The 109,057-nt window shown below is 62.1% G+C and carries 134 protein-coding genes, 5 pseudogenes and 1 other annotated feature (1 of these 140 cut by a window edge); of the genes and pseudogenes, 98 read left to right on the top strand and 41 right to left on the bottom strand.

Annotated elements, in window-relative coordinates; all coding sequences use genetic code 11:
* Window positions 1–2,659: the 3' portion of a hypothetical protein gene (locus KY49_RS13295; protein WP_231636394.1), read on the top strand. The gene continues 137 nt to the left of window position 1, outside the view; the window shows 2,659 of its 2,796 coding nt (coding positions 138–2,796); its start codon lies beyond the left edge, outside the window; its stop codon occupies window positions 2,657–2,659.
* Window positions 2,660–2,777: 118 nt separating this feature from the next.
* Window positions 2,778–3,281, top strand: a complete 504-nt coding sequence (locus tag KY49_RS13285; RefSeq protein WP_042585115.1) for a hypothetical protein — start codon at window positions 2,778–2,780, stop codon at window positions 3,279–3,281.
* 151 nt (window positions 3,282–3,432) lie between these two features.
* Here KY49_RS13285 and KY49_RS37190 read toward each other — a convergent pair whose 3' ends face one another.
* On the bottom strand, window positions 3,433–3,585 hold the full coding sequence (locus tag KY49_RS37190; RefSeq protein WP_156162499.1) for a hypothetical protein: 153 nt from the start codon (window positions 3,583–3,585) through the stop codon (window positions 3,433–3,435).
* Between the two features lie 63 nt (window positions 3,586–3,648).
* On the opposite strand from KY49_RS37190, the gene KY49_RS13280 reads away from it, so the two are divergent.
* Window positions 3,649–5,058: an ISNCY family transposase gene (locus KY49_RS13280; RefSeq protein WP_042585114.1), complete on the top strand. Its 1,410-nt coding sequence runs from the start codon at window positions 3,649–3,651 to the stop codon at window positions 5,056–5,058.
* A gap of 166 nt (window positions 5,059–5,224) precedes the next feature.
* Here the strand turns inward: KY49_RS13280 and KY49_RS13275 are convergent, their stop codons facing one another.
* From KY49_RS13275 to KY49_RS37165, 29 genes are all read right to left on the bottom strand, one after another.
* Window positions 5,225–5,491 carry a hypothetical protein gene (locus tag KY49_RS13275; protein ID WP_042585113.1) on the bottom strand — a complete coding sequence of 89 codons (267 nt, stop codon included), beginning with the start codon at window positions 5,489–5,491 and terminating at the stop codon, window positions 5,225–5,227.
* Between the two features lie 228 nt (window positions 5,492–5,719).
* A complete protein-coding gene (locus tag KY49_RS13270; protein WP_156162498.1) occupies window positions 5,720–6,100 on the bottom strand; it encodes a hypothetical protein in 381 nt (126 codons plus the stop codon).
* 136 nt (window positions 6,101–6,236) lie between these two features.
* A complete protein-coding gene (locus KY49_RS35500; protein ID WP_071768753.1) occupies window positions 6,237–6,551 on the bottom strand; it encodes an H-NS histone family protein in 315 nt (104 codons plus the stop codon).
* Between the two features lie 13 nt (window positions 6,552–6,564).
* Window positions 6,565–6,789: a hypothetical protein gene (locus tag KY49_RS13265; protein ID WP_042585111.1), complete on the bottom strand. Its 225-nt coding sequence runs from the start codon at window positions 6,787–6,789 to the stop codon at window positions 6,565–6,567.
* 16 nt (window positions 6,790–6,805) lie between these two features.
* On the bottom strand, window positions 6,806–7,126 hold the full coding sequence (locus KY49_RS13260) for an H-NS histone family protein (protein WP_042585110.1): 321 nt from the start codon (window positions 7,124–7,126) through the stop codon (window positions 6,806–6,808).
* Window positions 7,127–7,198: 72 nt separating this feature from the next.
* Window positions 7,199–7,522, bottom strand: coding sequence for a hypothetical protein (locus tag KY49_RS13255; RefSeq protein ID WP_042585109.1), 324 nt, complete (start codon window positions 7,520–7,522; stop codon window positions 7,199–7,201).
* A gap of 10 nt (window positions 7,523–7,532) precedes the next feature.
* Complete coding sequence (locus tag KY49_RS13250) at window positions 7,533–7,745, bottom strand: hypothetical protein (protein ID WP_407060386.1); 213 nt, start codon at window positions 7,743–7,745, stop codon at window positions 7,533–7,535.
* Window positions 7,746–7,840: 95 nt separating this feature from the next.
* Window positions 7,841–8,014, bottom strand: a complete 174-nt coding sequence (locus KY49_RS37185) for a hypothetical protein (protein ID WP_155122453.1) — start codon at window positions 8,012–8,014, stop codon at window positions 7,841–7,843.
* Between the two features lie 45 nt (window positions 8,015–8,059).
* Window positions 8,060–8,638, bottom strand: coding sequence for a hypothetical protein (locus KY49_RS13245; protein WP_063889907.1), 579 nt, complete (start codon window positions 8,636–8,638; stop codon window positions 8,060–8,062).
* Window positions 8,639–8,645: 7 nt separating this feature from the next.
* Window positions 8,646–9,518: a Fic family protein gene (locus tag KY49_RS13240; RefSeq protein ID WP_080402601.1), complete on the bottom strand. Its 873-nt coding sequence runs from the start codon at window positions 9,516–9,518 to the stop codon at window positions 8,646–8,648.
* A 78-nt stretch (window positions 9,519–9,596) separates the two neighbouring features.
* Window positions 9,597–9,770 (bottom strand): hypothetical protein, encoded by a 174-nt coding sequence (locus KY49_RS13235; RefSeq protein ID WP_230459378.1) that lies wholly within the window; start codon window positions 9,768–9,770, stop codon window positions 9,597–9,599.
* A gap of 33 nt (window positions 9,771–9,803) precedes the next feature.
* Window positions 9,804–10,364 carry a hypothetical protein gene (locus tag KY49_RS37180; RefSeq protein WP_156162497.1) on the bottom strand — a complete coding sequence of 187 codons (561 nt, stop codon included), beginning with the start codon at window positions 10,362–10,364 and terminating at the stop codon, window positions 9,804–9,806.
* A gap of 68 nt (window positions 10,365–10,432) precedes the next feature.
* On the bottom strand, window positions 10,433–10,657 hold the full coding sequence (locus tag KY49_RS13230) for a hypothetical protein (RefSeq protein WP_042585106.1): 225 nt from the start codon (window positions 10,655–10,657) through the stop codon (window positions 10,433–10,435).
* Entirely contained in the window at window positions 10,641–10,880 is a 240-nt protein-coding gene (locus KY49_RS13225; protein ID WP_042585105.1) for a hypothetical protein, read from the bottom strand. The genes KY49_RS13230 and KY49_RS13225 overlap by 17 nt, the downstream gene beginning before the upstream one ends.
* Window positions 10,881–10,904: 24 nt before the next feature.
* Entirely contained in the window at window positions 10,905–11,120 is a 216-nt protein-coding gene (locus tag KY49_RS37175; RefSeq protein ID WP_143134451.1) for a hypothetical protein, read from the bottom strand.
* A gap of 17 nt (window positions 11,121–11,137) precedes the next feature.
* Window positions 11,138–11,299 carry a hypothetical protein gene (locus tag KY49_RS37170; RefSeq protein WP_156162496.1) on the bottom strand — a complete coding sequence of 54 codons (162 nt, stop codon included), beginning with the start codon at window positions 11,297–11,299 and terminating at the stop codon, window positions 11,138–11,140.
* Window positions 11,300–11,323: 24 nt separating this feature from the next.
* Window positions 11,324–11,887, bottom strand: a complete 564-nt coding sequence (locus KY49_RS13220) for a GNAT family N-acetyltransferase (RefSeq protein ID WP_080402602.1) — start codon at window positions 11,885–11,887, stop codon at window positions 11,324–11,326.
* 32 nt (window positions 11,888–11,919) lie between these two features.
* Window positions 11,920–12,159, bottom strand: a complete 240-nt coding sequence (locus tag KY49_RS35495) for a hypothetical protein (protein WP_080402603.1) — start codon at window positions 12,157–12,159, stop codon at window positions 11,920–11,922.
* A 108-nt stretch (window positions 12,160–12,267) separates the two neighbouring features.
* Window positions 12,268–12,855: a DUF262 domain-containing protein gene (locus KY49_RS35490; protein WP_080402604.1), complete on the bottom strand. Its 588-nt coding sequence runs from the start codon at window positions 12,853–12,855 to the stop codon at window positions 12,268–12,270.
* A gap of 42 nt (window positions 12,856–12,897) precedes the next feature.
* Window positions 12,898–13,089: a hypothetical protein gene (locus KY49_RS35485; protein WP_197083568.1), complete on the bottom strand. Its 192-nt coding sequence runs from the start codon at window positions 13,087–13,089 to the stop codon at window positions 12,898–12,900.
* Window positions 13,090–13,115: 26 nt separating this feature from the next.
* Window positions 13,116–13,628: a hypothetical protein gene (locus KY49_RS13210; RefSeq protein WP_042585102.1), complete on the bottom strand. Its 513-nt coding sequence runs from the start codon at window positions 13,626–13,628 to the stop codon at window positions 13,116–13,118.
* 146 nt (window positions 13,629–13,774) lie between these two features.
* Window positions 13,775–14,005: a hypothetical protein gene (locus KY49_RS13205; RefSeq protein WP_052495657.1), complete on the bottom strand. Its 231-nt coding sequence runs from the start codon at window positions 14,003–14,005 to the stop codon at window positions 13,775–13,777.
* Between the two features lie 12 nt (window positions 14,006–14,017).
* Window positions 14,018–14,200, bottom strand: coding sequence for a hypothetical protein (locus KY49_RS35480; RefSeq protein WP_080402614.1), 183 nt, complete (start codon window positions 14,198–14,200; stop codon window positions 14,018–14,020).
* 9 nt (window positions 14,201–14,209) lie between these two features.
* Window positions 14,210–14,533, bottom strand: a complete 324-nt coding sequence (locus tag KY49_RS13200; protein WP_042585101.1) for a hypothetical protein — start codon at window positions 14,531–14,533, stop codon at window positions 14,210–14,212.
* 17 nt (window positions 14,534–14,550) lie between these two features.
* Window positions 14,551–14,796, bottom strand: coding sequence for a hypothetical protein (locus KY49_RS13195; protein WP_042585100.1), 246 nt, complete (start codon window positions 14,794–14,796; stop codon window positions 14,551–14,553).
* 13 nt (window positions 14,797–14,809) lie between these two features.
* On the bottom strand, window positions 14,810–15,160 hold the full coding sequence (locus tag KY49_RS13190; protein WP_042585099.1) for a type II toxin-antitoxin system ChpB family toxin: 351 nt from the start codon (window positions 15,158–15,160) through the stop codon (window positions 14,810–14,812).
* Complete coding sequence (locus KY49_RS35475) at window positions 15,154–15,405, bottom strand: AbrB/MazE/SpoVT family DNA-binding domain-containing protein (protein WP_080402615.1); 252 nt, start codon at window positions 15,403–15,405, stop codon at window positions 15,154–15,156. Before KY49_RS35475 ends, KY49_RS13190 begins: the two co-directional genes overlap by 7 nt.
* Before the next feature lie 166 nt (window positions 15,406–15,571).
* On the bottom strand, window positions 15,572–16,261 hold the full coding sequence (locus tag KY49_RS35470; protein WP_042585098.1) for a tyrosine-type recombinase/integrase: 690 nt from the start codon (window positions 16,259–16,261) through the stop codon (window positions 15,572–15,574).
* Window positions 16,262–16,562: 301 nt separating this feature from the next.
* The gene (locus KY49_RS37165) at window positions 16,563–17,009 is read right to left on the bottom strand and encodes a hypothetical protein (RefSeq protein ID WP_231636393.1); all 447 of its coding nucleotides are present in this window, start codon (window positions 17,007–17,009) and stop codon (window positions 16,563–16,565) included.
* 484 nt (window positions 17,010–17,493) lie between these two features.
* Between KY49_RS37165 and KY49_RS13175 the strand changes: the two genes are divergently transcribed.
* The 20 genes from KY49_RS13175 (at window position 17,494) to KY49_RS38120 (ending at window position 32,195) form a co-directional block, all read left to right on the top strand.
* Window positions 17,494–18,294 carry a DUF3560 domain-containing protein gene (locus KY49_RS13175; RefSeq protein WP_042585097.1) on the top strand — a complete coding sequence of 267 codons (801 nt, stop codon included), beginning with the start codon at window positions 17,494–17,496 and terminating at the stop codon, window positions 18,292–18,294.
* Between the two features lie 47 nt (window positions 18,295–18,341).
* Window positions 18,342–20,303 (top strand): DNA cytosine methyltransferase, encoded by a 1,962-nt coding sequence (locus KY49_RS13170; protein ID WP_042585096.1) that lies wholly within the window; start codon window positions 18,342–18,344, stop codon window positions 20,301–20,303.
* Between the two features lie 59 nt (window positions 20,304–20,362).
* A complete protein-coding gene (locus tag KY49_RS13165; protein WP_042585095.1) occupies window positions 20,363–20,683 on the top strand; it encodes a hypothetical protein in 321 nt (106 codons plus the stop codon).
* A gap of 421 nt (window positions 20,684–21,104) precedes the next feature.
* Window positions 21,105–21,236: a hypothetical protein gene (locus tag KY49_RS38955; protein WP_269433288.1), complete on the top strand. Its 132-nt coding sequence runs from the start codon at window positions 21,105–21,107 to the stop codon at window positions 21,234–21,236.
* A 60-nt stretch (window positions 21,237–21,296) separates the two neighbouring features.
* Window positions 21,297–22,124 (top strand): DUF932 domain-containing protein, encoded by an 828-nt coding sequence (locus KY49_RS13160; protein ID WP_042585094.1) that lies wholly within the window; start codon window positions 21,297–21,299, stop codon window positions 22,122–22,124.
* Between the two features lie 68 nt (window positions 22,125–22,192).
* Complete coding sequence (locus tag KY49_RS13155) at window positions 22,193–22,858, top strand: LPD29 domain-containing protein (protein WP_042585093.1); 666 nt, start codon at window positions 22,193–22,195, stop codon at window positions 22,856–22,858.
* Between the two features lie 59 nt (window positions 22,859–22,917).
* Window positions 22,918–23,391, top strand: coding sequence for a hypothetical protein (locus KY49_RS13150; RefSeq protein ID WP_042585092.1), 474 nt, complete (start codon window positions 22,918–22,920; stop codon window positions 23,389–23,391).
* A 415-nt stretch (window positions 23,392–23,806) separates the two neighbouring features.
* Window positions 23,807–24,448 carry a DNA methyltransferase gene (locus KY49_RS13145; protein WP_042585091.1) on the top strand — a complete coding sequence of 214 codons (642 nt, stop codon included), beginning with the start codon at window positions 23,807–23,809 and terminating at the stop codon, window positions 24,446–24,448.
* Window positions 24,449–24,481: 33 nt separating this feature from the next.
* Window positions 24,482–24,991: a hypothetical protein gene (locus KY49_RS13140; protein ID WP_042585090.1), complete on the top strand. Its 510-nt coding sequence runs from the start codon at window positions 24,482–24,484 to the stop codon at window positions 24,989–24,991.
* Window positions 24,992–25,048: 57 nt separating this feature from the next.
* Window positions 25,049–25,219 (top strand): DUF6900 domain-containing protein, encoded by a 171-nt coding sequence (locus KY49_RS37160; RefSeq protein WP_143135103.1) that lies wholly within the window; start codon window positions 25,049–25,051, stop codon window positions 25,217–25,219.
* Window positions 25,216–26,172 (top strand): DUF6900 domain-containing protein, encoded by a 957-nt coding sequence (locus tag KY49_RS39240; protein ID WP_442854617.1) that lies wholly within the window; start codon window positions 25,216–25,218, stop codon window positions 26,170–26,172. Before KY49_RS37160 ends, KY49_RS39240 begins: the two co-directional genes overlap by 4 nt.
* A complete protein-coding gene (locus tag KY49_RS13135) occupies window positions 26,169–28,256 on the top strand; it encodes a ParB/RepB/Spo0J family partition protein (RefSeq protein WP_042585089.1) in 2,088 nt (695 codons plus the stop codon). The genes KY49_RS39240 and KY49_RS13135 overlap by 4 nt, the downstream gene beginning before the upstream one ends.
* A gap of 704 nt (window positions 28,257–28,960) precedes the next feature.
* Window positions 28,961–29,254, top strand: coding sequence for a hypothetical protein (locus KY49_RS38505; protein WP_231636392.1), 294 nt, complete (start codon window positions 28,961–28,963; stop codon window positions 29,252–29,254).
* 11 nt (window positions 29,255–29,265) lie between these two features.
* Window positions 29,266–29,802 (top strand): hypothetical protein, encoded by a 537-nt coding sequence (locus KY49_RS37155; RefSeq protein ID WP_156162495.1) that lies wholly within the window; start codon window positions 29,266–29,268, stop codon window positions 29,800–29,802.
* A gap of 45 nt (window positions 29,803–29,847) precedes the next feature.
* The gene (locus KY49_RS13120; protein WP_042585086.1) at window positions 29,848–30,126 is read left to right on the top strand and encodes a hypothetical protein; all 279 of its coding nucleotides are present in this window, start codon (window positions 29,848–29,850) and stop codon (window positions 30,124–30,126) included.
* Window positions 30,127–30,193: 67 nt separating this feature from the next.
* Complete coding sequence (locus KY49_RS13115; protein ID WP_042585085.1) at window positions 30,194–30,541, top strand: hypothetical protein; 348 nt, start codon at window positions 30,194–30,196, stop codon at window positions 30,539–30,541.
* Between the two features lie 62 nt (window positions 30,542–30,603).
* The gene (locus KY49_RS13110; protein ID WP_042585084.1) at window positions 30,604–31,443 is read left to right on the top strand and encodes a hypothetical protein; all 840 of its coding nucleotides are present in this window, start codon (window positions 30,604–30,606) and stop codon (window positions 31,441–31,443) included.
* Window positions 31,444–31,500: 57 nt separating this feature from the next.
* Window positions 31,501–31,740, top strand: a complete 240-nt coding sequence (locus tag KY49_RS13105; protein WP_042585083.1) for a DUF3717 domain-containing protein — start codon at window positions 31,501–31,503, stop codon at window positions 31,738–31,740.
* Window positions 31,741–31,750: 10 nt separating this feature from the next.
* Window positions 31,751–31,921 carry a hypothetical protein gene (locus tag KY49_RS38125; protein ID WP_175550680.1) on the top strand — a complete coding sequence of 57 codons (171 nt, stop codon included), beginning with the start codon at window positions 31,751–31,753 and terminating at the stop codon, window positions 31,919–31,921.
* Window positions 31,922–31,940: 19 nt separating this feature from the next.
* Complete coding sequence (locus KY49_RS38120; RefSeq protein ID WP_197083567.1) at window positions 31,941–32,195, top strand: hypothetical protein; 255 nt, start codon at window positions 31,941–31,943, stop codon at window positions 32,193–32,195.
* A 230-nt stretch (window positions 32,196–32,425) separates the two neighbouring features.
* Here the strand turns inward: KY49_RS38120 and KY49_RS13095 are convergent, their stop codons facing one another.
* A complete protein-coding gene (locus KY49_RS13095; RefSeq protein WP_042585081.1) occupies window positions 32,426–32,728 on the bottom strand; it encodes a hypothetical protein in 303 nt (100 codons plus the stop codon).
* Between the two features lie 1,498 nt (window positions 32,729–34,226).
* Here KY49_RS13095 and KY49_RS13090 point away from each other — a divergent pair.
* The 48 genes from KY49_RS13090 (at window position 34,227) to KY49_RS12865 (ending at window position 76,691) form a co-directional block, all read left to right on the top strand.
* Window positions 34,227–34,673 (top strand): hypothetical protein, encoded by a 447-nt coding sequence (locus KY49_RS13090; RefSeq protein WP_082062347.1) that lies wholly within the window; start codon window positions 34,227–34,229, stop codon window positions 34,671–34,673.
* A complete protein-coding gene (locus KY49_RS13085; protein WP_042585079.1) occupies window positions 34,670–36,577 on the top strand; it encodes a type IV secretion system DNA-binding domain-containing protein in 1,908 nt (635 codons plus the stop codon). The genes KY49_RS13090 and KY49_RS13085 overlap by 4 nt, the downstream gene beginning before the upstream one ends.
* Window positions 36,578–36,595: 18 nt before the next feature.
* Window positions 36,596–37,057 carry a protein-disulfide reductase DsbD domain-containing protein gene (locus KY49_RS13080; protein WP_082062346.1) on the top strand — a complete coding sequence of 154 codons (462 nt, stop codon included), beginning with the start codon at window positions 36,596–36,598 and terminating at the stop codon, window positions 37,055–37,057.
* Window positions 37,058–37,068: 11 nt separating this feature from the next.
* Window positions 37,069–39,891, top strand: coding sequence for a MobF family relaxase (mobF, locus tag KY49_RS13075; protein WP_042585078.1), 2,823 nt, complete (start codon window positions 37,069–37,071; stop codon window positions 39,889–39,891).
* A 391-nt stretch (window positions 39,892–40,282) separates the two neighbouring features.
* Window positions 40,283–40,666 carry a surface-adhesin E family protein gene (locus KY49_RS38115; RefSeq protein ID WP_042585077.1) on the top strand — a complete coding sequence of 128 codons (384 nt, stop codon included), beginning with the start codon at window positions 40,283–40,285 and terminating at the stop codon, window positions 40,664–40,666.
* Between the two features lie 142 nt (window positions 40,667–40,808).
* Entirely contained in the window at window positions 40,809–42,917 is a 2,109-nt protein-coding gene (locus KY49_RS13065; protein ID WP_197083566.1) for a sensor domain-containing diguanylate cyclase, read from the top strand.
* 10 nt (window positions 42,918–42,927) lie between these two features.
* A complete protein-coding gene (locus KY49_RS37150; RefSeq protein WP_156162494.1) occupies window positions 42,928–43,941 on the top strand; it encodes a LuxR family transcriptional regulator in 1,014 nt (337 codons plus the stop codon).
* 142 nt (window positions 43,942–44,083) lie between these two features.
* Window positions 44,084–45,127, top strand: coding sequence for a TRAP transporter substrate-binding protein DctP (dctP, locus tag KY49_RS13055; protein ID WP_042585074.1), 1,044 nt, complete (start codon window positions 44,084–44,086; stop codon window positions 45,125–45,127).
* Window positions 45,124–45,342, top strand: a complete 219-nt coding sequence (locus KY49_RS37145; protein ID WP_156162493.1) for a hypothetical protein — start codon at window positions 45,124–45,126, stop codon at window positions 45,340–45,342. Before dctP ends, KY49_RS37145 begins: the two co-directional genes overlap by 4 nt.
* A gap of 4 nt (window positions 45,343–45,346) precedes the next feature.
* Window positions 45,347–46,117 carry a 5-oxoprolinase subunit PxpA gene (gene pxpA, locus KY49_RS35445; RefSeq protein ID WP_059978797.1) on the top strand — a complete coding sequence of 257 codons (771 nt, stop codon included), beginning with the start codon at window positions 45,347–45,349 and terminating at the stop codon, window positions 46,115–46,117.
* 155 nt (window positions 46,118–46,272) lie between these two features.
* Entirely contained in the window at window positions 46,273–46,572 is a 300-nt protein-coding gene (locus KY49_RS13050) for a hypothetical protein (protein ID WP_059862909.1), read from the top strand.
* Window positions 46,573–47,121: 549 nt separating this feature from the next.
* Window positions 47,122–47,601: a lytic transglycosylase domain-containing protein gene (locus KY49_RS13045; RefSeq protein ID WP_442854616.1), complete on the top strand. Its 480-nt coding sequence runs from the start codon at window positions 47,122–47,124 to the stop codon at window positions 47,599–47,601.
* A 362-nt stretch (window positions 47,602–47,963) separates the two neighbouring features.
* Window positions 47,964–48,323: a hypothetical protein gene (locus KY49_RS13040; protein WP_042585072.1), complete on the top strand. Its 360-nt coding sequence runs from the start codon at window positions 47,964–47,966 to the stop codon at window positions 48,321–48,323.
* A gap of 10 nt (window positions 48,324–48,333) precedes the next feature.
* Entirely contained in the window at window positions 48,334–48,627 is a 294-nt protein-coding gene (traL, locus tag KY49_RS13035) for a type IV conjugative transfer system protein TraL (RefSeq protein WP_042585071.1), read from the top strand.
* A gap of 3 nt (window positions 48,628–48,630) precedes the next feature.
* The gene (locus KY49_RS13030) at window positions 48,631–49,221 is read left to right on the top strand and encodes a TraE/TraK family type IV conjugative transfer system protein (protein WP_042585070.1); all 591 of its coding nucleotides are present in this window, start codon (window positions 48,631–48,633) and stop codon (window positions 49,219–49,221) included.
* A complete protein-coding gene (locus KY49_RS13025; RefSeq protein WP_080426461.1) occupies window positions 49,160–49,888 on the top strand; it encodes a TraK domain-containing protein in 729 nt (242 codons plus the stop codon). Before KY49_RS13030 ends, KY49_RS13025 begins: the two co-directional genes overlap by 62 nt.
* A complete protein-coding gene (locus KY49_RS13020) occupies window positions 49,881–51,281 on the top strand; it encodes a TraB/VirB10 family protein (RefSeq protein ID WP_042585069.1) in 1,401 nt (466 codons plus the stop codon). Before KY49_RS13025 ends, KY49_RS13020 begins: the two co-directional genes overlap by 8 nt.
* The gene (locus KY49_RS13015; RefSeq protein WP_052495656.1) at window positions 51,274–52,071 is read left to right on the top strand and encodes a DsbC family protein; all 798 of its coding nucleotides are present in this window, start codon (window positions 51,274–51,276) and stop codon (window positions 52,069–52,071) included. Before KY49_RS13020 ends, KY49_RS13015 begins: the two co-directional genes overlap by 8 nt.
* Window positions 52,068–52,724, top strand: coding sequence for a TraV family lipoprotein (locus KY49_RS13010; protein ID WP_042585068.1), 657 nt, complete (start codon window positions 52,068–52,070; stop codon window positions 52,722–52,724). Before KY49_RS13015 ends, KY49_RS13010 begins: the two co-directional genes overlap by 4 nt.
* 13 nt (window positions 52,725–52,737) lie before the next feature.
* On the top strand, window positions 52,738–55,341 hold the full coding sequence (gene traC / locus KY49_RS13005) for a type IV secretion system protein TraC (protein ID WP_082062344.1): 2,604 nt from the start codon (window positions 52,738–52,740) through the stop codon (window positions 55,339–55,341).
* The gene (locus KY49_RS13000; protein WP_042585067.1) at window positions 55,338–55,835 is read left to right on the top strand and encodes a hypothetical protein; all 498 of its coding nucleotides are present in this window, start codon (window positions 55,338–55,340) and stop codon (window positions 55,833–55,835) included. The genes traC and KY49_RS13000 overlap by 4 nt, the downstream gene beginning before the upstream one ends.
* Window positions 55,832–56,575, top strand: coding sequence for a hypothetical protein (locus KY49_RS12995; RefSeq protein ID WP_042585066.1), 744 nt, complete (start codon window positions 55,832–55,834; stop codon window positions 56,573–56,575). Before KY49_RS13000 ends, KY49_RS12995 begins: the two co-directional genes overlap by 4 nt.
* On the top strand, window positions 56,572–57,237 hold the full coding sequence (locus KY49_RS12990; protein ID WP_156162492.1) for a hypothetical protein: 666 nt from the start codon (window positions 56,572–56,574) through the stop codon (window positions 57,235–57,237). The genes KY49_RS12995 and KY49_RS12990 overlap by 4 nt, the downstream gene beginning before the upstream one ends.
* Window positions 57,234–57,830 carry a phospholipase D family nuclease gene (locus KY49_RS12985; RefSeq protein WP_231636391.1) on the top strand — a complete coding sequence of 199 codons (597 nt, stop codon included), beginning with the start codon at window positions 57,234–57,236 and terminating at the stop codon, window positions 57,828–57,830. The genes KY49_RS12990 and KY49_RS12985 overlap by 4 nt, the downstream gene beginning before the upstream one ends.
* A gap of 9 nt (window positions 57,831–57,839) precedes the next feature.
* Window positions 57,840–58,598, top strand: a complete 759-nt coding sequence (locus KY49_RS12980; RefSeq protein ID WP_231636390.1) for a FadR/GntR family transcriptional regulator — start codon at window positions 57,840–57,842, stop codon at window positions 58,596–58,598.
* Window positions 58,591–58,794, top strand: a complete 204-nt coding sequence (locus KY49_RS12975; RefSeq protein ID WP_042585064.1) for a hypothetical protein — start codon at window positions 58,591–58,593, stop codon at window positions 58,792–58,794. The genes KY49_RS12980 and KY49_RS12975 overlap by 8 nt, the downstream gene beginning before the upstream one ends.
* Window positions 58,795–58,859: 65 nt before the next feature.
* Window positions 58,860–59,330 carry a S26 family signal peptidase gene (locus KY49_RS12970; protein WP_052495655.1) on the top strand — a complete coding sequence of 157 codons (471 nt, stop codon included), beginning with the start codon at window positions 58,860–58,862 and terminating at the stop codon, window positions 59,328–59,330.
* Entirely contained in the window at window positions 59,317–59,979 is a 663-nt protein-coding gene (gene traW, locus KY49_RS12965) for a type-F conjugative transfer system protein TraW (RefSeq protein ID WP_063840477.1), read from the top strand. The genes KY49_RS12970 and traW overlap by 14 nt, the downstream gene beginning before the upstream one ends.
* On the top strand, window positions 59,979–61,013 hold the full coding sequence (traU, locus tag KY49_RS12960) for a conjugal transfer pilus assembly protein TraU (protein ID WP_088503146.1): 1,035 nt from the start codon (window positions 59,979–59,981) through the stop codon (window positions 61,011–61,013). Before traW ends, traU begins: the two co-directional genes overlap by 1 nt.
* A 185-nt stretch (window positions 61,014–61,198) precedes the next feature.
* Window positions 61,199–61,726 (top strand): type-F conjugative transfer system pilin assembly protein TrbC, encoded by a 528-nt coding sequence (trbC, locus tag KY49_RS12955; protein WP_231636389.1) that lies wholly within the window; start codon window positions 61,199–61,201, stop codon window positions 61,724–61,726.
* 1 nt (window position 61,727) lies between these two features.
* The gene (locus tag KY49_RS12950; RefSeq protein WP_042585062.1) at window positions 61,728–62,105 is read left to right on the top strand and encodes a hypothetical protein; all 378 of its coding nucleotides are present in this window, start codon (window positions 61,728–61,730) and stop codon (window positions 62,103–62,105) included.
* Between the two features lie 64 nt (window positions 62,106–62,169).
* The gene (locus KY49_RS12945) at window positions 62,170–63,228 is read left to right on the top strand and encodes a hypothetical protein (RefSeq protein ID WP_156162491.1); all 1,059 of its coding nucleotides are present in this window, start codon (window positions 62,170–62,172) and stop codon (window positions 63,226–63,228) included.
* 7 nt (window positions 63,229–63,235) lie between these two features.
* The gene (locus KY49_RS12940) at window positions 63,236–64,513 is read left to right on the top strand and encodes a conjugal transfer protein TraN (RefSeq protein ID WP_082062343.1); all 1,278 of its coding nucleotides are present in this window, start codon (window positions 63,236–63,238) and stop codon (window positions 64,511–64,513) included.
* Window positions 64,514–64,515: 2 nt separating this feature from the next.
* A complete protein-coding gene (locus KY49_RS12935; protein WP_042585060.1) occupies window positions 64,516–64,941 on the top strand; it encodes a hypothetical protein in 426 nt (141 codons plus the stop codon).
* Complete coding sequence (locus KY49_RS12930) at window positions 64,931–65,182, top strand: hypothetical protein (RefSeq protein WP_082062342.1); 252 nt, start codon at window positions 64,931–64,933, stop codon at window positions 65,180–65,182. Before KY49_RS12935 ends, KY49_RS12930 begins: the two co-directional genes overlap by 11 nt.
* Window positions 65,175–65,594 carry a hypothetical protein gene (locus KY49_RS12925; protein WP_231636388.1) on the top strand — a complete coding sequence of 140 codons (420 nt, stop codon included), beginning with the start codon at window positions 65,175–65,177 and terminating at the stop codon, window positions 65,592–65,594. Before KY49_RS12930 ends, KY49_RS12925 begins: the two co-directional genes overlap by 8 nt.
* Window positions 65,591–65,974 carry a hypothetical protein gene (locus KY49_RS12920; protein WP_231636387.1) on the top strand — a complete coding sequence of 128 codons (384 nt, stop codon included), beginning with the start codon at window positions 65,591–65,593 and terminating at the stop codon, window positions 65,972–65,974. Before KY49_RS12925 ends, KY49_RS12920 begins: the two co-directional genes overlap by 4 nt.
* A 3-nt stretch (window positions 65,975–65,977) precedes the next feature.
* Window positions 65,978–66,835 carry a conjugal transfer protein TraF gene (locus KY49_RS12915; RefSeq protein ID WP_042585059.1) on the top strand — a complete coding sequence of 286 codons (858 nt, stop codon included), beginning with the start codon at window positions 65,978–65,980 and terminating at the stop codon, window positions 66,833–66,835.
* Between the two features lie 12 nt (window positions 66,836–66,847).
* A complete protein-coding gene (locus KY49_RS12910; protein ID WP_042585058.1) occupies window positions 66,848–67,900 on the top strand; it encodes a DNA-methyltransferase in 1,053 nt (350 codons plus the stop codon).
* 15 nt (window positions 67,901–67,915) lie between these two features.
* A complete protein-coding gene (locus KY49_RS38500; RefSeq protein WP_063840476.1) occupies window positions 67,916–68,881 on the top strand; it encodes a hypothetical protein in 966 nt (321 codons plus the stop codon).
* A gap of 5 nt (window positions 68,882–68,886) precedes the next feature.
* Window positions 68,887–69,453, top strand: coding sequence for a hypothetical protein (locus KY49_RS12900; protein ID WP_052495652.1), 567 nt, complete (start codon window positions 68,887–68,889; stop codon window positions 69,451–69,453).
* A 36-nt stretch (window positions 69,454–69,489) separates the two neighbouring features.
* The gene (locus KY49_RS12895) at window positions 69,490–69,798 is read left to right on the top strand and encodes a hypothetical protein (protein ID WP_052495651.1); all 309 of its coding nucleotides are present in this window, start codon (window positions 69,490–69,492) and stop codon (window positions 69,796–69,798) included.
* Window positions 69,795–70,223: an HNH endonuclease gene (locus tag KY49_RS12890; protein ID WP_042585057.1), complete on the top strand. Its 429-nt coding sequence runs from the start codon at window positions 69,795–69,797 to the stop codon at window positions 70,221–70,223. Before KY49_RS12895 ends, KY49_RS12890 begins: the two co-directional genes overlap by 4 nt.
* Window positions 70,220–70,678: a Lar family restriction alleviation protein gene (locus KY49_RS12885; RefSeq protein WP_042585056.1), complete on the top strand. Its 459-nt coding sequence runs from the start codon at window positions 70,220–70,222 to the stop codon at window positions 70,676–70,678. Before KY49_RS12890 ends, KY49_RS12885 begins: the two co-directional genes overlap by 4 nt.
* 2 nt (window positions 70,679–70,680) lie before the next feature.
* Window positions 70,681–71,034, top strand: a complete 354-nt coding sequence (locus KY49_RS12880; RefSeq protein WP_042585055.1) for a hypothetical protein — start codon at window positions 70,681–70,683, stop codon at window positions 71,032–71,034.
* On the top strand, window positions 71,031–72,131 hold the full coding sequence (locus tag KY49_RS12875) for a phage Gp37/Gp68 family protein (RefSeq protein ID WP_082062341.1): 1,101 nt from the start codon (window positions 71,031–71,033) through the stop codon (window positions 72,129–72,131). Before KY49_RS12880 ends, KY49_RS12875 begins: the two co-directional genes overlap by 4 nt.
* Window positions 72,124–73,593, top strand: a complete 1,470-nt coding sequence (locus tag KY49_RS12870; protein WP_042585054.1) for a conjugal transfer protein TraH — start codon at window positions 72,124–72,126, stop codon at window positions 73,591–73,593. The genes KY49_RS12875 and KY49_RS12870 overlap by 8 nt, the downstream gene beginning before the upstream one ends.
* Window positions 73,594–73,601: 8 nt before the next feature.
* The gene (locus KY49_RS12865) at window positions 73,602–76,691 is read left to right on the top strand and encodes a conjugal transfer protein TraG N-terminal domain-containing protein (protein ID WP_042585053.1); all 3,090 of its coding nucleotides are present in this window, start codon (window positions 73,602–73,604) and stop codon (window positions 76,689–76,691) included.
* Here the strand turns inward: KY49_RS12865 and KY49_RS12860 are convergent.
* Entirely contained in the window at window positions 76,684–77,067 is a 384-nt protein-coding gene (locus tag KY49_RS12860; protein WP_042585236.1) for a hypothetical protein, read from the bottom strand. The genes KY49_RS12865 and KY49_RS12860 overlap by 8 nt on opposite strands.
* 107 nt (window positions 77,068–77,174) lie before the next feature.
* Here KY49_RS12860 and KY49_RS12855 point away from each other — a divergent pair, with 107 nt between their 5' ends.
* From KY49_RS12855 to KY49_RS12790, 13 genes are all read left to right on the top strand, one after another.
* The gene (locus tag KY49_RS12855; protein ID WP_042585235.1) at window positions 77,175–77,522 is read left to right on the top strand and encodes a hypothetical protein; all 348 of its coding nucleotides are present in this window, start codon (window positions 77,175–77,177) and stop codon (window positions 77,520–77,522) included.
* Between the two features lie 11 nt (window positions 77,523–77,533).
* The gene (locus tag KY49_RS12850; RefSeq protein WP_042585052.1) at window positions 77,534–77,731 is read left to right on the top strand and encodes a hypothetical protein; all 198 of its coding nucleotides are present in this window, start codon (window positions 77,534–77,536) and stop codon (window positions 77,729–77,731) included.
* A gap of 14 nt (window positions 77,732–77,745) precedes the next feature.
* Window positions 77,746–78,009, top strand: coding sequence for a hypothetical protein (locus KY49_RS12845; RefSeq protein WP_042585051.1), 264 nt, complete (start codon window positions 77,746–77,748; stop codon window positions 78,007–78,009).
* 12 nt (window positions 78,010–78,021) lie between these two features.
* Window positions 78,022–79,974, top strand: coding sequence for a zeta toxin family protein (locus KY49_RS38495; RefSeq protein WP_231636386.1), 1,953 nt, complete (start codon window positions 78,022–78,024; stop codon window positions 79,972–79,974).
* Window positions 79,974–81,269, top strand: a complete 1,296-nt coding sequence (locus KY49_RS12830) for a DUF1173 domain-containing protein (protein ID WP_042585050.1) — start codon at window positions 79,974–79,976, stop codon at window positions 81,267–81,269. The genes KY49_RS38495 and KY49_RS12830 overlap by 1 nt, the downstream gene beginning before the upstream one ends.
* Window positions 81,266–81,919, top strand: a complete 654-nt coding sequence (locus KY49_RS12825) for an HNH endonuclease signature motif containing protein (protein ID WP_042585049.1) — start codon at window positions 81,266–81,268, stop codon at window positions 81,917–81,919. The genes KY49_RS12830 and KY49_RS12825 overlap by 4 nt, the downstream gene beginning before the upstream one ends.
* On the top strand, window positions 81,919–82,161 hold the full coding sequence (locus KY49_RS12820; protein WP_082062340.1) for a hypothetical protein: 243 nt from the start codon (window positions 81,919–81,921) through the stop codon (window positions 82,159–82,161). Before KY49_RS12825 ends, KY49_RS12820 begins: the two co-directional genes overlap by 1 nt.
* Window positions 82,162–82,198: 37 nt before the next feature.
* Window positions 82,199–82,678 carry a hypothetical protein gene (locus KY49_RS38490; RefSeq protein WP_231636385.1) on the top strand — a complete coding sequence of 160 codons (480 nt, stop codon included), beginning with the start codon at window positions 82,199–82,201 and terminating at the stop codon, window positions 82,676–82,678.
* Between the two features lie 143 nt (window positions 82,679–82,821).
* On the top strand, window positions 82,822–84,366 hold the full coding sequence (locus tag KY49_RS12810; RefSeq protein ID WP_231636384.1) for a YadA family autotransporter adhesin: 1,545 nt from the start codon (window positions 82,822–82,824) through the stop codon (window positions 84,364–84,366).
* Between the two features lie 42 nt (window positions 84,367–84,408).
* Window positions 84,409–84,792: a hypothetical protein gene (locus KY49_RS12805; RefSeq protein WP_042585045.1), complete on the top strand. Its 384-nt coding sequence runs from the start codon at window positions 84,409–84,411 to the stop codon at window positions 84,790–84,792.
* A 16-nt stretch (window positions 84,793–84,808) separates the two neighbouring features.
* A complete protein-coding gene (locus tag KY49_RS12800) occupies window positions 84,809–85,567 on the top strand; it encodes a hypothetical protein (protein WP_231636383.1) in 759 nt (252 codons plus the stop codon).
* 249 nt (window positions 85,568–85,816) lie between these two features.
* Window positions 85,817–86,674, top strand: coding sequence for a hypothetical protein (locus KY49_RS12795; protein WP_042585043.1), 858 nt, complete (start codon window positions 85,817–85,819; stop codon window positions 86,672–86,674).
* A gap of 886 nt (window positions 86,675–87,560) precedes the next feature.
* Window positions 87,561–87,887, top strand: a complete 327-nt coding sequence (locus tag KY49_RS12790; protein ID WP_042585042.1) for an H-NS histone family protein — start codon at window positions 87,561–87,563, stop codon at window positions 87,885–87,887.
* 56 nt (window positions 87,888–87,943) lie between these two features.
* Here KY49_RS12790 and KY49_RS12785 read toward each other — a convergent pair whose 3' ends face one another.
* Window positions 87,944–88,690, bottom strand: coding sequence for an SOS response-associated peptidase family protein (locus tag KY49_RS12785; protein WP_042585041.1), 747 nt, complete (start codon window positions 88,688–88,690; stop codon window positions 87,944–87,946).
* Window positions 88,691–89,003: 313 nt separating this feature from the next.
* Here KY49_RS12785 and KY49_RS12780 point away from each other — a divergent pair, with 313 nt between their 5' ends.
* Together KY49_RS12780 and KY49_RS12775 are read left to right on the top strand one after the other, a co-directional pair.
* Complete coding sequence (locus tag KY49_RS12780) at window positions 89,004–89,210, top strand: DUF2191 domain-containing protein (protein ID WP_042585232.1); 207 nt, start codon at window positions 89,004–89,006, stop codon at window positions 89,208–89,210.
* On the top strand, window positions 89,207–89,590 hold the full coding sequence (locus KY49_RS12775; RefSeq protein ID WP_042585040.1) for a type II toxin-antitoxin system VapC family toxin: 384 nt from the start codon (window positions 89,207–89,209) through the stop codon (window positions 89,588–89,590). Before KY49_RS12780 ends, KY49_RS12775 begins: the two co-directional genes overlap by 4 nt.
* 149 nt (window positions 89,591–89,739) lie before the next feature.
* Here the strand turns inward: KY49_RS12775 and KY49_RS35435 are convergent, their stop codons facing one another.
* The 4 genes from KY49_RS35435 to parA form a co-directional block, all read right to left on the bottom strand.
* Window positions 89,740–89,883, bottom strand: coding sequence for a hypothetical protein (locus tag KY49_RS35435; RefSeq protein ID WP_080410103.1), 144 nt, complete (start codon window positions 89,881–89,883; stop codon window positions 89,740–89,742).
* Window positions 89,884–90,377: 494 nt separating this feature from the next.
* Window positions 90,378–91,613, bottom strand: a complete 1,236-nt coding sequence (locus tag KY49_RS12770) for a replication initiation protein (protein ID WP_042585039.1) — start codon at window positions 91,611–91,613, stop codon at window positions 90,378–90,380.
* 1,070 nt (window positions 91,614–92,683) lie between these two features.
* Window positions 92,684–93,724, bottom strand: coding sequence for a ParB/RepB/Spo0J family partition protein (locus KY49_RS34785; protein WP_042585038.1), 1,041 nt, complete (start codon window positions 93,722–93,724; stop codon window positions 92,684–92,686).
* Window positions 93,721–94,416, bottom strand: coding sequence for a ParA family partition ATPase (gene parA / locus KY49_RS12760; RefSeq protein WP_042585037.1), 696 nt, complete (start codon window positions 94,414–94,416; stop codon window positions 93,721–93,723). Before parA ends, KY49_RS34785 begins: the two co-directional genes overlap by 4 nt.
* 1,286 nt (window positions 94,417–95,702) lie before the next feature.
* Here parA and KY49_RS12755 point away from each other — a divergent pair.
* From KY49_RS12755 to KY49_RS12745, 4 genes are all read left to right on the top strand, one after another.
* The gene (locus KY49_RS12755; protein ID WP_042585036.1) at window positions 95,703–95,972 is read left to right on the top strand and encodes a type II toxin-antitoxin system ParD family antitoxin; all 270 of its coding nucleotides are present in this window, start codon (window positions 95,703–95,705) and stop codon (window positions 95,970–95,972) included.
* Window positions 95,969–96,292, top strand: a complete 324-nt coding sequence (locus tag KY49_RS12750) for a type II toxin-antitoxin system RelE/ParE family toxin (protein ID WP_331456546.1) — start codon at window positions 95,969–95,971, stop codon at window positions 96,290–96,292. The genes KY49_RS12755 and KY49_RS12750 overlap by 4 nt, the downstream gene beginning before the upstream one ends.
* A gap of 1,441 nt (window positions 96,293–97,733) precedes the next feature.
* On the top strand, window positions 97,734–97,982 hold the full coding sequence (locus tag KY49_RS35425; protein WP_080402744.1) for a FitA-like ribbon-helix-helix domain-containing protein: 249 nt from the start codon (window positions 97,734–97,736) through the stop codon (window positions 97,980–97,982).
* On the top strand, window positions 97,979–98,395 hold the full coding sequence (locus KY49_RS12745) for a type II toxin-antitoxin system VapC family toxin (protein ID WP_042585035.1): 417 nt from the start codon (window positions 97,979–97,981) through the stop codon (window positions 98,393–98,395). The genes KY49_RS35425 and KY49_RS12745 overlap by 4 nt, the downstream gene beginning before the upstream one ends.
* Window positions 98,396–98,586: 191 nt before the next feature.
* Here the strand turns inward: KY49_RS12745 and tnpB are convergent, their stop codons facing one another.
* Together tnpB and KY49_RS37140 are read right to left on the bottom strand one after the other, a co-directional pair.
* A complete protein-coding gene (tnpB, locus tag KY49_RS12740; protein ID WP_082062338.1) occupies window positions 98,587–98,760 on the bottom strand; it encodes an IS66 family insertion sequence element accessory protein TnpB in 174 nt (57 codons plus the stop codon).
* A complete protein-coding gene (locus tag KY49_RS37140; protein WP_156162490.1) occupies window positions 98,757–99,143 on the bottom strand; it encodes a hypothetical protein in 387 nt (128 codons plus the stop codon). The genes tnpB and KY49_RS37140 overlap by 4 nt, the downstream gene beginning before the upstream one ends.
* 19 nt (window positions 99,144–99,162) lie before the next feature.
* Between KY49_RS37140 and istA the strand changes: the two are divergent.
* From istA to KY49_RS12725, 3 genes and pseudogenes are all read left to right on the top strand, one after another.
* Window positions 99,163–100,422, top strand: a pseudogene (gene istA, locus KY49_RS12735) (IS21 family transposase).
* Entirely contained in the window at window positions 100,419–101,213 is a 795-nt protein-coding gene (gene istB, locus KY49_RS12730) for an IS21-like element helper ATPase IstB (RefSeq protein ID WP_042585034.1), read from the top strand. Before istA ends, istB begins: the two are co-directional and overlap by 4 nt.
* A 247-nt stretch (window positions 101,214–101,460) precedes the next feature.
* Window positions 101,461–101,802: pseudogene (locus tag KY49_RS12725) on the top strand (integrase core domain-containing protein); the annotation flags it as partial.
* A 306-nt stretch (window positions 101,803–102,108) separates the two neighbouring features.
* On the opposite strand, the gene KY49_RS12720 reads toward KY49_RS12725, so the two are convergent.
* Both KY49_RS12720 and KY49_RS35420 read right to left on the bottom strand, forming a co-directional pair.
* Window positions 102,109–102,402 carry an H-NS histone family protein gene (locus KY49_RS12720; RefSeq protein WP_042585033.1) on the bottom strand — a complete coding sequence of 98 codons (294 nt, stop codon included), beginning with the start codon at window positions 102,400–102,402 and terminating at the stop codon, window positions 102,109–102,111.
* A 1,113-nt stretch (window positions 102,403–103,515) separates the two neighbouring features.
* A complete protein-coding gene (locus tag KY49_RS35420) occupies window positions 103,516–103,761 on the bottom strand; it encodes a hypothetical protein (protein WP_082062337.1) in 246 nt (81 codons plus the stop codon).
* Window positions 103,762–104,119: 358 nt separating this feature from the next.
* Here KY49_RS35420 and KY49_RS12715 point away from each other — a divergent pair.
* The 5 genes and pseudogenes from KY49_RS12715 to KY49_RS35415 form a co-directional block, all read left to right on the top strand.
* Window positions 104,120–104,299: pseudogene (locus tag KY49_RS12715) on the top strand (IS3 family transposase); the annotation flags it as partial.
* Between the two features lie 128 nt (window positions 104,300–104,427).
* On the top strand, window positions 104,428–105,447 hold the full coding sequence (locus tag KY49_RS12710) for an IS110 family transposase (protein WP_042585031.1): 1,020 nt from the start codon (window positions 104,428–104,430) through the stop codon (window positions 105,445–105,447).
* Window positions 105,448–105,728: 281 nt separating this feature from the next.
* Window positions 105,729–106,783: pseudogene (locus KY49_RS12700) on the top strand (IS3 family transposase); the annotation flags it as partial.
* Window positions 105,827–105,943: a sequence feature (AL1L pseudoknot), on the top strand. (Overlaps the previous pseudogene by 117 nt.)
* Before the next feature lie 565 nt (window positions 106,784–107,348).
* Entirely contained in the window at window positions 107,349–108,512 is a 1,164-nt protein-coding gene (locus tag KY49_RS34460) for an OmpA family protein (RefSeq protein ID WP_052495648.1), read from the top strand.
* Window positions 108,513–108,672: 160 nt separating this feature from the next.
* Window positions 108,673–108,934: pseudogene (locus tag KY49_RS35415) on the top strand (GlsB/YeaQ/YmgE family stress response membrane protein).
* The last annotated feature ends 123 nt before the right edge of the window (window positions 108,935–109,057 follow it).

Here is a 109,057-nt window from a genome sequence, read left to right as displayed (position 1 = left end):
CGATGTGCCACCTCCGACCTACTATCTACGAGACTTCGGCGCCGAGGTAAAGGCATTGGCCATCGTCAATGCGGAGCGTGTCGAGCGCGGCCTGGCACCGCTAGCCAGACAGCCGCTGTCCGCCGCGTGGCAGGATCTGGTCAAGGCGGCAGTTGCCGAGCAGTTGTTGTTCAAGCGCAATACGACCGGACATGTGGCACAGTGCATCGCGCGTCCCATGCGGGTCATTGCGACGTGTGTGGACAAGGAGCCGTGGGAGCTGACCGTTGATGACCTGCACGTTGCTGTGCGCATTGGCAAGGCTATCCAGGCCACCGGGAAGCTGGGTGACCTGGTGGTCGGCATCGTCAAGGTGGTGCTTGACGCCCAGCACATCTGCGACGCGGGTCCGCTATACCCGGCGCTGGCTGTTCCGCGGCTAAAAGGCAAAAGCGCAATCAAGGCAAAGCATACGTGGTCAAAGGAAGCGCTTCGCGACGATCTCGAGGCTCGTAAGCGTGGCGAGCGTCTGCCGGAGCGTCGGGCGTTCTGGGAGCTGACCCGCATCGTGATGACCGAAAAGCCGCGCACGTTCATGGACGAATTGCGGTTCGCTGCGATGCGCACGATGATCGTGACCGGCATGCGTGCGGGCGAAGTTGCGCTGCTGCCGGTTGACTGGAAGCGGGAGCGAACCTATCTGGATTCGAAGGGACGGCTAGCCGGCGAATCGGGCGGTATCTCGACATCCCTGATGGTTCGCCACTTCGCGGAAAAGCAGCAGGAAGAAGAGACCGACAGCCGGGTACTGCGTGAAGCGACCCAGCCCGTGCCCGAGATGTTCCGGACGCTGTTGACAGAGACACTTGATCATGTAGCTCGGATCACGGAACCACTGCGTGCGACGCTGAAGCTGCAGTGCGAAACGGGCCGGTTGCTGCCATGGTATCCAGTTGATGGCCTCGTGCCCGTCATCGAAATCTATACACGCCTTATGGGCAATCCGTTCTGGCTGAAAATTGAACGGGAAGCGTTCATCGAACGATATCGGGATGGCTTCGATCCCGCCGTTCTTGATGAACTACACGAATTCCAGCATGAGCGGCGGCGCAGTGGCGATCTGAGGCTCGACATGGCCGTCTACCAATTCGGAAATCGCCTGAAGACAGCGATGCTTGAGGGCGAGACCCACCTATGCTTCCGACATGGCGACGGTTCGCCGGTCAAACGCCTCGAACGAATGGAATGGCATGCGGCGTATCTGCACATCGGCGAACTCGAGGAACACATCCGGCTCACGACGCCGACGAAGGCATCTGATACTGCGCCGTTGCCACTGGAAAGCGGCGTGATTCAACCTTGGGAATTGCTGTTCACGCTGCCCAAGCGCTCGCTTGCTGAGGAGCGCAACGAATTGCTGTGCGACATTACCCGATATATGTCTGTGCGACGGCCCGCGCATGATCTTATTGGTTTGGCACTGGGAGAGCATCCAACGTGTGTCACGTTGTTCGAGAAGTATGGGCTGACCGATGACGACCGGGCGTTGCGCATGGAGTCTCACATGCTGCGCCATCTCCAGAATACTGAGCTGTTCCGGCTGGGCGTGGCCGACACAATCATCTCGAAGCGCTTCAACCGGCGCAGTGTCGCGCAAAGCTACGAGTACGATCATCGCAGCTTGGCCGAGGAGCTCGAGCAGATAGAGATTCCGCAGGATATCGAGATCATGCTCGGCGAGAAAGCGACTACCGTTGCGAGGCTCATCAAGGGCGGCAAGGCCAGCGGTCCAATCGTCGATGCATTCCGTCGCATCCAGGCCGCCGATGGCGACGCAGCCGCGTACGAATACCTGCGTGCCGAAGCCGACGGATTCCATGTCACTCCGTACGGGCACTGCCTGAACTCGTTCACTGTCGACCCTTGCCCAAAGCATCTCGAGTGCTTCGCCGACTGCCGTCACCTCTCGGCGACGGACCTCCCGGAGCACCGGCAGAATCTCATCTGGCTCGAAGGCAAGTTCAAGCTGGCGCTGGAGACGATCAGGGCCGTCCTTCAACGAGCATCGGCTGGAAAAACCAGCTCGAGCATGCCGAAAAGCGGCTGGCAGGTGTACAGAGGCTGCTTGCAACGCCACTTGGCGAACACCCCTTCCCCGATGGCGTCGACCTCTCGTTGCCGCCGCAACGCGGAGTACTTGATGACTGAGCTTAGTGAAATAACGTCGAGCGGCGACGAGCAGATGCGCGAGATTCTTGAAACGTTGCTGGCCAGCGACGAGGACATTACAGCGCGCGCCGTTGCCCGGCTGCATCCGTCAATCAAGGCGGCATCGTCGATCACCCGCAGCGAGTCGCGCAGTAAGCTACTTGCTGAGTATCAGCAGCGTCAGTCGGAATACCGGCGCTGGCGTAGCCGAGTCGCGAAGCGTTCCGGTGCCGACACTGCCGCGTCGCTCGCCGACAAGGACATCCGGATTGCCGAGCTCGAAGCCACCGTGCAGTTGCTTACCGCGTCGCACCTTGCCATGCTGCGTGCAGTCGGCGAACTCGGCGGCTTCAGCAAGTGGGCGAAATTCTATGAGCAGTATCGCGAGGCACGCGACAAGCTTGCCGAGCTCGGCGCGATACCAATTGCACCTGTTGCGACAATGCCGGCGAGGGAACCAAAGCGCCGTTGAGGAACAAGACGGCGATGATCATGTCCACGGCGTGATAGCGTTTGCTCGATGCCCTCAGCTACGAAATGGCTGGGGGTTCCCGCGGCGGAAGCCGCATCTCTCCCGAAAGGAGCGTCTGATGTCCTATTGCCCCTTCTTCCAGACCTTGCACGACGAAACGCGCCCTGTCGGCAACCTCGGTCGAGGAACCCACTACTCGGTGCTTCGCGCGCCAGTGTGGCACGACGAGCTTCTGAATCGACTCGACCGGTGTGCCTTCCTCGACTTCGCGGTCATCTGGGATGAAGATCACGACGACCGCGTGATCGATGCCATCATGGTGCTTTACGTCAGCGGGCTACTCTCCCCGGTCCGGTATATCGGCGAGAGGAAGGGCACGCTCACGGTGCTCTTGGCGCCCGACGTGGTGCGCGATTGGGAGCCGAACACGCTGCAAGAATATATCGACGACGTTAACGATATCTGCCAATGCTTGGAGGACCCGTGGTCCGCTCATGTCGACAGCACCCATGGGCACGAGCATTCGATCATCCACGCCCCGCCCGAGAAAGTTGACCTCTACCTGAAAAACATCGACATGCTGTGGCAGTTGGGTGTGAGTCCGAAAACCAAAGTCGCGTGAATTGAACGCAACACGGAGCCAGCAAAGACGTCTCGTGTAACGACATTCTGTTGCGTTGCTCCACCACGTGCAGCGCAACAAGTGGCCTCACCAGGAGTTCGCAACAGTAAATCCACTGTAAAGTGGGCATCCTGTGGATAACTCGGCCGCTTTACCCGTAGAAATACAACAAAACCTGAAAAACAAACCAACGCAACACCATGCCATAGGTGCCAAGAATCAACATCAAATCGTGTAGAAACCAAGTAGTAATGTCGTAGCTGAGCCAAATAGAAATGTCGTAGTTGGCGCCTGATTGGTTCATGCTCGGCGGCTCCTGACGCTCAAACGGGAGTCCGTCGTGGCCAATAACACCAACACGATCACGATGAGCATGCGCGAGCTGGATCGACTCAAAGTTGTCGAAGCGGTCGTTGACGGACGGCTGATGCCGTGGCGGGCCGCGGAACGGCTCGGCATCAGCCGACGTCAAGTGGAACGGCTGGCGAACCGCTATCGAAGCCAGGGCGCGGCTGGCCTGGTGTCGCGCAAGCGAGGTCAATCGAGCAATCATCAGTTGCCGGCCGGATTGGCTGATCGAGCCTTGGCGATCATCCGCGAGCGCTACGCGGATTTCGGGCCGACCTTGGCTTGCGAGAAGCTCCACGAATGCCACGGCATCCGACTTGCAGCAGAGACAGTTCGCCGGCTGATGACGGACGCCGGCTTGTGGGTGCCGCGCCGGCAGCGCCCGCCGAAGGTCTACCAGCCGCGAGCGCGGCGCGCATGCCTGGGCGAGTTGGTGCAGATCGACGGCAGCGAGCATCGCTGGTTCGAGGCGCGGGCGCCGCAGTGCACACTGCTGGTGTACGTCGACGACGCGACCAGCCGGCTGATGATGCTGCACTTCACGGCGACGGAATCGACCTTCAGCTATTTCGAGGCGACGCGCGCGTATCTGGAGCGTTACGGCAAGCCGGTGGCGCTCTACAGCGACAAGGCGAGCGTGTTCCGCAGCACGACTGCGAGCAAGACCGGCCGCAGCGTGACGCACTTTGGCCGGGCGATGTACGAGCTGAACATCGACACGTTCTGCGCGAACAGCAGCCCGGCCAAGGGGCGTGTCGAGCGTGCCCATCTGACCTTGCAGGACCGGCTGGTGAAGGAGATGCGGCTGCGAGGCATCAACACCATCGAGGACGCCAATGCGTACGCGCCCACCTTCATCGCGGCCTACAATGCGCGGTTTGCGAAGCCGCCGCGCACCGGCTTCGACGCGCACCGGCCGCTGCGGGACGACGAGGATCTGGACCAGTTGCTGACCTGGCGCGAGACGCGTCGCGTGACGAAGTCACTGACGGTGCTGTATGACCGGGTGCTCTACTTGCTGGACGACACGCCGGCGAACCGCAAGCTGATTCACCGCTACATCGACGTGTGGGAGTACCCGGACGGGCGCATCGAGATTCGCGCCGACGGCGCCGTGCTGTCCTGCCGGCAGTACGACAAGCTGGCGGAGGTCGATCAAGGCGCGGTGATCGACCACAAGCGCCTGAGCCATGCGCTGCAAGTGGCCGAAGCGATCCAGGCGCAGCGTGACAACCGGCGGGCGTCGGGTTCTCCGTCACGCACGAACCGAGGCATCGAGGCTCGCCAATCGGAACGCCGGCCGGGAACGAAGAAACCGCGCGAGTTCACGCAGGCGGACGTTGAACAGGTGATCGTGGAGTTGGCCGAGCGCAGGCAGGCGCCACCGCAACCTCGCAAACCAGGTCGTCGGTCTGCTAGCCCGATCTGAACGGGCACCAGCGCCCTGCTGCTTCACCCCTGACCTTCTACGCTGAGTGACGGCAAACCAATGAAAGATGCGACATCTCTATTTAGCCGGCGCTACGACATTTGAATCTGGCTTTGACAAAATTTTGTATGCTTGATCGTGGCGCGCGCGTAACATGCAACACAACTCACGCGTCGTAGTACGCTTGGCAGATTTCCCGGCGAAGCCCGGTGACGGCAATCAGGAATTCGACCGTCTTTTCATCATCGACGTAACCGGCACCCGTTGCCTTTCGCGTCCACAGATGTGGGTAGGCGATACGATCTGCATCCACCTGATCCGCTTCGATCTGGCCGTTAGGTTTCGACAAGCCAAGAAATCTGTAGTGCCGAAATCCGGCTTCCACGAGTACCTCGAGTTCCTTATCCGGAATGTCTTCGTACTTCACCCCCATGTGCGGTCTCCAGTTCGTGCGGTTAAAGACTCGACTGTATTCGTGCTCAAAAGGCTCAAGCTATTGACAGCGATGTCTCCAGCGGCCAGCTCCCCGAATTCCTATCGAGCAGTGCCGTTCTTGCAGTGGAAGCACCACATCCCCTTGCTTGCGCTACCCAACGCGGCCCGGCCGCAATGCGGACAGCGGATCGTGATTGCTCCGAGTTTCATCCTGTTTTCCTATGCATTAGCACGTCGGCGATCTATCCGGATCGGACAAACAATCCATTCGGTATGCGTCGTCCACTGCGCGCAAAAATGTGTCACGTCCGTTCTCGAGAGCCGTAGTAAAGACCTCCTCGGGCGGGACTGCCATCACCTGCCCGGTGGGCGACATGTGGTAGCTGAGATCCACGAAGGCATCATCGGGCGATCGCTTCAGGCCGATCCAATAGCCGATCGCGACGGTGCCGGTCGCTCCGTTGTATGCGACGTCAAATTTCCCTGCCTTGAATTTGCGCGGTCGCATCTTCTCGACGTATGCAAGGACATCCTCGACGGTTCGGCCGTCCTTCGTGCGGTGATGCTTCACGTTCGCGATCCACTTAGCCTCGACGGAGGGCGGCAAGATCTTTGCCTTCGTTAACGCAGCCGCGAAACCCCACTCGCTACACAAGAGGACGAGGGTGAAGGCAAGGAGTGGTCGTTGCAAATTCATAGTGCGGTGAGTTTTCCCATCAATGATCGAGGAGCGGCTACCCTACTCAGATGGCGGGCAGGTCGGGCTGAATTAGGAACGCTGCGGGATCGCTACCGAGCCACGCTGGCTGCCGACCCCGGCCAGACCAGGTTTTACCTGTCGCAGGGTCGCGGTACTTCGGAACTGTCGACATGCGCCGCGAGTTGCGCTTATGCACTTTCTCTTGCAGATCCAGAACGCTGAGATCGAACTCCTTCATCAGTTCCTTGATCTGTCCGATCGCCGCTTCACGTTCGGCTTCGCGAGCAGCGATGATTTGCGCATCCAGCGCCTCTCGTTGCGCAATTAGGGCTAGGTAGCCTATCGGTTTGGAGTTCATGTTCCCGTTTTTCCTATTTCATTTCGCGGTACATCGCGGACCCGTCGATCAGACCGACGGCCACCAATTCGTTGCGCCCGTAGTTACGCGACTCCTTACGGATCTCATATCCATCCTCGTCGCGGTGAACGCGTTCAATGTGCGCGGCCACCGTTGCAACTTCATCGCGTACGGCCGCGAGATCGCGCATCACTAGATCCGCAGGTAGCTCGCGAAGGCATTCAAGCAGTGTTGCCATGATGATCCCGTTTTCCTTACTGCTCGATCAAGAATCGATCGCGGTTCCGGGCCTTCGCAATCCATGCCGGCGCCCGCCCCTTTCCACTCCATGTCGCACCGGTCTTCGGGTCACGGTATTTCGGCACATTTACGCCTTTTGCCGTGGCAGTGCCTTTCGCTCGGGCGGCGCGCTTACGACCGAACACGTCTTGCTCCGTCAGACCGTATTCGGCAACCTTGGCGCGCACGTCGGCGAGCACGGCCTCGATCTCTGCCGCGCGTAGTGCGTCTGCCTCGATCTGCAATGCCTCAATTTGAGCCTTCACATCCGAAAAGGTGCGCTTGATGGCCGCCATTGTTTTCCTCTCCTGCTATTGCGTTGTTTCGGCTGCCGGCCGTGCGGGGCGCTCGCGCGCCAAGTCGTTTTCCTATGCCCGTTCGGTGCCGAGTGCGGCGACCGAAAAGGCGTTTCGATACGTCGGCGCGAGGTCGGCCCACGCGTCCGGGTAGTCGCTCGGCATCAGGGCCTGCAACCGCTCGTAGAGTGCTCGGCCGGCTTCGCCGGCTGCTCGATGATTCGCTGCGTCGATCGACACGCCGGAGTCAGCCTCAAGGACCGCAGCCGCGTCCGCGTGTAGCTCCGCAGTTGCTCCGTCCAACTCGACGCCAGAAGGCATCTTGCGCGACTCAGCGACGTCCCGCAGTGTGCTGATAGCGAGATGAAGCGCGTCAGCAACGGTCAAATTTGGCATGGCAGTTTTCCTATACCGGCTGTACGTTGAAATTCGCCGCCGCATACACTGCGTTGCAGGTCCAGACCTCGACCCCGTCACGTTGGAAGAAGGCCCAACCATCCTTCACGGTCATGCGTGCCTTCGGAAATACCTGGCTATGGCCGTTCGCGGCGGCAGAAATCACGTTGCGCTCGCGGCACATCGCCCAGTATTCGCCGTTAGGGAGCGCTTCGTTTTTCATTCGGGTCATTTCATGAGGGGCGCAACGCCCAGCAGGACTAGGGCGATCGCCAAAATGGTGATGAGCACTACAGCAGCGGTCTTCATTGTTTTCCGTCAATTGTTACCGAGCGCAGCTTTCTTCGCTCGCTCTGCCGATACCACGGACACGATGGCGCAACCCGCGAGAGCAACGCCGACGAATTTGAGGTCGAACCAGAATGTGACGGCAGAAGCAACGCCAAACACCCCGCCGACAGTTCGCCCGTGCTTTTCAATCCACGCTTTCATGTCGCTTTTCCCGTTTCCGATCTCATTTCTCAAGCACCACGACGCTCAACGTTCGTCCGAGTGGCTAGTTGCCCTCAAGCATGCGAGTTGCGTACAGGTCTCAGGCATCCCTACTTCCTGCGTCCAGAATTTCATCTGCGGCCAAGCGGCCACGCCGTTGCGTTCACGAATCTCACAAAATCCGGCGTGTGCGAGCCCGTGAACACCAATGTACGAACGCATCTGCAATGCCAACCTGATCTCTTCTCCGTCACCACCGTATTCGTCGGCACGGATGATCTCGTCGCCCGGCAGCCCGAGTTCGATACCTGCTGCCCAAGCCCACGCCGTAGCCTCAGGGTCCGAGCATTGGATGACGGCGCGATAAAGCGGATCGTCGGGATGCAAATCGGTCTCACCCATGATTCGCAGCATTTCTCGTTGGCCGGCGAAGAGGTTGCCGTTCATCAAGGCACGAAAACACCGCGGGGTAATCGCTAAGTGCGCGCCTTCGTGCAGCACTGTCGAAACGCGACAAGCAGGGTCGACGGCCAGCGTTCCGCGATCAATGCGACATCCCACCGTGAAGCCGGTGGCCCCCTTCTCGTACCGCGCCGGAATACCGATTTCGTTCAGAAATCGCATGACTTTCTCACGCGTGCCCGGGGCATCTATCCGATAGGTCAATCGTGTCCTCGAAGACATTGTGGAGCCGTTTCCCAAAATACGTCCGAAAACCCGACGACGGCGGAGCCGTATCCGGTGCGGCCGCATGACGCAGCCCAAGCACGTCGAGATACATGTCGAGCGAGCGCTGCACTGATTCGGCAACTAAGCGCGTAATGTCGCCGTAATCGCCACTGGCGCAAGCTTTGTCGAGCGAGTCGTAGTAGACAAGTCGATCCTCTTTGCGGATGATCGCGGGCGGGTAGCCCGTCTTCATCAACTCGAAGTTCAGCAGCAGCCGACCCGTCCGCCCGTTACCAACAACGAACGGATGGATCTTCACGAATCGCGTGTGCAGTTCCGCCGCCCGCTCGACCGGATGCATGTCTCCGGCCGTCTCGTACCAGTCGATCAGCGCGACCATTTCAGCTGGCAGGTGCATGAAGTCCGGTGGGGTCGTACTAGCGCCTGCGATAACCACGTTTTCGCGGCGATACCGGCCCGCTTCTTCAGCGTCGATACCTTTTAGAACAAGACTATGGATGTTCCGGATTTGCCATTCTGACAGCGCTTCCCCCTTCGACACAATGTCCTCAACGTAGAGAATCGCGTCACGGTGGTTCGTTGCTTCGAAATGCTCGCGAAGGGACTTCCCGCCAACGGTGATGCCTTCGAGTACCACCTTGGTCTCGCGCAGCGTCAGTGTGTTCCCCTCGATCGCGTTCGAGTGATACGTCCATTCCAGCATCAGCTTCTCGCGCAGCGAAGCTACCGAGTGCTGCGGCAGCGGACGCGCCTCATCTAGCGTCGCCTTGTTGGCGTCGATTGTGTTCAGAAGCGTGGCAGTTTGGTTCGGCATTTGCGTCTCAAGGCAGGGCTTACTATTCGTCAGTACATATCCCAATTGGGGATAATCAAGCAGGCTTTCGCTTTTCCTTTACAAGTCGTACTTGGCGTGCAATTCAACAATCCGCTCCAGGCGCGCGTCGTGCGCCGAGCGAGTGTCGGCTGAAACGTCCGCGAGATTCACCTTCCCACACGCGACCGGCGTCTCCCATTTGGTCGTTCGCCGAACAAGGTCGACCAGCTCGCGCAATTCGCGCTTCATCATGTCGAACACCATCGCGTCCCAAGTTTTCCGTGGTCAAACCCAACGACTTACCGGAGTCGCGTAGTCGAATCGCCACTCGAAATAACAGTCGCTCGGACGCTCGTATTCAGATACCAGCGTCAAATCCAATCCCTGATCGCGGCACCAGTCGCGCAGAAACGCTTGGACAGCTTCGGGACTTTGACGTGGCCACCATGCGACCGGGACACCGGGAAAGTGCTGCGCCAGCAAAGCGGCGTAGGCGCGGTCGTCATGTTCCGACATTCGAGGAAAGCGACGCAGCTGGTCGAAGAAAATCGTACCGTTAGCTTTTTGCCCCTCGCCTCCTCGTTGGAACAGCACTTTCACCTTACCGATTTTGGTCGACCGATCGCGAAAAATGCGTACGAGACTTAACGCACCAACAGCCGTGAAGGACCATGCACCGATGCCTAGCACCGCTTGGAAGGGGTTGACACCCGAAATACAGATGGCAAGAGCGTCACAGCGGAATGGCAGGCTGTGCATGTAGAACAGCACGCCAGCATTGATAGCGGATACAGCGACGCCATACCACGGCACCCAATCGCCCACACTCTTCTTGCGTTCGCTCATCGTAGCTTGTCCCTTGTCCCTTGTCCCTTGTCCCTTGTTCCTTGTTGCCGGGGCCGGCCGGCGTTTTCCTATCGCACTTCGCGGTAAACCGCGGGCCCGCCGATCAGGCCGACGGCCACCAGCTCGTTGCGTCCGTAGTTGCGCGACTCCATGCGGATCTCGTATCCGTCCTCGTCGCGATGAAGGCGCTCGATGTGCGTGGCCACCGTTACCACCTCATCACGGACGGCCGCGAGGTCACGCATCACGAGATTCGCAGGTAGCTCACGAAGGCATTCAAGCAGTGCTGCCACGATTGAGAACTTCGACCTCGAAACCTTCGGGCCATCCGTATGTATGGACATGCAAGGCGTCCTCGGCAATCAGCTCGGGCACAACATCCTCATAGCCCTCGTTACGAGGGGTGATCATCACGATTGCGCTCGGAACGCCCTTTGCTGCGGCGATCTGACCTGCCAAGCGCGTCAGTTCCGCCGCCCACTCGAGCACCTGCTTCTCATCGTATGTCTTCGTCATTTACACGCCTCGCGTTTTCCGTCGTTAGCCGCAGCTCACACGCTGGGCGGCGTCCTGCCACGCAATCTCAACTGCCCAATCACCTGAAGTCGCCATACCAAGTTGGTTGCCGGTCGTATCGTCGTAGATGACTGCACCGGATTCGACATAGGCAGAAGTCGCCATTGGAAAGCGTGCACGCACGATCTTGCGTGCGCGCACCTGCGCATCGAGGTCCGGTCGAAAATGTTCACTCATCATGTTTTCCGATTCTTTCCTTACTGCTGCACTTCGCGGTGCGAATATTCCTGCACCACACGGTGCGGGACGACACCGCGGAGCCAGAGTGTTTCAAGCCAAGTGTTCAGTTGTGGCGTGTAAGCGATCCCGGCGGCTTCGAGCTCATTTGCGGCCGCGTCAAGAAAATCTTCAAATTCCACTTGTCATACTCCAGCAACGTTTTCCTATACCTTCTTGTACGAGCTCCGCCTGCCGGTCTTGTCGAAACCAAAGAGCTTCGCCCCGTCGTCTGAGAACTGAGGGTGAACGCGAACGTCGGGCGCATCATCCAAGACTTCCGCAAGCAAGACGCGCGCTATACCTCTTCCGCGGCTGCTACGTGCCACATACACTGTCTGGATGACTTTTTCACAATCAACCTCGAAAAGCCTTTGCAGTCCATGAATTCTGTGGCTGATTTTCAGCTGGACCACGCCCGTGATCGCTGACTTGGCGTCCTCCCGATATAGGTATCTCAGTACATACTCGACTCGGGTTCCTAACCCGGGGGAATCGCACGTATTCGCCTGGTGTCGACTACACGCGACCTCAACGTGCGCGATACGCATCGGGACGTTGTGCGCGTCTGCGATTTGGATTGGGCGCCAATCGATCTCTTCGTCGCCATATTCCTCCGGCTCCCGAAGCAATTCATCGAGCTCGTATGGGCCGCCCTTGTAGAACTTGCCCGGCAACGCAGATGGAATTGCAGCTAGCGATACTCGATCAAGCGGCGTCACCACTTTCATGTTGTCCTCGTACAAATAGCGGCGGGGTTTTCCTATGCGTAGACGGGTCTACCTGGTGTTTCCAGCAACAACCGGACATCGTTGACCACTGGACGAGCGCCATACGTCTCGTGAAGGAGACCAGTGGGGCCGATGGTCAAATGATGCGATTTCCCACCGTCGCGCATATCGAGAACGTCAAACTCAACGTCCCGCAGCCCGCAAATCACGGTGCAGATCTCATCCATACCGAGAGGTTCGTATATTCCGCCAAGGCAGGTCAGTCGAAACATGGAGTTTTCCTATCGCATGGACATAGCCGTTGCTAGCACCGGAGCGTGGCTCACACCCAATACCGCCACCCAACGACAACCACACTCATCTGGCGGCGACTTGATCCTTCATGCCTGTGCTTTCGGCAGTGGCGCCAAACGATCACGCATCTCACGAATTCGAGAGATTTCCTCGTCCGAATGCGGGGTGCCCCCTTCGTTCAGCGCGAGGTAGTGATCCAAGACCTCACGCTTGTACTGGAAGCAGAAGACTGCAAATCGAAGGCGATAGATCATGCCCTTTGGAGTGAACGACGTTCCAGCGAGATCTTCGAGCGTAAGCGAAAACGGACGTACGTTGCCCGCCATGAACTCGCGAACCGCGGTAAGGCGTTGCAGACCATCCATGATTTGAAATCCACCCGGAAGATCGCTGTTCGGCTCGACCAAGCGTGACTCGAATTTTGCGCAGTTAAACTGAATCGTCAACCCGCTTGTCGGAACAGCACCGCGTAACACGTTTTCCACGTACCGTTGCTGTTGCGAGGCGGTCCAAACATGGCCTCGCTGAAAATCCGGCGACAGATCCAAGCCGTAATCTGAAGACCAGTCGCTCAACGTCTTCTCAAGCATTCCCCAATGAGTATCGACCTCATATCGAGCTTGTGGTAAGGGACGGATAATCGCTCGCAGCCCTTCGTCCGTTCGTCCTGCCATCGTTCATTTCCTCAATGTCGGCCAAGCCGGCGTTTTCTAATGTCATTCGTTCTCGGGCTTTGCCGCCTGGATGGCGACCTTCGCGATATCGACCCACTCGTTAGTGATCGTGCGCTCGAGCAGTACACGATGACTGAACCAATCGACGCCGAGAACATGGTACTCGCCAGCGTCGCCTCTCACTTTCGCGATCAGATTCGGATTCGCGGGCATGTTGCCGTATTTACTTGCCACGTCGTTTTCCTTTGTGCTCTCGAGTGTCAGGCCGGAATGATTGGAATGTTCCATCCGATGAACGTGGCCCGGCCGGGCGCGTCGTCGACGCAGTGAGGCAGCCGGTCGTCGAAGATGAACCAATCGCCCGCTTTCGGCTTGTGTCGCACCTTGCCCTGCCGAAAAGTTAGTCCGTCGTTATGGAGCGCGACCATCAAAACCAGTCCCTCGTCATCGGTGTGCAAATCGACGCCTGCGGTGACGACCAGAAGTTCCTCGCGTCCCTGGTACCCTCCTTCGGCACGACGATATCCCAGCTCTGCGAGGCTCGGCAGCCATGTGGCGCCACCCTGGCTTGCCCAGCGCGGAATCACGTAAGTCTCGACCTCGTCGCCGCAAAACTCGTTCGCCTCGGCCGCAGAGAAGAACTCTTCGACAAGCGAGCTAGAACGGCGAATTACATCGGCCGGCATCGGCATCGGCACCGAGCCGAGGATGCTGCCGAGCGGTTGCGGTCTGGTGCCACCAGACGTCCGGGCCGGCGCGTGAAGTGTCTGCATGTCGCTTGCTCTGTTCCTATTTCGCTGTTCCGTTCTTGCAGTGATTGCACCACATCCCTTTGCTCGCGCTGGACAGCGTCAGGTGCCCGCAATGCGGGCAGCGGATCGTGATCGCTCCGAGGTTCGTTGTCCTTTCCCGTGCTTTCCTACTTGCGGCCACGACCGACCTTGATCCAGCAGACGGGCTTCGCGTCATCCATCCGTGCAACCAGTCCTTGCGCTTCCAACTGCAGCAGCATTCCCCTAACTGCCGCGCTTTGCGTGCGCCTGTTGCTGCTAACTTGGAAAGCAACACGTTCCGCCACTTGCCCCGTCGTATAGCCGCCCTCGGTACCCAGAATCGCAAGAACCATTCTTTCTTGGTCACTCAATGCCATGACGTTTTCCGATCAGAGACCGTATTTCTCGGTCAATTCTGCAATCCGTTTCACGTCCGCATGATGTGCGGCGAGCGCGTCCGCCGAGACCTCATCAAGATGGACCTTTCCGCACGCGATCGTCGCGCTCCACGTGGCTTCGCGTCGAACGAGCCGTACCAGTTCGCTGATTTCTCTATGCATCGTATCGAACATCATCTTTTCCTATGCCCGTTCGGTGCCGAGCGCGGCGACCGAAAAGGCTTTTCGATACTTGGTCGCGAGGTCGGTCCACGCGTCCGGGTAGTCGTTCGGCATCAGGGCCTGCAACCGCTCGTAGAGTGCTCGGCCGGCTTCGCCGGCTGCTCGATGATTCGCTGCGTCGATCGACACGCCGGAGTCAGCCTCAAGGACCGCAGCCGCGTCCGCGTGTAGCTCCGCAGTTGCTCCGTCCAACTCGACGCCAGAAGGCATCTTGCGCGACTCAGCGACGTCCCGCAGTGTGCTGATAGCGAGATGAAGCGCCTCAGCAACAGTCAAATTTAGCATGGCAGTTTTCCTGCCTGTCAGAACATCGTCGGCCGTCCTTCGGCCGCGACCATCCAGTGTGTCGGCTCGTAGCCCTTCTCGCGGGCCAGCTGCCGTGCGTCGAGAGGCGTAACGGCGCCATCGAGATCGATGTGCTTAGCCCCATTTTCGACCTCGACACGAAGGTAGAACGCTTTCGTCGGGTGACGCTGTGCGATCTCGCGATCCAGTACGATGAGCAGAGCTGGGAGCCCGGCCGGAGGTGTCGCGTTCACGATTTGCATGTCGTCGTTTTCCTTACTCGATGATCGTTTGAAGCCGGGCCAAGGCGTCCTCTACCACCTCGACCGGCGCGCGTTCGACCTTGCGCGCGCCCCGCGCTTCCAGATCGAGCATACGCACCATGTTCACGAGCGCAACACCCTGCGTCTCGGTTCCCGCACCCGAAAGCGGCACCGCGAATCCAGCAAACCGAGCAAATTCGCCGCCTTGGGTGATCGGAGCAACCAGCGCTACACCCAACGCATTGAAGGCGGCCGGCGAAAGCACGAGCGCCGGACGAAAATCGCCTTGCTGCTCACGGCCGACAGTCGGATTCAGGCTCACGCGCACGATATCGCCCCGCTCGAACTTGACCCGCTTCACCATGCTTCACGTCCCACCGGCTTGACTTCGCCCCAAGCCGCCATGTCGGCAGGGAAAGGTGCTTTCGCGTCACATCGGGCGACGAGATCGTCCAGCGAATACTTGCGTCGGGCCGGGGTCAGCAATACGCCATCGGGGCGGACGTCCGCGCTCAGCGAACTGCCGACCGACGCGTTAATCTGTTCGAGCAGAACGCTTGGCAAACGAACCGCCGCACTATTGCCCCATTTTTGAATCTTGAGTTCCATAGCAACCTCCGAATGTTTATCCATTGTAGAAACATGTCGTGCAAATTGCAAGCACTTCGTATCTACAATGAAGATACCATCGGGAGGGCCGTTACCCAGTCTCCAACCTGATAGTAATCGGCAGCAAGTGTTCGGAGTGTGAGGCCAAAATCAGCAAGCGGCATCCTCACTCCCCGAGATCGATCTCAGCGATCGCTTCGCGAAGGTCACGCTGGGGTGCTTCGAGATATGGCGCGACGTGATCGATATGTGAATGCCCCAACAGAATCTGGACCGTCTCAAGGGATTGCCCGTTGGCTATCAGCCGAGTCGCAAACGTCCTGCGGCCGGAGTGACTGCTGTAGCCTGCTCCGAGGCCCGCGGCCCGGTACAAACCGGTGACGTAGCTTTGCAGGCTGTCGGCGGCCCAATACTCCATCGGCTCGCCGTCAAAGCTGACGCGGCGCTTCATGCTCAGCTCGAACGGCCCGCCTTTCTGCGTGAGGATCAACCGCGTACGCGACATCAGGCCGCGATACTCATGCCGGTCCAATGACACTCCGTGACCACGGCGGTATCGCCACTCCACATACCGGTCGAATGCCTCAAGGGCTCGAGGGTGTGCGAGGAACACGCAACGCGCTCGACACCCCTTGATGATGCTGCCGGGAAGCGCGACTTCTTCCCGCCGAACCCCCGACTTGGTTAGAACATGATGCACTTCGAGCCGTGCAAATTCTGTCACGCGCATACCGCAAGTGATGCCCAGCAGCAGGATCAAAGTGTCACGTTCGGGAAAGCGGCTGGTCGCTTCCGTGACGCGTAGCAGATGACGAAATTTTGCGGGGGTGAGGACTTTGGCGCGCTTGGGTTCCATACTCTCGTTACTCGTAATACGCTCGTTTTCGAGCCTTGTTACGAGAGAGAAAACGCAGGGCGCTCCTTTCCAGTGTAACCCGCGTAGAACTTCCTCTCCTCGGAAAAATCGGTGCGGTGGATTTTCGCGAAGCCGAACGCCTTCCCGCCAAACCGAGAAGGACTTAATTTTGGTGAACGTCTACTGCCATCCCCAGCGATGCGATGCACGTCTTCCAATCCTTCGACGTACCCTCCAACGCTGGCGGCAGTTCGCATGCGCTCGGCAACGGTCACAGCCATATTCGGCCGCAATCAGTGAGCTAATCGGTCATCTCCAGTTCATCGACCAGATCTCTCTGACCGGGCACTGAAATCCGAGGCGAGCACGCCCGCCGGGGCCGACGATGACCTGCACGTCGAAGTGTCCGTGCGATCGCGTGGATCTGTTCCCACACCCGGTCCGCCTCCGTCGGTGCGAGCGTATCCGCGGCGATCGCCAGGGCATCGACGATCGACGCAAGCTGCGTCGATGCATCCGTCAGCGCCGCGCGTGCGCGCTCAATCTCGGCCGCGTTGCGATTCGCGTCGAGCCAGGCGTCCAATGCCCGGCGCTCGCTCTTGTCGAGCAACTCGAGCAGCGACGCGGGTACGGGATCGTTCGCCACGAATGTGCCGACGACACGCTGTCGAAATCGCCCGGTGTCCGCCGCTTTCACCCTCTGGATCACCTTGATCTTCCGGCCCTGCTCTCGAATCAGGATCGGCATCGTCTCTCCCCGAATCATCACGCGCAAAGGATAGCGCAAACCGCGTGTCGCATTGATGCCGCGACACGCGGACCTGCCTGTCCAGTCTCGCGGCCTTTGGGTCGCTCGAAGGGGCGCTCGCCGCGCGGCGGGCCCGTGCTGCCTCGCGTATCCGCATGCCACCAGCCCCTGAGCTCGTCGTCCCAAACGCGACCGTAGCCCTTGACCGTTCCCGTTCAAGGATGCGCTTTGCCGGCCGCGGCACCCGTTCGGTGCTCGCCCGTTGGGCTGCGCTCCGCGTGCGGCTTTGCGCCCGCCCTTGAACGTGCCCGGCCGCGGGCTCCTGTTGTCGCGGGACGGCGAACTCAGGGGACTGGCGGCAGCAGTTCTGCCGAAGTCCAGGCACCCAAGACCCAACCCCTACGCGGGGACAGGGAATCTTGGGGCCCGGTCAGCCTGACAGCCGAACCGTTCCAGCCGCATCAACCTGCACAGGAGAAAGCTCGTGAACAAGTTCCAGCAACGCCAGCACGACCGTCGCGCGCGTCTTGAAGCACGCGCCAGCAAGGCCCGCGCCGCATCCCGGATCGTCTATACCGCGGCCAAACAGATGGCCTCGGTGATTCCATTCGGTCAACCGGTCTTGGCCGGCCATCACTCGGAATCGCGAGACCGTAACACTCGCGAACGCATCCACAAGACGTTCGGCAAGTCGTTTGCCCTCGCGGACCGTGCCGACGAGCTCGACCGGCGTGCCGCGGCAGTCGGCAAAGGCGGGATCTCCAGCGACGACCCGGACGCGGTGACCAAGCTGCGCGCGCAGCTGGCCGAACTGGAGGATCGTCACGAACGCATGAAGCGCACCAACGCCCTGGTGCGCCGCGATGACCGTGCCGGTCTTGCCCGCATGGGATACAAGCCCGATGCCATCGACAAGCTCTTTGCGCCGGACTTCGCCGGCCGTAGAGGGTTCGCGTCGTACGAGATCACGAACAGCGGCGCGAACATTCGCCGCATTCGCGATCGCATCGCGCAGCTCGAGAAGATCGCCGCGCGCAGCTCGGTCGAGCATCAAGGCGAAGGCTACCTCTATCGCGAGGACATCGAAGACAACCGCGTCGCGTTCATCTTCGACGCCAAGCCTTCGAAAGACCTGCGCGACCTCCTGCGCCGAAATGGGTTTCTCTTCAGCCCCACCCGCTCCCCGAACGGTACGTCCGCCTACGTTCGCAAGCTGACCCCGGCCGCGATCAACGCGGCGGCCTGGCTGCGCCCGCAGATCGACCAGCTCCTCACCGGCCGCTAAACCACACTCGGCCCGCGCGAGCGGGCCACGCCTATCGGAGAGCAACGATGGATATCAGTCGAACCTACAACGTCTTCACGATGTGCAGCGGCTTGGGCGGCGGTGCCAAGGGCTTCCAGCGGGCGCTGTCCCGCGTCGGGAACATGACCGCGAAGTGGCGCTGCATCGGCGGCATCGACAACGATCCCGCGGCATGCCGGGATTTCCTTTCGCTCGTCGGGGTGCTGTGCACCCGGATGGACCTGTTCACGCGCGGGCAGTACACGGCGTACTGGGACCGTGAGCCGCCGTCCGGATGGCGCGAGGCAACGCCCGCCGACATCCGTGCCGCCGCCGGCAATGAGCATCCGCACTGCGTATTCATCTCGTCGCCGTGCAAGGGCGCGTCCGGCCTGCTGCCCGAAACGTTGAGCCGCATGCCGAAGTACCAGGCGCTGAACGAGCTGACGCTGCGTTGCGTCTGGCTGATGTGCGAAGCGTGGAAGGACGACCCGGTCGAGCTCATCGTGTTCGAGAACGTGCCACGGCTCGCAACGCGCGCCCGGCATCTGCTTGATCAGATCGGGCAGATCCTGCGCCACTACGGCTACGCCGTGAACGAGACGACGCACGACTGCGGCGAGATCGGCGGCCTCGCGCAGAGCCGGAAGCGCTTCTTGCTCGTCGCGCGGCATACCGCGAAGGTGCCGGCGTTCCTGTACGAGCCGCCCGTGAAGCGTCTGCAGGGCGTCGGCACCGTGCTCGGCCGCATGCCGCTGCCCGGCGACGTCGCGGCCGGCCCGATGCATCGTGTCCCCTCGCTGCAGTGGAAAACGTGGGTGCGCCTCGCATTCGTCGAAGCGGGCAGCGACTGGCGCAGCCTGAACAAGCTCGCGATCGAAGACGGCTACCTGCGCGATTACCTGATCGTGCCGGAGATGCTCAACGGCGTGCTTGGCGTGAACCACTGGGACGATTCGTGTGGCGTCGTCGCCGGCGCGAGTCGCCCGGGCAACGGCGCATTCTCGGTCGCGGATCCGCGCGCTCCCGCTGGTGCAGGGCAGTACCAGCAGTACGGTGTGCTGCGCTGGGGCGAGCCATCGGGCGTGATCACGGGCGCGAAGTCGCCGGGACAAGGCACTTTCAGCGTGGCCGACCCGCGTCATACAGGCCCCGAGAAGCATAGCAACGAGTTCCGGATTGTGCCTTGGCGCGGCGTCGCCGGCGCTGTAACGAGCGCACACGGCACCGGACATTGCGTGCAGGATCCGCGCGCGACAACTGGCTTCGAAGGCGCCGGCAAGTACCGCGTCACCGCCTATGACGAGCCGGCAGGCACGGTGATCGCGCGCAGTGATAGTGGTCAAGGCGCATTCGCCGTCGCAGACCCGCGACCGCCGGCCGGTCCGCTGTTCAGCAAGTACAAGGTCACCGAGTGGGCGAAGCATGCCGGCACCGTGATTGGCGGCGACGATCAGGGAGCGTACGCGGTCGCGGATCCGCGGCCCGGCATGCGGCGCGAACGCGGCGATGCCTACCTGACCGGCGGCCACTACGGCGTCGTCGGGTGGGACCAGGCCAGTGGCGCCGTGTCGGCCGCGGCCGGCCACGACAACGGCCGATGGTCCGTGGCCGATCCCCGCTTGCCAGCTGCGAGCGCCAAGCTCGTCGCCGTGATTCGCGCGCTCGATGGCACGTGGCACCGGCCGTTCACGACGCTCGAGCTAGCCGCGCTGCAATCGCTTGTCGATCCCGAGCAGCTGCAGATCGATGCCGAGCAGGACGCATGGGCACGCCAGCGTATTGCCGGAACCGGCAATGCCTTCGCGTTCAAGCTCGACGGCGACAGCGATTCTGCGTGGCGCGAGCGCATCGGCAACGCGGTGCCACCCGACGCGGCCGAGGCAATCGGAGAGGCGATGGGCACGACGCTGCTGCTCGCCGAATCCGGTGAGACGTTCCGGCTCTCGTCGACGCCGGTGTGGGTGCGCCCAGTCGCGATCGCACTGACCCTGCCGGGCAGCCTGTAGCGCGGACTGCGTCCAGTGAGCGGCCCGCCGCGGTGGGCCGCCTTCCTCAAGGAGTCGAGATGAAACAGCAACGCCTTCTGTTCCCGGACGAAGCTGACGCGATCGCATACTGGTCGGACAAGGAAATCAAGATCTGGGCCGTCGACATCGCAGCCGGTCCCGAGCGACGTCCGACCTATCGCCATACCTATTACGCGCGCGCCCGCACGGCCGACCGGGCAATCGAGTGTGTGAAGCGAAACCTGCTCAGGCGGGTGCCTGGTGCGCGGTATCGCGCGCGCCTCGCCGGCCCGCGCGAACTCGGCTGTCACCGCGTGACCGCCGAGACCACGCCGACGGAGCTACATGCGATGGCCGCCGAGTTCTATCGCATCAGGTAGGGATGGGCGTGCGCCGAACGGTGCACGCGCCGGTCCAGTCTCGCGGCCGTGGCCGCGAGATGGGGCGCTCGCCGCGCGGCGAGCCGGTGCTGTCTCAACTTTTCGCATACCGCCAGTCCCCTGAGCTCGCCGTCCCAAACGCGACCGTAGCCCGCCGTCGTTCGCATTCAAGGGTCCGCTCCGCCGGCCGCGGCACCCGTTCGGTGCTCGCCCTTTGGGCTGCGCTCCGCGTGCGGCTTTGCGACCGCCCTTGAACACGCCCGTCGGCAGGCTCCTTCAGTCGCGGGACGACGAACTCAGGGGACTGGCGGCAGCAGTTCTGCCGAAGTCCAGGCAACACCGGCACACCCCCTACGTGGGGACTCGGAATCTTGGGTCCCGGTCGGCCTGAAGAGCAAACCAACCGCAGATGGAGGTCAAGATGGAAAAAAACCGACTGCACCATTGGATAGTAGTCCTGCACTGCGCGTACATGGAATACACGTACACGCCTTGGGATGGACGGAACTACTACCGGCGCACCGTCGCTTACGACCACGTCGTCTGGTGTTGACGGACACCAGCGAATTCCTGAACGACTCGCATCGAACCTGAATCTTCAACGGAGAAAACCATGCAACTCGCAACCAAGTTTGGCAACAACGCCCCGATCCTCCGCTCGAACACGCCGCTCACTGATGACCAGATCCGTGAGGTTGCGCCGTCGATCTTCGCGGCTGACAAGCACGACTCCCGATCCGACCGCTACACCTACATCCCCACGATCGAGATCCTCACGAAGCTGCGAGACGAAGGGTTCCAGCCCTTCATGGTCTGCCAAACCCGCGTGCGCGTCGACGCGAAGCGCGAGCACACGAAGCACATGCTTCGCCTGCGCCACGCGTCGCAGGTCGCGTCACCGGAAACCCCCGAAATCATTCTGTTGAACTCCCACGACGGTAGCTGCAGCTATCAGATGTTGGCCGGCTACTTCCGCTTCGTCTGCCAGAACGGGCTCGTCTTCGGCGACACGACCCACGACATTCGTGTGCCGCACAAGGGGGACGTTGTGGAGCACGTCGTCAACGGCGCGGACGAGGTACTCGACGGATTCGACCTGATCCGCGAATGCAAGGACGAGATGGCGGCCGTGCAGCTCGACGAAGGCGAACAGCAGGCCTTCGCCCGCTCCGTGCTGGCTCTCCGGTACGACGTGGCTGAAGCACCTGCGCCGATCACCGAGGACCAGCTGCTCCGCGCGCGTCGTGCCGAAGACACGCGCCCCGACCTCTGGACTACGTTCCAGCGTGTGCAGGAAAACGTGATCAAGGGTGGGCTGCGTGGTCGCTCGGCAGCGGGACGCCGGACGTCGACGCGCAGCGTGACCGGTATCGATCAGGATCTCCGCCTTAACCGCGCCATGTGGGTGCTCGCGGAAGAGATGCGCAAGCTGAAGGGTTAATCCACCCCGCGCCGGCGGCCGCCGCCGGCGCCCTCCTCTCCTGTCGTCAATTTTCATCGAGGTTCATCATGTTCCACAACATCGCTGACCATCGCTTGAACATCGCCGAACCGCTTCAGGCACGTACTCGTCCGGATGCCGCGACCACGCCTGCGGTACTCGCCGGCGTGCTGACGCTCGTCGGTACCGCGCAGCTGCTGCAACAGATCCTGCGTGAAGCGTTCCCCGTCACCGCGTTTGCTATCTCGGTCACGGAAAGCGCGCGAAGCACGCAGCTGTCAATTCGCTGGACCGACGGCCCGCGCGACCTGCAGGTCGCCCGAATCGTGATGCCGCTGCAGGCCACGCGCCTGGTCGACGGCGGCAAAGTCGAGCGCGTCGAGCACTTCATGTTGACACCCACCGGCCGGCAGGTCGTCAGCCTCGCGGCCGACCGCATCGCCCGATATCGCGAGTTCAGCGACGGCGCGATCGAGCGGGCGCTCGCGCGCCTCGCCGCGCGCTACGCGGACTATCTGGCGCCGGACATCTCCGCGGTTATGACGGTGGCCGGCTACCGGGCGGGCCTTCTGCAGGCGCTCGAGATTCCGGGCGTGCACCGCGTGGGCGCGCATCGATCGGGGTCGACCGTGCAGACCGACGTCGACGCGATGCTCGCCGAGTCGACCGACGCGCGTGGGTTTCCGCGCTCGGCGACAGCAGCGCGCCTCTTCGTTCGCCGCGACGTCCACTGACTGGCGCTGCCCGCCGGCCCTCGCCGGCCGGGCAGCCCGCCCACGACCAGAACACGGAAATGGACCAGCTATTCCTGAAGATGCCCCACCTGCATCGCACGCTCGACCGGGCGCACGCCGACCTCATTGCAACGGCCGAGGCGATCGCCGCGGCGCACGGCCTGCACCCGTGCGGCCCGGTCGGTTGGGACAACGGCTTGCGCGACGCCGCGCGCGTGTCGCTGACCGCGTACCGGCCGAGGCATGAACGCGGAAACCGATACGCCGTGATGCGATTTTTCGACGGCCGCTACGCGAGCGTCGAATGCGTGACGCCCGAGCAGGCGGCGCAGGCGTTGTCCGTCAGCACGCGCGCGGAATTCGAGGCGATCGTCTCGCCTCGAACTGCCCACTTCGCTGACGACGCCGGCGTCGCGCAAAGCGAAGATGGCGATGCAGCGCATGCCACCTTCCTGTCCGTGGACATCGACGCGCAAAGTAGTCCGCGCGAGGGCGGCCGGCGCGCCGACGGCGTGCAGCTGCCGTTGTTCTGAGCCAATCGCGCGGGTCGACTCGCGATCGCGCCGGGCGATCGATGACGGTCCCCTCCGGGGACGATCCAGGATCGCCCCGCGCTCATGTCCACGACGCCACACCGTCCGCGCGCCCCGTGCCCGCGCATAGGCCACGCCCGCTGCTAGGCCGCTGCCCGTCGACCTTTGAACCCGGAGCCCACGTTCGCCCGCCGTAGCCTGACGGACGGACCATTGCGCCGTGCGCGACGAGCGTCGCACGGCGCCCCGCTCCTGCAAGAGGCTTTCGCGGCATATCCTCGCGCGCGTGGCGCGCTGCGGTATTCCACGGTCCCCTTGCCCGCCACTCTCCGGCGGGCGCTCGCCAGCTCCGGGTAGCACGGTTTGCGAGCCGCATCGCTCCGGCTGCCCCTATCTCAACTCTGAGGAGCTGACCGTGAGCTTTTTATTCAACGGCGACTGCCTGGTCGCCATGCCCCGACTCGCGTCCGAATCCGTCGACTGCATCGTCACGGACCCGCCCTATCTCGTGAATTTCCGCGACCGATCCGGCCGCTCGATCGCGAACGACGTGCACGACGACTGGCTCGCGCCGGCGTTCGCCGAGATGTTCCGCGTGCTCAAGCGTGATGCCGTGTGCATCAGCTTCTACGGCTGGAACAAGGTCGACCTGTTTTTCCACGCCTGGAAGGCGGCCGGTTTTCGCGTGGGCGGGCATTTCGTGTTCACCAAGAGCTACGCATCGAAGGCCGGCCTGGTGAAGTACCAGCACGAATCGGCCTACCTGCTGGCCAAGGGCCGGCCGCCGGCGCCGGCGCAGCCGATTCCAGACGTCATGCCGTTCCAGTACAGCGGCAACCGCCATCACCCGACCGAGAAGCCCGTGCCCTGCCTCAAGACGCTGATTGCGTCGTTCACGAAGCCCGGCGACACCGTGCTCGATCCGTTCGCGGGCTCCGGCTCGACCTGCGTTGCCGCGCGCGAGCTCGGCCGCCGCTACATCGGCATCGAACTCGACGCGACCTACTTTGCGGCCGCCAAGGCGCGCCTGACGGCGCCGGCCCAGGCCGCGGCCTGACATCCGCACTCACTCATCGCAGAGGACACGACCATGGGACTGACCATCACCGCCTATTGCGGCCTGGATGAAATCGACGAACCGCGCTTCGATAGCAACGGCGACCCGCTCGACACGTTCGCCGTGCGCTTCTACGGCGCGCCGCGGTTTCCCGACCACGCCGACGGCATCGATACCGGGCTGATCTATCGCTACACGAACTCGTACGAGTTCTACGCCGGCAGCTACGCGATCTTCCACATCTGGCGCGAGCAGCTCGCGAAGCTCGCCGGCTACCCGGCGATCACGTTGCCTGGTCGCCGCGGCGTGTGGCACGAGAACGGCGCGATCGACGCCGGCGCCGGCCCGTTCTACGAACTGATTCACTTCTCGGCCACGATGGGCACGATCGGCCCGCGGCTCTCCCGCAAGCTTGCTGACGACTTCAGCCGCTTCATGCATGCGGTCGACGCCGCGGAGGACGGCACCTTCGCGCTGCTGTACCGCAATTGGTTTCAGGCGTTCATGCTCGCGCGTCTGAGCGGCGCCGTGCAATTCCACTGACACACGCAGATCGGCCGGCCGCTCGCCGCGGCCGGCGCCGCCAATACGGAGAACACGATGCAGCTCTTCTACATCAAGCATTTGCTGTGTGCGATCGCCGACAACCATTTCGGCAGCCGCATGACCGGTACGGATGACGACGACAAGCTGACAGTGACGGTCGGCGAACTCCTCCACGCGCTACGCGCTGCATTCGAGCTCGGCCAGGATGTGCGGAGGGGCACATGAACCGGCGGGAACTCGATGCTTTGCTCACGGCGATCGCGCGTAAGCACCTGCAGCTCGACACCCTCCAGACCCGCTACAGCGACCGCCTGGATTTTCACGATTGCGCGGTCTGGGTCATTCGCGACGCGCTCCAAGCGGCATTCGACGCCGGCGTCGCACGGACGCAGTTTGGTGAACCCGTCGAACTGACGTGCGGCCGCCGGCGTCAGGCACCCACCGGGGCTGTAATCGCCGGGGGCCTGTCGTCGCGCGCCGCGGCCGACAGGCCGATGCGTTCCACCTCGTTGCACTTCCGGCGGCCGGTCTCGCGACGCTGGAACGCCGATCGCCGGTCGCGTTCCACAAATCGTTCCAGCTGCCGCGCGCGAGCCCGGACCCGCCGGCGGCCGCCCGCATCGAGCGGACGGCCACCGCCTGCGCCACGGACGCCGGCACCGGCCGGCGCGGCTGTCGCCCAGTCATTCGTCCAGCCGGGCCGCGGCACCGGGCGCGCCCGGCTGCGCCCGGCACGCCCGCCGCTCGCTTCGCGGCCCGGTTTCCGCGGCCGTTCGCTCCCGGGGCTTGGCCGCCGCCCCGGCGGCCTGCCCCGGCGCTGGCCGCCCCTCCAGCCGCGCAGCCGTGCTGCGCGGAGTGGGCGCTCGGGCCTGTCACGGCCCGGCGCCGGCGTGACCCGGGCATCGGCACCAGCCCCTGCGTCCCATCCCGCCGCTGTCGGCGCAACGCGTCGGTCTGCCGTTCGGACCGCCTCTCTTCGACGCATAGCGCTTGCCCGGCGCAGCGCAAGGATTCGCGAAGCCCCGCGCGGCACCCGTTCGGTGCTCGCCGTTCCGGCTGCGCTCCGCGTGCGGCCTTGCGCGGGTCCTTGCACTGCGGCGGCCGGCGCGCACCCCCTGCGTCGAGGCGGCTCCGAATGGCAGTTCCTTCCACCCCCGACAGCACAGGAGGCTCTATGAACGCAGTGACCACCGATGTCCCGGCTCTCGCCCACGACGCGGGCGTTCCCCCCGCACCCCCCGAGGCTCACCAAACGGCAGGCGAATTCCGCCTGATTCCATTGAAGCGTCTGGTCGATTCGCCGTACAACATCCGCCGCACCGAGCCGACCGGTATCGAGGCGCTCGCCAACAATATCTGGCATACCGGCGGGCTGCTGCAGAATCTCGTCGTGCATGCGATGAAGGTCGGTCCGAAGAAGGCGCAGACCTTCGGCGTCGTCGCTGGCAAGCGCCGCCGACGTGCGTTGAACCTGCTGGTCGAGCAAGGCCACATCGCGCCGGACTACGAGGTTCAATGCCGCATCGTCCCCGTCAAGGGTGCCGTGCTGATGAGCGTGGCCGAGAACGACATGCGCGAGCCGGAACACCCGGCCGACGCATGCGATGCGTATCGGGTGCTGATCGAGGACGGCCGTAGCATTGTCGAAATCGCCGATATCTACGGGGTAAGCGAGGCAACTGTCCAACGCCGCCTCAAGCTCGCGCGCGTGTCGCCCAAGTTGGTCGACCTGTTCCGCGAAGGCGAGATCAAGCTCGAACAGATGCAGGCGCTCGCGCTCTCCGACAGCCACACCGAGCAGGAGGCCGCGTGGTTCGAATCGGAGCCGTATAACCGCGATCCGCAGTCGATCCGGCGTCGGTTCATCCGCGACGAGCAGACGTTTACCAGCAACCGCATCGCCAAATTCGTTGGCGTCGAGGCGTTCGAAGCGGCGGGCGGAACGGTGCGCCGCGACCTGTTCTCGGACATGGATGCCGCATGGTATCGCGATCACGCGCTGATGGTGCGGCTCGCGACCGAGCGGCTGGACGCCATCGCGGCGCAGGCTCAGGCCGAGGGGTGGCAGTGGGCCAAGGCGCAGCCCGAATGCGACGTCTTTGCGCGCGCGCAGTATCAGCGTGTGTCGCCGCGTCGGCTCGAACCGACTGGCGACGCCGCGCAGGAGCTTGCCGCGATCGACAAGCGGATCGCGGAAATTGCCGCCCTGCAGGAGTCGGACGACACCGACGACGAGATGTGGGAGCGCCTCGCCGATGAGGAACAGACGTTGAGCGCGCGGCAGGCCGAAATCGAGGACGGGCTGTACGCATTCGATCCGTCCGACATGGCGCGCGCCGGGGTGATCGTCACGCTCGGCCACGATGGCGAACCGGACGTTCTGCGGGGGTTCGTCATCCGCGAACCGGCCGCGCCGGAGACGCCGACCGACGGTGAGCGTTCAACCGGTTCCGGCGTCGCCGCTCCCGTCATCGTGCCTAACGTGAAACCGGTGAAAGGGCCGCACTCCGAAAAACTCACCCTCCGGCTGAATGCGCGGCGCACGGCGGCGGTCGCCGCCGCGCTCGCGAACAATCCGCACGTCGCGCTCGCCGCGCTCATCCACAGCCAGATGGCGGGCGAATACTCCCATCGCGGCGAAGTCAGCGCGCTCGACGTCAGTTTCCACGATCAATCCACCGACCTCGCCAAGCATGCGCCGGAACTGAACAGCGACCTTGCCTATACCGCGTTCGTGGCACAGCGGCAGACATGGGGAGCGGTGATCCCGGGCGACAGCGACGCGCTGCTGTCGTGGCTGATCGAGCAGACCGACGAGCAGCTGCTGCAGATGCTCGCGCAGTACGTCGCGTCCACAGTTGATGGCGTGGCGAAGGACGAGACACCGCACGCGATCAACGCGTTGATCCCGGCGCTCGGCCTGACGCTCGCCGATACGTGGCAACCGACGAAGGCCGGGTACTTCGATCACGTTTCTAAGCAGCGGATCGTGGAGATCGTCAGCGCGGTCGTGTCGCCCGCCGAGGGGATGAGGCTCGCGAAGCTCACGAAGGCGGATGCGGCGACCGAGGCTGAACGCCTGATGGCGGGGCGCGGCTGGCTGCCGGAGCATTTCGCGAACCCGGCGTCCTTGAGCGTCGAACTGTGGGATCGGCGGCAGGAAGCTGACGCCTGTGATGTTGAGGAAGACCGTGACCGCGACAGCGAGGCCGATGGTGCAACTGATCGTGAAGCCGACGCTGACGACGATCGGCCGTATTAGATTTTGCAAGGGCCGACTCCGTATCTGAGTCGGCGGAAACGCTCCGCTCGCCAGTTTGTGGGAGCGGGGCTTTGTTCGTGCCGATAGCTCATGTGGGTCGCTTCCGTTCGCCTTGGCGCATACCTGCGCATCCTCTCCCGTAAAAGCTCACCGATGTCGTCGCGCGCGGTTTTCGGCGTCGTGCTCGAGCGCCAACTCGTCCTGGTGGTCATCCTCTGTCGGCTGCCTTGGGCGTCCCCTCCGCTGCGCTTCGGGCCGGGCTGTCGCGCTGCGCGTCGAGCCTCGCTGCGCGAGTCTCGCCCCTTCGGGCTTCCATCCCTGACGCCTGCGCGCCGTGCCGGCGCTGCGCGCTCCGCTTGCCCGGCCTGGCGGCCGCATTCGGCGCCCGGCTTGCGCCGGGCGGAGGGACGCGGCGCCGCGAGCGGCCCCGCGTCGTGTGGCCGGATCGGCCGGGGACAGCCGTGTTTGCGCTCCATCCTTTCGCGCCGGGTTAAGCGCGTGGACCTGCCTTTCGGAGCCGCCTCCTTTCGACGCATAGCGGAGCGTGCCGGGCGCGCAAGGGACTTTCGCGGCATATCCTCGCCCGCCAACTGCGCGGGCTGCGGTATTCCACGGTTCCCTTGCACCCCCGTCCCGCCCCGCTAAAAGCGCGTCGAGGCGGCTCCGAAAGGCAGATCCACAACCCGACACGAAAGGACGGAACCATGAGCGCAAACACCCCCGACCCATCCAGCCACACCCACAACGCGGGCGTTCCCCCCGCACCCCCCGAGGCCCACCAAAAGGCAGGGGTTCCAGTTCGGCAAAGCCTGCTGCGCCGGATCGCCGCTTACTGGCTCGCCTGCAATGCCGACGCGGATATCCGCGTGATGCACCGCTGGCGTCGCGAGGACGACGACGTGCGCGCCGTCCGCCTCGAAACCGTGATCGCGGGCCAAGCCAAGCGCGTGACCCTTTACCGCCATGCCCCCGGCGCATGGTCCCCGATGCCCCTCTAAGGAGAACCGACATGTATAGCGCTTCTCACGCACTGGACGCTCGTGCTTCTTGGGCGTTGTATCGCTGCGCCGTGACTGCAGGCGACCGACGCACCGCTGATGCACACCTGATCGACGCATTCATTTCCGCCGTGCTGAGCGGGCATCGAGCGCGCACTGAGCACCGCGATATTTCCCCGTTGCTGTCGGACGTGTCCGAGCTGGTCAATTTTTGGCGATCCGGCTGGAGCGGCGATTCCGAATGCTACGCGAGACCTAATCGGCAAGACCATGGACGGAGCGCGTTGCTTAGCGAATCGCACGCACGGGATGCCCTCGATTGCTGGTTGCTCCATAACGCAGCCCTCGCCAGCGCCAAGTTCCGGATTGCCGCTGAATACCTCGATAGCGCCAGAGCTTGCGCCTTTTCGAGCGGAATGGAGGCGTATCGCGAAGGTAGTGACCTGTCGCCGCTGCTGTCCGACATTTCGGACCTCCCCGCCTGCTGGGATACCGGTTGGTCCGCCCAAGAAGGCGTTGACGTGCTAAGCGCATCGCTAGCGAACTAAACGCGGCATGAACGCCGATCTATCAGTAAGCGAGGAGAAATCATCATGAGAGGGCTTGAAATTCGTGCCGCGTTTGCGCTTGCCACGGTAGCGCAGATCATCGATCCGGACACCGACGAAATGCTGATGGTCGTCATTGATGCCGAGTGCCAGGGACATATCGATTACTTGAACGGAGAAGCGCTGCCGACGATGTTCGCAGACGAACCGGTCCTGCGCCGAGCGTGGAAGCGCGGACATCGCGACGGTGAGTATTCGGCAGAACTCGAAGCGTGCCCGCACTGCAACGCTGGCACCGGCAATCCGTGCCCTGTTCATGGCTAAGAGACATTCCCATTCACCAAATGACCGGTACGCAATCCACGGTCTGGCCACAACCCGGAGAACCGCCATGTTCAGCACTACGACGGCACCCACCTCCTACCTGCTGCTGATGCTGCGCCCCGTCGCGGTCGACCGACCAGCAGCGAACGACTCCTGTCCGCTCCCGAGCTTTTCGGACGCGCTTGAGATTCGTGTCGCATGGGCTCTCTACACGTCTGCGCAAATCGGAGGGGCTTGCAACGCAGACGGCCTTTTCGACGAGGCGACGTCGGGTGCGTACGACATGGGCTTCGATGCGTACCCGAACGTACCGATGCCGGAGTTTTTTGCGGCCGAACCGCGTCTCGCCGCGAGCTGGCAGGACGGATTTGCTGCAGCACGGTTCGTACATCAGATGCCCGACGACATTCTCTAAACGAGCCTCGTCGCCGGTCCCAGTGACCGGCGAAATCTCCTCTTCACCGATTGGAGCACGTCATGAATCCCACCCAGATCGCAGGCAAGCTGGTCCACAGCGACCACCCGAACAAGTGGCAAGTGATTGGCGGCACCCTGTCCGCGAGCGAAATGCTGGCAGCAGTCGAATACGTATGGCAGCACCACGGCAGCGCCCTGATTTTCGCGGGCGCGTACTTCTATGTCGAGCCGCTGATGAAGATCAAGCGCACGATTGACGACCTGATCGCGAAGGCTCGCGAACTGTCCGCCGACCAGCATGGAATGGACGTCTGCAACCGCCTCGGCTTTTCGCTGGGCAGGCTGCAGGCGGGGCTTTGGTTCACGGGAGACGCCATCGACCTTTGGGCGCTGTTCGATCTCGCCCCGACGCTGAAGTGGGACGACGGCATCCAGCATGTCGTTGCCGGCTATGCCAGCAGCGTCCACGCTCGCGCGCACACCGTGCAGGACAACGCGCGACTGGTCGAGCGTGAGGCGCTCGTCGCGCGGCTGGAATCGTACATGCGTGCGACTCGTGCGTATCTCCGGGTTGCCGACGCCGGTCATATCTCGCGTCGTACGTTGATCCTTGCGGCATGCAGCGCATGGGGCGAGGTGCGCAGCGCGCTGGCGGCAGCGAACGGCGAGGTGTCGGCGCGTGTCGAACAGTGCGCCGAGGATGCTTGCACGCTCGCCAACCGGGTCGGCGCGATGCCGGGAATCCCGCGCGACATGCCGGAACAATTCGAAGGTCAGCCGGTCCTGATTCAGGCGTGGAGCGATGGTGGTGCCGGATTGCCGCCTGACACCATCACCCGCGGCATGCTGCAGCACGAATTCGACAGGATCCGCGCCGACCTGACACTGCAGAGCGCCTGACCGATATCGCGATTTCGACCGCGCGCGCCAGTCACGGCGCGCGCTCTGGAGAGCATCATGATTGCCGTCACCGCAATGGTTCGCATCGAGCAAATCGAGGCCGCGATCAACGTCTGGCGCGAACGCCGCCCCACACCGGAGGCGCCGACCGCGTGCCCCACGCTATGCGCCGAGGCGCGCGCACTGGCGGATGTCTACGCGCTGATGATCTATCGCAAAGACGCGGCGATCGACGCCAGCACCCTGACGACTGCCCAGGCCGCTGCGCTGCAGGGCGCGCATGTGCAACTCACCTGAGGACACCACCATGCCGGCATATACGTATCACGAAGCGTGCGACTGGATCGTGACCCGCGCGGAGGCCGAGGCCGAAATCGCGAAGCACGACGCCGAAGGCGGATTCGCCGCGTTTCTCGCGGAAGTCGGCGACCGCGAAGAATACGAGGGCAAAGAGGTGCTCGACTGGCTCGGCTATTAGAGCCGATACGGAGGATCCTGTGTTCTACCCCACAAACTCGGGTGTGAAGCTGTATGTTGAAATGGCGGACGTACCGCCCGCCGACATCGAGCAGCCACTGTTCGTGCGTGACCTGTGCGGCCGGACGCTTGCGGTATTTCCGTCAACCGGAGCGTGGACGCTGGACAGCCTCATCGCGCGACTGGATGAGCCGCGCGTGAGCGAATGCGTCTCGGCCGCCGGGGGCGCCGACGCATATCTCGGGGCGTTCTGGATCGGTGGCACCGAAGTCTGACGACGGCCGGACTCACGCAGCCGAACGTCCCCTTCGGCCGCCCTACGATCGTAGGCGGCATGCGGGCGCTTGCGGATCGCTGTGGCGTCGCGGGCGGCCGGGTGCTCGCGGCTACGCCGCAATCACCCGACCGCCCGCGACCGATACGTTGTCCAGTTTGCGCGGCGCGCAAACGAAGCGGGACAGTCTTGCTCAGCGCAAAACCCGCGCTTCGCCAGACTGCCCCAAAATCAAGCCGCCGGCGCGCCTGCCGGTTCGCCTTGCGTCTGCGGCTTGCTCACCTCTGGCCTCTGCGGCTTCACACCCAACGCAAGCTTGATCGCGTCGATCTTCTCTTTCCATCGCGCGGCGGGGATCTCGTCCAGCCCTTCCGACCGTAGCAGCTCGAGCACCGCCTTCTGATTCCGCTCACGATCCTTGCGGATCTGTTCGCGTTGCTCGTCCTGCAATCGCTTCAGCCTCGCGGCCGCCTTCGCAATCTCCTCATCCAGCGATCGCGGCTTGCGCGCCGGTTTTTCCGATAGCTCACTCATCTCAGGTCACTCCGTTTCGTGGTATCGGCCCTCGCCGCGCATTTTACCGCTCGCGGGCCGCACGCGAACACTGTCCAGTTGCCCGCTGGCGGGCAACACCAATCGAGCGCGGCAACCGTCCGCCGCACTCGATACCCCGCGCGATCCACATACCCACCGCGCCCCGCGCTCACCCCGCCGTTGCCCACACTCCCGTGTGGACAACGGCGCGCGGCGCCCGGCCACGTGATCAGTGCGGATCACGGCCGTCCGGTCGGCACCGTGGATATGTGGATCGCGCGAATTTCAGCCAGTTCGGCCGCGCCATCGCGCGTCCGAATTTCCATGCTGGCCCGCCATCCGTCTTGCGGGCCCGCGCGAACATCACTCCAGTTTGCGGAATGCACGCATTCCGCAAATGTTCGATCCTCCGCCCGACACCGTCGTCGAGCGGATACGCCGATCGTCCACGGTCGCCCGAATTTATCCCGATGCCGCATTGACCACAAATCCACCGCGCCCCGCGCTCACCCCGGAGTTGCCCACCCTCATGCGTGGACAACTCCGCGCGGCGAACGGCTCCGTGATCCCGCTCGATCACGGCCGTTCGTCCGGCGCCGTGGATGTATGGACAATGCTCATCGGTCCACCTGAGCCGCACCTGCTGCTCACCTTTCACCAATTTCCACCGCCGCGCCGAATCTGCAATTTCCGTGCTGCTTCCGCTCGCTGCCTTCCTGCGCAGGTTGCACTGATCTGCTCCACTTCGTTCCGAGGCCGGACGCTGAAAATCCACCCACCTCGCTACGATCCGGCTCCTCGCAGTTCCCCCATGTGCGTCGCTCCCTTGAGCGGGAGGCGGCGCATTTCCCGGGTGAAATCTGCGCAACCGCCGGAAATCCCTGAAGTGATGAACAATACGAGCTCTACAGGGAGCGGGGGAATCCCCGCCCCCTTCCAAGCTCGTCACACACCATGCAACGTTGTTGCGGTGTGTCGCGCCTTGCGGCGCGACGGTTCGGCGTGTCAGACACTAACGCAACTACGCGCCGACAGGATGGGATCGCAGCGACGCCACACTCGCACGTAGCCGGCTATTGCGAGTCAGACAAAATCGCAGAAAAACCACATGATTCGGATGCCGAATGAATTGGGTGAATCGACGGAAGCCATGGCAATATTGCGCTGCGCCGTCAGACAGGCGCGCGATATTTGTCTGACACCCAGTGGCGAAAAGGCTACTCATTCGCAAGCCCGCTATGGCTCTCTCGCGTGTGACAAAGCGATACTCAGTTCGAGCGGAGAATTCGAAATCACCCGGAAAAGTATGTCGGCATTGGTATGCGATGTCAGACACCGGAATGCCCCGTGTATGACAAATCACGGCCATCACTTTGAATTCAAAGGTTTTCTTGCGACTCGCCAAGGGCCGTGGTAACGTCGCATCACAAAATGCTGTCGTGAGGGCTGTAATCGAGCGATGTTCCGCGCGTGAGTCGAGGTTTTTGCCCGACTTTTCGTGCAAGCGCTCTTTTCATTCCGGGTACATCCCATGCCTTCACGAAGAAAAGCATCTGGCGTCGAAACCGGTCGCGTCAGTTTCCGGGACGCTCCCGAAACCGTCCGGTTTTACAAGAAGCAAGCGCAGGCCCGGGGCATCTCATTTTCCGAATATGCACGACGGCTCGCGGAGCGCGGCGCCTTCACCGAATCGATCGAGTCGCTCATCAGGTCAGTTGACGCGTGCACCGCTCGCGCGCAAAGCGTCGTCGATGCCGCCAACGCGCTTGCCAAACCCATCGCGGCTGGCCCCGCCGGCGTGTTGTCTCAAGATCTGGTTCGCGCGATCTTTCACTGCCAGTTTCTGCTCGACGAGATCGTCACGCGCAACGATATGTCCGCAACGATTCGGGCCAAGGATGCAGCGGAACGGTTGGCGGCCGACCTGCTCAGGGGCACGCGATGAAGCCCGAGAGCAAGGCACGAGTCGGCCACCATTTCAGCACCGGGTCCGAAATATGGATGCACCGCCTCGCCCTCATTTTGGTGGCGGTGCGCAATATCATTCTGGCCAGCCTCGCGGCCGGCCTCGCCGTCGGTGCGCTCTATTTGTGGTTGTTTGCACCGCACGGATTTTGGCCGGATCTCGCGGACAACGTCCTCGCGCGTATCCGTAGCACGTTGTACATGACCGCGGCGACCATGAATTACAACCGCGACGGAGTTGTGCTCCAGTTGCCGGTCGACCAGGTCGTCGCATTGACGGATCCGGTCTGGGGGCGCGCTGGGCCCATCGTGCGGAAATTCCTGATCCTCGCGTGCACAGTTGCGATCATCGTCGCGATGCTGATCGGCACCTACTGGTATGAGTTCGGTCGCGCCGCGATGAAGGACACGCAGATGCGGGGCGCGACGCTCGCAACCGGGCCGGAGCTCAAACGGTTGCTCGAGAAAGCCGACGACGCAAGTCCCTACCAACTCGCCGGCGTGCCGATGCGGAAAAAATCGGAGACGCTCCATACCATCATCACCGGCGCGCAGGGTACCGGCAAGTCGCAGCAGTTTTTCGCGCTGATGAAGCAGGTCCGCGCGCGCGGCAAGCGGATGATCGTCTATGACCCGTCGGGCGAGTTCACCGCTGCATTCTATCGACCGGGCGTCGATATCATCATGAATCCGTTCGACGACCGCGCGCCGAACTGGAATATCTGGCAGGAGATCGAGGAAGAGTATCACTTCGACAATATGGCCTCCGGCCTGATTCCCAATCCGACCGAAGCGGACCCATTCTGGGCAATGGCCGGACGCGAGGTGTTTCGTGATGTTGTCCAGGTGCTCCAGCGGGAGAACCGGATGACGAACAAGAATCTGTATTCTTCGGTCGCGCTCAACAACCTCGACGGCATCTACCAGCTGCTGCGAAACACAGCGGGCGCATCGTATGTCGATCCGATTACCGAGCGGACCGGCATGTCGTTGAAGATGACCGTCCAGAACCAGCTGTCATCGTTCCGATACCTTCGCGACGACGGTCCGCATTTCTCGATTCGTCGCTGGATCCAGCAGGAAAGCGACTCGTGGATGTTCATCTCGACGCGCGAGGAAATGCGCGAGGCGATCAAGCCGATCCTTTCGCTTTGGGTCGACATCGCGATCAAGGCGGTGCTTGGGCTCGATCCAATTCATCAGGAACGCCTCTGGTTTTCGCTGGATGAGCTGCCAACCCTCCAGAAGCTCGACATCCTCAAGCAGGCCCTGACCGGCACACGGAAATATGGTATGTGCATGGTACTCGGCGTCCAGGACTTCTCTCAGATCTACGAGATTTACGGCATTCACCTGGCGACCACGATCATCTCCGGCTGCCAAACCAAGCTGTTGCTGCGCGTCACCGATGGCGAAGCCGCGAAGAAGCTCGCGGAGCTGATTGGCGAAGGCGAAATCGAGGAAAAGGACGAATCCGTCAGTTTCGGGCTCAACTCCCAGCGTGACGGCGTGAGCATCGCCAAGCGCCGGCAATTGCGCGACCTCGTGCTGTCGTCGGAGATCCGTCGCCTGCCTGACATGACCGGCTACCTCGTCGTGCCGGGCAATTATCCGACAGCGCGCGTTTCCTACGAGTACGTTCCGTCTCCCAAGGTCGCGCCCGCCTTCGTCAAGCGGCGCCCGTTCGGCGAGCTTTTCGCCGGTGGCGACGCATCGCCTCCGGACGGGCCAACGCCACCGGCGCCGTTATCTGGCGGTCCGGTAGCTGATGAGGATTGGACGACAAAGCCGGAGATTCTCGCCGTGCCTTTCGAATACATCGTCCCGGGCACCGGCGAAGTTGTTTCAACGGGGCGCAGTGCATGGAATTTCACCCGAATCTGAAATCGAGGAGACCGACCGATGAACCGACGCCGCTTTCTTTCAGTGCTCCCCCTCCCCGTGCTTGCCGTTCCGGGCATCGGGACCGCTCAAACCGCACCGGGTCCCGACCACCTGCTGTCGCCGGAAATGGCCTTCCGGATGCACTACCTCCAGGTCGCCAAAGGCTATCTGAGCATCGTGTTTCGAATCGCGCCCGGCTACCGGCTTTATCGCGACAAGATCAGCGTGACGACGCCAACCCCGACGCGCCTGATCTACAACGTCGTGAAACCGCCCGGCACGATGCATTTCGACGCGGCGCTCGGCAAGACCGTCGAGACCTACGATCGCGAAACCCGTGTCGACGTCATCATGACCGAAGGGCGCCCCGTCGATCTCGTCGTCACGATCCAGGGATGCGCCGACGTCGGCGTGTGCTTCCCTCCGCTCGAACGATGGATCCATCTCAGCCGCCAGTACGACCCGGTGCTCGGCTATTAGGAGCCTCTGTCATGTTGAGTTTGCACAACGTCGGCAGCGCCGCGCAGGCTCAGACCTATTTCGCGAAAGACAACTACTACACCCAGGACGAGAACGCCGAGCATTCGGCCTGGTTCGGTAAAGGCGCGGCCGCCCTCGGCCTGTCGGGAAAGGTCACGTCCGCCCAGTTCATGAATCTGCTCGAGGGGCGCGTCGGTGAGCAGCAGCTCGGCAAGTGGGTGACGGACGAAAAAACCGGCGAGCGGCGCCAGGAGCACCAGCCGGGAATCGACCTGACGTTCTCTGCACCCAAGAGTGTGTCGTTGCTTGCCGAGGTCGCCGGCGACAAAGACGTTCGCGCCGTGCATGAACGAGCCGCCAAGGCTGCACTCGGCTACATTGAGGAGCAGGTCATCCGGACTCGAGCGACCAAGAACGGAGTGACGTCGCTCGAGTACACCGGCAACATGATCGTCGCCATGTTTCGGCACAACACGAGTCGCGATCTGGACCCCCAGACGCACACGCACGCGGTGCTGATCAATGCGACGCAGCGGGAGGACGGCCAATGGCGGTCGATCGACAATCGCGAAATCTACCAGATCCAGAAACTGGCCGGTGCGATCTACAACGCCGAGCTCGCCGGCGGTCTTCAGCAACTCGGGTACCGCCTGACGAACCCGGACAAAAACGGCAATTTCGAAATCCAGGGCATCTCGCGCGAGCAGGTCGAGCATTTCAGTCAGCGCCGGGCGGCGATAAAGGATGCGCTTGAAAAGCAGAACACCTCACTTGACGTCGCGAGCGCCGCGGACAAAGAGCACGCGGCACTCGCAACACGCGATCGCAAGAGGGACGTCGACCATCGCGAGTTGCTCAAGGACTGGGATGTGCGTGCCAAGGAGAACGGGATCGACTTCGATGGCTTGAGGGAGCAGGCTGCGCAGCGCAAGGCAGATGGAATCAATATTCCAATGAGTCTCACCGGCCGTCAGGCGTTGGCGTTTGCCGCCGCCCACCTGATCGAGCGTGAAGTCGTCGTGGACAAAATCGACCTGGTCAAGACGGCAGTCGAACACGGGACTGCTCGCGTCACTCCGGCCGAAGTCCTTCGTGCGTTCGAGGAGCTTGAGAAGAAGGGCGACCTGATCGCCCTCCCGGACGACAAATACACTACGCGCAAGATGTTCGAGAGTGAGCGCTGGGCGCTCGATTTCGTTCGACAGCAAAGGGATAAGGCACCTATCGTGCTGGACGCTGCCTCCATTTCGGCGAAGATCGTGCAGTCCGAACAGCAACAATCTTTCCCGTATGCGGTCGGGCAGAAGGATGCAATCGTGCTGGCGCTCACATCGCCAGATCGATTCGTCGCGGTTCAGGGGCTTGCCGGTACGGGAAAAACGACCATGCTGCGCACGCTGAACGAGATCGCGGTTTCGGAGGGCTATGTCGTCCGCGGGATGGCGCCAACGGGCGCCGCTGCCAAGATCATGGTCAAGGAGACCGGAATCGCTGCGGACACCGTCGCGATGTTCCAGATCAAGGAGCGGCAGCTGCAGAAGGACATCGAATTTGCCAAGCAGTTCGCGCCCGATTTCGAGCGCCGCCCGGAGCTTTGGGTCGTCGACGAGTCGTCGTTTCTCGCGCAGCGCCAGTTGGCGCAGATCCACCACCTCGCCGAGAAGGCGAACGCCAAGGTCGTCTATCTGGGGGATAAGCTGCAGCTGCAGGCCGTAGAGGCTGGAAAGCCGTTTGAGCTCGGCCAGGACCACGGTATCGCCACTGCGCACATGACCGAGATCAATCGCCAGAAGACGCCACACATGCAGAAAGCGGTCGACATCATTACCGGCCGGAACCGCCTCAACGCAGGTGACCGGTTGACGCATCTCGAACTCAAGCAGAATGCCCAGTCATTCAATTACCTGGTTCGGCAAAAGAAGGTAAGCGAACTCGACGACGTTGTCCACACGACGGTGAGCCGCGTGCTCGGGATGTCGCCCGAGCAGCGGGCGAATACCATCGTCATTACCCCCTTTAACAAGGATCGAGTGGCGATCAACGACGGGATTCGTGAGATGTTGAAAGACCGCCGGGAGCTGTCTCGCGACGAGAGTGCCCTCCACATCCTCGTATCGAAGGGGTGGACCCGCGCGATGATCAAGGAAGCGCAATACTACAAGCCCGGGGACGTCGTCCGATTCAATCGGAACTACAAACAAATAGACGCGAACAAGGGCGACTATGCGCGTGTCATCGAGGTGAACCATGAAGAAGGGATCGTCACCGTCGAGAAGCGTGACGGCATAAGAATGGACTGGGAGCCCGCGAAGCACAACAAGGTCGAGGTCTACGATGACGAGTCACGCATGCTCGCGGTCGGTGACCTCATCCGCCTTACCCGTAACGACGAAACGTTCAAAAATGGCGAAACCGCAAGGGTTGTCGCGCTTAAGAAAGAGCATGCCGTGCTCGAGGTTTCCGACAAGACCGCCACGACCCGCCACAACGTCAATCTTAAGACCAGCCAGCATTGGGACTATGCATACACGTCCACGGTGCACGCCGCGCAGGGTGCGTCGAAGGAACGCGTGATTTTCGCGATCAATCTGCCCAAGCGAGAGGAGGAGCCGCAAAAGGACGAGCAAAAGCTCGAAGGGCTTGCCAAGGTGTTCGGTGATCGCGCCTACTATGTTGGCGTGACGCGTGCGTCGCATGACATCGAGATCATCACGAACGACATCGGTCTCACCAGAAAAGCCATCACGCAGCAGCAAGATAAAACGACGTCGATCGATGGAAAACTCGACGGAGAGCGCGTCGAAGAAATCCGCAGAAAAGAAATAGAAAAATAGTCTTGGCAACAGATTCTCTAGCAATCTCGGTCTTGAAAATGATGCTGAGGTGCGGAATCATATGATATCCAGTCGAACAGTCAATTTAGTACGTTGTGCCACTCGGGAATTGCCGTGCCGCGAGGCGCTTTACGTTGCAAGTCTCTGAATAATACGGACTCGTCTTCTATTTTTAGAAAAACACTTCGTGCATTTTAAGCAACGCGACGGCAATTCATTTCGAAATCTGAAACGCAATCAACAATTTATTGGCCGCCACGGCGCACACATCTCACGATGTCTTGTAGTATCTGCTTACCTATAGATCGGCGACCTACCGCATGACCGGCGACGGGGCGCCACCCGGCAGAGGGAAATTAAAATACGCTTCGGTCGATACCTTTTCGGGGAAATGATGAAGGTCCGTCTTTTATTGTGCCTGCTGTTGACCGCCACCAGTGTCAACGCGGAATTGCTTTCCATGATTTCAAATGATGCTGATCGGGAGTTGTATCTCGACCGGCAATCCATTCGTACAATTAAAAACGACCAGGTTGTTTTCACGCTCAAGTCAGTATTCAAACAGGGTCGTCGTCCTGTTGGCGCAACCGAAGTTGTCGGGATCGCACAAACGGGCTTTACGGTGGACTGCTCGAGGCGGCTTATTCAAGAGGACAGGACCCAATACGTATCCGACGAGGACAAGCCGGTCGGCCAGGCGCCTTACGTTGTTCGCGGATGGTCAACGATTCGCCCCGGGAGCGACTTCGATGAGATTCGAAAGAAGGTTTGCTAAGCGAATCGCGCTTGAACATGGAAGCAACCTTGTGCGAACCGATTCCCAACGGCGAGTGCCGGGCGTGACCTTGGCCACGTGCTCTATCGTCCTGACGTTCGTACTCGTTTCGCTACTCCTTTGCATCTTCGTCGATCGAGCGATGCGCGATGCGAAACTCGCTGCGGACTCGGCTGCGTTGACCAAGGCAACCTTGGTCGCGAAGTCCTACGCCTCCTATCTCTCCGAGCGGGCGTCGTCAGTCGATCTCCTCGCGAAAACAGTGGCGTTCGAGTTTGAGAGGACCCGCGGCGCGCTCGACCTAAATCGTCTCGTCAACGAGGGGCTGATCATCCCTTCGGAGGAGACCTTGGTCACGTTGGTCGACGGTCAGGGTGTCGTGAACAAATCGTGGCCGACGACGACAGCGCACCAAATACACCTTAGCGATCGAGAGCACTTCGTCGTCCAGAAGAATAGTCTTCGGAACGATATTTTTATCAGCGTTCCAGTCATCGGTCGCGTCAGCAAGGAAACGACGATTCAGTTTACGCGTAGACTATCCCTCCCGAACGTAGCATTTGCGGGAATCGTGGTCGTTTCCCAACCTCCGACATTCTTCACCAGAACCTTCGCGAACCGCGCTCACCTCGGAACGGATGGTGCATTGATCGTATTCAGATCCGATGGTGCCCAGTTGGTTAGGGCGACGGGCGATGGGAAGGCGACCAATTCGAGCGTGCCCCTCGCCCTCTATCCGGAAAGCAATCGCACAAATCTGCTTCATCGTGATCCGGTTGACCAGCATGCGCGGCTCTTTGTTCGCCAGCCAGTCCCTGGGTTTCCTCTGGTCGCGGTCATTGCCCTTTCAGCCAATGACATCTATGCAGACTACCAACAGCGCCGGGTCGCCTATTGGCGGTGGGCCGCACTTCTGGTATTTGCGATGGCGGTGGCCGCCCAACTTGGTATTTTTGCCGCCAGAAGAGTGTTGGTCGAACGAGCTCGCATGCAGCGACTCGCGGAAACAGACGCGCTAACAGGGTTGGCGAATCGCCGCGCGCTTGATCGCTACTTTCGTGATCCTGCGCCTGAGCAGAAAGCGCAAGTCGCGTTGGTGCTCTTCGACGTCAGGGGGTTCGCGGAACTTGACATTAAATATGGCGCCGCCGCCGCCGACCATTTGCTTGAGATGGTTGCTCAGCGGTTGCGCAGTCTGGCACTACACGACGAGTTGATTGCGCGAATCCGCGATCAGCATTTCGCAGCAGCCCTCACAGACCATGAACCCGAGGCAAGGGCACTGGCATTCGTTCGAACCACCATCGAGGCCTTTGGACGGCCTGTCCAGTTCCACGGAAAGAGTGAGAGAGTCAAACTCTCCTTTGGGGTCGCGACCGGTACCAGTGACATTGCGCACACGGGTGAGCTGCAGGCAAGAGCAGAGTGCGCGCTGAATCTTGCAAACCAGGCGGCTGCAGCCGGCGGTGGCTCCACGTATCGCGTCTATGAGCAATGGATGGCTGATGTCCAGGGCGCGACTATGGAGTTGGAAGCCGAACTGGACAATGCGGTTCGACAACGTGACGGAATCGTGCCGGCATTTTCCCCGATCAAAAGCGTATCCACCAAGCACGTCAGCGGAACTATGGTGGATCCAATGTGGAAGCGAGACCACGGTGAAACCCTCGCGGCAGAGGAATTCATGCCGACCGCAGATAAGCTCGGCCTCACGAGGTTTATCTGGGTTCAAACGGTCGAGGCGGTTACCCGGGCTACGTCCGAACAGGGAGAATTGCACCTTCCTATCACCATTCGCATTCCTTACTCGTTCGTTGCGAACGGAGACGCAATGAAGTTGGTGAGTACGGGGCATTTGACGCCCGGACAACTCCGGATCGCAATGACTGAGTTGGAGGGTCAAACGAACCTGAGTAGCGTCGCTGATCAAACGCGGGATCTTCGGGCCCGTGGCGTGTCAATCTTCCTGGTACTCGATACAAGTCGCGGCATGCCCGCCCACGTGCTCACCAGCTTCGCAATCGACGGGATCGTCGTCGAAGGCGCGTTGCTGCATTCCGTGGCTACCACGAACGCGTCGGCCGCGTTTGTAGGCGCGCTAATCTCAACGGCGAATGACATGGGATGGCAGGTCATTATAGGCCCGATCGAGCATCAATCTCAGTGGGACTGGTTGGCCAGTCATCGCCGCGTCGAAGTCTGGGGTCCGTTCATCGGAGCATCTACTCCGGTCGATCCGCCCATCGGATAGGGCGCTCGCCATGACCACGGCCTGGGACACACCCGAGCTTCCGCCTGACACATTACGTGCGCTGCCTGTTCCGCTACCGAGCGGTCAGGTAGTGCTTAGCGTTCGTAGAACGGCGCGCTCAGGTTACGTCGTTGAACGCAGAAGAATCTTCAGGGGTGCACATCAGTCCATACAGCGCGTGCTCATCGACGGCCGCATGGACGAAATTGGCTCGTTTACCGCGAGCGAGCCCGTGATTCCGGCACCACGCCAACGATATGCTCATGTGCTCGATGCCGTTCGTGGCGGATCGGTCAGCGGAGTCGCGTCGCCACCACCAATTGGCTCAAGCGTCGATGTGATTGACCTTTTGAATCGAGTTCGTGTTGAGTGTTCCCTGATCGGCGTGCACCAATGCCTCTATCATGCGTTCATGCTGGATGGGGAAAGCGAAAAAATCGTCCTTCACGACACTTTGATCGTTGGTTCGGCCGCTGCGGAGCTGTCGCAGCTCTATACGAACAACATATGGTGTCGCAGCGATCCCGCCATCCAGCAGGCGCGTCGGCACAACTACCAACCGGTATGTGCATCACAGTACTGCGATCTACCGCCGGAGCATTGGCATCACCGCATATCGGAAATCCCTGGATTTCAGAGTAGCGTTGCATTCTTGGCCAGGCACGAAAACGTCATCGGCATTTTGCACGTTGGATCCACCCTTCCCGCCAATGTTGCGGAACCCGCGCTCCTCGTGCATCGCCATCTTCTGAGCACGTTGACCGCGGACGTTCTCGTCAAATACACCGACTTGTATCGGGCCGAATCCGCATCAAAGATACCGTTCGATGCTGTCGAGCGAAAAATTGCCGGCTTGCTCGCGCGCGGTCTGAAGGCCACTGAGATCGAGCAACGCCTCCAGATCTCACACTCCGCCTTCCGGGACGCTTGTCGTTCGATCAATAGCAAAATGGGGCTGCATGACATCCGCCTTAGCATCAAGTCCGCAAAAGCCCGCGGTTTTATCGGTTCGTCTTATGACTGACTGAAATAAAGCCTCGCTCCTACATTAGCAGTTTATCTAAAGAAAGTGTGGGCAAATCGTCAGTAAGCTTCAGGTCAAGTTAGTCGCACGGAACTCGGTGTGCCTCCTTGGCCGTCGTGCGCATCTCTGTCTCGGGCAAACGATGAAGCTTACAAACATTGTGATGACTTGCCTTCTCGCCGGCGCAGCAATTGGCTCGGCGATGGCACACGACCCGTTCATGGACCGCCACACTCCGGGGACGTGGGGAGTTGCCACCTCATATCCGAGCGACACCGTCTCCGGGCATGCCGCGACTGACTTTGCACGGCTCCTTAACGCAGGCGTACACCAACCGGAGCTCGCCATCGCCAAGTTCGATGTGGAAGCCTTGCCGGCTGCACTGCTTTCTGGTCTGGAGTCCGCGCCATTCGCTCTGCTCTTTGCCAGCGACCTTGCGAACGTTGAGCGCATTCTCGGTCTTTCTGTACGTCCGTACGAAGTGACGACGATCGCCGAGGCACAGGAAATGGCGAAGTTGGCAAAGCCAGCCTATCGCACGGCTCTGGGAAACCACGATCTTGTCTTGCTCGCTGTCATTCCCTGGCCGCCAACCGGCCTCTGGTCTCGTACGCAGATATCCTCCCCGGACAACTTCGCGGGCATGCGAATCCGCACCTATGATCAGTCATCCAAGCGCGTGATGGAGGCACTCGGTGCGCAGGTCGTTTCCCTTCCAATTCGAGAAGCCTTCGATCAGATCAGCCGTGGCGCCTTGGACGGCGTAATGTCTTCCGGCGACGGCGCCGCGGGGCGCGCCTACGCCGAGTCATTGCCTAACTTCACTGCGCTCCAGTACGCGTTTCCGGTGTCGTTCCTTGTCGCGCGGAAGGGCTTTCTCGACCGACTCCCATCGCCTGACCGTCGAGCTGTATTCGACGCTGGCCTCCAAACCGAACGGCTCGCATGGCAGCGCCTGCCGGAGAGGGTGCGACAGAACTATCGCGCGATGGATCAGCTCGGAGTCAACGTCACTGACCCGGTACCGCAGCCCGTCCTCAGTGCCGTCCAGCGAGCCGCAGTCAACGTTGCGACCACGACATATTCAACGGACTACGAGACAACTCAGACTCTTTCGAAATTCCACGGCTGCGACCTCTCGATTCGTCGAGCCTGCCCGTCAACGAACTCGGAGGGGCAGCAGTGAAGGCTGCGCGTCGCTGGCTGGGAATCGTGGCCGTGACGCTCTTTTACGTGGCCCTTGTGGTCATCGCCGAAATTCGCTCGTCATCGGTGGCCAGCATGTCCGCCACTGTGACCAGCGACGACGCTCGCGAGCGATGCACCGTCGAAAGTGTTTTCGTCGGTGACGGCGCGGTTCGTGGTCGCCATGTGTGTCAACAAACAAAACAAGGACAATGATCCAATGAGAGTGATAGACCTGAACGTTGATCTCGGCGAGGGCTGCGCTAACGACGTCGAATTGCTCGACTACGCTACATCAATCAACGTCGCCTGCGGCTGGCATGCCGGTGACGCAACTACCATGATGCGCACATCTGCCGCCGCGCTCGAAAAATCAATCCGCATCGGCGCGCACCCGAGTTATCCAGATCGAGAGAACTTCGGCCGTAAGTCGTTGAAATTACCTGCGTGCGACATCTATGCCGGAGTTCTCTATCAGATCGGCTCCCTGAATGGAATCGTAAAGGCGATCGGAGGGAAGCTATCTCATGTCAAGCCTCACGGTGCGCTCTACAACGACGCCGAGCGAGACAGCGAGACGGCCGAGGCAATCGTCGTCGCAGTGCGCGACTCCGACCCCACCATGGAGATTTACGGATTAGCGGGCGGCCAGCTCGTGCGCATTGCACGCAGGTATGGACTAGCTGCGCGCGATGAAGCGTTTGCAGACCGCGGCTACTCGTCAAGCGGACACTTGATTCCTCGTGGTGCTCCATCGGCCATGATCGACGACATTGGCGAGGCAGCAAGCCGTGTCGAAGAAATGGCTGTGAATGGCCGCGTGGCTGCAGACGACGGACGTTGGGTCGAAATACCTGTAGAAACCATCTGCCTGCACGGGGACGGGCCTCATGCGGTGACCTTTGCAAAGCGGATCAAATCGGTATTGGACTCGCTCGGAGCCTGTTCACGTTCGCCAGCCCGGAGCATCAATCATCAGAGGAAACTATGAAGCAAGCCAATCAATAGAAACATTCTGAAATCAAAACGATCATATTGATTTCCTGGTGGTTGTTTTGGTGTATGATTGCAGCAAATTCGCATCGATTCTCCCGTTCTGCCGTCGCCGCATGGAAAATACGGCCTGTGCTAACGGTTGAGGGATCTATGTTTTTCACTTTTAGGGAATTGGCTGCTGTGGCTCTCACTGGTGCTGACAACTACCTGCTCAAGCTATTTAAGGATGAAAGCGGGAAGTGGGTGATCCGCGCAACGATCCTCGACGGAGGCAAGCAGCCATATCAAAGCTATTTCGTGCAGACCAATCGAGGGAAGACGAAGACGTGGCGATATTTGGAAGATGTTTTGATTTTCGTCGACGAGTACAGCGCCAATTGCCGCAACCTTACGATCGAGATCGAAGGTCGAGTGTGGAAGATGCGAGCCGAATCTGAAACAGAGGAGTAGCAGACCGAAACGACAGAACGGTTGATGCCGGTGCGCCAACACCGACATCAACCTAACCATTACGCAGTAAGTGAGAGGAAAACCGGAATGGCTACGTCTATTGTAGCGCATTGGTCGCAACGCGCGATTAATGCGTTCACGGCCGTCTCGTCTAGATCGAGCATCAGTTATTACCGCACCGCGCCAACACTGGTCCACGCATTGTGGCTGGGCAGCCGAGCCGCTTGCCGTGCTCTTCGCGCCAACTTCATTTCCTCTCCCCTCACGAACTCCCCCGGAGTCCCGTCTGGTCACGCGTATACATTTAGCCGCGTGCCTCGGATAGACCAGACGGGCTTTTGGCCCTCGACAATCACGATCCCGTCGAGGGCCGCCTTTCTCTTTTCTTGCCTCTCTCGCCACCGGCATTTTCCTTTGTTGGCCCTCACTCGAGGCTGGTGGCTTTGCTGCGAACACGTCCTTCACGGGATGTGTGCGCAGCGCTTTTTATTCCATGCAAGTCGCCGCTGACCGGCGCTTGTACTAACACCAACTGACCCGACGATACGCATGAATATCAGCTCACGTCCGATTGGTATGTTCGTACTACTAATGTTATTTGGCGGCCGATCATCAATCGCGATCGCATCGTGCTGGAGCGAAGCCGCCGCCCTGTACGACGTCGACCCGATCCTGCTGAAGGCGATCGGCTGGCACGAATCCCGCGGCTGGAGCGGCGCCAAAGGCCCGGTCCTGCCCGACGGAAACCGTGCAATCGGCGTCATGCAGATCAATACGGTCCATCTGCCAACCCTCACGCGCCGCGGGATTCGGAGAGAAGACCTGCTCGACGCCTGCACAAGCGAGAAAGTTGGCGCCTGGGTGCTCGCGAATTGCATCAAACAATTCGGCCCGACGTGGAAGGCAGTCGGCTGCTACAACACTGGTCCGGCCTCCAGCAATGTCGCCGCGCAACTGCGATACGTGAGAAGCGTTCAGCGCTATTACGCCGCCTATCAGCGCGATGCGGCCAGGGAGCAACAGAAATGATCCGGCTGGTCATCATTGCGCTATCGCTCTTCATCGGCGCCGCGCATGCCCAGGCGCTCGCGTCATCCAACCCAGTCGCTCGACTGTCGGACGTCGCGCAATTCGGCATGCGGCCTGACGGTGACTTTGTCTTGTGTGACGGACCGGAATGCCCGCAACGGACACTCAAGCATCTCGCCGTCTCTGCCGTACCCCGTTCCATCTCGACGCCCCTCCAGGCCTATACCGAGTCGCCCGCGCGTGCCCGCTCCCCCGCGAAGCGCGTGCGCCGACACCGGCAGACACCTCACCGCAAGCCCGTGGTGACGTGTACGCCGGCTGCTCGTTCCACCCCGTGACGTCACCTTCATTGAGGAAATCCTATGTCGACGTTGAACCATTCCACCACGGCCAGCGCAGCCACGCTCGAGGATGAACGATTCGAACAGCTGCGCCAATGGGCCAAGGCGCTGTTGTTCGTCTGCCTGTTGATCGGCCTGCTGTTCTTTATTTCGCACGCCATTGCGAACGACGGCGTTGAGTTCGCGGAAGCCTCCACCAAGTTCGAGGGTTGGGTGAAGGGCAACCTCGGTAAGGTGGCCGCCCTCATCTGCGTCGCGCTCGGCGCGCTCGCCGCGGCGGTCCGCAAGGATTATCAGTGGCTGCTCGGCGGCGTCGCGCTCGGCATGCTGGTCGGCATCATTGTCGGGATCATCAACTCGAGCTTCACCGCAACGATCTAAGGGAGGGCCCATGTCAGCCGAAGATCTGTCCCATGCCGTGCCACTGACCCTCGACGACCCACCCAAGCTGTTGTTCTGGGACTGGGACGTCGCATGCATCGCCATGTTCGGGATCATGTCTGGTCTCGGCACCGGCTATCCGATCGTCGGCTTCCTCCTCGGTATCGGCCTCGCGTGGGCGTATGCCCACTTCTTCAAATCGGACCTTCATCCCGGCATCGCCGCGCACCTGATCGCGTGGATCGCCGGCATGCCGACGCCATCCGACCTGCCACCGACCCATCTTCGCGAATTCAAGGGCTGAGCCATGCGTCCAGACATCGCCAAGAACGAACGCGACAAGCTGACCGACACGATCCGGTTCCACCGAAAGGTCACCTCGGGGCAAACGATCGCCAATGTCCTCCTGACGCTCCTGGTCGGCTGGACGGTGCTGCACGACACCACGCGGATCGTACCGCCTGAGGTCAAGCGCCCCTACCAGATCGGTGCGGGCCAGACCGATAAGGACTATCTGAGCGACATGTCGGGCTACGTGCTCAGCCTCATTTTGACGTCGACGCCCGAGACCGTCGACTACAACAACAGCATCCTCCTCAAGCTCGCCGAGCCCGAACAGTACCCCGTGCTCAAGACGCAGCTTGACGCGGCGGCGATCCGCATCAAACGCGAAAAGATCACGACGATCTGGTCACCGCAATCGCAACAGATCTTCGTGGAGGCCAAGCGCGTCATCTGGAAGGGCACCCTCAAGACCTACATCGGGGATCAGCCCGTCTCGACGCTGCCTCACACCTATGTCGTTGAGCTTCCCATCTCCTTTTCAGGACGGACCTATGTTCGCAAAGCCGAGGAAGTGCTGGACAGCACTCGCGCTGCTGCTAGCCGCAGCCAGTAACACTTTCGCGGGAACGGGCGCCGCCCTGTCGGAATACAACGTCTCGGCGACCGAGCAGAACCGGCTCGCCATCGACGGCCGGAAGATCACGCAGATCATTCCGAAGCAGAAAGGCGCGCTCACGTACGTCAAGGATCTGGCCAACGGTGTGCTCTATTTCACGTTCGCCGACCCGGACGCCGCGCAGGGCACCGAGTCGCTCTTCGTGGTCGACGACCACAACGACACCTACCAGCTGCTGCTGCAGCCGCGGCGCATGCCGAGCGCGAACATTGTCGTGCCGGCAGTCGGCGGTGGCGAGGTCCGTCGCAATCAACCGATCTCCGCGCGGACATCGTCCTATCAGTCCGCCATCAAGAGTCTGCTCGAGGAGATGGTCGCGGCGCACGACGACCAGGACGCGCAATCCAGCGCAGCCGTGACGCCCGTCAACCAGATGGTGCCGCTCTGGCAGGAGGCGCAACTGACGCTCGAACTGCGCTATACCGAGGACGACCTGGTCGGCGAGCAATACCGGCTGACCAACGTGTCCACCGGCGACATGGTGATTGCCGAGCAGGAGCTGTATCGCAAAGGCGTGCTCGCGATCGTGATCGATCAGCAAACGTTGGCGCCCGGCGACTCGACGGCCGTCTACGTCGTGAGGGGGCGCACCGATCATGAGTGACACCAAGCCGGTCGTCGCGTCGAACGATCAAACCAAGCGCCGGCAGCGCCTGATCGTGATCGGCGCGGTCGTCGTCATCGTCGCGATCACGGGCGTCGGCCTGATGTTGACCGACGACACCGCGCCTCCGCCGAAGCCCAAGCCGATCACGCAGGCAATACAGCAGCCTGGAACGATCGACGATCGCGACGCGTGGCGTTCGAAGTCGGCCGCCACGATGGCCGAGCTGGAGCAACGTGTTCAGCGGCAGCAGGCCCGTCTTGAAGAGCAACAGGCGGCGATCGACAAGATGGCGTCCGCCGCCGCTGCCCAGCAGGCATCTGCCGCTGTGGCGGCTTCGCTTGCGGCCGCGGCATCCAGCGCGGCGGCCACCGCAGCGACGCCGGCGTCGAGCGCGACAGCGGCCACGACGCTCAACAAGCCCTTGCCCGTCACCACGCGCGGCTTGGGCGGAAAGCAGGTCCTGCCGCCGCCCGGCGGCACGCTCGCGCAACGCATCGACGGCAGTGACGCAGCGCCGCGTCAGCTCGAAATCATCTCGTTCGCCGACGACGGATCTGGCTCGAGCGCCGACAGTTCGAGTGCCGCAGGCTCCAGCGGCGGAAAACAGGAAGTCATCGGCTTTCCGACCGACCCGAAGGCGCGCCGTTACGCCACCACGAAGGGAACCAGCGCCGCCACCTCGAGCAGCGGGCAAGGCCTCGTCAATATCCTGCCGGCCGGATCGTTCTTCCGGGTCGGCATGCTCAATGGCGTCGACGCGCCGACCGGCGGCCAGGCGCAGAGCGATCCCCTGTCAGTCGACCTGCACGCCCTCGAGGCCGCCAACCTCCCGAATCGCAAGCGCCTTGATCTGCGCGATTGCCGCGTGGTCGCGGCCACCTGGGGGGACCTCTCGTCGGAGCGCATGATGGGGCGCACGCAAACGCTGTCCTGCATTCTGGAGGGCAAGTCCATCGAGATCCCCATCAAGGGCAAGCTGATCGGCGAGGACGGCAAGGAAGGCGTGCGCGGCAGGCTTGTGTCGAAGCAGGGGCAACTGCTCGCCAACGCAATCCTGTCGGGAACGCTCGGCGGCATCGGCCAGGCGTTCCAGCAATCGGCGACGATCACCTCCTATGGCGGTGGCGGTGTCTCGCAGACCGTCGACGGCAGTCAGGTCGGGCGCGCCGCGATCGGCGGTGGTGTCGGTTCCGGCGGGCAGATGATGGCCCAGTACTACCTCAAGGCAGCCGACAAGTTGTACCCGGTGATCGAAACCGACGCGACGCGCACGATCGAAGTCTCGATCACGCAAGGCACGTTCGTCGACGCCTCCACCGCCGCCCTCTTCGATCGACGCGACAGCAGCCGTCGCAGTGGCGATCGCTCCCGGAGATTCTCTGATGACTAATCGCATCCGCCTGAAACGCGCAATTGCTGCCGTGACCGTGGGCGTCCTCGCCGCGTCGACGCTCGCCGCGACCGCCGACGACAGCCAGTCCGTCGCGGCCCACCTGGCCTCGCTCTATCCCAACACGCCGTTCCGGGACGTCAAGCCGGCGCCGGTCACGGGGCTCTACGAGGTGACGATGGGGCAGAACATCGCGTACACCGACGCGAGCGGTCAGTATTTTCTGTTCGGCCACCTCTTCGACATGCAGAACCAGGTCGACCTGACCGAGCAGACACAGGCCCAGGGTTACAAGACCCGGTTTCCGGAGCAGTTTCTCGATCACGCGATCAAGACCGTGCACGGCAACGGCAAGCGTGTCGTTGCGATCTTTTCCGATCCCGATTGTCCGTATTGCCGCGCTATCGAGAAGGAACTCCAGCGCGTCGACAACGTGACCATCTACACATTTCTCTACCCGCTCGAGTCGATCCACCCGGGCGCGACGAACAAGTCCATCCGCATCCAGTGCGCGACCGATCCCGCGAAAGCATGGCGAGACTGGATGACGAGCAATCGGCTGCCGCCCCTGGTGGCGTGCCATCACCCGATCAATGACAACCTGGTTCTCGGTTCACGGCTCGGCGTCACGGGTACGCCGACGCTGATTGCCGAAGATGGCCGGATGTTGCCGGGGGCGGTCTCCTCGACGCAGCTCGAGGCCTGGCTGAACGCCGGACAACGCGTGCCCAGCGCCGGTGATCAGGATAGCGCCGCGGCCAGTGCGCCGGCGCAGGGAGTGGCGCAATGACTGCCCGCACGTTCCTGCCGGCCACGGCGACCGCGTGCTTGCTCGCGGTCCTCTCCGCGTGCAGCTTCTCCGGCCTCGACGCGCAAAGCAAGTTTGCCTGCAAGGCGCCGGATGGCGTGGTCTGCGATTCGATGACGGGCTCGCTCGCGAACCTGCAGGCTGGAAACGTACGCGACACGCGCACGAGCCAATTGGCCGCCGCCAGTGCGCCGACGTCGAAGACCCCGGCCCAGGGCGCGGTGCTCGCTCGGCCGCTCTTCAGCGGCTCGCCGATCCGCAGCGCGCCGCATGTCGTTCGCGCGTGGATCGCGCCGTGGGAGGACGCCGACGGCGATCTCCACGACCAGAGCTACATCTACCTCACCACCGATACCGGTCGCTGGCTCGTCGAACACAACCAGCGGCGCATCCGCGACCTGTATCGGCCGACGGTCGGCGGCACCGTTGCGGCGGACGCGAGCGCTTCGCCGAAGGTCGAGCCGCCGTCGGCCGCCGTCGCCCTCGGGTCTGGCGGTGCCGTCCAGACCGCACAGGGCGAGCTCCTCAAATCGGCGCGCGATGCGATGGACTCCGCCCAGCAGGCGGTAAGGCAAGCGCCGATGTCCGGCGACCTCCTGAAAAACCTCGCGACCGGCATTCGCTCGCCGCAATAACGGGAAGCCCGCCATGAAGATGCCCGACACCGGTGACTGGCTCAAGCAGGCAAGGACCAGGGTCCGCGACGTGGTTCGGCAGTCCGTGCTCGGCGAGACCCCAGAGCACGATCCGATCGACGAAACGCTGAACGTGCCGCAGCAGGATGATGCCAGCGGCTTTCACGAGATCCTGAAGTACGACCAGTACGACGATGCGACCGGGCTCTTCTACAACGACAACTCGGTCGCGTTCGTGCTCGATGTCGTTCCCCAAACCGGCGCCGACGACGAAATGGTCAGTCGGCTGAGCACCCTCTTCACGCCGATTCCCCCGGGGACCGGCGTGCAGTGGTGCTTGTTCGGAAGCTCGCGCGTCGACGACGTACTCGATTGCTACGAGGATTTGCGGTTCGAGGCGGTCGAAGCCGGCAAAGTCGACCCGCTCTTTCTCGATCTCGCCAAGCAGCGCACCCAGTTCATCCGCAGTCGTATGGGCGAGTCGCTTTTTGATGACATGCCGTTCGCGGTTCGGCGCTTCCGCCTGGTGCTGTCCGTCACCCGATCCGGCACGCCCGACGATCCGATCCTCGTCGAGCAGATGCACGACCTGCAGGCCACGCTGCTGTCCTCCCTGCGCACCGGCAACCTGCCAGCGAGAAGCATGGACGCTGATGGCCTGATCGCCTTCCTGTTCCCGATCTTCAACCCGGAATATCTGTTCAACGACGACCCCCTTCCGGATCTGCGCTACGACCCGACACGGCCGATCAAGGAACAGATCACGGCCGTCGGGCATCGCGCGCGCGTGCGGACCACGGAGATCGTCTTCGGTGTTCCGCCGGCCGACGACACCGAGCGTGATACGCGCGTCGCGGTCCGCGCCTTTGGCATCCAGCGCTACCCGGCGGAAAAGCGTCTCTGGGAAATGAGCAACATCATCGGATCGTTCACCGATCCGGAGCTCCAGTATCCGTGCCCCTTCCTGATTTGCGGCGGCATCCAGACGCTCGAGCGGATCGCCACCGACAACCGGGTACAGCTGAAGGCCGCGCGCGCCCAGCAGAATGCTGAATCGAAGATGGCCAAGTTCCAGGTGAATCTGGGCACACAAAATCGCGACTGGCGGATGGTGCAGCACCAGATCGCTGCGGGTGGCCAACTGTGCGAGATCTATCACACGCTGTTGCTGTTCGCTCCGAAGGAGCGCATCAACCGGGCCAGTCAGATGGCCATCAATATCTGGGACAAGGTGCGGTTTCGGATTACCCCGTTGCGCATGCTCCATCTCGGCGCGTTCTACGCGAGCCTGCCGATGACGCTTACCAAGGGCGCGTACCGGGATTTGAAGCGCAATCGCTTGATGTCGACGAAAACGACCGTGAACGCCATCGACATGGCACCGGTCCTCGCCGAGTGGAGCGGTCTCGGGCGACCAGTCCTCTTGCTGTATGGCCGCCGCGGCACCATCACGCCGATCGATTTCTACGCCAACAAGCAGGGCAACTACAACCTGTTCGCCACAGGCGTCTCGGGTGCCGGGAAGACGGCGTTCCTGGTGGAGGTGGTCAACGCCTACCGCAGTCTCGGCGCGCGCTGCTCGATTATCGATGTCGGTCGCGGCTACGAGAACGCTGTTGCGCTGATGGGCGGCTCCTTCATCGAATTCAAGCTGAACTCGGACATCTGCATCAATCCATTCACGTGGGTGGCGGCAGACAGCGAGAACACGTTTGAACAGGAGCTGCGCCTGCTCAAGCCGATGATCGGACGCATGGCGTCGCCCGACAGTCCGTTGTCGCCGCTCCAGTATTCGTTCATTGAAGACGCGATCACCGCGGTCTGGGCCGACTACGGTCCCGAGTCGAATCCGACGCGGATCGCCGTATACCTGAAGGACAAGATCAAGAACGAGAAGGGGGAAGTCGAGCGGATCGCGTTCGAGCTGTCGCATCAACTGCGGCCCTTCTGCAAAGGCGGTGCGTTCGGGCGGTTCTTTAACGGCAAGGCCAACATCACCTTTGACAATGACCTCACCGCGCTCGAACTCGAGGAGCTGAAGGATGCGCCCGAGCTGCGCCGCGTCGTGTTGTTCGCTGCGACGAACCGCATCACGTACGACATGTACATGTCGCCTCGCAACCTCCCCAAACTCGCCCTGGTGGACGAGGCCTGGCAGCTGCTCGGCAGTGATCCGGAGACCGCGCTTTTCATCGAGGAAGGATATCGCCGGGCGCGGAAGTACAAGGGGATATTCGGCCTCGGCACACAGTCGATCTACGACGCGTTCAAGAACGACGCGTCCAAAGCCGCGTGGAACAACTCTGATTGGAAGATCGTGCTGCGTCAGGACACGCAGTCGTTCAACAAGATGAAGGCAGAGGGGACCATCTCGTTCTCACCGGCCGTTGAACAGATGATCCGCTCGCTGACCAAGATCGACGGTCGCTTCTCCGAGATGGTGGTGATTTCCCCGGAGGGGGAACAGCTGCTGCGGCACGCCCCCGACCCGCTCGCGTTGATGATGGCGTCGTCCACCGGCGAGGATGTCGAGGAGCGTGACCGTCTGCTCGAGCACGGTCATACGCACGCTCAGGCGCTTGCGATCATGCTGGAACGTCGCGGAGGTCGGGCATGAAGGAAGAACCGACCCTCGCGACGAAGGTCGAGCAGCCGAGCGACGAGCCCGGAGCCGTCGCTGCGCCGGCGCTTGGCGACACCGGCACCAACCCCGCCAGGCGCGACATCGCCGGCTACGTCGCCCCCGTTCTCATCTCGTCGATCGTGACGCTGTTCGCGCTCGCGCCGGTGCTTTACGTGCGCCTCTCCCATCTGCCGAAGCCGGTGGCAACGGTGGATCTGCAGCAGCTCGTCGTGCTCGGGCAACAACGCTACCTCGATCGCCACAACGTGCAGGCGGCGGCGTCCGCCCCCGACGTGTCGACCGCCACCGCGGCGTCGGCCGAGTTCGCGCGCGACCTGTCGGCGGCGGTCATCGAGCTCGGCGCGACGTGCAAGTGCGTCCTGGTCAACAAGGCCGCCGTGCTCAACAGCGACGCAATTACCGATTACACCGATCAGCTGCGGGACAAGCTCAAGCTCCCGGCGGCGACATCAGGAGCACCGCGATGAACGTCATTGTCGAGTATCCCGAGGATTGCCTGCTTCAGCCGGTCGAGCGCCAGGTGTTTTCGAGGCAGATCCGGAACCTGCTGTCGCGCGATAAGGCGTACATGCACGACCTGGATGCGATGCGAGCGCGCATCGGTCTGGAATCGGCCTTCGCCAGTTACCAGCGGGACGAGCTGTCCACGTTGCTGTCTATGGTTCACGAAAACGTATCTGATGAGCTCCGCGACACGCTGCTCGATCGCCTGGGCAGTTACCTGAACGTCCGAATTCGGCGTGTCGAATACACGCAGGAACCGGAGGATCGTGATCAATTCGTCGAGCACGTCGTAACGAAGCACTCGTGGATCTGGACGATCGCAGTCGGGATTGTCATGTTCGCGGTCGGCTACGGCTTCTCGGATTTCCTTTCCCCGGGGCATCGTCAACCCAACGCCGGAAAGCCTATTGCTGCAATCTCCGAGAGCCCGTCACATTCCATCGCAATCGCGCCCTCGTCAGCCGACACCTCCAGTGCCGATTCCGTCGGCGATATCCCGATGCTCGCGTTCTCGTTCGAGTCGAGTCGACCGAAGCGAGATCTCGGGGCGCTGCGTGCGCTCATGCCGACCGATGACGGCACGTACACGATCGACCTCACGGTCACACCGGTCTTTACTGCTCCGGTCGTTGCCGGCCGGAATGAATCGCCCGTTCATCTCGCACACGAAGAACACAACCAACCGAATAAGGACCCGCAATGAATCGCAAATTCGAACTGCCTGTTCTTGTCGTCATCGTGACCGCGTCCATCGCGCTCGCCGGATGTGATTCCGACTACCGAGTCGCGGGTAAGGAATTGCCGATTAACCAACTACTGACCGTCGCGTTGCAGCAGGCGCCGAGCCAACAGTATGGGGTGGTGGATCTGCCGACCGGGGTAATGAAGATCAACTGCTACGTCCCAACCCGGCAGTTGTATTGCGACGTGTATGTCGACACGTCCTATGCGGATGTGGCGAAAAACCCCCTACCGTGGACGATGGAACTTGCGACCTGGAGACGAGACGACGGTGTGCCGCAACAGGTCGATGAATTTCTGCTGCATGACACCAAGTTCAACTATGTCATTGAGCGGCGTGCCGACCGTACCCTGCAGGTGCGGGCGTCGGTTGACCAAGATCGAGTTCCGTTGCAAGAGGCGCAGTCGGTCGTCATCAAGGGACTCGCGGTGCTCAATCGCGAATTGTCGCCGGAACTCGCCGATCGCCACGCAGAGATGGCATCGAATATCCGTGGGACGTGGAACCGGCCGTCCAGCCCGGCATCCAAGCCGGCCGTCTCCGACGAAACAGATCCCGGCACGGCAGCGCGGGCTGCTGCCAGCGCCGCAGGCGATGGATCCGGAGCGGAGGCGCGGCGATGAGACGTGCCCTCCCACTGATGATTGCTCGTGCCCGCCCGATACGCGGAACATTAGGCTCGCCCGTCAGCCTGTTTGCCTGCGCCATCTTGTCGAGCACCGTGCTCCTCGCGCATCCCGCCGAGGCAGCGGAGAGCTGCCCGGTGCAGGTCGCGTACTCGCCGGACGGCTCGGCGGAGGAACTGATCGTTTCCGCAATCAGCGGCGCGCGCCAGTCGATTCGCCTCGCCGCGTATTCGTTCACGTCGCCGTCGGTCGTTCGTGCGTTGATGGCCGCGAAACAGCGCGGCGTCGACGTCGCGGTCGTCGTCGACGAGAAAGCGAACCACGGCAAGGCGAGCGTCGCTGCGTTGAATCTCCTGACGCAGGCAGGCATCCCTTCGCGCACGGTCTCGATCTACCCCATTCACCACGACAAATACATCGTGATCGACGGTGCGCAGATCGAGACCGGCTCATTCAACTACAGCAGCGCGGCGCGGCGCAATAGCGAGAACGCGGTCCTGATCTCGCAGTGCCCCGCCGTCGCGCGCAGCTACCTCCAGCACTGGCAATCGCGGTGGTCGCAGGGTAGCGACTACGTCCTCCCCTATTGAGGTCCATCCATGGAAACGGCCATCCACGCTTTGCCGATGCACAACGATCGTCATGCGGACGGACTGCATCCGGCCGGTGCGGGTGCGGTCACTTTGTCCGAGGCGGCTTTGAGTCAGCTGCTCGACTTCATCATCGCGTCCGGAGGACACGCGGTGCCGCTGCCGCCCCAGGAAGTGCTGGCGCAGCGTCTGGACGTCAGCCGAGTCGTGATCCGCGAGGCGGTTGTGCAGCTGATTGCGCATGGCATGCTCACCGCCTCGCCGCGGCGCGGCACGTACATCACGGAACGTCGCAAATGGCGCATCGTGAACCCAAACGTCCTGCACTGGCGCGCCCAATCGAAGCCGGATCAGGAAGGCCTCCTTGACGAGCTCGCGACGATCGTTTGCCTGATCGCCCCGTCGGCCGCGGCCGACGTCGCCACCCACGCGGACGACGCGGCAATGGAGCGCATCCTCGCCACGTGCGCCACCCGGTGCGCCGCGCGTGACGGCCGGACGTTTCGCGCGGCGTGCTCGAACTTGTACTTCGCGGTCTTCTCGGCCTGCAAAAACTCCCTCTTCTGTCAGCTGGGCGCCTTCGCGGTCGAATGGTGGGCGCACGGCGGAACTGACCCGGATCTGGCGTTCGATGTGTCCGCCATCGAACTGGCGCGCCTGGCCGTTCTGGAAGCCGCGTGGCGCGATCGCGACGCGTCGGCCGCGCACGACGCCATGCGCGAGCTGGTCGCCGTCGACTATTTCCAGGGGGCGAATCGGCATGCCTGACGGACTCGATACCGCAAAGGCGTCGCCGGTCCGGAGGCGAAATCTCCTGTCGATCGGCTGGACGGTCGTCGGCGTGCTCGCCATCGGCGTCGCCGTGTGTGCCCTCGTCAAGGTCAGGCTGACCGGCGCGCTCGCGTGCCTGGTATTCGGTGCGGGCGCGATCTGGGCCGGTCACAGATCCCGGCGCTGGGAGTGATCATGTCGGTATCCGCCTCCCCTCTCGACACACGTATCGCACGCCGGACGCTGCGATACCGGATCGTGCGCTTCGTGATCATCGGCTCGTGCCAATGGCTCGCGCTCGGTGCATTCGTCTGCTGGGCGCTGACGCCGTGGTTCGACTTCTCGATCAACCTCACGCAAAGCTTGCCGGGCACGCTCTACGTGACGCATATCGGCGCGCCGGTCAAACGCGGCGACCTGGTGGCGTTCTATTGGCATGGGGGCGCGACCTATCCTCAGGGCGTCGTGTTCATCAAGCGCGTGATGGGCGTCGCCGGCGACGTCGTGACCGTGCGCCATGGCGTCTATTACGTGAACGACACCCGGATCGGTGTCGCCAAGCCACGGACCCGTGTGGGCGTGCCGCTCACGCCCGCCCGACCCGGCGTGATCCAGCCCGACTCCTACTTCGTCGCCACCCCGCACCCGGACAGCCTCGATTCCCGCTATGCGCTGACCGGCAATGTCCCGCGCTCGGCCATTCAGGGGAGGGCCTATGAAATCTTCTGAGCGAATGATGGCCCGGAGGTGCGCGGTCGCGATGGTGCTCGTGTTGACCGCAGTCACGGCCGACAGCACATGCGCGGGCATGCTTGGGACGGTCGGTCCGACCTACCCGATCGCTGAGCCGAGCGCGGTCGATCAGATCCTCGCGCAGCTGCGCAAGAAGGCCCAGACGGGCGAGCTTGCCCGGCTCCAACAGGAAGCCGTGCGCCGATCGCTGAACAGCGCGAAGAATCCCGCGCCCGTCGACGGCATCCGGACCGCGACGGCGCGAAGCGAGCAGTTGATCGACCCAACCGTCACGTATGCCGAACCCGTGCGCACGGACGACGGCCGCATCGTGATTCCGGCCGGGACCAAGGTGAATCCGCTCGACATCATGCCCTTCACCGAGACGCTCGTCTTCTTCGACGGTCGCGATCCGGAGCAAGCGGCTGCGGTGGCGCGGCTGCTGGCGCGCCCGAACGCACAGGTCAAACCGGTGCTGATTGCCGGATCCTGGCTCGACCTGACCAAGCAATTCAAGACGCAGGTCTATTTCGACCAGAACGGCACGCTGTCGCACCGCTTTGGCATCTCGGAAGTGCCGGCACTCATTCGGCAGCAAGGCAAGGCGCTGTCGCTTTCCGTTGTGCCGGCACGGGAGCTGAACTGATGCGACACGCCACGCACTCGTGCGCCACCTTGCTCGCCGTGCTGCGCCGCGTCGCGCTGCTCCTGCTACTCGGGTCTTGCTCGCTCGTCACGCACGCGCAGAGCCTGAACTGCAACGGCAAGTTCGCGAACCCCATCACCGACATCTGCTGGAGCTGCGTGTTCCCGATCTCGCTCGGCGGCACGCCGATCATCACGGCGGGCCAGGAGGACACGTCGAACCCGAGCGGATTGCTGTGCACCTGCGGCCCGGTGGTGGGACTCAAGATCGGGTTCTGGGAGCCCGTGCGGCGCGTCGACGTGACCCGCGTGCCGTACTGCTTCGTGTCGCTCGGTGGCGTGAAGATCGACCCCGGCATTCGCGCACCCGAGGGCGAGATCCGTCAGCAGCAGGATCTGACGAAGCAGTCCCGCTACCAGGTCCACTGGTATCTCGACCCGATCCTCTTCTGGCTCGAGGTGCTGCTCGATTTCTCGTGCCTCGAAACCGGCAGCTTCGACGTCGCCTATCTCACCGAGATCGATCCGACGTGGAACGACGACGAACTCACGATGCTGCTGAACCCGGAGACGTTCCTGTTCGGCAACCCGATCGCACAGGCCGCGTGCGCCGGTGATTGCGTGCTCTCGAGCGCCGGGTTCGGCAGCAACGCGCTGTTCTGGTGCGCCGGTTGCAATGGGTCCATCTACCCGTTCAACGGCCACGTGCAGGCGCACATCTCCCACGTTCAGGCGAGCTCGCTGCTGGTTCAGCGTATGACCGCCAAGTTGCATCGCGAAGGGCTGATGTGGGGCACCAGCGGCGGCGACGCACTGTGCGGGCCGACCATCCAGCCGGTCATGGACAAGTCCCAATACAAGTACCAGATGCTCTACCCGATCCCGGAGACGGCCAAGATCAACGGTCGCTGCTGTCAGCCCTACGGTCGCACGACGGCAATCTGGGGCGCCGGGAAGAGCTACCCATACAAGGGCGAGGACTTCTCGTACATGGTCTTCCGAAAGAAGAACTGCTGCCTGGGGGTACTCCCATGATCAGGAATTCGATTGCAGTGTGCATCGTGTTGACGGCGATGTCGTCGGCGGCGCCGGCGGAACCAGGTACGCAGCGCGGCATCGTCGCCGATGCACGGTTCCCGACCGTAAGCGCGGGAGAACGCATGCCGGCGGACGATCGCATCCGTGCCGAGCAAGCGCGCATCGAGCGCGAACGCAAGCAGATGTTCGGCGGCGCTCAACCGGGGCCGAACGCGTTCCCGCATATCGCGACACCAGCACCTTCACGCGTTGATCCGTTGGCGATCGCACGGCGTTATGAAGAGCGCGCCGGACAACGCAAGCGGGAGGAGCTGCTCGCGTTCGCCAGTCTGTCGATGCCGGCCGAGTCGCTCAAGCGCTTGATCCGCGACACGGCGCGCGTCGGCGGCGTCGCGGTGCTGCGCGGGTTCAAGGATCGCTCGTTCAAGGCGACGGCCGCCGCGATCCAGGCGTTGGGCGTCGACACGTCGGCCGTGCAGATCAATCCGAACGCCTTCAAGCAGTACCGCGTCAGCACGGTGCCGACGGTCGTGCTCGTCAAGGCCGACCACGTGCTCGATCTCGACGCCGAAGGTTGTGCGCTGCCGGAGAACTTCGCCGGAATCTCGGGTGATGTGACGCTGCCGTACTCCCTTCGCGAGATTGCCCGGCGATCGCCGGCGTATCGGTCCCTCGCGACCCGGATGCTCGCGAGCCTGGGGGAGCACTGACATGTTGACGATTGTGACACTCGCACTGGCGCTCATTACGCTCGCGAAAAAGATCAAGGCAGAACGGAAGGGGCACGCCGGAGACTGGAGGCTTACGGCACAGATCGCGTCGTTCGACGTCGTCGTCGGCGTAATTTTCACAGTGACCGCGCTGGTCCGACGCCTGCTGCCGTCTTTCTCCCGCGTCGTTTCGGTCCCGCTCGTGGTCGCTCTCGCGGTCGCGGTAACGGTCGCGCTCGGCGTGCGGACCTATGCACTCAAGAGGAACGGCCTCCCCTTTGATTTCAAGTGGGATTTGATGCTTTTGCTGCCCGCTCTGCTCTGCCTCTTCATTCTTTACGATTTTGCCGCAGCACTCCCTGACGCAGGAGGACATTGAGATGGCACCTTTTGCGCTCGTACCTGTACCGCGGCAACGAAATGGTGGGTGTCTTCCGCGCGCGATGGTCAGCATCCTGAGCCTGGTCACGTCCGTGGCATTTGCACAGTCGACGCCGGACGCGGCGTTCCAGGCTGGCAAGGACTTCGCCAGTGGAGGCAAGGACGTGGCCGCCGGCGCCGTGAGCACGACGACCGGTCAGCAGAACCTGCCGTACTACAACACCAACGCGCCTGAATCCAGCCAGTTCGGAAACGGGCGCGGCGCGGTCGGTGCCGCCGGATCGCAAAAGCAGATCAGCTGCCAGGGGTATCACGCTGGTTCTGCGTTCGACCAGCAGGATTGCGACGCGGTCAACTTCATGACGCGCAATCCCACCGAGCGGACGAAATTCAAGATCGACAAGAACAAGGACCCGATCATGACCGGCTCGCGCGACCTGATCAAGAATCCGGGCGCGGCGGCCGGGAGCTCCGCGCAGCAATGTCACGTCGAGCAGACCACGATTCCCGGCAAGACCGTCACCGAGACGTGCACCGACAGCATGACCCTCGACAACCAGTCGTGTTCGAAGGTGCTGTCCGTCGACGTTCAGATGAGCTGCCAGCAGAACGAGCTGATGCAGGCGCTGGACCTACCGCGCAACGCGGTGGACCACGTGAAGATCTTCGCGAAATGCGATATGGCGGCCCAATCAAGATCGTATATCGAGATGACTGCCGACGCATTCGGAATCCGCGGCGGCCAGGTCCGAAATGCCTTGGTGAAGATCCCGAAGGACGTCGCCACGATCCCGGCGGACCAGTGGGTTACGACCGCAGGGAACCGGACCGGCTACCTGCTCGTGATGACGCACCCGGACTGGGAGTACCGCATCCGTGACGTGCCCGTGTACATCCTCAGGGATTCTCCCGGATGCCAGCCTGGGTCGACGTCCTGCTCGTATCACATTTACTGGGAATGGGCCGAGCGCCGGTACGACTGCGACCCGGATGGCAACTGCGCGTTCCGTAACGACGTTCTGTCGTCAAACGAAGGAATCGCGACTGGCGTGATCGGCGTTACGTCGGTCACGGACCACTGGGATGACCAGTGCCTGTATCTCGAATCCCGTGCGCGCTAGGCCCGTCATGAACACACCGAACCCTCTCCTTCTCCGCGCCCGACATGGCGTCGCATGCGCCGCGTGGGTCGTCACAGCGGCGCTGGGGCTGTTAATGCACACGCCGGCCGCAATAGCCGATCCGTCGTGCCAGAAGCTCAGCGAGGTTTGCGTCGACGGCCCGTCGACGAAGAACGTCTCGGGCGTCGACGTCACGCGCGCGTGCTGGCGCTACACCGCGACGTACCAATGCCGCTCGGTTAGCGCCGCAAGCGACTGCCAGCCGCTGCGTGATCGGGGCTGCGGCCAGATCGGCACCCAGTGCATCGCCCGCGCCGATGATGGAACGTGCCTGACGCAGGAGAACACATTCCTATGCAAGACGTCGCCGGATCAGGTCGTCAACCAGACGGTCTGCGACAAAGGGACGTTCTGCCAGAACGGAGTGGGCTGCTTCGATACGAGCTCGCCGCAGGACAAGGATTTCGGCAAGTCCGTAGCGTACCTCGAAGCGGCCCGCGAAGCCGGCGTCTACGGTGTCAACCCGAACTCCGTCGAGATCTTCAAGGGCTACAAGGAATCCTGCAGCCTCAAGGGCGTCGGCGGCGCCACGCTGTCGAACTGCTGCCAGTCGAATGACGGCGGCCAGGCCTTCATCAACTATGCAATGCTGGCCGTCGGCGCCGGCAAGGCGATCGCAACCGGCTCCAAGTACCTGTACGACGGCCTCTACCAGACCGTCGACAGCACGCTGATGAGCAAGGGCGTCGGCGCGGCGAACAGCGTCACGTCGATCTTTACCGGCAGCGGCTTCACGCCCACGTTCGGCGCGTACGGGTTCACCTTCAGCTTCTCGTTTTCGTCCGGTTTCACGTTCGTCGGGTTCGATCCGTCGTCGTTTGCGCTGTCGATCGCCATCCAACTCGTGCAGATGTGGCTGCGTTGCGACACGGCCGAGCAAACGCTGTCGCTCAAGCGCGGCCAGAACCTGTGCGTGCACGTTGCCACCTACTGCAGCAAGAAGGTGCTCGGTGTGTGCCTCGAGCGAAAACAGGACCACTGCTGCTTCAACTCGATCCTTGCCAAGCTGATCAACCGCCAGGGCCGGGCCCAACTCGGCATGCCGATGGACCAGTGCGGGGGATTCAACCAGAACCAGATCTCGCAGCTGGATTTCTCCACGATCGATTTTTCGGAATTCATTGCTTCCATTGCGCCGAAAAACCCCGATCAAGGCGCCATCACCGGAAACGTTCAGAAGACCGTGAACGACAAGGTGAGCGGTTACTACGGAAACGGAGACTGAAGATGGACGACAGCACCCATCCACTCGCATTCGAGCAGCTCCACGAGTTCACCGCGCCGGCCGCCCCAGCGGTCCCTGGCAGGGAGCTCGAGGCGTGGAGCAACGGCGCGCGGTTCGCGCTCGACGCGATCGCGCGCGCATCACTGGACCCGCTGAAGGTGGCGCTCGAAGCGTGTGCAGCGGAGGAGGCGCGGTGCGTGGCGGCGCAACAGTTCGAGCCGCCGGCGGAACGCGACACCCTGCCGGATACGGTGCGCGCCGCGATCCGGACGATTGACCTGCAACTGGACTTGATCGCTGCGCGCGCGCCGGGCAAGCGCGTCGACAAGGCACCTGTCGTGCGTGCGCTGACCCACCTCAAGGCCCGTCTGGAGCGGGCGGTCTCGGCGGCGCCCGGTCGGGCCACGGAGGTGCGTGATGACGATTAAAACTCGGATCACCCGCTCGCGCGTGGTGGCCGTCTGCATCGGCTGCGGCTGTGACGATTTCCATGCGTGCTGGGACGACGCGAACAAAAGCCCGTGCTTCTGGGAGCAGGTGGACTACGGCGCAGGTCTTGGCGTGTGCAGCGCGTGCCCGGAGTGCGTCGGCGCCTGGGACGCTGGTGATCGCGCGGCGCGCGTGCCGGTCGACGACCGCGCAGCCGGGGAGCGGACGAGCGATGCGTGAACGCCCCATCCACGATGCCGTGCGCGATCACGAAAACGGCGCGCCGAGGTCGCCGAGCTCCGGCGACCACCGCAGATTCCTCTCTCATTCGGAGAAGACCGTGAACCACTGCACTGTTTCCGATGCCGTACCGCACTCCGACGTGCAACTGGCGCTCGCGCTGCTGGTCCGCCGCGTTGATCGCGTCACGTCCGCCCTGGCTTCGCGGGTCGCGTCGGGCGACGAGACGCCGCAACGCGCGGCCGCGCTGATCGTGCGACACGGTGCGTCGCTGGCCGGGACCGCACACTACTTCGGCGCACCGGACATCGCCCATGCGATCGCGGCTGCGGTCGACCAGAGCGCGGTGCGGCTGAATCCCCCGGCCCGGAATCGGTCACCCTCACTTCGCGCCGCAGGAGCCGCAGCATGACGCCGCTGGCTGCCCCTCGTCCCGTCCGTCTCGCCCTTGCCGTGCTCGCAAGCATCGCGATTACGCCGGCGCACGCGCAAGTCGACGGACAGGTCGTCGACACGCCGTTGCTGCTCATCGCGGATGCGATCCACAATGGCCATGCGCACGGCATCGTCGCGGGCCCGATCGCCGAGCAGTTTCGGCGCCAGTTCAATGCGTCCGGATTGCTGACCGTCGACGTCAGCACGGTGCGCGCGCTCCGCAATCCCGAGTGCAAGCGCCTCAAGCTTGTCTGGTCGCAGGCCGGAGCGCGCACGCCGAACGGGCCGGACACGGCGGTGCTGACCACCGAGATGAACATTTGCGCCGACGGCAGCCCGCCCGGCGACTCGGAGTGAGCCATGCGCATCCAACCTCACGTCGCCGCCGTCGCTCCGCTTCTTGTTGCGCCGCTCATCGCGCTGGCGGCGCCGGCGCAAACCAATCCGCTCGACTACCCGTCGATCTGGCAGTGCGACGCCGGCGACGGTGCCGACAACAACGCGTATGCCCCGCGGTTCAATTGGTATTGCGACCTCAAGAAGCCCGCGCCCGAGCAGGCCGAGGCGCCTGCGCCTGCGTCGGAACCGCAGCCCGCGCCGAGCGAGCGCATCGAGATTCCCGACATCAAGACCGCCGAGCAGATGCGCAAGGAGCTTTCGCGCCGGCTCGACGTCGCGACGATGGAGCCGACGCCCGATCACATCCGCGATTATCTGCAGCTCTGGCAGATGACGCAGGAGAAAGGCGCCGTGTTTGCCGACAACTGGCGACGGGTGGTTTGGCAGGATCCCGCGCTCGACTACACGCTGACGCGGCCGGCCAACAACGCGGCGATCAAGGTCTACGACGCGAAGCGCGACGCCGACGAGGAATCGCAGCTGCGGGCGCTGGCCAAGGACCACGGCTTGATCTTTTTCTTCCGGTCGGACTGCCCGTATTGCCACGCGATGGCGCCGGTGATGCGCATGCTCGCGGACAAGTACGGCATCGACGTGCTGGGCGTCACCGTGGACGGGCGCGGCATCGACGAGTTTCCACATCCTGCTGACGGTCGATCGAAAGCCGCCGCCTGGGGTGTCGAGCGGGTGCCGGCGCTTTTCATTGGCTCGAAGCAGACGGGCGATTACGCGCCGATCGGGTTCGGCGCGATGTCGCTGTCCGAGATCGTGAACCGGATCTTCGTGCTGACCGGCACGAAGGCTGGCGACAACTTCTGACGAGAGGACGCGATGAGAAACTGGATCGATCACTGCCATTTCGGCGACTGTCGCGAACTGATGCGCGTCATGATCGCCGACGGCGTGAAGGTGCAGACGATCGTGACGTCGCCACCGTATTGGGGCCTGCGTTCGTATCTGCCGGACAACCACCCAGACAAGCGTCGGGAGATCGGTCAGGAATCGTCGCTTGCTGAATGGCTTGCAGTCATGGTCGACGTGTTCGATCTGTGCCGCGAGCTCCTTGCGGATGACGGAACCGCCTGGGTGAATATGGGCGATGCCTACGCGTCCGCTGGCGGTGCTTCAGGTGGTCGGCCTCCCGTCGCGGGAACGATGGTCTTTCGCGATACGTGCCGCGTTGGCACCGTGCCAATAGGCCTGAAGCCGAAGGATTTGATGGGCCAGCCGTGGCGCCTCGCCTTCGCGCTGCAAGACGCCGGATGGTATCTCCGGCAGGACATCATCTGGCACAAGCCGAATCCGATGCCGGAGAGCGTGCGCGATCGCTGCACAAAAGCGCACGAGTACCTGTTCCTGCTGACCAAGAGCGAGCGGTACTACTTCGACTCGGACGCCATGCGCGAGCCTCGCTCGAGCGATGAAGATGCCGCAACGTTTCGCGGCGCCTGCTACGTTGGCGGAGAAACCGACAACGCCCATCTTGGTCAGCGCAAGGTCATCGGCAATCGACGTGTAAAGGTGCCCGGTGGCTGGGATACGCGAGAAGGCGCACACGGCTCGTTCCATCACGGGGGGCGCGGTGAAGCTGAATACCGTGTCGATACCGGCGACGGGCGACGCATGCGTCGGTCTGTCTGGACCATTGCCACGCAACCATTTGCCGCAGCCCACTTCGCCACCTTCCCGGAAGCGCTGGTCGAGCCTTGCGTGCTCGCGGGCAGCCGGCCGGGTGATGTCGTGTTCGATCCGTTCTTCGGCAGCGGCACGATGGGTCAGGTCTCGCAACGCCTCGGCCGGCACTTCGTAGGCTTCGAACTGAATCCCGACTACGAGCGCCTTCAACGCAAGCGTTTGCGGCAACCGGCGCTCGCGCTCGCTTGACCGACGGAGGACACCATGACCCAATCTAATCGCAGCGTCGATGCACTGACGGATCACCAACGACACATCCTCGACGAGCCGAGCGAGCTTGAACAGGTAATCGCCTGCCTCGGCGACGACGCTGCCTCGTTGCGCGACGCAGACCAGTTCGTCGAAATGGCCGACAACATGGATGCCGCAGTGCGCCTGCTCTCGGCTTGCTTGCCCGCTATGGCGACAGACGCGGCCGCCACGCGCGCGAACGGCATCGTGAACCTGACGCAGCACGCGTTCGAACTGGTCGGCGCGATCGAGCGCATGCCGGGTTCGCCAGAGCGCGCGGCGATTGCGGCGCAAGCCAAGGCACTGCGCCGCGAACTCGTCATGGCGACGAGCGAATCACTGTTCGGCGAGGACACCCTCGCGCGGGCGCCGGAAGCGGTAGCGTTCCAATCCCGCGTGCAACCGTGGCTGCTCGAATGCTTCGGCGCGGAGATCGCGGCCGATCGCGCCGAGCGGAATCACCGGTTCCTCGAAGAAGCGCTCGAACTGGTGCAGGCATGCGGTTGCACGGCCAGTGACGCGCACCAGCTGGTCGACTACACGTTTAGCCGCCCGCTCGGCGAGCCGATACAAGAGATTGGCGGCGTCATGGTCACGCTGGCGGCGCTGAGTCTCGCGAACGGGCTGGACATGTATGCGGCCGCCGAAGCGGAACTCGCGCGTGTCTGGACCAAGATCGAACAGATCCGCGCCAAGCAGGCCGCGAAGCCCAGGCACTCTCCTCTCCCAATCACGGTCGCTTCGGTCCAATCCGATTGTGTGCCGGTGGGGCGCGAGCGTCTCCTTGCTCTTCTTGCGCAAGTTCGCGTCGAGTTATCGCAGGTGGAGTGGGAGAGCGATCCACCGAATTGCGTTGTCGCTCTCTTTTCGGAGATTGACGCTGTTCTTACTGCGGGATCGGTTGAGATCGCCGCCGCCGGCGCTGGGACGAGGCGTTGACGCGTATGGACGACCTCTTTTCACTCGCACTTGCGGCGCGCTGCCAATGGGTGCTCGCGACGTGCCTCGACCCAGAGCTAACTGGCGATAAACGCGATATCGATCCCTACGGGATTGCGATGGAACGCGCGGAGGATCTCGCACGAGAAGCAGCCCAGGCTTTCGCGGGCGAGCCGTGCCCGCCATTGCTGGTTGACGTGCCCTTTCTTTGCGGAGTTTTCGAGCATGAAGTCGCTCTTGTGCTCGCGGATCGAGCTGCTGCGACTGATGCGGCCGAGCGTGACCTCGCGCGCGAACGTGAGCGCCAGTGCGCTGAGGTGTTGATCGCGAACGAGGATTGGGAGGCGTTGCACCTGCCGACTCCCGATCGACTCACGGCGAAGCTACTGACTGGAGAGCCCGCTGAGGTTTGCTGCCACCGTCTGGAATACGAGGAAGAGCTTGACATTGTTTGGTTCACAAGTCCCTACGGTGTCGACGGCGTGCTCTGCAGCGGTGCACCAGACGTCGCCACGATTAAGTCGTTCTTGATCGATATGGCGAGGGGCGTCGAATACGGTCCCATTCCGTGACAACCGAAGGATTCCACATTAATTAAGGAGTCGATCGTGGCTAAAGACTACCCGCTCGAAATTGAGAACGTCGGTGACGACACCTACATCGTCATGTCGCGAGGCCACCATGACGTGCATGAGTTCATGAGGCAGGTGCGGGCAGACGGATACAGCTGGCCGCTCGGCATGCCGCAGCACGTCTGGATGCGCGCCGTTCCTTCGCGCGACCCGTTTGTGATTTGTCGCTACGTTGAATCTAGCGAAGGTGCGCGCGGCGCGTTCCCATGCACGTACGCATGGGAGGCCTACAACGAACGACGATACGAGGCGATCATGGCCGCAGCCGGATCCAACCAAGCATGAGCCGCCTCACGAAAGCGCAGCGCGAACAGGTGCGCCAAATGTTCGGCGGCCGGTGCGCCTATTGCGGCACGGAGCTGGCACAACGTTGGCATGTAGACCACGTCGATCCCGTCGTGCGTGCGGTCGAGACGAAGCGCGCCGAGGGCGGTCAATGGCGGCTCGTGGGCGGCCCGCCCAGGCATCCCGAGCGCGACGTCGAGTCGAATTGGATGCCGTCCTGTCCGCCTTGCAACATCAGCAAGGGGCAGATGTCGCTCGAGCAATGGCGGCGATGGCTCGCCGGGCACGTGGCCTCCCTCAATGCGTACCACCCGATTTACCGCCTGGCGAAGTGTTACGGGCTGGTCCAGGAAACCGGTGCATCGGTCGTCTTCCATTTCGAGCGCGTCGCTGCACGCGCGGTCCTTTCAGGAGCCGTCCAATGAACTCCCCCAACCAATATCAGCTGATTCCCTGCCCGTTTTGCGACCGTGATGCCGTGATGCGGGTGTCCGAGGGGAAATTCGGCGGGAGCTGCGTCGATCTCGCGTGCCCCGGCTATCAGATGGCGCTCACCTTCAACGATCTCACCACTGCGGCGGCGGCCTGGAACCGACGCGCCGGGTCGCTGCATCCGGACGATGTCGCCGTCGATATCTTTGCCGCCCGAATGAAACGGAAGCTCGCCAGGAAGCGCGCCGAAGGCCGGGGCGGTTGGAATGATCCCGCGAGTTGCCACGTCAGCACGCTCGCGCGATATCTCGTCGAGCACGTCGGCAAGGGAGATCCGATCGACGTCGCCAACTTCGCAATGATGCTTCACCAGCGCGGCGCGGATAACGGCGTTTTGCCGGCGGCACTCCATGTCTACATGGAGCCCATCACGTTCAAGGAGATCTGATCATGGCGCGCTTCAGACCCGTCCCAACGGCCAACGAACTGCTCGCGGTGATGCACCCGGGCGTTGCCTACGCACCGTATGTGCTTGCCAGCCAGTTCAACCTGAAGGCCGACCGCATTCGACCGTTGCTCGACGAGATGCTCGCGGCCGGTCAGCTCTCACCGATTCACGTGTCGAACTCGAGATCGTGCAACGTGTGTATCGCCGGTACCGAGCCGCGCCCCGCCGCTTCCGACGAGAAGTATGTCGGCGTGCCGGCCGCGCCGCGTCGGTATTTCGTGATGACCGGTGACTTGAACGCGTACGCCGCCGAGCTCAGGCGTCGGGCGGACCTCTGCATGATGGTGCGGCGATGAGCGAGAACAGCGAGATCGAGTGGACCGACCATACCTGGTCGCCATGGGAGGGATGCCAGAAGGTCGGCCCGGGATGTGACCACTGCTATGCCGAGTCCATGAACCGGTGGTTGCGCCGGGGCGAGAACTGGGGACCCGGCGCGCCACGCGGCACGTACGGCCCTCGGCATTGGGACAAGCCGCTGAGATGGAACGAGCGAGCGCGCGTCGCCGGCCGGCCCGTTAAGGTCTTCCCGAGCGTGTGCGATCCGTTCGACAACGCGGCGCCCGCCGGCGCGCGCCTGGCGTTCGGCCAGCTGATTCTCGCCACGCCCGCACTGACGTGGCTGCTGCTCACCAAGCGCATCGGCAACGCCGGCACGATGCTGGCGGAAATGTTCCCGGGCGGCACGCCCGGCAACGTGTGGCTGGGCGCGACGGTGGTCAACCAGGACGAGGCGGACCGCGATATCCCGAAGCTGCTCACCACGGCGGCTCGTATCCGGTTCCTGTCGATCGAACCGATGCTCGGTCCGATCGACCTCGAATCCGTGCGGTGGCCCGGCCTCGACGGGCATCGCGTCGACGTGCTGCGCGGCGGTTACTGGAACGAGGCGCCGTATGTCATCGGCGCGCGATCGGCCACGCTCGATGCCCCGAAAGGCGGGTTCACGAGTCATTCGGACTTCCCGAGCACGATCAACTGGGTGATCGCCGGCGGTGAAAGCGGGCGCAGTGCCCGCATCACGCACCCCGTATGGGTCCGTCGCCTGCGCGATCAATGTCATGGGGCCGACGTGCCGTTCCTCTTCAAGCAATGGGGACAGTGGATGCCGGGGACCGACGCCACCAACGAGCAGATCGAGGCGGCCCGGTCCGGCGCGTGGATTCAACTGTCCGGTCATGTCCACGATGGGAACGACCCCGCGGTGTTTGCCAACGGCGACGCCCACATGCTGAGTGTCGGCAAGAGGCTCGCCGGGCGCATGCTCGATGGCGTCGTCCACCACGCGTTCCCGGACTCGGCGCCGCGCTCCAGCACTGTCGACAGCGTTGCGGCTCGCTGGGATCTCCCGGCGCGACGCGTCATTCCTATCGTTGGAGACCGCTATGTCTAAGGTGCTCTCGGTCAAGGCGTATCGCCTCTCCCGTGGCGCGCAGCGCTGGCTGCAGGCCGTCGTCGCCGCGCTCTCCCTCGCCTGCCTTGTCTACACGCAGCCATCGGCCGCCATGTCGATGCAGGACCTGTTCAACAGCGTCAATGCGATGGGCAACGTCACGGGCCCGGGGGCGCTCCAGGGCCAGACGATGGACATGTTCTCCGGCGGCTCGCTCTTCATGCGTATGCCCCGGCGCACCTATCAGGTCGCGTCGATGACGCCGCCGTCGTGGAACGCCGGCTGCGGCGGCATCGACCTGTTCATGGGCGGCTTCTCGTTCATCAACAAGGAGCAGTTCGTCGCGATGCTGCGCAACATCGGCTCCAACGCGCTCGGCTATGGCTTCAAGCTGGCAATCCAGAACCTGTGTCCGACGTGCGACAACGTGATGCAGGCGCTCGCCGCGACCGCGCAGCAGGTCAACCGGTTGAACATGGATTCGTGCACGGCGGCCAAGGGGCTCGTCAATGCCGCCCTGCCCGACACCTGGACCCGTGGCAAACAGGACGCCGCCAAGAACTTCGGGGTCGACAGCAACATCTTCGAGAACATCACTGACGCCTGGACCAACGTGATGGATGACGAGTCCAAGGCGAACGACGTGATCGACACCGTCAAGAACAACAACCCGCAGGCCAAGGACGTGCTCCCCACCGGCAATGTGGTGTGGAAGGCGCTCAAGCACGTCGACGGGATGACGGACGAGGACCGGATGGTCCTGATGTCGCTGGTCGGCTCGATGATCTTCCCGACCGATTCGGGCACGCCACAGACCCCCCGTCCGCTGATGCCCACCGACATCGACGTCGCCACGCTGATCGGCAGCGCCATCGACAAGGGCAGCAAGGTGAAAGTCCCGATCTGGCGGTGCGACACGACGACCGACGACGGGTGTCTGCATCCGTACCCAGACAACCTGAGCACGGACAGCTTCTACACGATGGTCGAAAACCGCATGACGAGCATCGCGGATCACATCGCTAATCGCTCGCCCCACGACAACGTCGACCAGGTCATTGCGTTCCTGAATACGACCGACCTGCCGGTCTACAGCATGATCGCGACCGGCACGCGTTACGGCAACACATCGTTGAGCGACGGTGCGATCGCGACCTACGTCGATCTGGTCGCGGCGAAGTACGCGGAGGTGTACATCCGGCGGTGCGTCAAGGATCTGCAGGAAGCGATCGGCAAGTACATGGCACTCGCGGACGCCACCCAGGCCGATTCGCTCAAGGAGATTCAGCCCCAGATGGACCGGGTCACGAATCTCGCCCACCAGGCCCTGATGAAAGCGTATTCGCAGACCGTGAGCACCCACAACATTGCGCTCGAGCTGCAGGCGATGGAGCGGGCCGTCGACGCCAACCTTTCCGAGACGCTGCGCAATTCGCTCGCGTTCGGCAAGAGCCTCAACTAGGGGGCCACATGGGCATCGAGATCCAGACCTGGTGGAACGTCGACACGCTGTACTACGTGTTGAACGCGGTCGCGGCGACGATGATGAGCAATGGCTACAGTGGGCTCCTGAAGTTCGTGTTCGTCATCGCGCTGATGATCGGCCTGTTCGGCTACGTCGGACGGCAGTTCGAGCTGATGATGTGGTTCATTCAGGCGCTGATGTTCGTGACGATCCTGAACCTGCCGATCGCGCGCGTCGCGCTTGTCGATCGCACCGGCCTCGAGCCGCCGCGGACCATCGATCACGTCCCCGTCGCATTGGCAAGCGTCGCGCAGGCGAATTCGCTCGTCTTCAATTACCTGACACGCGGTTACGAGACCGTGTTCGGCGTGCCGGATGATCTGGGCCTCGAGAAAGGCGACGTCGGCTTCGGCCACCGGATCCTGCGCCAGGTCAATTCGGCCGTCGTGCGTGATCCCGGCTTGCGTGCCGACCTGATGCAGTTCTTCAAGGAATGCACGAAGTACGACATCCTCGACGGGGTGATCACGCCCGACCAGATCGTCGCCGGGACCGACACCTGGAACACGATCTTCAGCAACACAAGCCCGGCGCGCTTCGTCACGTATAACGTGCTGACCAATACGCCCAAGACCGATACCTGTGTTGCAGTCGCGCAGGTACTGAAATCGCGTGTCGACGGCGCGGTGACCAGCGCGCAGCAGTTCTACGGCCGCCAGGCGTTCCCTCAGGCCAGCTCGGACGGACTCGCGCAGCAGATGTTCCTGTCGACGGTATCGACATCGAACTCGTGGCTGCTCGACTCATCAGCGTCCGCGTCGGATGCGATGAAGCAGGCGATGTTCAACAATCTGTGGCGCGACGCCGGCACCGCGATGGCGCGCGCGCACAACGACCCGGCGGCGATTGCAGACACCAACGCGCTGATCGCCGAGGCGGAAGCGGCACGCCAGGCGAACGGCTCGAACAGCACGCTGAGCCTGCTCGGCCAGGAGACGATCCCGCATATGCGCAACTGGATCGAGGCCATCCTGTATGGCCTCTTCCCGGTGGTGGTGACGTTGATGGTCCTGGTGCCGGCGGAGGCCGCCAAGCGGGTGCTCGCCGGCTACTTCATGGGGCTGGTGTGGATCGGCCTGTGGCCGGTGCTGTTCGCGATCATCAACCACCTGTCGCTGATCCACCTCCACAGCAAGCTCGCGGCGCTCAAGCTCTCGGCAGGCGTGCCGTTCCAGCTGAGCAACGTGTTCGACGCCACGATCGTCGACGAGCAGGCGATGATCGGCTACATGGTGGTGCTCGTCCCGTTCATTGCCGGCGCGGTCGTGAGAATGGCGGATGGTCAGATCTATGGGCTGGCCGACCGGATGATCTCGGGTTTCAGTTCGGCAGGCGCGCGTTCGGGCGCGGCGATCGCGGGCGGCAACTACAGCATGGGGCAGTCCGGCATCGACACGTCGTCGGTGAACACCACCACGATGCAGAAGTTCGACAGCGGCTTCGCGTCGAGCAGCGGCAGCACCGCGATACAGCTCGCCGACGGCAGCACGCTGCGGGTGTCGAGCAACGGGCGTGCCGCGCTCGATCGCTTCCAGGAACACATGCTGCAGAGCATGGTCGCGGCCGACGAACGCTCGATCGGCCGTAGCAATGAGCGGTTCAGCGGCACGTCGAACTTCTCGGGCAGCTCGAACATATCGCGGACCGGCACTTCCCTCTCGGGCGCCGAGACCTTCGGGCATTCCGCCGACCGCGGCACGAGCCAGGGCACGAGCCAGCTGAATGCGGTGACGGACAGCGGCGGGTTGAGCGGACGCAGTGCACACGACGAGTCGGTCGGTCGCGATCGCACTATCCAGTCGCAGTTCGGACAGAACGTCCAGGCTCAAGACAGCATCATCCTGCGGGCCGGTGCGGGTGGGCGTCTCGGCGCTGACTCGAGCGTCGAGAGCGGAAATCCGGGGCGGCCAACGGGGCAACCACGCGGTAACAACGTTGCGCGCGATCAAGCGCGTGTGCGACGCGCGATGGAACAAGGTGGCGCGTCACCGCAACAAATCGCGGACGCCATGGACCGGGTTGGTTCGTCGCAGGCACCAGCACAAGCGTCTACCCCCGCGACACAACGCCACAGCCGAGGCAGTGTAGGTTTCGACGGCCATCTCGGTGCGGATCTCACCGGCGTCCGCACTTACGCAGCGGACCAGGCTAGATCGTACTCTGACGGTGACAGTCATCGAAATAGCGATTCCGCTACTCGCGCAGCTGAGTACTCCCACACCGGGTCGGCAACGGCTCAGAACACGACCGGTGAGCAATCGGCTCAAAGCGATCGGCACGATCGCACCGCATCGAGAACCACGACGTCCGAATCGGCCAACCAGAGCGAGAGCGGCTTCCGGCGCGAGTCGGGATCGCGGACCTCGTCCGCGTCCAATAGCTCGCGGCGCCATGAAGTGATGGAGAACATGATGGCCGACCCCGAGCTCTTCTGGAAGGTCGCGCAAGCCAATCACATGTCCGCGACCCGCTTCGTGCTGCAGTCCGAGGACAAGATCGTCGGCATGGTCGGCCAATATCTCGACAACCAGGCGATCGCCCAGCACGTTTCCACGCCGACGTGGGGCAGTCCGTACGCGCCCGATGCGCCCGGCTACGGCTCTCACGACACGGGGCGGGCCGCGTCCCGTGCGTCGGACGGCTCCCGTCGTCGCCCAGACGGCGAACGCGCGCGCACGTTCGACTCGATGGTGCGCGATACCGGGTTTGGCTCGGTCACGCCGGTTCAACCCAACATGGCGCCGCCCTCGGAGATTGCCGGCGCACGCGCCGATGCCAGTGCGCCGCTCATGCCCAGCTCACCGCAGAGCCTGGGCGCGCGTGCGCAGGACTTCGACAAGGAGGTTCAACGATACGCGAGCCCGGATCGGGCGCTCGGCGAGGGGCGCGTCACGCAGACGGAAGTGAATGCGGCGAATGAGGGCCGGGATCTGCACGACACCGCCCGGCGGGTCGCCAACACCGTGAAGGAAACGGTTGGCCTCAAGCCGGGCGAGGACTACGACAAGAAGGACGTGCCGCCGAGGATTAATTGATTTGAATACAGCCGGGAGACCACATGCGCGTATTTGCTCCAGTTTCCGGGTTGTACCACATCGGTGGGTTGAACTCGGACTCTGGGTGATCCCAAATCGGGCGGTCAAACGGATCCGACGGCACGAGCGGCACCCCTTTATCGGCGAGATATCGAGGAATACCGAAGATGCTCTCAAACGCAACGATCATCAGTCGCACGACCAGCAGGTCGAACACGACGTTCGCCGCCACCGGGTGGCCGATCGAATCCAGCCCGGCGTGGAGCGCGAACGCGAGCGGCACCATCACGAGCAACCACCGTCCGCGGCGCGCAAACCAGCGCAGCGCGCGGAAATGCAGAAACGGATGCCACAGCGCATGGAACAGGTTCTTCATGGCCACCCCCGCTGTCGGACGCCATTCATCTGTTGTGCTGGATGTGTCTCAGGCGTCTGGGTATGTTGGTCCGGCGTCATCCCCTCACCGCTTCAGGAGACGAACGCATGCCTATCACGCATTTTACCTCCATTCATGTGACTTTTCGCCGTTTGGCGAACCGTCTCGTTGCCGCAACGGCGATCTCCGCCACCGTGCTCACGCTGGTCGCGTGTCAGGACATCCCAATCGCGCGGCAGCGGCTGTCCGAATTGATCGCTCCCCGAAATACCACGGCGTCTGCCGCCGCTGCGTCCGGCGCCTCCGCGGTCGCCGCTCAGCCCGCCAGCGGCGCCAGCGCCGCGAATACGGCAAATGCCCCGCCGCGCAAACGGCCCCGCTCGTCGTTCCGTGACGACCAGAACCAGGACGTCATCGAGAAATTCCGGGCAACCGGCTACGGCATCTTGTTTTGATGAGGTGAAGCATGCGGAACCCTTTCCTTCAAGCCGCGCGTCGCGAACCGCTCGCCCTGGCCGGCGTCGCGCTCGCCACGCTGCTGGTCGGCTGCGCACCCGCTACCCCCAACGGCGCCGGGTTCACGTCGACCGACGCCGGCACCCCACGAACCCCCTACGTGTCCACCGCCCCGGCCCTGCTCTGCCGCGGCTGCGCGATGCACTAACCCCGGAGACCACGATGAAAAACGGTTTGTTCAACCACAGCATCATCCGCTACGAGGTCGCGCTCGGCATTGTCGGCACCGTGATCGCGAAGTGCGCGGAGGACATCGGCGACGCCATGCGCCAGGATCCGCCGGACGCGGCGCGCATCGAGGCGCTCCACGCGCGGCAGGACGAGCTCGTTGAACTGCGCAACGCCCTCGCTCCGTTCGATGACCAGCGTATCGAGGAGGTGATTCGCCAGTACGGCCCCATCGCTCGCGACGAGTCGATCGTTTAAGGAGCGGCGACGATGGCACGCGAACTGAACGATGCGGATCTCGACGCAATTTACCGTCGCGTGGAGCAACGCGCGATCGAGACCACCGAGCGGCAAGAGCAGCCTGTGGCGATCCTGCTCGGCGGGCAACCCGGCTCCGGGAAGGCCGGTCTCGCCGGGGTGGCACAACGCGAGCTACGCGATCGCGGCGGCGCCGTCGTGATCGACGCCGACCAGATGCGCGAGTTCAACCCCGCGTATCGGGCCCTCGCGAAGGCCGATCCCGAGCGAGCGGCGGACCAGACGCAGGCGCTGGCCGGCAAGTGGGCCTCACGCCTGACCAAGCGAGCCGAGGACGAGCGCCGCAACCTGATTGTCGACGGCACCATGCGCAACCCGGACAACATCGCGACCCTCGCGGAGCGGCTGCAGCGCGCCGGCTATACCGTCGAGGCGCGCGTGATGGCGGTGCCCCCGGATCCTTCTTTCGACCGCGCGCGGTTGCGTTATGAGCAGCTCGCAGCCGAGGGGCAGACCGGCCGCGTGGTCAATCGCGAACAGCACGACGAGGCCTATCGCGGCCTGCCCGCAACGGTTGATCGTCTGGAGCGCGACGGCCTGGCTGATCGCATCCGGATCTACGACAGTCACGGCCGCGAGGTCTACAACGGCGAACGCAATCGTGACCGGCACGTAACGCGCGAAACGGAAACGTCAGGGTTGCTTGAGGCGCTCAGCGCGGCGAGTCGCGATACACGGTGGGGCGTGGTCCCCGATCCGGTTGCGAAGGAAGTGCTCGGCGCTAAAAGCGTTCGCGCGCTTGATCGTGAGCTGGCTTCGCTCGGCATCCGCGATTTGCGACCGCTCGCTGGAGGCGCGTCGTCGGTGGTACTTGATGCGAAAGACCGTGTGGTCCGAGTCGGCGTAGGGGAATCGACACCGCGTCCCAACGTTCCCGAGGTGCTCCAGGCCGAGCATGCCGGCGCCGTTGGCTATGTTCGTTACGAAATACTCCCGAAGGCTGACACACGGGGGATCACACAAGCGGACGTGCAGTCCTTGCAAGACGGCCTGAAGCGCCGGGGTTACGTGTGGGGCGACGCGGGCCCCGACAACGTGGGCCGCATTGACGGGCACCTGGTCGTCACCGATCCAGGCGGCGTCTCCCCGGCAAATCCGACCAAGGAGATGAGCGGCGATCGCCAGAGGCAGACGCCCGCCAAGGGACGGGACGTCGATCGCCCGGAAGCGCCGTCTGAAGCCGCGCGGACACTTGAATCCGTTCGGGATCGCCTGCTGACCCTAAGCGAACGAAGCGCCCACATCGAGATCCTCGAGGAGATCGTCGAGCGCACCCGCGCGCGCAACGAACGCACGCCGGGCGTTGGCCCTCAGGATCTCGCCGACGTGTCCAAGCGGCTCCAGGCGGCTCGCGAGGATCGCGCCACGTTCGAGCATAGCGAGATCTTCAAGCGCGCGAAGGTGTTTGATGACGGTCCTAACGTGGCTGCGCTGGCCCGTTATCCGGAATTCGACGGCGCCTATCGACAGCTCGCCGACGTGCGCAAAGGCTGGCAACCGGATACCCCGTTGGCCGATCGGCAGCAGCAGTACTTCGATACTCTCGGCCGCTTGTCCGAGCAGCTGCATCGTGGGCAGATCCCGGGCGGCAACACGACGCTCGCCGAGTCTGAGCGCGTGATGGGCGTCGTCGCACGCGAGCGCAACCTGATGATCCGCACACCCGAACCCGATCGTGTGATGCAGGGTGATGTCGTCGCGAAGACGTCACAGCACGCCCTCGTCCAGATCTCCGAGAACATGGTCGTGATGGTCGAGCGCGGCAAGCTCGATCGCGAGATCCACCAGGGCGAGAAGACGGCGCTGCTGCATTCGGACCAAGGCACGACCAGGGTGTTGACCCACGACGAAGCCCGCGAGCTGCAGCAGAACCGCCCGGGCATGGACCTGGAAAGGAGTCGGTGATGGCCAGTTACGACATTGACGGGCGGGTCTTCGAAGCGGCGACACCCGAGCTGTTCGCGGTGCTGCCGGGCGCGCACGACAAGAAGATCCGGCCGCTGTGCCGCTGTCAGAACCCCGGCATCGAGATGTATATCGCTCGGTTCGAAGACCGCTTCCTGATCAAGCGCATGCCCGATACCGGTGGCCAGCACGCGATCGGCTGCGAATCATACGATCCTCCGCCCGAGCTGTCGGGCCTGGGCGACGTCGAGGGCAGCGCGATCCAGGAAGACCTCGAGACGGGGCAAGTCGCGCTGAAGTTCGGCTTCGCGATGTCCAAGGGTGGCCAGAAGCAGGCGCCGGCGCCATCGGAGAAAGAAGCCGACAGCGTCAAGGCCGACGGCAAGAAGCTGACGTTGCGCGCGACGCTTCACTACCTCTGGGAGCAGGCGGGCCTGAATCGGTGGTCGCCCGCCATGAAAGGCAAGCGCAGTTGGTATGTGATTCGCAAGTACCTGCTGCAGGTCGCCACCGACAAGATCACCAAGGGCGTTGACCTGTCGGAGCTGCTGTACATCCCGGAGTCGTTCGTGGCGGACCAGAAGGATGCGATCCAGCAGCGGCGCACCGAGCGGATCGCGCGCATTGTGACGTCCCCGAATGGTGCGCAGCGCTACATGCTCGCGATTGGAGAACTGAAAGAGATCGCCCCGTCGCGCTACGGGCACAAGCTGGTGTTGAAGCACTTGCCCGACTACGGGCTGATGCTCGACGACGACGTCCACAAGCGCCTGAAAAAACGGTTCGAGGCCGAACTGGAGCTGTGGAACATCCATGAGGAAGCCCACATGGTGGCCATCGCGACCGCGAGCGTCTCGCGCGCCGGCATCGCTTCCGTCGTTGAGGTCGCGCTGATGTTGACGACCGAGCAGTGGATTCCGTTCGAATCGGAAATCGAATCCACGCTGCTGAAGGCGATCGCGGCGCGCCGTTACATGAAATGCCTGCGTTACAACCTGCCGTCGACGCGCCCCCTCGCGACCGCGGTACTCTCGGACACCGAGCGCGCGACCGCGCTGTATCTGGTGCCGCCGGCGGTGACCGAGGCATATCAGGCCGCGCTCGACGACCTCTTGGCGGGAAGCCAGCTCGATTCGTGGGTTTGGGAGCCGCTCAAGGCTGCTATGCCGGCCCTGCCCGAGCCGCTCGAGAACTGGAAGAAGTTGATGGCGTCGCACGCCGGTCGGCTTCCGTACGACGTGCCGGACGATAGCGCCAACGCCGGCGAACGTCGAGATCCGAGGAGCTCGATATGAACCGAGCCACGCAGTCCGGTTCGCCGCGCGGGCCGCGCAAGAAATGGTGGCCGGCCGAAATCGAATACCTGCGCGAGCGCTATCCATACGAGACAGCCGAGCTGATCGCGCGCGTGCTCGATTGTGCGGTTTACACCGTCCATGCCAAGGCGGCCGCGCTGGGAATCCGAAAATCACCGGACTTCTACGGGAGCGCCGGGTCCGGCCGCTTCGACGGTTCGCGCGGCACGAGCTGTCGCTTCCCGAAGGGGCACGTGCCGTGGAACAAGGGCAAGAAGGGCGTTACCACGGGCGGTGAGGCGACCCGGTTCAAGAAGGGCAGCAAGCCGGGCAACTGGATGCCCATTGGCAGCGAACGCTATTCGAAAGAAGGCTACCTGCAGCGCAAGGTTACCGATACCGGTTATCCGCCACGCGATTGGGTTGCCGTACACATCCTGCTCTGGGAGCAGGTGCACGGTCCGGTGCCGCCCGGCCACGCCGTGTGTTTCTGTGACGGCGACAAGTCCCATATCGCGCTTCCCAACCTCGAGTGCATACCGCGCGTCGAACTGATGCGGCGCAATTCGATTCACAACCTGCCCGAAAAACTGAAGGGCGTGATTCGCCTGAAGGCAGCTGTCGTCCGAACCATCAACCGGAGAAAGTGATGAACACGATCGAGGACTTGCGAAAGCACCTGTTCGAAACGCTTGCGCAATTGCGGAGCAAGGAACAGCCGATGGAGATCGAGCGTGCGCAGGCGATTGCTCAGGTCGCGCAGGTGGTGATCAATAGCGCGAAGGTCGAGGTCGAGTACCTGAAGATTGTTGGGGGAAAGGGAACGGGCTTCATTACGGAAAGCAACCTGCCGGCCGGGATTACGGGTACGCAGCAGCATCGCTTGCGCTGATTCATGCGGCGACAGTCGCATCTACCTGGAGAACTACATGAAACGCCTCGCCGCTTCCGCCCTGCTCTTCGCGATGTCGGCTCTGACATCTGTCGGCGCCGTTGCGCTGGAGCTTGACGCTCGCCCGGCACCGCTGATGGGCGTACCTGTCATGACCGGATTGCCCCCTGTTCACTCGCCCGCTGTGTCGGCGGAATCGCGCTCGTCTGTTCGGGTCGCCCTGATGTCGCTCGCCCCGTCCGTCTACGACGCGTTGCAGACCATCGAGGCCCGCCGCGGCGCGCGTTATGCCGATTCGGAAATCGCATCGATCTCGAGCACGCCGGAATTCCAGGCGGAGACCGGGCGAGCTCGCGAACGCTTCTGCGCGATCGCGGCGAACTCGACGAGTCTCGCATGCGCGCGCGAGGCGGCAGACGCGGCGCGCCAGCTGCCGATTCGGCCGCGCGAAGACGACGTCGTTGTAACGGCGAAGAAGACCTTGTCCCGCAACGAGGAGGTGATGCTCTCACCCTGAAACGTGACGCCTGTTTGGAAAGATCTCCCCCCCTGCTCCCGCGATCTTGGCGGAGGACAGGAGCAAGGGGGATCCAAGCCCTGCGCAAGCGCAGGCGCACGTGTCCCGAGACGCGGGCTCTCGATTTTGTGTCGAGGATTGTAATGAATAAGATTTGTCGGCCAAAGCGGACGGCGATATCGATCGCGATTGCCACCGGCAACGGCTCGCGTGCGATGGGCGACTACTCCGTCGCGATCGGCTCGCTATCGACCGGCGTTGCGGCAAACGGAACCGCATTGACCACCCTGTCGACCAGCCTCGCGGCCGGCACGGTCGGGCTCGTTCAGCAATCCAGCGGTGCACCTGGCACCGGCACGATCACGATCGGCGCGACTACCGGCGGCACGGTCGTCGACGTCAGTGGTACGGCCGGCGCGCGGCAGATCAAGGGCGTTGCCGGCGGCTCGGACGCCACCCACGCGGTGAACGTCTCGCAGCTGCAGCAGCTGGCGACGACGGTCGGCGCGATCGGCGCGAACGCGGTCGTCTACGACGATGCGTCGCGCGCGCGTGTGACGCTCGGCTCGCCGGCCGCCAGCGCGCCCGTGGCCCTGACCAATGTCGCCGACGCCGTGCTGACCAGCGCCAGCACCGACGCCGTGTCCGGCCGCCAGCTCTACGTGACGAACCAGACGCTTGCCGGCCTGGCAACCGGGATGGCGGCAGGCACGGTCGGACTCGTCCAGCAAGCCGGCGGCGCACCGGGCGCCGGCGCGATCACGATCGGCGCGACTACGGGCGGCACGATTATGGACGCCTCCGGTACCGATGGCGCGCGGCGGATCACCGGCGTCGCCGCCGCGCGAGAGGCGACGGACGCGGTGAATGTCACGCAGCTCAACCAGGTCGCCGGGGCCATCAATGCCGTCGCGAGCAACGCCGTGTCCTATGACGACCCCGCGCGGGTCAGCGTGACGCTCGGCGGCTTACACGCCACCTCCACCGTCCCGCTGCGCAACGTCGCATCGGGTGCGCTCTCCACGACCAGTACCGATGCAGTCAACGGTGCGCAGCTTTTCGCAACCAATCAGGCGGTTCAGGCCAATACGAGCGCGATCACGGAGCTCGCGTCCCACGTCGGCCGAATCCAGGCGTCCGTCCCAAGCCAACCGGTGCCGAGCCAGCAAGGCAGCCTGAAGTTCGTTTCCGTCAATTCGTCGGGGACGGCCGCCGCAGCGAGCGGCACCGAGGCCGTCGCGGTCGGCAGCAATGCCACAGCGTCTGCGAACAACGCCGTGGCGCTCGGTCCGGGAACCGTCGCTGAGCGCGACAATACCGTGTCGTTCGGCAACGCCGCAACGGGGCTCACGCGGACGCTCTCCAACGTTTCCGCGGGCGTCGCGCCGACCGATGCGGTCAACGTCCAGCAGCTCAACGACTCGTTGGGCAGCGTGCGCAACCAGATCGAACACGACCGGCGTGATGCCAATGGCGGTACCGCGTCGGCCGTCGCGATCGCGAGTCTCCCGCAAGCGCCGAGTCCCGGAACAAGCGTGGCCGCAATCGGCGGCGGCAGCTACGCCGGACAGTCGGCGATGGCGGTCGGCTTGTCCACGTATGGCGGCCGCTGGATCTTCAAGGCGAGCGGCTCCACGAACACGCGCGGCACGGTCGCCGCCGGCGTGGGTGCCGGTTATGCGGGGTAGCCGACCGGACATCCATGTCGAAGAGGAAACCAGGGAATCACTATGGTCGCACTGAAGCAACGAGATGGCAACCACGCCAACCATCACGGCCGATCGCTGGTCGATGATCGAACGGCCGCGGGCCAGGCCAAGTTCCCGCAGTCCGGTACTTCGGCTCCCGCGTCGCCGGTCACTCTCGAGAGTACGCGCTTCGCTCCTGCGCCGAACGGCCTGGTGGTCGTCGTCGCAAGCGACTCGATCTGTACGTTTGAGCGATCGGCCTGTCGCGTTTCACTGGGCCCGGACGGTCGCACGTATTTCGTCGCCAATGAGCAGGTTCAAATCGGTCCGCTTTCACCCGAGCGCGACGTCGTCCTGCACCACCTCATCGGGATTCCGTTTGTCGAGCAAGCAATCCTAACGGACGGCGGTCACGCGTCCAGCTAACGTAGAGGAGAACACCATGCGTTCCGTCCGTACCTCAACCCTTGTGATGGCTGCGGCCATCGTTCTCGCAATCGCCGCCGCAGCGCATTTCAAGTATGGCGCGGCCCTCATGCTCGCCGTGATTTTGGCGATTCCCCTTTCCGAAGTAATCAATCGGCTGATTTCCCGGCGCGGCAGGTCACCATCGGCGCCCCCGGTCACGGTCAATATCACCGCGGGCACGGTATGGGAGGTCCGCCTGAACGACGTGCCGGTCGGTGAGGTTCGGGAAGGCACGATCCGGAATATCGAGGCCGAGCTCGCTCAGGAGTGGCGCTTCAAGCTCCGCATCTGGACCGACGTCGCCGCAGGCGTCTTCCGAGCGCTCACCAATGTGCTCATGTTCATGCCAGCGGTGGCGTTCGGGCTCGGCGTACTGATGTGGTTCACGAACCCCGTCGAGTTTGCGGACGGACTGCATCAGATCCTTACGGCCAACGCGCATGACTTCCGCTCAATCGTCAACACGCTGGCGACGACGTTTCTCTTCGCGACGTCCTTAGCGGTCATCGTGCACTGGGTGTTTCTGCCTGCGCCTGCGCGTCCGAACCACTATGCGAACGCCTGGTTTGAGGCAGTGCGGCTCGCCGCACGCGTCGCCCCTCGCGGTGATTTCAGCTTGCACTTGCGCGATCGCGACGCTCCGGAAGGCTACTTCGCCAAGCGCTACCCGCGCAATGTCGTCGTGGTCGGCAAACGCGTCGGCGCACTCGGGCGCAAAAGGCGTGCGCTTTAAAAAAAGAAACCCCCTGTCGGCAAACAGGGGGGTTCCGCTGACGCTTGACACACAACGCGTGGCACGCATCGGTCCTGAGGGGACTGCCTCATTCTAGTTCGCCGCGAACTGGTGTCAAGCGCGATCAACAACGAACTCAATGGATCGCGATTGCCATGAATATCAGCTTATCCGCGTATTCCCGCGCTGCGTGCGGTTTCATTCTCTTAAGCAATCAGTCGAGCGACACGACGCGATAACTCTGCGCCCGTGACGATCTCCCTCTCCCGTCCGGCAATCGACGTCGAGCGCGCCACGAGCGCGCCGACGTCAACGCGCGACGTGCAGCTGCGCCCGCGCGGCCGCGCACGCGACGTCGCGTTGCCGGATCGGGTTTGGCCGGGGGATATTCCCACACCTGCGCCGCCGAATTCGCCGCGAATCCTGCGCACGTTGTCACTGCGCCTTGAGCGCTACCTCGATCGACCGGCGCGCTGGCTTCCCGCGCTGAACGCCGCGAACGGCTCGCGGCGCCAGCAGCGAAGTGAACGCCGGATTGCGTGCGCGCAGCTGCTGCGGGCCATGATCAAATACTGCGATCTGGCCACCCTCCGCGTCGGCATTCCGGCCGCCACCGGCTGGGTCGATCTCACCCTGCCGTTCTTTGCCGACCAGGCCGGTCTCGGAGTGCGGCGCGCCGAACGCGCGCTTCGGGACCTGCAGACTGCCGGCCTGGCCAAGATCCGTCGCCAGTGTGCGCTGCAGGAGTCGTTCGCGGGCGATCGCTACAAGGGACTGGCGGCGATCAAATACCTGCCGCCCGCACTGTTCGACGCATTCGGCATGCGCGCATGGCTCCAACATGAGCGTAGCCGCGCGCACTTGCGCGCACAGCGGCGTGCCACGCAACAACACAAGCGCGAACGTCGTGCGGCCGCGGCCGGACTCGTGGCGTCGCTCCCCGAGAAGTCGTCACAGCGCTTCGTTGAGCGCGACCAGGCCCGTCGGCTGGCCGATTACGAGCGCAGCGTGATGCTGTGCGCCGCCCAGTTGAAATCGACCCATCCCGAGTGGGATCGGGACGCCTGCTACGCCGAAGCGCGTCGGCAGTTAGCACCGCCCACCTGATCTTCGCTTCCCCATAAACCACGACCTTTCGATCGCTGTCGCGAGGGCGGCGCTTGGTCTGCGGGCCCGCGTTCGGCATGTTGCCGGCCGAGACGACGTGCTGAGCGATGGCAAGGACGGCATTTGCCCCGCGCGCGCGTGCCGTTGTGCGGCGAAGCTGTGGATAAAGGCAGTTAAATGTCGGGTCTGATCGTAGTTAATTGTCGGCTCTTAATCAGAAGCTATCTCTAACTACCTAGGCAAATCCAGCCTCGCCGGCGTGCCGGCGAGGAATCACGCGGGCATTCGCCCGCTTGCCTGGACAAACCAGCGGTCCCCGAGCGCTCGCCTCCGGCAGGCCGTAAGCGCCACGGCGTCCATGGGCCGCCGCGGCGCAACGGCGCGTAAATCACCGGCGGCCGGCACGCCGGCCACCGGCTCAACGCGCGCGTGCGCGCGCCTGGCTGCCCGTGACGACATCGGTTATCCATCGCAGCGAAGTCAGCAGAACGGGGGTATTTCATCAACGCAACTAACCGTCAATCGCAGTCGGCCCTTCGACCATGCGCCCTGCTCCTTTCCCCGCCCGAGTCTGCAGGAGGAAGCCATCGCCGACCACCATGATCGTCGACTCGACCAAAGCGCTCGGCTACCTATCGCGAGTACGTGCGGCGCGATGGCGCCGACACTGACCTCGAGACATTTCTACGCCTGTATTTCGTGCGCGCGGCAGACACCAACATCCGGATCCCGAAAGCGCTCTGCGCCGCGTTGTTGGCGGCACTCATCAGCGACGACCTCACGGGTGCCAACACCGACTGTCCGGATCGGCACCCCGCGGAACTTTCAAAATCGCACCGATCATCCGTTACCATTCCGCCGTATTGGAATAACCCGATAACCGATTATGATCACTCAACTACAAGACCTTCAGGCACAACTGCGCGAATTGAATATCCGTCTCGCGGACGTCAAGAAAAACGAGCGGGCGGCGTATTTGGCCGCCGTTCAGGAGCACGTTGCGCTCTACGGCATCACGGAAGACGAACTGCTGCGTGCGGCGGGCTTCCGGAAATCGCGCAAACGGCGGGCGCCGGCGAAGTACTACGACCCGTCGTCGGGCAAGTCCTGGTCCGGGCATGGCCCGCGCCCCAAATGGCTCGAGGGGAAGAATCTTGACGACTTCCTCGTCGAGCGAGCCGCGAAGCCGTGGTGGCCCGGCGAAGAAGCATAGGACGAGCAGGGGCCGCAGTTCCGATCGACCCTGCGGGCAACGCCGCGCCCTGCGATTCAGAACAACGATGAGTTGGACCGGACGTCGGTCCCGGTGCGGGCGTTGCGGTCGGAGGCCTTCGGCGCTGGCTCTACCACCATCTCGTCTGCGAGAAACAACTGCAACATCGCGCGCGCGGCTTCGACGTTCGATGTGGTGAGCCACTCCTCCCAATTGTCGGACCGCAGGATCACGATCGATCGCTTCTCGTCGCCTGGCTTGTGCATGGGCGACATCACCAGATGCGTGTCCGCGTCGCCCCTGACCATAGACATCACGTGCATTTCTGATCCATCAGGATTCCGTAGTGTCCGCCAAATGCCGGCGACGCACATCGGCCGCCAACCCGCCAGGCCGATGCGGTGCCAAACGTTCTTCCCGGTCTCGTAGCACGGTTCGTAGATCCAGTCGGCCAGGATCAAGCAGCGTCGGCCGGCGCGCAACGCGGGCCCGTATAGCGGCGATTTGCCCAAGTTGTCGTCGCGCACGTTCATCGTGCTGCGCATGATCGGCGGCTTACGCCCGGCCTCCTTCGCACGCTCGACGTTCGCTTTCTGTAACGCACGCGGCCAGAAGCCGAACCCGGCCAGCAGCGACGTGATCTCGCCATCGACGTCAGCTAAGATCGGCACGAGATCGTCCTGGTAGATCTCCGGTTGGCATGGTGTGCGCCGGAACAGGTCGATCTGAAAGCGCGATCCCTTTAGCGAGTCCCCATACCGCGGTTCAAGCGTCGCTCGTCCGAGTCGCTCGCCGCTGCTCATCCCACTCCAGTTCAACCGGCGATCCGCACAGCGCATACGTCGCGTGTTCGCGGTCGTGCGTATCATCCGGATGCCGCACTTCGCCGCGGTGTCCGCAATCGGAACACCTCCTTTGCGCCGCCCCGAGACAACCCGTACACGTAGAGCCGCCGGCTGGGTCTTGTTGCATAAGCCTCCGTCACAAAACCCGACCAAATGTCGGGTTCAATTGCTATAGCACGACGTTTTGTCGGGCCATGCGCCGGTCGTCATCGACTGGACTCTCACCCAATTGATGCTAAAATTGATGCTGAATCGAATCAAAGGAGACATCATGCGCACCACCGTTACCGTCGACGACACCCTCTACGCGCGAGCACTCGAGCTCGCCGAGCCGGGCATGCCGCCGGCCGATCTGTTCCGGGCCGCACTGGAAACGTTCGTGCGTGTCCAAGCCGGCCAACGCTTGGCTGCGCTCGGCGGTCGCGCGCCCGACATGCCGGATGTGCCGCGCCGCAACCCTGAGGCGCCCGCCCGATGAGCGTCCTGGTCGACACGTCCGTGTGGGTTGAGCATTTCCGGCGGCCGCTACCGGCGCTTATCGAGCTGCTGCGCATCGATAACGTCTTGACGCATCCGCTGGTGATGCTCGAACTCACATGTGGGACGCCGCCCGAACCGCGGGCCCGCACCTTGGGGGATCTCGCGCTGTTGCGTCAAACGCGACTCGCGACGGCAGCTGAGGTGGCGGACTGGATCGAGCGGGAACGGCTGTATGGGCGCGGATGCGGTGCCGTGGATTGCACGCTGCTGGCGTCGGTGCTGTTGACCCCGAGTTCCTGGCTCTGGACGCGCGATCGGCGACTCGCGCAACTGGCGGAGCAATTCGGCGTCCTCTACGCACCGCCTGACCTGCATTGAGCGAAGCGGCTGCCGGCTTCTACAGGATCCGCAACTGCGCGCGGGCAAGTACTGGTGGGAAGCGCGCGCGGCCGGCGGCGCCGCGCCGCGGCTCGACCTAGACGGCGGCGGGGGATGCCGCCAATGTCGTGAAAGGCGCGGCGTCGTGACTATCCCGCCGTTCGCGCGCACGTTGCAATGCCGAAATGAGCCGCGTGGGTGGTCGCGCGCATCAGACTCTCTGGCCGGACCCGGTCGGGGTCGTAAGTGACGGTTGCCGTTTTCCGGTCAAAATCAACGTGGACCGCACTCACGCCCGGGTGACGATCGTGCCGGCTGTATTGTTGGTGTCGGAGAGCGCGCCTTGATCCGCGCCCTTAGGTGTCACGTTGATCTGGAGCTGCGGAACGATCCTCGAGTTCTCCCCGTAGTGCAGGCCGACGCTGACCATCGCCAGCCAAGTTGCCGGGTCGGTAGTCCTGGCCGAGACCGTGAAGATTCTGGACCACGGCCGACTGGATGCACGACGATTCCCGTCGCTCGGGGAGTATGCGTGAGGCGCAATAAATGCAACTAACGGTCGAGCCAAACATCTCCATAAACAACAACCTCGCACTCTCCCAGCTTAAGCTTCCAATAAATTGGTTGCAATTGACTGGCATTGTTAGATAGATATTAGCTATGGTTGATTCCTGACATCAGCTCCCGCCCTTACTCGCCCCGATGTACCATGCTGAAGCCCGTGCAACCTGGCGCGCGGCCGATAGCCGGCTGTTGCCGGCTTTCCGTTCGAGCGGGCTGAGGTCGCTTACGTTGGAATCGCCCCACCAATTTTGCTGCGAAGCCATGCAGTGTAGTGAGTCCGTTCCAACGCATCCTTAAATGTTCCCGTCTCCAACGAGTACGACGACACCTTGCCACCTTCCTCTTCGAACTCACGAACATACTGAGCGCGCTGCTCTGGCGTCAGTGCCTTGATCACGGCTGAAATAGCCCTCGCACGAGCTTCCGCGACCGCATCCGAATCGGAGGATGAATCTCCAATGCCATTCGGCGCGCTCCGCATTTCGACTACTTCGATGGTTTCGATTTCACCGCCGCCTTCGAATACGGTGCGCGCATAGCCACCAGCACTTCCTCGGATCTTCTTAGTACGCTTGCGCTCCTCAACATACGTTACGGTCTTTTGCGCACGATCCGGATCGTGCTGAATCCAGTCGACCGCCAGTCTGTCAGCGATTCCAAGCTTGACCAGCCGGCGATACGTCTCCGATGCACGGATTGCCGCTTGCTCTTCTCCACCATCGTCGTACATCGAGCGTTGCGGATTCTCCTCCACCAGAAATCGAATCTTCGAGACGCGGCGATTTTGTCGCTCATACTCTGCAGTAACCAAGATGTTCGAAACCGTATTGACCTCCTTCACTGCCTTCTTTATCACCTCAGCATTGAAATGCTTGAACTCGTCGTAGGTAGATGCTTCTGCACCGAGGAGCTTTCGCCAGATCTCGACGGAGATCCATCCGGTCGAGCCGGTTCGCTTGAATCGAAGACAGTTTTCGTAAAGTGCGAGCGCGTAGGCGCCGCTGAACTGCTTCTGCACGTTGATGTTGATCAGCAGGTAGATCTCTGGGTTGGCGAGCTTATTTGCCAACGCGTTGCTGTACTCGTAAGTAACGATCCCGTTCCGAATGTTTGCCGAGCTGAGCAAGGTCGTAACCCCCCACTCTTCATCCCCTGCAGCATGCAAGATGTCGAATTCGATCGGCGTGGAGGAGATCTTCCGTAAGGCTTCTTTCAACGCACCGGTATTCTTGCTGTCGAACCCGAGCATCTCGCTCATGATGCCCACGGGAATCTCGTGCACCGTCTTAGTTAGAAGGTCGTCGTACGCATTTAGCAACAACACATTCGACAACTTCCGGCCGAGCAGACCGAGATCGCCTCCGACGTGAACCGTGCCGACGTGCTTCCGCAATTCGCTGGAAGTCACTTTCGCCACTGCCGTCGCAGTTGATTTTGGTTTTGGTTTTGTAGACGCCATACGGTCCTCAAGGGTTGCGCAGCATTGTAGGCGTCGAAAGTCATGTCATCAAGACTATCGACATGACCTTTCTAAGCTTCCCCCATAGACCATGACCTGTTGACGATGGTCGCTCGACCGCGGCGCCCCATAAACCATGACCTTTCCAGGCTTACCCCACAAACCACGACCTATCGGACAAGCCTATGCGGCCCCCCATAGACCGTTACCTTTCGCGGAAGGATTCCTACCGGTCCGCCGCGCACACGGGGAGTACCGGCGTGCCTTCTTCCCCATAAACCATGACCTGTCCGCACTCTTACGTGCTCCAATGGAGCCTCTGATCGGCGACCGCCCCATAAATCACGACCTTTGAATCTGCAATGTGAGGGAGCCCGCTGGATTACCCCATAAACCATGACCTGAGGCGTTAGAAATGGCCGCTCGATCACCTCATTTCCCCATAGAGCATGACCTTTGAGATGGATACGTGATCATGGTTGCCCACTACGCCCCATAGATTACGACCTTTGAGAAGTGCCCGTGAGCCGGCGCAGGCCATTGCGGACCAAACTGACCATGTCACTTCGCCCCATAAACCATGACCTTTCGGGAGACCGAAAAATATCCTTTTAAAATCAAATGGTTATGCGAAAGTGACTGCTCACTAGGGGAGCATCAATGCCCCATAGATCACGACCTTTTGAACCGATTACGGCCGAATGCGGCTGCCCTTTTCGGGCCTCCCCACAGAATCCGACCTTTCTGCCCCAGAAACCATGACCTTATGGCTTAAACCCGGACAGTGTCGCAGGAGGTAAATTGTTATTAATCATATAGTTATGGAATATTATTAATGTGTTGGAAGCTGTCCCCCACAAAGCGTTACCTTACCCCACAAACCATGACCTCAGCGCTAGGCCTGACCCCATAAAGCATGACTATTGGTCCCACAAAGGATGACCCAACTACCGGCAGAGGCTTGTCTGGAAAGGCTGTGTGGACCGCAAAGGTTTTTAAAGGTGGTGTTTTCTTAAAGACAACAACATGGTGTTGTTTTCATGAGATACACGGAGACAACACCGCCACCATCAGTCCTCAGGGGCCTGCGCGTTGAAGGAGCGGGACCAATCAACGACCAGCGCTTTGATTTTGTCCGCCAGGTCGGCCTGCGCCGCGCCGGTAATGCCTTTCAGTGTCAACTCAGTGCGCCCGTCAGGGAATTGTTTGAGAATGCCAATTTCCGTTCCGTCCTCAAGCCTGAACGGAAACTTGGATTGGTAGTGCACCTTGCTTCGCCCGGGGGACTTCGCCCTCGCCTCCTCCGAGGCAACTTGCTCCAGCTTTCGAACGCTAACCTTGCCGTCGACGACCTCATGCAGCCAGTGCTCCGCGACAGCCTCGCCGGCACGATCGAAGATCAGCTTCAGGTTGTAAGCGTGAGAAAGCTTGACCACGTCGGCTTGCTTTGCCATTCGCTCCAGCAGTTTCGCAGGCATCGTCGTTAGCTGTAGAACCTTACTCACGTGCTTCGGGTCGCGCCCGACCGCAACCGCCAGCTCGTTCTGGTCCCGGTAGACCTGGTCGTCGAGCAGCTTTTTCCACGCATACGCGTCGTCGAAATCGGTCTGCTCGTCACGGTCCTTATTTGCGTGATAGGCACGCAGGTAAAGATTTTTTGCCTCGAGTACGTCGTCAACTACTTCGGCGTCGATGAACTCATCGCGTCGCCGAATTGCTGCGCGCACCCGGCGTCCGCCGTCGATAATTACCCATTTATCGGGATATTGTGGGAGGCGCGTGACCTTGATAGCTTCCAGTTGTCCCTGGGACGCGAAGCTCTCCGCAAGCGCTCCGATCGTTTGATCGTCGTAGAAGACCCGCGGATTGTATGGATTTGGGATCGTGTCCGTGACGCGAATTTTCAGCGGTCGACGGTCGGATGCGACCGTCCCCTCCTCTGACCCGGCCGGGGTAACGCGGCTCGCAACGTCTTCCGGAAGTACGTGTGCTGCTTCACGATGAGCGATTTCGACGACATTGGCAGTGGTCAACCGCTCAGTCGCGGCCTCCTTCTGCGCTGCCATCCCTGCCCGCACCCGGCTCGTCAGATCTAGTTTTCTTCCGCTCATGCGCGTGCTCCTTCCTCGTCGACGCCTGCGTTTCCTGCATGCAAGTCGACAACAGCGTCGAACAGCGCCTTGAAGTCTTGTTTGGCGGCCTTAACGTTCCGAAGCCCCTTCACGTCGAATACAGTTCGGCCAAACGCTGCGGTCTGACGGTAAACCTCACGCCTGGGAATCTTTTGATTCAGCACTGTCACGCCGCTTTCAGACAGTAACGCAACCATTTGCTCGCTCAGCGCCGATCTTGATTCATATTTATTTAAAAAAATGGCGAATTTTCCATTCGGATTGACTACTTGAGTTCGTTCGATCAAGGAAATCATGCCTTGATTGCTCCACATCTCGAGAGGGGACACGTCCGTAGGAACAAGAGTAACGTCCGCGACAGCAAGAACCCGACCAGTCGTCAGGTCTGCGATGTTTGGCGGGCAGTCGACCACGACGATGTCGTAATCGTTCGAAAGGGCCGAAATTTCGTTTCCAATCATTTTCCCCAGTTTTCCGAGCGAGACGACGCGAAACGGCAACGGTTGGTCTTCTCCTGCCGTTGCTGCCCAGTTCATGCAGGACTGTTGATCATCTGCATCCGCCACGAGCACTTTGTAGCCTTGATCGTGACATGCTCCAGCCAGATTTATCGTGGTCGTCGTCTTACCAACACCACCCTTTTGGTTTGCTACCGCGAATACCAAGCCCATATTGGAATCTCCTAAGTCGGTCCGTCAGTACGAACATCGGCCGCGCGTTCTCCACGTGGAGAACGGATAGATCAGGCGGAGCGTAGCCGAGAAAATCAATGAACACAAATAACGTGTGTTATTCAAACAACATACATCGTTCTCCACGTGGAGAATCGTGGATCGCGCGGCGACCACTCATACTTTCGAAATCCGGGTCGACGCATCGACGACCATTCACGCTAGGCTGAGGGTGCGAATTTCTCCACGTGGAGAACGGCGATGCTGGCCGGGATGGGACACTGAACGCGCCGCACGCGTAGCCATTCGATGACTGGCCGATTCTCCGCGCCGGAACGTATCACCGAATCGCTAGGTGGAGATTCGGCCGATACCGCATGCAGGCCGAGTTCGTAAGCGCCATTCTCCACGTGGAGAATCCATCGAGTCGCCCTCCAGCCGATTCGGGTTACTTTAATCTTCGAGCGGTGGCAGGGATTTGGGATTGGCGAGCCAAGTCCGATTGAGCCCACCTTGAGTCAAGAAAGTCAAACGCCCTCGAGGCTTCACGCCATCCTTTAGCGTGGCAGGTCAGGCCCGCAGTTCCCGCACGCCTAGATGCGGCGGTTAAGCGTCCGATTCTTTGCTCCAGCGGGTTCATATCTTTCGTCACCTTGCTGGGGAGGAATGCCGCAAGATGCAAGAATGGTTTTAGACCGCGCTTGCGCCAACGGCATATCCCGCGCCCCGCTCGGAATGCCGCACCGAAGCAACCATTGGCGCTGAGCCAACTAGCTATTGCGCCCGCATTGTCCGTCCCAACGGATGGCATTGCCTGTGTTCTTTGTCGCCGGCGAGCGTCTCGTCCACACGCAGTACCGCCGGCTGGTCGAGCTCGATGGCGGCGGTTCGGTGCGCTAGGCGGGGGAGGGCGGTAAGTATTTCCGCGGAATGCGGGGACTGGTCGGCGAGATCGCAGAGCGTCACGCGGCAACCAGATTACTTGTCGGAGATCGTGCGCAGCTCAGTTACGCCGCTATAAATAATCGGATGCCAAAGTTCGACAGGCGTACGTTTGCAGCACTGTATATACATCTCGCTTATGGCCGTGTGCGAGGCTGGCCAGCCCGCACTTGGTGTTCACAACGGTGAGGCAATCCGAACCGCCGGTGCCGCAGCCGCTGCCCGAAGGGGACCGACCGGATCGGATGCATGCCAGATGCGGAGACATTGGTGCGGCTTCGGAAGCCGTGACGTCGTCGCGAAAATGAAGTAGGATTAAATCCTATTGATGTAGGAGGGTCGCCATGCGCACCACCCAGCAGATGAGCATCACGCTCCCGAACGAGATGGCCGACAACGTGCGCCAACGGGTCGCCAGCGGTGCCTATGCGACCGAGTCGGAAGTGATTCGCGACGCGCTGCGCGCGCTCGCCGCCCGCGACCGCGCGATCGATGCGTGGCTACGCGAGACCGTCGTGCCGGCGGCCGACGCGCTCGACGCGGATCCGTCGCGCTCACTGTCGGCGGCCGACGTCCGCGCGTCGCTGGCCAAGCGACGCACGTCGTCGCGTTGAGCGGCCTGCGCTACCGCGTCGTCTTCTCCCCGGAGGCGCGCGACCAACTGGCCGCGCTCGAGGACGCGATCGCCGCCGCCGGCGCGCCGCGCACAGCGGCCGAGTACGTCGACGCGATTGTCTCCTTCTGCGAGCAGCTCGCGCGCTTCCCTGCCCGCGGTGTGCCGCGCGACGACCTGCTCGACGGCCTGCGCGTCACGCACTATCGGGGCCGCACGGTGATCGCATACCGGATCGCCGGCGACCAAGTCGCGGTGCTTGGCGTGTACTACGGTGGCCAGGATTATGCGGCCGAGTTTCGGGCAAGCTTCGACGACTGAGGCGCCGGCTGGTCACCAATTTGACGGCGGCACACCGCCTGGGATGACTTTCCCATCCGGCCGGTCGATCAGTCAAGGCGCGGGCGTCGCTCAACGCCGCACTGCCTGCAACGCGAGCGCGGTGCGCATTTCCTCCCGCCACCTACTTTCGCTTTTCCCCCGAGCCTCCCATCCCAGCGTAGTTCCCGCAGGGGCCTGTACCTGTCAAGCCGCCTGGATTGACAGGTAACGGCCGGCTATGGCGGTGAGTGCTTGGATGCTGCAGGGGAGCAGGGCGGGTGGCGCCGGCCGTCCGCCCTGCCACGAACCCGGCTGCGACCGGGTTTTCTGCGCGCGTGCCCGACCTACTTGGCCCGGACGCCAACATCACGTCGGCGCGGGATCGGGATCATCCGATACGCCGGCTCGACCGTGTATTCCCTTGCCCCTCGGTTTTGCTCCGTGTTCCACGGGGCGGCCTGCGCCCGCCGACCCCGCAGGGGCGGCACGCCCCCTGAGACCGGCTTGGGCGGGGTTTGGGGGGCCGCCACCGGCGCGCGCCAGGCGCCGTGACGGAAATGTCCCATCTGATAACTGCGCTTAGCAGATGGGACACTTTGGGCTGTCAGCTTTGTTGGGCTACAGTCGATGGGAGGTCTCGTCCGGACTGGTTGAGCAGGATGCCGTGTCCATCCCGGATGAGCCCCGGCGTGTGTCGAAACGGGGGCAATCATCGATCACTGCGACGAAAGCGGAGAGTATCTTCTGACGGCGACAGGTGTGACGGTGCCATTATTTTCATTTCGAAGCGACGGAGACAAAAGGCTCAGATCTCGCGAGGTGGAAAGGAATCGCTGAAATCTTGGGACAGTTGCCGGTCCGATCTGTGGGCTTTGTGAAACAGTACTGCGACCTCTCACGATCTCGCAAAAGCCAAGTCGAGAAAGGCATTCAAGGGACATGTAGAGATATTTTCACCTAGTGTTTCACGGGAAATCGGGCCTTGCAGCACGGAAACATCCTCAGGGCAGTGCTCTTGAGGTCCGCGCCGACTTGCACAGGCCGAATGTGGTATTTGAGACGTGATTTGTAGTAAATGTTACATTCTTGCCCGATGTTGCTACCCCCCCTTTGGTCAAGGCCGACCGTTCGCGAGCAATTGTCCTACGACTGAACGTTGACCCACGCCTGCGTTATCCCACAATGATCCAAAGCGCGGTCAATGTGGCACTTTCCGCTTGGGAAGCACCGATTCGACGTCTTCGGAGCGAAGGGTGGTCCGTCCGCTGGCGTTCTAGGCAGGGGCGGCCTTCGATGTCGGTGGCGGACGCGAGTTCGCTGACGAAGCGCGCGGCGAACAAAGCTCGTCCGCGCATGACGGTGCCTGAGTTGAGATCGAACCATTGGATACAGTTTAATCATCGACTACAATGTCATCATTGATGACATACTGGGAGGGTGCATGGCTGCAATGACCATCCGCAATCTCGACGAACCACTTAAGACTCGGCTACGCGTTCAGGCTGCGCGCCACGGTCGATCGATGGAGGAAGAAGCGCGTGACATTCTGCGGAGCGCGCTTTCCGTCGAACCGCCGCAAGGCAACACACTCGTCGACACGATCCGTCGACGGATCGCGTCATTCGGGGGTATCGAGCTCGAGCTACCCGCGCGTGAGCCAATTCGCGAACCAGACGAATTCGGCTCATGATCGTCCTCGATACCAACGTCCTTTCCGAGTTACTGCGACCGGCCCCGAACTTGCGCGTAGTGGACTGGTTTGCGGGGCAATCCCGCGCCGCACTGTTCACGACCGCTCTTACACGAGGGGAAATGCTTTACGGCGTGCGCTTGTTGCCCACTGGCGCGCGCCGAAACGGTCTGATGACTGCCGTTAAGGCCATATTTGATGTCGACTTTGCTGGGCGGGTATTGAGCTTCGATTGGGACGCGGCTGACGCGTATGCAGAGATTGCCGCCGATCGACGGCTCGCTGGAACGCCGGTGAGTCAGTTCGACGCGATGATTGCAGCAATTGCACGATCGCGCGGTGCCGCAGTTGCAACCCGTAATATCAAAGACTTTACTGGCTGCGGGGTCGAGTTGCTCGATCCGTGGCAATGAACTGTATGGGCTATCAAGTTGACGGAGCTTTGTCCGAGAGGGGGCTTGCCCAGACGTTTAGGGGCGGGTAAACAGAGCAGAGCGAATTGACTCATGTGATCCAAGGGCTTCATATGCCCTTAGTACAACTGATTTTTCTTCTGCGTTTGTATCGGAATTGCAAACGTGCAGGCGAGTCGACTGTTAGGGAATTAGACCGCATAGATTGTCTGCGCCGATTGAATTTTGAGCACGAACACATGACCGGAGAACGGATCCTTCTCCAGCACGGTTTGCACCTTCGCGGCGAGCGAATTCAATCCACAGCGCATGTCCGTCGTACCGGCCGCGATCCAGATCCGGGTGTTCTGAGGCAAGCCGATCATCGTAGAATGCGATCAAGAACGGAGCGCAGCACGGCCGAATCCGGCGTGCCTTCGATACGAATCGACGTCTTTCCGTGCTGGATTTGGATCGAGCCAAGCGGTACGCCAGTCGCACCGGGAGTATCAATTGCCATTGGCGATGGAGCGGGCGGTGCGGTAGCTTCGTCAACGACCACCGGCAGTATCGCCTCCGGGTTCGCGTCGTCCGTTAAGGCGATGGTGAACAAGTCCACCATCGCCGTGGTCCAGCCGTTATGGATCGTCAGATATGACCCGAGTGTCAGCGTCGGATAGATACTCCCCACTTTCGTCGAAGTAATTTTCCCCAGTTTTTTGTCTGACGGCGCCGCGGTAGTGGCGCCGTCCTGTCGATCGCCGACCATATCGCCCTGGAGATCCGTCGTGGGGGTATCAGTGGTCGAGCTGGAGGAAATGATGACGATTCTGGAATTGCATCGGCAAGGGCTGAGTATTTCGGCCGTCGCTGCTCGACTGAGTATGGACCGCAAGACCGTTCGTAAATACATCAGGAATGGCGTTCAGGCGCCACGTTACGGTCCGCGCGCGCGCCGCGACCGTGCGTGGTCGATCCGTTCGTCCACTACGTCACCGAACGTGTACGCGAGTTTCCCGACCTGAGCGTCGAACGTCTGCTGCGCGAGATCCGGGCGATGGGTTACGCGGGCGGCCGCACGGCGCTGGGCGACCTGGTTCGGGAAGTCCGGCCGCCGCGCCAACGCGGCTTCGAGGTGCGCTTTGAGACGCCCGCCGGTCATCAGGCTCAAGTGGATTTCGCGCACTTCAATGTCGAGTTCGACGACGCGCCCGGCCAGCGGCGTTCGATCTGGCTGTTCTCGATCGTGCTTGGGCACAGTCGCTATCTCTGGGGACGTTTCGTCGAGCATCAGGACCTGCAGACCGTCCTGCGCTGCCACATGGAAGCGTTCGAGCACCTCGGCGGCGCTCCGCGCGAGATTCTGTACGACCGGATGAAGGCGGCCGTGCTGGGCGAAGTCGAGAAGCACATCGTCTACAACGCGAAGCTGGTCACGTTTGCGTAGCACTACGGCTTCGCGCCGCGCGCCTGCAAGGCGTATCGCGCCAAGACCAAGGGCAAGGTCGAGCGGCCGTATCGCTATATCCGGCAGGACTTCTTCCTGGCGCGCCGCTTCCAGAACCTCGCCGACCTGAACCGCCAACTGGGCGAGTGGGCTCGACATGGTCGCCAATGTCCGCGTGCACGGCACCACACACCGCGTCGTCGCTCAACACTTCAGCGAGGAGCGTCCCACTCTGCAGGCGTTGCCGGCCGGCACCGTCAACGGCGTGATCCGGCTCGAGCGGTGCGTGAGCCACGAAGGTCTGGTCTCGGTCGGTGGCAACTACTACAGCGTGCCCGATCGTACACGCAAGCGCACGCTCGACGTCCACAGTCTGGCTCACGAGATCCGCATCTACGAAGACGGTGAACTGCTGGCGGTTCATCCCGTGCTGGAAGGCCGGCGACGAACCTCGCTGTTACCCGGTCATCGGCGCGCAAACCAGCGTAAGCAACCGGCACGACACCCAGCGCCATCGGTGACGGCGGCCGTGGCTCGACGGCCCCTGTCGTTCTATGACCAAGTCGCAAGACGCCTTGCGGATGCCGGGAGGGCCGCATGAGCAGCATGCCCGCCTCGACACTGGAACGCATCCGACGCTATCTCGTCGGCTTGCGCATGCCGCGCGCGCTCGAAACGCTGGACGCCACCCTGAACCGCTTCGAGCAAGGCGACAGTTCGATGCTCGAAGTGCTGGAAACGTTGCTGGGCGAGGAGTTCACAACACGCGAAACCCGCCGCATCCGCATGGCGCTGCAGACCGCGCGACTCGGCACGATCAAGACGCTGGCCGGCTATGACTTCAGCTTCCAGCCAAGTCTGGATCGCGATCGCATCATGACGCTTGCGCAACTTGAGTTCATCGAACGACGGCAGACCGTTCACTTCCTGGGGCCGCCCGGCACGGGTAAGTCGCACCTGTCCATTGCATTGGGCGTGGAAGCCGTGCGCGCCGGCAAGAGCGTCTACTTCGGCTCGCTGGCCGAGATTGTGAACTCGATGGCCAAGGCCGAGCGGGAGGGCAACCTGGCGCAGCGCGTGCGCTTCCTCGCCCGTAACAGCCTGTTGATCGTCGAAATCGGCTATTTGCCGTTTGGGCGCGAGCAAGCGGACCTGTTCTTCAACGTCGTCGCCAAGCGCTACGAGCGCGGTGCCATCGTGTTGACGAGCAACTTGCCGTTCACGCAATGGGCCTCGGCGTTCGCCGACGACCAGACGCTGACGGCCGCGATGCTCGACAGGCTGCTGCATCACGCGCACATCGTGCAAATCAGCGGTGAGAGCCATCGCTTAAAGGACAAGCGCAAAGCAGGACAAACGAGCACGCGGGCCGGCGCGAAGGCAGCCGCGTGACAGGAGCCCGGGTGGGTCAGTTTTACTTCGGCGATTCGCCGGAAAGTGGATCAGATTTAAATCGGCGTTGACAGGTACGCCCATCCGTAATTGCCGGGCTATGGTGAGGTAATAATGCGCGAAGGCCGCACTTTTGACGTGCCGAAGCAAGCGCAACAAGACTGGCCCGATGCCCAGTCGGGTAATCGCGCGCAGCAACCAGCGCAGGTTGAAGCCCGTCGCGCACAGCCCCGCATGCAACGCATTGCCACGCGCGAGCAGGCGCGGCAACGGACCGGAGTTCGCTGGTAAGGTGCTGGATGCATGGGCCTACGAAGCAGGTGTCACGCTGTCGTTCATTCGGCCTGGCAAGCCGGTCGAAAATGCCTACATCGAGAGCTTCAACGGGCGGTTCCGCGATGAATGCCTGAACGAGCACTGGTTCGTCTCAATGCGCCACGCCAAGCGGCTGATTGAGGAATGGCGAGTCGAGTACAACACCGGGCGGCCTCATAGTTCGCTTGGCTATCTGACGCCTGCGCAGTTCGCCCAGGCGCACGATGAGAAGCAGCAGTTTTTAACCTCGGACTCCAACTGCAGTTCGGACTAAAACGGGGGGCAGGTCAGTGTGGAACGAGTGCTTTCTTGCCCACTCAGGAATACCGGTGGCGCGTGCAGACTTCGACGTGGGTACGCGCTGGGCGTCAGCTTCCCGCTGCATTTCCGCCGTGCCTAGCCATTGCTCGCGGTATTCGCTCCGCGCGACACTGCTGCACGCGAGCAGCACGATAGCGCCGCATATTGCGAGGAGTCGGTAAGTCAGATAGCGGTTGTGCATCGAAAGCCTGATTGTTCTTTGCTTGTACGGGTTCAACGGGTCATGTGATGCGAATGCGAACGGGGCGTTGCTTCGGTGTTATTCGCTGTCGGGATTGATCAAGAACGCTGTTCGTTCACGGCCGGCGATCCATGCAGGTTCGCGTCCGCGACCGCTCCACGTTTCGCCTGTCGCGGGATTGCGATATTTCGTCGGCGGTTTGACTCGCGGCTGAGACCGCGTCGTGCCGAAGATCTCGCGCGAAGCAATATCGAATTCCGCAACCAAGCGCTTGATTTCCTCGATGACACCCGCTCGCGCCTGGAATTTAACGGTGGCGATCTGGGCGTCGAGCGCGTCGCGTTGCCGGAGCAGTTCTTCGTAGGTTGGCATAGGATTGTGTGGTTGAATATGATAGCTATGAATGACATAGCTCGTCCGATGCGAAGTCAAGTACCCGTGTTTCCTGCGCCGTGCGGCGACGATGGCGCTCCGGCTCGGTCAGAATTTCGATGCTTTCCACGTAATGACTAGGCTTACTGATAGGCACAAGACTATCCCTTATTTTAAGAAAGTCCTCATGTCCTCAGATACGTGGGGCCGCTCCAATCACGAACACGACGTACCGGTAATGTTTCTGACCTTCGCCCTGGTTGCGCCCCTTCTGGCTGTCGGAAAAGAAACTCAGATGTGCGGGCGCGGTCTTCTCAGATGGTGTCGTTATGGACATCTGTCGAACACCTGATTCGCAACATTGATGAGTTCGTTCTAGCGCGTGTCCGGAGTTACAGGGGCAAGTCCACCCACAGTAACCTCTCGCTCGCGATCAACATCATCACAAATATCGACCAATCTCGAGTCAGTCATTGGCAAACGCGAAACGCGAATGCGCTCGCTCGCTTCGGTGACGATACGAAGAGAGTCATAGACGAATCTGTCGTCTGCAGTTGCCTCAAGTAACTGCGCCTCGGCCCGTAGGCGTCGATCTTGTCTCGGATTGTGTGGAAGGATGAATGTCATTCGAATTTCAAATGCGCAAAAGGGAGATCTGCCCCCGCCAAGAACGCCCCCACCCACTATCGGTTAGCCCTCACCCAAGAAGGCGAGCAGATTGTCGCCACTGTATACACGGCCCCCAACCTGCGAGATCCGGAATTGACGATCTTTGACGCCGTCGAAGTGTTGCTACTCATGGGGCTCGTTGTTTCGCGAGCGGCTTGAAGTCTGATAAGCACGGCGTGTAAGGTGAACACCAGGACTTTCGGATGCCAATCTATTCCTACTGATTTCGCCGGCTCACATGCATTGTCAGGAAACCTCGATTTCTCGACTCTGACTGCCCCGCAATATCGTCGTGGTCGCTGCGATGAACGCCTCTATTGGCAACGGAGATGACGCCTTGGCCTATGAACTACAACAGCCCGCATATTCCAATTCGCATTGGCACGGGCCACCAGCGCGCTCACCGAAGCGCCGCGACCAGCAGCACTTCGGTTTACCTGAAAATCAGGACTGGGTGGCGTTCGATGCCGCAGCCTGGTGATGATGGTGGTGGCGATGGTGATGCTTGTGCTTCATCGGTGCAGTGCTGTTTGCCGCTTGGTCCACCGGCGGCGTCGCATTTTGCTTGACCATCGGTGCGGGCGCCATCGTTGTACTTTGCGAGGGCGCCATTTGGGGATTCGACGCCTGCGCGTATGCAGCGAGGGAAAACAGACCAGCCAGGGCGACAACCGCGATTTGTTTCTTCATGGGGAACCTCGATGTTGGAATCACGTGGGGGATTATGTGCCCACGCTGCCAGAACGGCGCACATTGTTCTTTGGTTGACGAGGCCCAAATGAATCAGACTGCATATGACAATTGTTGATATTCATTGCATTATGCTTTCATTGGCCGAGCATGTCTCACGGTCAGGTAAAACGTCGTTACGACCTCTTACGCATATTTCGCCAGTGCGCCGCTGCGTGGCGTACTGGCAAGAAATTGAAGTACGGCATAGACGGGCGCTCTGAGATGCCCATGGCGCCTCAACTGTCCTTTTTGTCTATTCGGACGCCTGAACTGCACCGAATTTTGTGGAGGCTCGGATTCTTGAGAGAATCGAGCCATGAACAAGAAGACAACCAAGTTTTCCCCGGAAGTGCGGGAGCGCGCAGTGCGTCTGGTACGTGAGCAGCGTAATGAACATCCTTCGATGTGGGCGGCGGTCGAATCGATTGCGCCGATGATCGGCTGTACGCCGCAGACGCCGCTGGATTGGGTCAAGCGCGAGGAGATCGATCGTGGGGAATTGAAATGAACGCGTCCCACCCGAGGCAGTGAAAGCAGAGGAAGTGGGTGGATCCTCACGGGCCGACGGCATCGAAGTGCCCAGGTGGAAAATGCAAGCATTTCCCGGCAACCGGAGGATCCACGATGAACAGTATGGCCGTAGGCGTAGATATCGCCAAGCAGGTTTTCCAGGTGCATTACGTCGATCAGGAAAGCGGAGAGATCGTGAACAAGCCGATCAAGCGGGCAAAGTTTCTGGAGCACTTCGCCAACCGTGCGCGGTGCCTGATCGGAATGGAGGCGTGTGGTGGCGCGCACCACTGGGCCCGTCAATTGACGAAGCTGGGTCACGAGGTGAGGCTGATGCCGGCGCAGTTCGTGAAAGCGTTCAACATTCGCAACAAGAACGATGCGGCGGACGCGCGGGCGATTTGGCTGGCGGTGCAGCAGCCGGGCAAGCCGGTGGCGGTGAAGAGCGAGATGCAGCAGGCGATGTTGGCGCTGCACCGCATGCGTGAGCAGTTGGTGAAGTTCCGCACGATGCAGAGCAACGGACTGCGCGGTTTGCTGACGGAATACGGCGAGGTGATGAGCAAGGGCCGGGCGAAGCTGGACAAGGAAATACCGGCCGTGCTTGGCCGGATCACCGAGCGCTTGCCGGCGGCGCTGATCGAGACGTTGCGCGAGCAGTGGAACGGGTTGGCGAGGCTGGACGAGCAGATTGCCGAAATCGAGCGCCGGATGCGCGACTGGAAGAAGGAAGAGCGGGCCGTAAAGGCGATCAGCGAGATACCCGGCGTCGGGTTGCTCACGGCCACGGCGGCGGTGGCGATGATGGGCGATCCGAAAGCGTTCAGCTCGGGGCGAGAGTTCGCGGCATGGGCCGGATTAGTGCCCAAGCAGACCGGCTCGGGCGGCAAGGTGAACCTGCACGGAATCAGCAGGAGAGGCGACACATATTTGCGCACGCTGCTGATCCATGGTGCGCGAAGCGTGTTGACGCATGCGAAGGAGCCCGGCCCGTGGGTCGAGCAGATGAAGAAGCGGCGGCCGATGAATGTGGTGATCGTCGCGCTAGCGAACAAGATGGCGCGCACGATCTGGGCGGTACTGGCCCATGACCGGCCGTATCAGAAGGACTACTTGAGCGTGAAACCGGTCTGAACGGCTCAGGCGAGGTAGAAGACCAACGTTTAACACAGGGTGAACGTCGAAAGGTTGCGCAGCAATCGAGTGTGATGACAAGTCAGGTAGGACCGGGACTTGCTAAACCTGAATCACGTGACGAGCTTCGAGCTCGCCAGGAGAATGAGGGGCGAGTCAGCGGATTTCATAGAGGCCCGCAGCGGCAGGATCGGCTGCAACAAGGCCGGATATAGAGCTGCAGCCATCCTGTCTGTCTGAACATTCGAAAACTGTTGCAAACGGGACGCGTTCATATAGAACGTGATGGCGTGAGCACGGCCGAGCGTGAACGCATCAAGGTCCTGGAGCGTGCGGTCAAGGAACTGCGCCGTACCAACGAGATTCTCAAGCTGGCGAGCGCATTTTTCGCCCAGGCGGAGCTCGACCGCCGTTTCAAGTCCTGAAGGCCTTCATTGATCAGCATCGCGACACCTTCGGGGTTGAGCCGATCTGCAAGGTTTTGCGGATTGCCCCGTCAGGCTACCGACGCCATGCAGCACAACTTCGCGATCCGTCGAAACGCTGCGCCCGCGCGAAACGCGATGAGCTTTTGCAACCGGAGATCAAGCGTGTCTGGCAGGCCAACATGCGGGTCTACGGCGTGCCGAAGGTCTGGAAGCAGATGAACCGGGAAGGCATTGCGGTGGCACGCTGCACGGTCGGACGGTTGATGAAGCTGCAGGGCTTGCGCGGCGCAGTTCGCGGTAAGCGTGTTCGCACGACGATTCCAGATGTGAGCGCGCCGCACCCGCTGGACCGAGTCTACCGGCAGTTCAAGGCTGATCGACCGAATCAGCTCTGGGTGTCGGATTTTACGTATGTCTCGACATGGCAAGGCTGGCCGTACGTGGCATTCGTAATCGACGTGTTTGCCCGTCGCATCGTCGGTTGGCGCGTCAGTTCGTCGATGAGCACGGACTTCGTTCTGGATGCGCTTGAACAGACGCTGTACGCGCGCCAACCGGGCGACGATGGGGCATTGATACACCACTCCGATAGGGGGGCTCAATACGTCCGCATTCGGTACAGCGAACGTTTGGCCGAGGCGGGTATCGAGCCGTCCGTCGGCAGCCGTGGCGACAGCTACGATAACGCGCTGGCTGAAACGATCAACGGTCTCTACAAGACGGAACTGATTCATCGACGCGCCCCGTGGAAAACGCGGGAATCCGTCGAACTGGCGACCCTGGAATGGGGGGCCTGGTACAACCATCATCGGCTGATGGAACCGCTCGGCTATATCCCGCCTGCCGAAGCCGAGGCAAACTATTACAGGCAACTCAAAAATGATGCTGAAGTGCCCGCATTAACTTAAACCAACCGGCCTCCATGATTCCCGTCGCGGTTCAGATTGCATGGCAAGACTTAACAATAGTTGATCAACAGGGCGGCAGGCCGCTGCTACAAGGACTGCCTCTGTCGCTGCCCCGTCTGATAGCGCGCTCATCGGAATTGACGATTGTTGATCACGCCCGCCGCGCAAATGGCATAACATCCTAGTAGATTGCGCGCGAACTAAGGCTGAGTTTGGGGTGACGCCTTGAAAACGATACTTCATCGAATCGGCCGGTATCGCTTACGACGTGATGAAGTAGTACTGGAACTTGTGGGAACTCACGACCACGGTGTCCAGTGATTACGTGCGTGAGGAAAAGGTCATCCACAAGCGATCTGTTCCGATCAGTGTGCGCGACGAGTAGAACGTTTACCCCTGCAAGATGTGAGATTTTTCCATAGTGTTTAGCTATCCGTGTTTCTGAACAGACCGACGGAAACCGCAGGGGGAACCCGGTAGGCATGCGTTGGTTCATCCAGAAGGAAGGTAGGAATCGAAGATGGGGAATGGTTTGTTACATGCAATTCAACTTTAAGGAGTCGAGATGAGTCAAGTTGACATTCTAAAATCACTCGAATCGCTCCTTAGCGAGCCGGTCGCGCAACAGGCACCGGCATTTCTCAACGAATCTCGCATCGCGGTGATTCACGGCTTCGATGGCGCACTAGCGAACGTGCTAGGCGGTATCGTGCATCTCTGTAAGACCTCGACGGGAACTGAGTCGCTTTTGCATGTATTGCATGCGTCGAACGTCACCCCCGATCTGCTTACCCGTGATCTTTCAGGTATGTTTTCCGGGGGAGAAGCAACGTCCAAACTGGTCGAGACGGGCAAGTTGGCGCTGCAACTCCTGTTTGGCTCCAAAATCCACGAGTTCAACGGCGTACTCTCCGGCGTCAGCGGGCTGATGTCGAAAAATGCGGCGCTGCTCGCCGAGATGGTAACGTCTTTTGTATTGGCGGCAATTAGGCACGCCGCGACCACCGCGGGACCGCTAACTACATCGAGTCTCAGCGCGGTGCTGGAAGCTCAGTCACGTTACCTGAAGGGACGCCTGTCTGAAAGGCTGCTTGGTGCGCTGGGGTTTGCTGGTATTGCCGCCTGGCTTAGCGGGGAAAGTCATCACCTGCGCGATGATATGCGCGCAACCGGGGCCGAGGTGAGGCGGGCGGAATCGGGTATCGAGCGGGAGGCCGCTACGCATAAGCGGAAATGGTTGTGGCTTGGTCTGATATTGCTGGCACTTTTAGCGCTCCTGTTTCTTGGCTTTTGCTCGAAGCGCACACCGGATATGTCTCAATCGTCGGACGCAGCGGCGCCGGCTTCGAGCACAGTGAGCGCTGTGGCAGACGCGATCCCCAAGGGCGCGGGGATCATCGCCGCGATGATGGAAGGGAAGCCCGAGCTCAAGATTTATTTCGAGTACGGCAAGGCGGAACTGTCGTCAGATTTTGCTGGCAAGGCTAAGGACGTCTTGGCATATTTGACGGACAACCCTTCGTCGAAGGCGAGTGTTTCGGGTTACACGGATTCGAGCGGAGACCCGACCTTGAACGCGGAGCTTGCAAAAAAACGTGCCGAGTCGGTTAAGGCGGCTCTGATGGCAGCCGGGATCGATGCATCACGCATCAGCTTGGACAAGCCGCTTGAGGTGAGCGGCGGCACGTCGGATTCGAAAGATCGCCGCGTCGAGATTCACGTCCAGTAACGCAGACGAGCACGCGCTGTATGCCGGCGAGGCTACGCGGCGCGTTATTCGTGTGAATTTCAATGATGCAGTTGCAACCGTTCGCGGCGTTTATCACACGGGCGATTTCGACGGTATGCCAATGCGCAATAAGCAGGATTTTTAAAAATTGGAGAAGGTTATGTCACTAGAACACTTGGTTGTATGGCTGGTCATTGGTGCCGTCGCCGGCTGGCTGGCTGGGATGATTGTCGCTGGAAGTGGTTTTTGGGCTTCTCGTCGATATCATCGTCGGGATTGTTGGCTCATTCATTGGCGGGTGGCTTGCGTCCGCGCTGCATATTAGCGTGGGCGGAGGCATCGTTGGATCTATCATCGTCGCGGTAATCGGCGCTGTAGTCTTGCTTTTTGCCATTCGCCTCGTTCGCTGGTCACTTTCCTGACGAGGCCTCGATCTGATCTCCGCCGGTAGCGCGTGCCGTTCATGACGGTCGGCGCGTTGTCCGCGCACGATATCGCGCTACAGGCGTTCAACGGCAATCTGAGGGTCCGCGGCTGAGCGCGCC

Origin of the sequence: Burkholderia sp. MSHR3999 (genome assembly GCF_000833595.1) — a bacterium.
GTDB lineage: Bacteria > Pseudomonadota > Gammaproteobacteria > Burkholderiales > Burkholderiaceae > Burkholderia > Burkholderia ubonensis.
The sequence above is the reverse complement of the archived record's forward strand: the minus strand, read 5'-3'. Positions and strand labels throughout refer to the sequence as shown.

Coding starts and splice junctions, on each gene's coding strand:
- KY49_RS12890 (WP_042585057.1), top strand. CDS start 69,795: ATGAGCCGCCTCACGAAAGCGCAGCGCGAACAGGTGCGCCAAATGTTC.
- KY49_RS39240 (WP_442854617.1), top strand. CDS start 25,216: ATGAACCGGCGGGAACTCGATGCTTTGCTCACGGCGATCGCGCGTAAG.
- KY49_RS13205 (WP_052495657.1), bottom strand. CDS start 14,005: ATGGCATTGAGTGACCAAGAAAGAATGGTTCTTGCGATTCTGGGTACC.
- KY49_RS12755 (WP_042585036.1), top strand. CDS start 95,703: ATGCGCACCACCCAGCAGATGAGCATCACGCTCCCGAACGAGATGGCC.
- KY49_RS12785 (WP_042585041.1), bottom strand. CDS start 88,690: ATGAGCAGCGGCGAGCGACTCGGACGAGCGACGCTTGAACCGCGGTAT.
- KY49_RS12720 (WP_042585033.1), bottom strand. CDS start 102,402: ATGCCAACCTACGAAGAACTGCTCCGGCAACGCGACGCGCTCGACGCC.
- KY49_RS13190 (WP_042585099.1), bottom strand. CDS start 15,160: ATGGTGAAGCGGGTCAAGTTCGAGCGGGGCGATATCGTGCGCGTGAGC.
- KY49_RS35490 (WP_080402604.1), bottom strand. CDS start 12,855: ATGGCAGGACGAACGGACGAAGGGCTGCGAGCGATTATCCGTCCCTTA.
- KY49_RS12770 (WP_042585039.1), bottom strand. CDS start 91,613: ATGGCGTCTACAAAACCAAAACCAAAATCAACTGCGACGGCAGTGGCG.
- KY49_RS35425 (WP_080402744.1), top strand. CDS start 97,734: ATGGCTGCAATGACCATCCGCAATCTCGACGAACCACTTAAGACTCGG.
- KY49_RS13235 (WP_230459378.1), bottom strand. CDS start 9,770: ATGATGAAGCGCGAATTGCGCGAGCTGGTCGACCTTGTTCGGCGAACG.
- KY49_RS12860 (WP_042585236.1), bottom strand. CDS start 77,067: ATGAAGAACCTGTTCCATGCGCTGTGGCATCCGTTTCTGCATTTCCGC.
- KY49_RS13285 (WP_042585115.1), top strand. CDS start 2,778: ATGTCCTATTGCCCCTTCTTCCAGACCTTGCACGACGAAACGCGCCCT.
- KY49_RS37185 (WP_155122453.1), bottom strand. CDS start 8,014: ATGAAAGCGTGGATTGAAAAGCACGGGCGAACTGTCGGCGGGGTGTTT.
- KY49_RS13095 (WP_042585081.1), bottom strand. CDS start 32,728: ATGAGTGAGCTATCGGAAAAACCGGCGCGCAAGCCGCGATCGCTGGAT.
- KY49_RS12865 (WP_042585053.1), top strand. CDS start 73,602: ATGGGCATCGAGATCCAGACCTGGTGGAACGTCGACACGCTGTACTAC.
- KY49_RS35480 (WP_080402614.1), bottom strand. CDS start 14,200: ATGTTCGATACGATGCATAGAGAAATCAGCGAACTGGTACGGCTCGTT.
- KY49_RS38125 (WP_175550680.1), top strand. CDS start 31,751: ATGCCGGCATATACGTATCACGAAGCGTGCGACTGGATCGTGACCCGC.
- KY49_RS13050 (WP_059862909.1), top strand. CDS start 46,273: ATGTTTTTCACTTTTAGGGAATTGGCTGCTGTGGCTCTCACTGGTGCT.
- KY49_RS12805 (WP_042585045.1), top strand. CDS start 84,409: ATGGTCGCACTGAAGCAACGAGATGGCAACCACGCCAACCATCACGGC.
- KY49_RS13245 (WP_063889907.1), bottom strand. CDS start 8,638: ATGCGATTTCTGAACGAAATCGGTATTCCGGCGCGGTACGAGAAGGGG.
- KY49_RS37190 (WP_156162499.1), bottom strand. CDS start 3,585: ATGAACCAATCAGGCGCCAACTACGACATTTCTATTTGGCTCAGCTAC.
- KY49_RS12875 (WP_082062341.1), top strand. CDS start 71,031: ATGAGCGAGAACAGCGAGATCGAGTGGACCGACCATACCTGGTCGCCA.
- traW (WP_063840477.1), top strand. CDS start 59,317: ATGAAATCTTCTGAGCGAATGATGGCCCGGAGGTGCGCGGTCGCGATG.
- KY49_RS12995 (WP_042585066.1), top strand. CDS start 55,832: ATGAACGTCATTGTCGAGTATCCCGAGGATTGCCTGCTTCAGCCGGTC.
- traU (WP_088503146.1), top strand. CDS start 59,979: ATGCGACACGCCACGCACTCGTGCGCCACCTTGCTCGCCGTGCTGCGC.
- KY49_RS12915 (WP_042585059.1), top strand. CDS start 65,978: ATGCGCATCCAACCTCACGTCGCCGCCGTCGCTCCGCTTCTTGTTGCG.
- KY49_RS13115 (WP_042585085.1), top strand. CDS start 30,194: ATGTTCAGCACTACGACGGCACCCACCTCCTACCTGCTGCTGATGCTG.
- KY49_RS37180 (WP_156162497.1), bottom strand. CDS start 10,364: ATGAGCGAACGCAAGAAGAGTGTGGGCGATTGGGTGCCGTGGTATGGC.
- KY49_RS13025 (WP_080426461.1), top strand. CDS start 49,160: ATGTTCGCAAAGCCGAGGAAGTGCTGGACAGCACTCGCGCTGCTGCTA.
- KY49_RS12910 (WP_042585058.1), top strand. CDS start 66,848: ATGAGAAACTGGATCGATCACTGCCATTTCGGCGACTGTCGCGAACTG.
- KY49_RS13040 (WP_042585072.1), top strand. CDS start 47,964: ATGTCGACGTTGAACCATTCCACCACGGCCAGCGCAGCCACGCTCGAG.
- KY49_RS13020 (WP_042585069.1), top strand. CDS start 49,881: ATGAGTGACACCAAGCCGGTCGTCGCGTCGAACGATCAAACCAAGCGC.
- KY49_RS12845 (WP_042585051.1), top strand. CDS start 77,746: ATGAAAAACGGTTTGTTCAACCACAGCATCATCCGCTACGAGGTCGCG.
- KY49_RS13160 (WP_042585094.1), top strand. CDS start 21,297: ATGCAACTCGCAACCAAGTTTGGCAACAACGCCCCGATCCTCCGCTCG.
- KY49_RS12800 (WP_231636383.1), top strand. CDS start 84,809: ATGCGTTCCGTCCGTACCTCAACCCTTGTGATGGCTGCGGCCATCGTT.
- KY49_RS38490 (WP_231636385.1), top strand. CDS start 82,199: ATGAAACGCCTCGCCGCTTCCGCCCTGCTCTTCGCGATGTCGGCTCTG.
- KY49_RS13255 (WP_042585109.1), bottom strand. CDS start 7,522: ATGCCAAATTTGACCGTTGCTGACGCGCTTCATCTCGCTATCAGCACA.
- istB (WP_042585034.1), top strand. CDS start 100,419: ATGAGCAGCATGCCCGCCTCGACACTGGAACGCATCCGACGCTATCTC.
- KY49_RS12775 (WP_042585040.1), top strand. CDS start 89,207: ATGAGCGTCCTGGTCGACACGTCCGTGTGGGTTGAGCATTTCCGGCGG.
- KY49_RS35495 (WP_080402603.1), bottom strand. CDS start 12,159: ATGTTTCGACTGACCTGCCTTGGCGGAATATACGAACCTCTCGGTATG.
- trbC (WP_231636389.1), top strand. CDS start 61,199: ATGTTCGGCGGCGCTCAACCGGGGCCGAACGCGTTCCCGCATATCGCG.
- KY49_RS13000 (WP_042585067.1), top strand. CDS start 55,338: ATGAAGGAAGAACCGACCCTCGCGACGAAGGTCGAGCAGCCGAGCGAC.
- KY49_RS13240 (WP_080402601.1), bottom strand. CDS start 9,518: ATGCCGAACCAAACTGCCACGCTTCTGAACACAATCGACGCCAACAAG.
- KY49_RS38955 (WP_269433288.1), top strand. CDS start 21,105: ATGGAAAAAAACCGACTGCACCATTGGATAGTAGTCCTGCACTGCGCG.
- KY49_RS13170 (WP_042585096.1), top strand. CDS start 18,342: ATGGATATCAGTCGAACCTACAACGTCTTCACGATGTGCAGCGGCTTG.
- KY49_RS13265 (WP_042585111.1), bottom strand. CDS start 6,789: ATGGCAACACTGCTTGAATGCCTTCGCGAGCTACCTGCGGATCTAGTG.
- KY49_RS13135 (WP_042585089.1), top strand. CDS start 26,169: ATGAACGCAGTGACCACCGATGTCCCGGCTCTCGCCCACGACGCGGGC.
- KY49_RS37175 (WP_143134451.1), bottom strand. CDS start 11,120: ATGATGAGTGAACATTTTCGACCGGACCTCGATGCGCAGGTGCGCGCA.
- KY49_RS12810 (WP_231636384.1), top strand. CDS start 82,822: ATGAATAAGATTTGTCGGCCAAAGCGGACGGCGATATCGATCGCGATT.
- tnpB (WP_082062338.1), bottom strand. CDS start 98,760: ATGATCGGCTTGCCTCAGAACACCCGGATCTGGATCGCGGCCGGTACG.
- KY49_RS38115 (WP_042585077.1), top strand. CDS start 40,283: ATGATGAAGGTCCGTCTTTTATTGTGCCTGCTGTTGACCGCCACCAGT.
- KY49_RS12830 (WP_042585050.1), top strand. CDS start 79,974: ATGGCCAGTTACGACATTGACGGGCGGGTCTTCGAAGCGGCGACACCC.
- KY49_RS37150 (WP_156162494.1), top strand. CDS start 42,928: ATGACCACGGCCTGGGACACACCCGAGCTTCCGCCTGACACATTACGT.
- KY49_RS35420 (WP_082062337.1), bottom strand. CDS start 103,761: ATGAAGAAACAAATCGCGGTTGTCGCCCTGGCTGGTCTGTTTTCCCTC.
- KY49_RS13225 (WP_042585105.1), bottom strand. CDS start 10,880: ATGACGAAGACATACGATGAGAAGCAGGTGCTCGAGTGGGCGGCGGAA.
- KY49_RS13260 (WP_042585110.1), bottom strand. CDS start 7,126: ATGGCGGCCATCAAGCGCACCTTTTCGGATGTGAAGGCTCAAATTGAG.
- KY49_RS13065 (WP_197083566.1), top strand. CDS start 40,809: ATGCGCGATGCGAAACTCGCTGCGGACTCGGCTGCGTTGACCAAGGCA.
- KY49_RS35470 (WP_042585098.1), bottom strand. CDS start 16,261: ATGGAACCCAAGCGCGCCAAAGTCCTCACCCCCGCAAAATTTCGTCAT.
- KY49_RS13010 (WP_042585068.1), top strand. CDS start 52,068: ATGACTGCCCGCACGTTCCTGCCGGCCACGGCGACCGCGTGCTTGCTC.
- KY49_RS12820 (WP_082062340.1), top strand. CDS start 81,919: ATGAACACGATCGAGGACTTGCGAAAGCACCTGTTCGAAACGCTTGCG.
- KY49_RS12940 (WP_082062343.1), top strand. CDS start 63,236: ATGAACACACCGAACCCTCTCCTTCTCCGCGCCCGACATGGCGTCGCA.
- KY49_RS13220 (WP_080402602.1), bottom strand. CDS start 11,887: ATGAAAGTGGTGACGCCGCTTGATCGAGTATCGCTAGCTGCAATTCCA.
- KY49_RS38500 (WP_063840476.1), top strand. CDS start 67,916: ATGACCCAATCTAATCGCAGCGTCGATGCACTGACGGATCACCAACGA.
- dctP (WP_042585074.1), top strand. CDS start 44,084: ATGAAGCTTACAAACATTGTGATGACTTGCCTTCTCGCCGGCGCAGCA.
- KY49_RS13150 (WP_042585092.1), top strand. CDS start 22,918: ATGGACCAGCTATTCCTGAAGATGCCCCACCTGCATCGCACGCTCGAC.
- KY49_RS12975 (WP_042585064.1), top strand. CDS start 58,591: ATGCCTGACGGACTCGATACCGCAAAGGCGTCGCCGGTCCGGAGGCGA.
- KY49_RS13250 (WP_407060386.1), bottom strand. CDS start 7,745: ATGAAAAACGAAGCGCTCCCTAACGGCGAATACTGGGCGATGTGCCGC.
- pxpA (WP_059978797.1), top strand. CDS start 45,347: ATGAGAGTGATAGACCTGAACGTTGATCTCGGCGAGGGCTGCGCTAAC.
- KY49_RS37155 (WP_156162495.1), top strand. CDS start 29,266: ATGTATAGCGCTTCTCACGCACTGGACGCTCGTGCTTCTTGGGCGTTG.
- KY49_RS12850 (WP_042585052.1), top strand. CDS start 77,534: ATGCGGAACCCTTTCCTTCAAGCCGCGCGTCGCGAACCGCTCGCCCTG.
- KY49_RS35475 (WP_080402615.1), bottom strand. CDS start 15,405: ATGGAACTCAAGATTCAAAAATGGGGCAATAGTGCGGCGGTTCGTTTG.
- KY49_RS12855 (WP_042585235.1), top strand. CDS start 77,175: ATGCCTATCACGCATTTTACCTCCATTCATGTGACTTTTCGCCGTTTG.
- KY49_RS13275 (WP_042585113.1), bottom strand. CDS start 5,491: ATGGGGGTGAAGTACGAAGACATTCCGGATAAGGAACTCGAGGTACTC.
- KY49_RS12825 (WP_042585049.1), top strand. CDS start 81,266: ATGAACCGAGCCACGCAGTCCGGTTCGCCGCGCGGGCCGCGCAAGAAA.
- KY49_RS13105 (WP_042585083.1), top strand. CDS start 31,501: ATGATTGCCGTCACCGCAATGGTTCGCATCGAGCAAATCGAGGCCGCG.
- KY49_RS13155 (WP_042585093.1), top strand. CDS start 22,193: ATGTTCCACAACATCGCTGACCATCGCTTGAACATCGCCGAACCGCTT.
- KY49_RS34785 (WP_042585038.1), bottom strand. CDS start 93,724: ATGAGCGGAAGAAAACTAGATCTGACGAGCCGGGTGCGGGCAGGGATG.
- KY49_RS12880 (WP_042585055.1), top strand. CDS start 70,681: ATGGCGCGCTTCAGACCCGTCCCAACGGCCAACGAACTGCTCGCGGTG.
- KY49_RS13195 (WP_042585100.1), bottom strand. CDS start 14,796: ATGCAAATCGTGAACGCGACACCTCCGGCCGGGCTCCCAGCTCTGCTC.
- KY49_RS12710 (WP_042585031.1), top strand. CDS start 104,428: ATGAACAGTATGGCCGTAGGCGTAGATATCGCCAAGCAGGTTTTCCAG.
- KY49_RS12950 (WP_042585062.1), top strand. CDS start 61,728: ATGTTGACGATTGTGACACTCGCACTGGCGCTCATTACGCTCGCGAAA.
- KY49_RS13080 (WP_082062346.1), top strand. CDS start 36,596: ATGAACCGACGCCGCTTTCTTTCAGTGCTCCCCCTCCCCGTGCTTGCC.
- traC (WP_082062344.1), top strand. CDS start 52,738: ATGAAGATGCCCGACACCGGTGACTGGCTCAAGCAGGCAAGGACCAGG.
- KY49_RS12945 (WP_156162491.1), top strand. CDS start 62,170: ATGGTCAGCATCCTGAGCCTGGTCACGTCCGTGGCATTTGCACAGTCG.
- KY49_RS13140 (WP_042585090.1), top strand. CDS start 24,482: ATGGGACTGACCATCACCGCCTATTGCGGCCTGGATGAAATCGACGAA.
- KY49_RS34460 (WP_052495648.1), top strand. CDS start 107,349: ATGAGTCAAGTTGACATTCTAAAATCACTCGAATCGCTCCTTAGCGAG.
- KY49_RS13280 (WP_042585114.1), top strand. CDS start 3,649: ATGAGCATGCGCGAGCTGGATCGACTCAAAGTTGTCGAAGCGGTCGTT.
- KY49_RS12745 (WP_042585035.1), top strand. CDS start 97,979: ATGATCGTCCTCGATACCAACGTCCTTTCCGAGTTACTGCGACCGGCC.
- KY49_RS37160 (WP_143135103.1), top strand. CDS start 25,049: ATGCAGCTCTTCTACATCAAGCATTTGCTGTGTGCGATCGCCGACAAC.
- KY49_RS13165 (WP_042585095.1), top strand. CDS start 20,363: ATGAAACAGCAACGCCTTCTGTTCCCGGACGAAGCTGACGCGATCGCA.
- KY49_RS12790 (WP_042585042.1), top strand. CDS start 87,561: ATGATCACTCAACTACAAGACCTTCAGGCACAACTGCGCGAATTGAAT.
- KY49_RS37140 (WP_156162490.1), bottom strand. CDS start 99,143: ATGGTCGGCGATCGACAGGACGGCGCCACTACCGCGGCGCCGTCAGAC.
- KY49_RS12935 (WP_042585060.1), top strand. CDS start 64,516: ATGGACGACAGCACCCATCCACTCGCATTCGAGCAGCTCCACGAGTTC.
- KY49_RS38505 (WP_231636392.1), top strand. CDS start 28,961: ATGAGCGCAAACACCCCCGACCCATCCAGCCACACCCACAACGCGGGC.
- KY49_RS13085 (WP_042585079.1), top strand. CDS start 34,670: ATGAAGCCCGAGAGCAAGGCACGAGTCGGCCACCATTTCAGCACCGGG.
- KY49_RS12780 (WP_042585232.1), top strand. CDS start 89,004: ATGCGCACCACCGTTACCGTCGACGACACCCTCTACGCGCGAGCACTC.
- KY49_RS12870 (WP_042585054.1), top strand. CDS start 72,124: ATGTCTAAGGTGCTCTCGGTCAAGGCGTATCGCCTCTCCCGTGGCGCG.
- KY49_RS13110 (WP_042585084.1), top strand. CDS start 30,604: ATGAATCCCACCCAGATCGCAGGCAAGCTGGTCCACAGCGACCACCCG.
- KY49_RS13120 (WP_042585086.1), top strand. CDS start 29,848: ATGAGAGGGCTTGAAATTCGTGCCGCGTTTGCGCTTGCCACGGTAGCG.
- KY49_RS12920 (WP_231636387.1), top strand. CDS start 65,591: ATGACGCCGCTGGCTGCCCCTCGTCCCGTCCGTCTCGCCCTTGCCGTG.
- KY49_RS35500 (WP_071768753.1), bottom strand. CDS start 6,551: ATGAACTCCAAACCGATAGGCTACCTAGCCCTAATTGCGCAACGAGAG.
- KY49_RS12990 (WP_156162492.1), top strand. CDS start 56,572: ATGAATCGCAAATTCGAACTGCCTGTTCTTGTCGTCATCGTGACCGCG.
- KY49_RS12985 (WP_231636391.1), top strand. CDS start 57,234: ATGAGACGTGCCCTCCCACTGATGATTGCTCGTGCCCGCCCGATACGC.
- mobF (WP_042585078.1), top strand. CDS start 37,069: ATGTTGAGTTTGCACAACGTCGGCAGCGCCGCGCAGGCTCAGACCTAT.
- KY49_RS37165 (WP_231636393.1), bottom strand. CDS start 17,009: ATGCCGATCCTGATTCGAGAGCAGGGCCGGAAGATCAAGGTGATCCAG.
- KY49_RS38495 (WP_231636386.1), top strand. CDS start 78,022: ATGGCACGCGAACTGAACGATGCGGATCTCGACGCAATTTACCGTCGC.
- KY49_RS12885 (WP_042585056.1), top strand. CDS start 70,220: ATGAACTCCCCCAACCAATATCAGCTGATTCCCTGCCCGTTTTGCGAC.
- KY49_RS13210 (WP_042585102.1), bottom strand. CDS start 13,628: ATGCAGACACTTCACGCGCCGGCCCGGACGTCTGGTGGCACCAGACCG.
- KY49_RS12930 (WP_082062342.1), top strand. CDS start 64,931: ATGACGATTAAAACTCGGATCACCCGCTCGCGCGTGGTGGCCGTCTGC.
- KY49_RS12980 (WP_231636390.1), top strand. CDS start 57,840: ATGGAAACGGCCATCCACGCTTTGCCGATGCACAACGATCGTCATGCG.
- KY49_RS12900 (WP_052495652.1), top strand. CDS start 68,887: ATGGACGACCTCTTTTCACTCGCACTTGCGGCGCGCTGCCAATGGGTG.
- traL (WP_042585071.1), top strand. CDS start 48,334: ATGTCAGCCGAAGATCTGTCCCATGCCGTGCCACTGACCCTCGACGAC.
- KY49_RS13200 (WP_042585101.1), bottom strand. CDS start 14,533: ATGCTAAATTTGACTGTTGCTGAGGCGCTTCATCTCGCTATCAGCACA.
- parA (WP_042585037.1), bottom strand. CDS start 94,416: ATGGGCTTGGTATTCGCGGTAGCAAACCAAAAGGGTGGTGTTGGTAAG.
- KY49_RS12925 (WP_231636388.1), top strand. CDS start 65,175: ATGCGTGAACGCCCCATCCACGATGCCGTGCGCGATCACGAAAACGGC.
- KY49_RS13045 (WP_442854616.1), top strand. CDS start 47,122: ATGAATATCAGCTCACGTCCGATTGGTATGTTCGTACTACTAATGTTA.
- KY49_RS13030 (WP_042585070.1), top strand. CDS start 48,631: ATGCGTCCAGACATCGCCAAGAACGAACGCGACAAGCTGACCGACACG.
- KY49_RS13015 (WP_052495656.1), top strand. CDS start 51,274: ATGACTAATCGCATCCGCCTGAAACGCGCAATTGCTGCCGTGACCGTG.